The following is a 111,110-nucleotide window of genomic DNA, read 5'->3' as shown; positions in this document are numbered from 1 at the left end:
CCACTTCCCAGACACGCGACCAATGGCGCCAGCCGCCCTCGGACAGACCGTAGTAGCAAGGCAGCGACCCGATATCGAGGCCGAAATCCGTGGCACCCTGAACGTTACAGTGGCCGCGGAAGATGTTGGCGCCCGACCCGTTGGAGCCGACATTGCCGGTTGCCAGAAGCAGGTTGCAATAGGTGCGCACGTTGGCCGTGCCGACCGTGTGCTGCGTGCCGCCCATGCACCAGATAAAAGTTGCAGGGCCTTGGGTGGCGAAGGTTTCCGCGACGCGGCGCAGTTCCGCCTCACCGATGCCGGTGATGCGCTCCACCTCTGCGGGCGGGTAGGCTTTGACCGCTTCGCGGATCTGGTCCATGCCCCAGACACGCTGATCGATATACTCCTGGTCCTGCCAGTTGTTCTCGAAAATGTGCCACATGATACCCCAGATCACGGCGATATCGGTGCCCGGACGCATGCGGATGTAATCCGTGGCGTGGGCGGCCGTGCGGGTGAAGCGCGGGTCGATCACGATGACATTGGCGCGGTTGGTCTCCTTGCCCGTCAGGATGTGCTGCAGCGAAACGGGGTGCGCCTCGGCCGCGTTGGAGCCCATGAAGATGATCGTCTTGGAGTTGCGGATGTCATTGTAACTGTTGGTCATCGCGCCATAGCCCCAGGTGTTCGCAACACCTGCGACCGTGGTCGAGTGACAGATCCGCGCCTGGTGGTCGACGTTGTTGGTCCCCCAAAACGCCGCGAACTTGCGGAAGAGATACGCGCCCTCATTGGAGAACTTGGCCGAGCCGAGCAAATAGGCGCTGTCGGCGCCATGTTTCTCGCGGATGTCGAGCATCTTGTCGCCGATCTCGTCGATCGCCTGATCCCAGGAAATCCGGACCCATGCGCCGTTTTCCTTCTTCATCGGATATTTCAGGCGGCGGTCGCCGTGCACCAACTCGCGCACCGACGCGCCCTTGGCGCAGTGGGTGCCCCGATTGATCGGGCTTTTCCATGCCGGTTCTTGACCGACCCAGACCCCGTTTTGCACTTCGGCGAGCACGGTGCAGCCCACCGAACAGTGGGTACAGATATTGGTCTTGATCTCGACCGGCTGGCTGAAGTCCGTCATGCCAGCCTCGGCGCGACGCACCGTCGTGGCACCGACCGTCCCCAGCGCCGCAAGGCCACCCACGGCCAGTCCGGAGGATCTCAGGAAGCTGCGGCGGTCCACAGGCTTGGCGGAAACGTTCTGCGCAAAGGCCGCGAGGCCACTACGGCGCGCGTCTGTCGATCTGCGTTTGACCAGCATGGCTTACGACCCCTTGTAATAGCGATTGGTGCGGTAGAAGGCTTTGACGTGCTCGGTTTCCTGGTAGCGCTGTTTGGTGCGCTCGTCTCCGACCTCTTCGGCAAAGGAGGGGCGTGCGCCCCCTGCGATCACACTGGTCGTGGCCGCGGCGGCGACAGCGCCGAAGAACCCGCGCCGTCCGATGCCCCGTTCTCTCTTGGTATTATCAGACATGGTAACCTCCCGTTAGTCGTTCCACAGCACCCGGACTTCGCGTCTGCGGGTGAGCTGCTTATGATTTCGCCACACCTGACCCCGAGGCGCGGTGCGCTTTCGCCTCGAGGGCAAATGCCCGAGTCTCGATGTCAGTGAAGATGCGGCCAACCTCGGCAACGCTGCGGTAGAAGCGCGCGCTCGGTGCAACGGCCAGATCATCGAAGAACTGAGCCGCCCAAGGTTCCAGATGCCGCGCAAAGAAACCGGCCTCCCCAGCCGCGCCACAACCCAGCACACTGGCGTCGAAATCACCGGCCGCAAGCCCCGCCATCACTTCTGCAATGCTGGCGATGTGATCTTCCGGCTCGAACCGCCCCTCGACGCGCTCAATACCCATCATGGCAAGATCGCGTCGCAGATCTGCCAACGGTCGTTCGTTCAGGAACCCCGTCAGGTAAAACGAAGCATAGGGCAGCAATTCACCGCGCCCGACACCGACGAACAATTCGAAGAATTCGCGCGCGACATCCTCTGCGTCTGCCGCCCCGGCTGTATCGGCCAGAACACCGTAGGCTTGCCCGAGGGCAGTGTCGTCCCCGGTCAAACCCGCCAGAGCCGACAAAGCATCGCTATCCGGCGGCGCAACCAAAAGCGATGCAATCAGCGACCATTGCTGGGCGCGAAGCATCTCATATTCGGACTTTGCTGGCTTGGCCTGAGCCGTGCTCGCTGTCGACAAGGTCTTTCCCCGCTGTTGGAACTTTTGCCTGGCACCGCTTACGAATGGAACGATTCCACAGTTTCAGGCGTTTAGCAATCTTTTGTAGCACTGCCGTCGCGCTGTCTTTGCACAACTATTCCGGCATGGCGCCTCCATGGCGACGCAGCGGCAACTGAGCCACGCGATCAAAGGCGCGCGGCGCGTCTGGTTTTTCCTTGTGTTCCGGCTCAGATGGCGTGTCCCGCCGCACCGCAACTGGTGATGCTTCGGGCTGATCGGTTTCGGGGGCAGGGTCGGCCTCCTCCCCTGTCGTGTCCTCGGCAATCAACTCCTCCGCATCGTCGGACCGCTCGCCAATGAGCCCCTTGACCATCTTGGCCACGCTTTGCTCCGACAACGCCCCGCCGCCGCCAGGCACGCCGCCGGGCGCATTCCAGTCCCAGGCGTAGTCCACGGCAGGATCGAGGTAATCGCGCACCGCCGGGCTGGCCTGCCACAACTTGCGAAACGCCGCGTTCTTCAGGTGCGCCGGAACGCCCTTGGCCAGAAAGGGCGTCATGTCGAACCCGACCTCGATCTCGTCCAGCGAGGGCAGCGCCGCGATCAGGTCCGGGTCCTCCTCGACCGCGTCCACGGCGTCGACCGCTGCTGTGTCGGCCACCTCATCGGCAACTTCGGCCTGGCGCTTCGCCTCGAGCTTTCTGCGCGACCAGCGGCTTAGTCTGCTCGCTTCGGGATCCGTCATCCAGCCCCCTTCGGCGGCAAACCCGCCTTGCCCCGTGTCTGCACCCATTTTTCATTGTCCGACAACACCCGTGGCGCGCGCGGGTCATGCTGGGACGTGGCGGGCACGCGCTTGCGCTTGTGGAACTCCTCGTGGACATGATGGGCCTCGATAAAGGCCTCGATCCTGGCTACCACCGCACGCGGCATGGCAAGCGCTTCGACGACCCGCTCGGGATCGCTGGCCATCGCCTCGCCCTCATAGGGATCCGCGGTGACCAACCGCACCTCATCGCCATCACACGACACCCAGAGCGACGGCCGCATGGCGCGCAGGTTGTCGATGTAATGCCTTGTCTCGCCCGAGTGGAGAACGACCGCATGATCGCCCATGTAATAGGCGCGCACATCCCCCTGCTCCGACATCAGCGCCCCCATGTCGAGGGCGGGCAGCTCGGCCATGAGCGCCGAAGGCCGCACCACGCGCTTGGCCCATTTGTTGGCCGGCGGATGCGACACGCCCACCACGGCGACACGGATCACTTCACGCGGCATCAGGCTGTCCCCATCACGGCCGCAAACGCATCCCTGTCGTCGATCAACGGCAGACCCGTCACCAGGTTCTGCGGCTTGAACCGGATCACATTGCTGCCATCCAGCCCCATCAGAAGAAACACCGGTCGCGTCCCGATCTGCGGCAGCACACGATCGGGGGTCTCGAAGGTCAGGGCAAACAGGCCGACGAGCGTGGGAACCGGCGCCTCGCCATTCCAAAGCGCATTGCCCACCTTCGTGCCTGCCTCGTCTAGCCCGACAAACCATTGCAGATCGACATCGTCCGCCGTCTTAAGCGGCACAACACTGACGGCCTTGCCCAGCAGATGGCTCACGAACCGCGCAATCGCGTCGGCCAGACCTGCGCGCGCCTTGGGGTCGGCGCCGAACGGCAGCGCCATCGTATGGGCATCGGACCGGCTCCAATAGGTCCAGGCATTTGCCTCGTTCAGCACATCCAGTGAGTCCACCCCGCCATCCATCATGGCAAAAAGCGGATTGCTGTGTATTTCGCCCTCAAGCTCGGTCACCAATTCATCGTCGGCCAACATCAACCCGCCATCTTGCAGATAGGCGCGCTGCGGACGAAAAAGCATCTCAGCCGCGCGCAGGGTATGTACGTCTTCGCAACCCTCGAGCGCATTGCGCAATATGAGTTGCACCAACTGGTCGTAGAACAGATGCGGCAGGCGCACGCGCTTGCGCACAAGCTCCAGATAGCCGTCTTCGATCGACCCTGCGGCCAGCAGCGTATCGCGCAGTGTGAGCAGAAAGCCCCAATTCTCCCGGGCATCGGCATCTTGCATATTCGCGCACTCGACGCTCGAAACGGTCACTTGCGGATGCGCCAGCAGCCGCGCATGGAGCGCGCGCTCGGCAGCACAGGCCTCGGGCGGCGGCACGATCTCGGGTCGCGCCAGCCAGGCAAGGATCAACTCGTCCGTCACCTGCATGCGACCCGCCGCGTCAAGCCGCGTCAAATGATGACCGGAAGCGACCCAGAACTCCCTCATGTAATTCCCTTTTCTTCGGCAAAAGCGGCAAGGTCGAACGCTTCGTCCTCGTCGGTTTCGACCATGTGGAACGCCTTGTCATGGCCCCCCAGATAGCTGGCGGAAAAGGCCGTCGTCTCGCGCGGCTTCAGAGTGCGGAACTGCTCGCGGATCCCGCGTTCATCGGCGCTGCGATGAAGCGCGATCAGCGTCCCCTCACCGTGACCACGGCACAAATCCTCCGCGAGGCTCACCTCTTCAGCGGCGGCGGGCGTGGCTGCGGCCAGGCTCGGGGCGCCCAGCTGTTCCACGAACTGCCGGGCCAGTGTCGCAACCATGTCGTCACGGTCTTCTTGGCGGGCCAGGGTGACCGTGACCAGCGTCGACCAGCCAAAGCTCTCGACCCCCAGGAAACCGGACCGAAAGGCGATCTGTTCCTTGCGGCTCAAACTCTCGGGATCGCGGCCGGCAAACAGAAATGTGCCCGTGACGGCCCACTCACCGGGACTGGCCGCGGGCGCAAAGATCACGGTGTCGGAGCGATCAAGCTGGATGGTACGCGGCAGGCGGATCACAGCTTCGGCCCCGTCTCGTCGCGCCACGGGGCGACGGCAAGCGCATCTTTCAACGCCGCCAAATCGTCTGCCGTTTGCAAATCACCCTCTGCGGTCAACGTGCCCTCTGACGTCAACCTGCCGACATAGCGCGTGGCAACGGCATCGAAGCCTTCATGCTTCAGCCGGTCGAAATTCAGCATCAGGTAAGCGGCAAAACTCTCCAGAACCGCAGGCGGGTCCAGAAATTCTTCCTCTTTCAGGGACAGCGACTCCGGCTTGCTGCCCGGTGCCGTCAGATGATCGCGGTCTGCGATCAATTCGACCCCCAGAACCATCCAGTTCGGCACCGCCTCCTCGGCCGTGTCCGGCGCCACGCTCAGGCGCATGCCGCCCAGACGGCCACCATCCAGACGCAGCTCGCCGGGCCAGCCGAATTCCACGGCGCGCTCGGGCGGGCAATGCGCCGCCAGCGCTTCGCCCAAGGCCACCATACCCAGCACGAAGGCCTTGCGGGCTTCGGTCAAGGGGGTTTCCGGCTCCAGCACAACTGCAAAATCAAAACGCCCCGGCATGTGTCCTCCGCTGCTTGCATGCCATACAAGCGTTCCCGCCCCATGCTCAGGGGCCAAGTGACAGGCGTGCGCCAAGGCGTCACCCTTTGCCAGCCAATGCGCCGTGTAGGGCGGCGGCAGCACAAGGGTGCGCGGCGCAGAATGATCGTCGAGCACGGCGGCTTGTCCTTGCAACATCAGGTGTTTCAATTGAGTGTAACGCACTTGTTGCCTACTACAAGACTGCACAAGTCATTGGAGGCTGTTCCAAGACATCTCGATCGGACCAGGAAACACATGATCAAAGCCAACGCAAACCGGACCATCCTGACTTGCACCTGCGAAAACACCATGTCGCCCGACGAGGGAGCCTTGGCCAAGGCAGGCTGTGCCGCGGGCGGTTCGGTCAACCAGCTTTGCCGCGCGAACCTCGATAATTTCCGGGCGGCCTTGGCCAAGGGGTTGCCCGTGACGGTGGCCTGCACGCAAGAAGCCCCGCTGTTTTCGGAAGTCGCTGCAGACGAGGCACCCGATCTGCCCCTGTCCTTTGCGAACATCCGCGAAACCGCGGGCTGGACCGCCCAGGCGGCAACCAGCGGCCCGAAAATGGCCGCCATGATCGCAGCCGCGGCCGTTGCCCCGGCCCCCTTCGGCGTCACTACGCTGGACAGCACTGGCGTGACCTTGATCCTGGGCCGCGACGAGGTCGCGATCGAGGCGGCAGACGCCCTGTCCGAACATCTCGACATCACGGTCCTGATGCAGCCCGGTTCACAGATCACCCCGCCCATGCAAACCCGTTTCCCGGTTCTGCAAGGGCGCATCCGGACCGCCCTGGGTCATCTGGGGGCGTTCACGCTCACTGTCGATGACTACGCAGCCCCGTCGCCCTCGTCGCGCGAAGTGCTGAAGTTCGAGGCCGCGCGGGACGGCGCCGTGTCACGGGCGGATCTAGTGGTCGATCTGACCGGCACCCAGCCGCTTTTCGCGGCACATGACCTGCGACCGGGGTATCTTCGCGCCGATCCGAAGAACCCCAGGGCCGTCGCGGACCTGATCGCGAAGGCGGGGCAGATGGTGGGGACCTTCGACAAGCCGGTATATATCGACTTTCTGGCCGATCTTTGCGCCCATTCGCGCAACGGCATCACCGGCTGCACGAGGTGCCTGTCGCTCTGCCCGACCGGCGCGATCACCCCAAATGGCGACAGCGTCCAGATAGATCCCGCCATCTGTGCCGGTTGCGGCCAGTGCGCGGCGGCCTGCCCGACGGGGGCGGCCGCATATGCCCTGCCCGATGTGGCAACGGTGGCCGCACGTCTGCGCGCGGCCCTGAAGGCATGGCACGATGCGGGCGGGACGACGGCACCGGTTATCTTGCTGCACGACGCGGATCACGGGGAGCCGTTGATCAACGCGTCGGGCCGCTATGGCAACGGCCTGCCCGCCCATGTCATCCCTCTCGGGCTAAACGAGATCACGCAGGCCGGGCCCGAAGTTCTGGCTGCCGCTTTCGCCTATGGCGCGGGTGCCGTCGCGCTTTTGGGGCGCGCCAAACCCCTCCATGATGTCGACGGATTGCGGGCGGGGATCGAGCTTGTCACGGGCGTAGCGGAGGCGATGGGCCATGGTCCCGTAACCCTGATCGAAACGGACGATCCGGACGCCTTGGAAGCGGCGTTGGACGTCCTGCCCAAGAGCGCCGTTCATGCGGCCCCTTCCAGCTTTCTGCCGCCCGCGGACAAACGCGGTCTTCTGGTCATGGCATTTGCCGAAATGAACCGCGCCGCGCCAAAGCCCGCGCAAACCCTGCCTTTGCCGCAAGGCGCGCCCTTCGGCAGCGTGACCGTCGATCCCGAGGCCTGCACGCTGTGCCAGGCCTGCACCGGTGTCTGCCCAACAGGCGCATTGCTCGACAACCCGGAAACGCCAATGCTGCGCTTTACCGAAAGCGCTTGTGTGCAATGCGGGCTCTGCGCCGCGACCTGCCCCGAAACCGCCATTACCCTGACACCGCAGTTGGATTTCGCCGCCTGGGACACGCCGCGCCGGATCCTGCACGAAGAGCCGCCCTTTTGCTGCACGGTCTGCGGCGAGGCCTTCGCGACGCGCTCGGGAATCGACCGGGTCAAATCGCGCCTGGTCGATCATTGGATGTTCCAGGGCGAGACCGGCGCCGCGCGACTCAAGGTTCTGTCGATGTGCGAAGACTGCCGGGTCCAGGAAATCGTCAACCAGGGCTTCGACCCCCATGGCGAGACGATACGCAAAGTCAGAACGCAAGCCGATTACGGTGACGGTTACGAGGACAGCTAACTGAGTGGCGCGATCAGCGGCCCCCCGGTATTGATGTATACGCCTCCTGTAGGCGCACTGCTTTTTTCTTCGAAGCGCTCCTCTTGCATGGTGCCACTGCTCCGGTTGGAAAACGGGGAGCCAGGAGTAGCGTCAGGACCCATTGTTCAGCGGCAGCACTTGTGGTTCAAGGGCGAGCAACGAGCGGTGGAATGGAAGGTTAGGGCCTAATCAATCGGTCCTACCCCTAGGAAGCGACAGCTCCGTTCAGCGGCAGACCATCCTGCAGGAACAGAACGCCACCTCGACAGGATTCTGTCGCGGGGCCGAGGCGCGCTTCTGGACGCGGGCTGATCGAACCCGCCGAAGAAATCCTGCACCACCACGCCCGGCGCACCATCGAGCACGTCCGACAAGGTGACGGTCGCCTTGTCGCGGTAAGTCTCTGCGCGCAGCAGGTCCGTGCCGCCCGGGGTGTCGCGCTGCCGCTCTTCGGCGGTGGCCAGAGCGCCACTGGTGCCGTCGATGACGATCGGTTCCAGTTCGATGGTGGTGCCCGGGGTGGCGGATTGGCCGAGGGCGAGGGTTGGCATCAGCGCCTCGACAACCGTCGCGGTCAGGGGTCGTAGAAGCAGCATCTTTTCCAGTCTTTCGGTTGGAGTTGCGGCTGCCGGTCAGGTGGCGCGATGAGGAATCCTATTCCGCCGCCTCGGGGAACCGGACGGGTGCGGCGGGCAGGTGAGGTTTCGACGCGGCCCGGTCCGGCGGACCTTCCGGCAGGGCGACGCGGGACAGGGCGGGCCAGTAGGCTATCGCCCACAGCAGGAAGGCAGCCGTCCAGGTCCCGGAGGCAAGCGCGGGCGCAGGAAGGGGCAGGGACAGGCCGAGATCAGGCGCCACACGGAGCATGACGGATGCGACCAGCATCCCGGCGCCGAGCCGGGCAGCGCGCGACAGGCCGAGCGGCCGGCCCGTGTGCAGAAGGCCCGCGATGCAGTAGACCGCATAGACGCCAAGCCCGAGACCGCCCATGAAGGCGATGTGCAACCCCGTGACCTCCGGCCAGGGTGCCCCGAGACGCGCAGCCCCCGCGAGGATGAGGCCGAGTCCCGCCAGCGCGCTGGAGCCTGCAAGCAAGAGAATCTCGGCCATGGCAATCTCGCGCCCGATGAAAGCTTCGCCGACGCGGTCCATGAACGCTGCCCCGGCGGCGACCAATAGCCAGGCGGAGACTGCGGGACTGACACCGAGCAGGTCGCCCGCCATCACCACGAGGACTAGGCCGGGCGCAAGATGCAATCGACCGGGATGGGGCCGGAAGGGCGAGGTTCGCTCGGTCGGATCGAGCACGAGGTTCGTCACTGGCGCGGTAATCCGCGACAAGGCGAGGCCCAGAAGCCCCAGAAGGGCGAACCCGGCGAGGTGAATGCTCTGGGTTGCCAGAGTGAGATTTCCGGTGGCAAAGCCGAAGTGGCCCACGGCCGTACAGACCGTGAGGATCGCCAGCCAGGCGATGAAGGCGACCAGCCGGTCGGTGCGTCGGCGGATCGACAGGACCCCCAGCCAAACGGTCAGCGCGCACATCCAGCCGAGATCCGCCAGTGCGCCGACGGCCCCGAACGCATCCCAGCCGAAAAGTCCAACGGTGCGCCCGACCGCCCAGAGCCCCGCCAGCGCCCAGAGCGGGCGACCCCGTGGCGGCTCGGTATCGGTCCATTCCGGCGCGGCGGTGGTGACGAAGCCGATCAATGCGGCGCCGAACGCCCCGATCAGCATTTCATGGGCGTGCCAGAGGGCCGGGGGCACGTCCTGCGCCATCGGCAGATCCAATCCCCATGCGAGGACCCAGAGCGCGGGGAACTGCGCCGCGTAGAGCGCCCCCAGCAGAAAGAACAGGCGAAACCCCTCATCGCCGAGGGTGGCGAGCGGACCCCGGGGCAGGGGTCGGCTGCGCCCGGTGGCGGGGCCGCAACTCATGCGACCTGCCTTTCATCGACATCGTGGATGTGTCGGAAGATCGGATCCGTGTGGGTGGCTGTCTGGACCCAGTCGAAGACCGCGTCGTCGCTCCGGTCGCACGGGTTTCCGATAAGGGGCCGGTGGCCGAGGATCCCGCGCCCATGTGTATCCAACACGGCGATGCGATGGGCGATCCGGGCAGCTTCGGACAGGTCATGGGTGATGAACAGACCCGACAGGTGGCCTCCGGCGCAGGTCGCGATGACCAGATCCTGCATGCGGCGCCTCAGTGCCACGTCGAGCGCGGTGAAGGGTTCGTCGAAATAGATGAAATCGGGCCGGATAGCGAGGGCGCGGGCGATGGCCACACGCTGCCGCATGCCGCCGGACAACTCCACCGGGTATTTGTTCAGGTCCTCCGCCAGGAGCGCGACCTGCGCGGCGGCCTGCGCGATGCGCGTCGGGCGCGCAGCACGTGGTACCCGCGCCATCCGCAGCACGTAGTCGATGTTGCCCGCCGCCGTGGCCCAGGGAATCAGGGCGGGGTCCTGAAAGATCATCGCATGGCGCGTGTAACCGTGGGAGATCCGACCGGCCCTGGCCTCGATCAACCCGGCGGCGATATGGGCGAGGGTGGATTTGCCACAGCCGGAGGGTCCGACGAGAGCGACGATCTCGCCTTGAGCCACGCTCAGGTCGATCGTGTCGAGTACGGTACGGCCCAGAAAGGCGTGGCCAATGCCCGAGAGCTGCAGGGTGGTCATCGCTTCACTCCCCAGGGTTGGGCTGCGTGCCGCCAGCGGTCGATCTCGGCTTTGACGGGTTGGACCAGCGTGTATTCCACCACGATCAGCAGAGCGACGGCGATCAACACCCAGGCGAGGGCCAGTCCGATATCGAGGTTGATGCGGGCATCCGCGAGGGCCCCACCGATGCCACCCGCATTGGCCAGCAATTCGGCCATCACCGCCACCTTGAAGGCGGTGCCGAGGGCGAGGGCGAGGGCGGGAAAAAGGGTTGTGGTGGTCTGCCGCAGGCCGATGGTCATGAACCGCCGCACCGGCCCGGCGCCGAAGACCGAGGCCATTCGGTCGAGCAGCCGATCCCGGGTCGTGATACCCCGCGCCGCACCCATGAAGACCACCGGCAGGGCGGAGATCAGGATTACCGTGCGCACCGTCGCGTCGGAGCCACCGAACCAGATCATCGCCAGCACGATCCAGGCAATCGGCGGCACACCGAGCAGGACCGTGACAAGGGGTGTGACCAAACGCAGGACCGCCGGGAAATAGCCCGCTGCCACGCCGAGCGCGGTGCCGACCGCGGCGACCAGAAAGAAGCCGCTGACAGCCCGCTGGAGCGTCAGGGCGGCGATTTTCCAGGCTGCGGGGTCGCCCGCGAGGGATGCGACCGTCTGCATGGTGTCGAGCGGTGATGTCAGAATGAAAGGCCCGTAGGCCTCATGCCCGGCTTGCCAGACCGCAAAGAGCAGAGCCAGGGCCGCCAGCCCGGCCCAGCCCGACCACAGAAAGGCCCCGACGCGACCGACGCGCGTCACCAAGGAAATCAGGAGGAGATGAGACATGACCGGGCCTGCCTGAGAAGAGGGGGCGGGACGACTGGGGGCCGTCCCGCGCGAGAGGTTACAGATAGAAGGCGTCGTCCGGCATCGCACCGCCGATGCGAGCGAGATCCGGGCCCGCCATTGCCGCCAGCAGGCGTTCGATGTCGGCCCGCGCTTCGTTGGCCGGACGGGCGACCAGGTTCGAATTGGGGATCGAGGCCGCCAGAAGCGGTGCGGGCAGGCCGAGCGCCTCGGTGGCATGGGCCGCGGCTGCCTCGGGGTTGGCCAGAACGTCGGCGGTCGCCTGTTCAAGCGCAGCCAGAAGGGCGGGAACCGCGTCACCGTAAGTGTCGAGGAAGGTTGGCGTCAGTGCCAGCCCCGCCTGCGGCAGCACCGGCGCGGCCCCGGTCATCTCGCCCCAGACGGCCTGCAGGTTGATCGCGCGACGGATCTGCTTGCCCGCCTCGCGCCCGCGCAGCACCGCCGCGGTGGTCGAGGGCTCGGCGGTAAGGGCGGCATCGACCTGGCCCGCCAGCATCAATTGCATGGCTTCGGTGGGCGTGCCCGCATAGGTGATTTTCAGATCTTCGGCACGCATCCCATGATGGTCGAGGAGTTGGCTGAAAATGATCTCCGGGGTATCGCCGCGGAACGGCACCGCGATGTGACGACCCGCGAGATCGGGGATCGTCGCGATCCCTGTTTCCTCGGCGATGATGTAGAGCAGGCCATTGGTCATCGCGTTTTCCAGCCTGATCGGGAAGCCGCGATTGTAGAAGTTCGCGGCCGCTTGAATCGGCACCACGGACACAAGGATTTCGCCCGAAGTCAGCCCCGCCCGTAACTCGTCGGGGCTGCGCCATGGGGTAAAGAGCGTCTCCTCGGCGATGTCGGACAGCATTCCGGTCTTGACCGCATGGGCCAAGGTGATCGAGGGGCCGGCCGGCGGCCCGTAGAGCGCCAGCCGTGGGATCGGCTGTGCCGCGGCGCTGCGGGGCAGGGCGAGGGCGCCAGCGGCCGTGCCCAGCAGGGCGAGAGTGGATCGGCGGGAAAGAAAAGTCATTGCAAGTGCTCCTGAAGGCCTGAAACCGAGGTTTCGGTGTCGACATAGGTGGAACAGGCGCCGCGCCGGGCCTTGGCAGCTGAGAGGGAGGGCGGGATGGCGCGTGACCGGACCTCTGCGGCGAGGATGGCGGGCGCCGGTCTCAGTGCCAGAGCGAAGGGGTGGTCCATGGAGAGTCTCCAGATTGGCGAGCGCCACAGGGGCGCGGGGATCTGGCTGGGGCTGCGAAGGCGCCTGGCTCTCGAAGGTCTCGGCCCCCATTCGGGCGGCTGAGGATATAGAAGCTTGCGGCAAGTAAGCAGATTGCCTGGAGCGCGAGGACCAGCCCCGGCACACCCGCGAGCAGGCTGACGATCAGCGCCGCGCCCATCATCAGATGGGCGACAGCCTTGCCGCGCGGCGCGATGGCGCCATGGGCGCGCCAATCGGCGATCGCGGGGCCGAACACACGGTGCCGCTCCAGCCGCTGCGCAAGGCGCGGTGATCCCCGTCCCAGACAGACAGCGCCCAGGATGACGAAGGGCGTGGTCGGCAGGACTGGCAAGACCGCGCCCACCGACCCGACCATTACGGCGATGACACCCGCCGCGACCCACAGGGGCTGGCGCGCGGTCGCAAGGGCAAGTCGGGTCCGTATCATGATCGTTCGCGCGCCGCTTGTTCAGTTGATATCTGTTACATCGATTAAAGGGGGCCGCTTGGGTGATCCTTAATCCTGATAAATTCACTCAGGTTTTGTTATGACCGGTGTTGGGGCAACAATCGAGCAACGGGCCCGCCCAATCGAAATCCGGTAGCTGTCGCATGTCCGAGGCAGACGGCGCGTCCTCAAGAGCGCGGTCAGGTTCTGCAGAGGCACGTCGCCGAGGCCCGTTGTCCCGCGAAGTCTCCCAAGTGGCGAGGCGATCGCGATGGACGCCCCGTCCCGGGCGAAGGACACGCTACCCGATTAGCTTTGCAGACGCTGTTGCACGGCGGCAGGTACCGCCAGGCCGTGGGACGCGCTGGCGCGCCGGTGCTGATTAAAAAGGCGCGGCAGGCGGATGCGGGGTCTCCACGCCGCATCGCAAAGCCGACCCACAGTCAGAAGTGAGCCCGCAAAATGGCGGTCAGGTGGTCTTGAACAGTGGTAATGTCGACGTGATCGGTATCAATGTGTGGCCACTGAGACCTACGACTCGATCAAGCGCAGGGTGGGCACGATTACCAATGCGAGCACCAAGACCATGTCTGGGGCCGGAGTCGCGACAGCGCTGGTCAAAAACGGCAACATTATGACGCCAACGGTCAGTGGCACCACTGCAGTCAATGGCGGCACAGTCGTGGTCGATAGAGGGGCGCTTACAGGTGAGCCCATGTGGCGGGCGGCACGCTCGATCTGGACGACGGCATTTTAGCTGTGATCGAGGTCACAGCGGCAGCTTTGACATGGATGGTAGCAGCGGCGGCACCGTGACCAAGTCCGACGGCACCACGTTCCTGCGCGTGTCCGGAGGCGCGACCGTCGCAGCAGGGTGCGACCAAGATGGATCTAGCTCAGCGAGGCAAAGGCGCTCATCAACACAGTCGCAACCAGAAGCCCAAGGACTTACACGGCAAGCACAGTGGGTAAACCGATCACCATGATCACCATGGCTTGACCGACGACCCTGCCCCCCCGTCGTGTGTCATGCGCCGAGCAGGCCCCCCGCGGCCGCAAGATTAGACCGGCGCGGGGCGGGAAAAGGCCTATTTGCAGCGCCATAGCCCCTGCAATCGGCGGCCATACTTGAAACAATCCATAAAATCCGGTAGGATCATCGTATTTATTCGAGTTCGATTTTGACAGCACAATTTTTCAGGGGGCCCCATGCGCGTTTTCGTAGTGATTTCCGCGCTCTGCATTTCAATCGTTACGAGCAGTTTCGATGCGCAGGCGTTCAACAAGTCCCGCATCAAAGGCACGATTTTCGTCCGCAATGCGGCCGGAGAGACGATTCCCATTCCCTGGCAAGACGCGGAGGAGTTGCGCCGAATCATCAATTTCGAGGGTCGGCATTTCGACCTCGATACGCGACTTTACATGGTGGATCTGGACCACAAAAAGATCGAGAAGGTGGAAGAGGAATTCTTCGATTTCTCGACAATGCTGCTGGACGACATCTATGCTCCCGCGAAAGTCTACCTGAAGGTTTTCCATGAAGGTTACTTTCTGGAAACGCCGATTTATGACTTCCATCGCCATGACGGCGATTGGCCTGTTGGCACGCTGTATATCGAGCGGCGGTATTTCAATGATGGGGAGCGGCGGCAGGAAGTTCTCGACTTTCTGGATAGCAACAGCTTCACGGAATCCGAGGCCAGTGACACGCTGAATGTGCTCGGCAGCCTACTGGCGGATCGAGCCGACCCGGAGGACTTCCAGCTTCTGGTGCAGATGGTGTCCAAGCTGATCCGGGACAACGGGCGTTTGCCGCCGGACCTGGTGGGTGACCTGCAACGTCTGGCGGCGACGCGCATGGTCGGCGGGCGCGGCTTCACCCGGTTTGCCGAGCTGGAGACAGCGGCGCAGTTCGATGTGCTCTTCGGACTGGGATTCTGGCTAACGCGGGCCCCGGAACCCAAGCAACCGGTTCTGCCCAATCTGACCTATTATCAGCTGGCACAGCAGTTCTTCGACGCCACGGTCGAACTGGCGTTTTCCCATGCTGCCGAGTTGGACCGTTTCGCCGTGGCCAGTGCATTTCAGGAATACTACAAGCTGGAGTGCGCGCTGGGTCTGCCCGAGGATTGCTTTACCGTGATCGGGGATTTCATCGCGCTTCTGGAAGAGTTCGAGAGCCAGGGCATGTCCTTTCCAAACCGGCGCAAGAAGACCTTCCTCGCTGATTACAGGGTCAAGGTGGAAGACCTGTCGGAATATGGGACCGGGCGGGACATCACCGATGGCGCCTTTGTCGCCCGCATGGCCGCGAATACGGAGATGCGCGCTTATTGGCAGGGCTTTTTCGATGCCGCGCGCTCGGGGCCGATGGAGCCGGTCGTGAGCGCCTCTCCGGGGCTGTCGCGCACTGTACGTCTGGCTGAGGACATTCTCAACCAGCCGGTCGTCACCAATTGAACACAGGGAAGGATAGCCCCATGCCCGAAGACACGCCCCCACCCCAGTCGACATCTAAGCGCCCCGCCACACCGGTGGAACAAAGCCCGATCGACCCGGTCCCGTCCCCGACTGCAGACCCGCCGCCCGGGCAAGAAGAAAGCGAAGACCGGTTTCTGCGCCGTTTCGTGGTGATCACGGCGACGCTCGTGGCCTCGACTATCGCGATCGGCATCATCTTCATAACCGCGCTGCTGCCCTTCTACAGCGATCAGAACGCGCCGGAGCAGCTGGTTAACTGGGGCGGGATCATCATCGGTTTCTACTTCGGCACATTCGCCAGCCTGCTCAAGGACTGGTTGTCGTCCAACAAAAGCACAGGAGGTGCAAGATGAGACACATTTTGAGACAGGGCATTCTGGCCGCTTTCCTCTGCCTGATCGGGTTCATGGCCGCTGCGCAACCTCCGGCGCCGCCGCCTCCCTGCCCGCCGAACGTGTTGCAGTGCTGATCCGGCTGGTACTGCTACTGGCGCTTTGGGCTCCTGCGACGGCTCTGGCGCAGGCGTGCACCTCCGACCCGGAGGTGTGCAACCAGATCCTGAGCGCCAAGCAGGACAACGATGCCGGTGCCCCAAAGGACGCGCTGGACCATTTGCGCAAGGCGCAGGACACGGCCGGGATCGACACCCAGTGGGTGGTCTACCTGCTGGGACAGAAAGCGACTGCATATTCCCAGAGCGGTAATTCCGAGCAATCGCTCGCAGCTATCGCCTCAGCGCTTGAATTCCGACCGAATGATGTTTGGCTGCTGCTGCAATCCTGCCGTTTGCATGCGGCGAGCAGTTTTCTCGCCAAGGCGCAGCGCGATTGTGCACGGGTGCGCACCCTGATGCGCCGGACGAAGGACAAGGACCTGCAAGCCGTCCAGATGGCTCATCTCGTCCATGCGGAAGCGCAGCTTGCGCTGATCATGCGCTACCCGGACCTGGCGCTGGAGAAGTTGGAGTCGCTGGATGGCAGCGGGATCCCGCCCCGGTTCATCGACGATTTGCGGGCGTCTGCCCTGTCGATGCTGGGGGATCATGCGGCGGCCAAACAGGCACTGGACCGGGTGCTGGCCCTCGCCACCGACGAGCCGGAGGCATCGCGCGCGGCCCTCTACCAGCGGCGTGGGTTCGAGCAGATCGCCCTCGGCACCGTGGACGCGGGGCTCGTCGATCTTGAGACCGCCGTCGCGACTGCGCGAGAGGTCGACGACACCGTGCCGGACAGGGACAGTGCCCTTGCGCAGTACCTCTACGGGCTGTGTGCGGTACATTTGCAACGGGAGGCAGCCGAGGCCGCGCTTGAGTGGTGCGGCGCTCTGTCGGAGACGGAGACCGGGCAGACCAGCCACGTCTTTCTCGATGCCTACGGGTTGGCGCAGATGCGCAACGGACTCTACGAGGCGGCGGCGGAGACATTCGCTAAGGCGCTAGACCTCGTCCCGCGCAGCACACAGAGCTACCGTCACCTGCAACAAAGCGTCCGCCTGGCGCAGGACTCGGGCTTGCCGCTGGTGCTGGACGACTATGTCGACGACCGGGTGCGATTGTTGCAGCCCAACTGATCGTGACCCGCGTAGCGGCCCCGCGACAATGTCAGTGGTTGATCCGGTATTCCATGACCAGTCCACACATTTCAGACAGAGACTTGGTTGATCGAACTCAACGTCTCTGGTCGAGCGTATTAGCCATTTCACGGTGCTTCCGAAAACCCGAAAAAGCGTACAAAGACGATCCAGGGTAAAATCGTGAAGGCCGTGCGCGCTCTGCCCCATCTGGCGCGCAGATCCATCACATGCGATCTCGGCACCGAGTTTGTCAGTTGGCCACACCTGCAGTCTGAGATCGACACTTGGACGTGGTTTTGTGATCCATCTTTGACTTGGCAGAATGGCACCGTCGGAAACATAAACCGACGGGTCCGAAGATAGCGCCTCCGCAAGCGCGACATCCGGACGGTCTCAGACCATGAATTGAAAATGACCTGTGACCGCCCCAACGCGACACCCGGGAAATGCCTCGGACGGAAGATGCGAGCCGCGGTCTTCTGCGAAAAGGTGGTGGAAGAAGTCGACCCGTGCCCCTGCCCTAAACCCGAGCACGAGTCGCGTTTCAAGTATGTCCAATAGGCTATTCGGCTCTTCGCGACACTTCGTTGAACTCTTTGTCGAGCTTGATGTCGAATTGGTTGCCACCTTTGCAAATCACGTCATCCAGGTCGTAGCCATCGTCTTCGACCTCGATGTCATCGGCATCCATCTGGCATTCCATCTCTGCCAGCATCGCCATGATCTTCATCTCGGTGGCCTCATCGACCTCGCTCGCAAAACCCGTGCTTGCCACGACCATGGCCGCGGTGAAGGCTAGGATCGGTTTCATGTGAAGCTCCTTGGTTGGTTACTGAATGGACAAGGTGACGGACTGGCTTTCCCCGGTGGATCCGGGAATGCGCAGCACATGGCGGCCAGGCTTTATCGCGATGAACGACAGCTCGGCGACCCCGGCCTTGTCGAACTCGATCGAGTCGATGGCCATGGGGCGGATCTCGATCTGATTGATGACGATCTCGTTCATCCAGATCGCCCGAAAAAAGCTGGGTCCTTCGATCGCCAGCTCGGCAGAACCGTCGGCGGTGATCTCGAGCTTGTAATAGGCTCCGGACTCGAGCACCACGTCCTCGCCAAGGGGCTTGCCCGAAGCGAGGGTCAACTGGATCGTCTCGCCCCGGTTGCAGCTGGCCAACAATCCGGCAAATCCCAGATCGTCACACAGCGGCGCCGCAGCCAATGGCCCCCCGAAACAGGTAAGAGCGGCTGCGCATATGAGGTGTCTCATCGGTTATCCTTTCTTTGGGGCACGGCAGACCCGTCGCAGGGCAATGGACTTAGTTGACGGTCACGACGCCCCATGGCTGTTGCCCAACCTGGATGGAGCGGATAGCGCGTTCCTTTTCCACGTCGATCACTGTGATGTCGTTGGAATTGCCATTGGTGGTCAGCAGGTATTTTTCATCGGGCGTGAAATCGAGCTGCCAGACCCGCTGACCCACGAGGATGTAGTCGAGCACTTCGAGGCTGCGCGCGTCGACCACAGCGACCCTGTTCGCAGGTCCGAGCGCCACGAAGAGACGTGAGCCATCCTTGGTCACCCGCGCGCCCACCGGTTGCAGCCATTCGGGCTGAAGCCCGGCCACTTCGAAGCTGATCTTGCCCACAACCGTCGGCGCTCCGTCTTCATCGATATCCATGACCGAGACTGTCCCGCCGATCTCGGAGGTGACGAAGAGCCGGGTGCCGTCGCTGGTGTAATGGGCGTAGCGCGGACGCTGATCCACCAAGATATTGTGTTTGATCTTGTAGTCCTCGGTCGAGATGAAATGCGCCATGTTGGTGGTCTCGGAGGTGTTGACCACCCATTTGGCATCCGGGCTCATGCCCATGCCCTCTGGCTCCACGCCGACGGGCACCTCGGCCAGCACCATACGCGTCTCGGTATCGGTAACGGTGACCAGATTGTCGTCCTCGTTCGCGATGTAGAGCCGCTTGCCTGAAGGTTCGAGAATGAACAGCTCCGGATCCGGGCCGGACGGCAGGCTCGGCAATTCCTCGTATGTGGTGGCGTCGAATACGCGGATCAGGTTGTCGTCCGACGCGCAAACATAGATCACCTTTTCATCCGGGCTGACGGTGATGCCACGGGGACGGTTTCCCGCGAAAAACTCGGTCTCGACCTCCCACGTGTCGGTATTCACTACAGTGATCGTGTTGCCACGTTCATTCGAGACGAAGGCTCTGCCGGCAAGGCCCTGCGCTGTGCCCAGCGCCAGAATGGCGACGGAAAGAAGGATCGTTTTCATGGGGCCCTCCATGGGTTCAAAGGCGGTTCATTTGAAAGCGGAGCAAGCCGATTCCGGCTCGTCCAGGCCGAGTGTGTCGAGGGCAGAGTGCTGGTGCAGAAAGCCGTCCTGGGGGCTTACGCTGACGGTAATGCTGCCATCGTGGAGTAGGATCGGCTGACGCAGCTGGCCGTTCCAGTCGCGGAAAGTCACTTTCTGGCCCTTGAAAGCGGCAAGCTCGAAAGCGTCCGAAATGGCGTAGTCGCGCAATTCCATGGGATTGGCCGTATTGGCACGGGTCACGGCTTCGCCGACCACCCGCAAAGCGAGCCAAACGTTGTAGTCTTCGGGCTTGGCATAGCGCCCGGCCAGTGCCTCGAAGCGGGTCTGGAACTGCGTGGCGCCATAGGCTTCATGCGCTCCGTGAAACGTGGTTGGCACCAGCCCGCCCGAGCCAGCCACAGGGCGCGGCGTCCAGAGGTGATAACTGAGATAGCGGGCGAAGTAGTCGGTCTCATCGGCGGCGACGAGCACGTCATGGCCCGCAGCGCCTTGGGTGAAGTTCGGCAACTGCCGCTGAACCAGGACGTGGCCAGAATCCGTCCTGCGGGACCCGCCCGAGTACTCGAGCACACGTTCCTCGGTGATGCGCGCGCCAAACTTGCGGGCCGAGAACCGGTAAGAGTCGGCCAAGGCGACATCGGCTGGGTTTGAGCCCGAAATCAGGAACCAGTTCTTCCACTGCTTCCAGACCAGAAACTGCGCCACTGCATCCGTGTTCATTCTGCGGCTCGGGGCCGTGTGAAGCAAGTTTCCGCGGCATTGATCATCCCGCAGCGCCATGTCCGGAGCGAGGGCGTTGAACACGAGTGCTCCGGCTTCTGCGGCGCGATCCGTCAGACGTAAAAGGTCCTCAAACCGGGCCAGAATGACGATGATATCCACGCCCTCGGCCAGCAACGCCTCAAGCGCCTCTCCTGCATCTGCGGCCGTGGTGGCTACGGCGCGCGTCTCGTAGGTATGGCCCAGAAAACTGCCGGTTGTCCCGTTATCTTCGTCAGCAAGTGCCGCGCCGGCAAAGCCCAGATCCTCGGGCCGAAGGTCATACCGGCTGATCGGGAGCAGGGTCTGATAATCGACCCTCAAGACGGCAGCCCGTACGTCAATGGCCAACGCAACCGGAGCAGATGTCAGCAAGCTGAAGGCGGCCAAGAGCGGTGCCAGCAAAAGTCTCACGATGTCCTCCCCTCGCCCGACATTCCGAGACACCAGGTTTCTTTTTGCCCTGGTTTCTCGGGTACGAGCGGTCCCAGGCCGATACCTTTGGCGTGGTTGCCTTCAAAGCTTAACAGTCAGATCCTCACACGTAACTCTTATTTTTTAAGAACAGGGACATGAAAGAGATCCTCTTGGTCACCTTGCTCTGGACGACTTGCGCGGCGGCGCAGGACAAGGTGGCCTTCTTTGGGCTAACCATGCTCGATACGTCCCCGCAAACTGCCGCCTTGGGCCCTGACCCTGCGGAGGCTGCGCGGCTCGAGGCTCTCGAAAAGGTTGTCGCGGAAAGGTTCCAAGCCGAAGGCTATGAGCTGGTTGATCTGGCGCCGGAAAAGGTGGCCATCGACCGAGTCGCCAATCTTGCAAAATGCTATGGCTGTGACACGCGGATCGCTCAACGCTTGGGAGCGGGTTTCTCCCTAGTGGGCGAGGTGCAGAAAGTGTCGAACCTTATTCTGACCATGAACCTTCAGCTGCGCGATGCGAATAGCGGGGATCTGGTCAAAGGTGGCGTCGTCGACATCCGGGGCAACACAGATGACAGCTGGTCCCGCGGCATGCGCTATATCTTGAACAATCGCATTTTCAAGGACGAAAAATGAGAAAGTGCAACTTCATGCTGGCTTGGGTGACCGCGGTGCTCTTGCCCTGTCTCGCCACGGCCGATGAACTGAGATGCCAGACGGTCAGCCTGACCACGCAGATGGCCGCCGTTCCCGCAGAAGTCTGGGCGGTGCGCGGCAACTGAACAAAAATACCCTCGCAGCCGACCGTCGTCTCGACCAAGCACCCGAATGGCGATGCCGCGATCGCGGCGGTGACAGGGGCCTTCTGATGGGACTCGACGCGGTGACGGAGCGCTTTGGTGCCCCCGGGTTCTGACCTGTTTGCGGCTCGGTGCCCCGCCACCGCACCAGTGGCGACGCGCAGTGTTGCATTTGCGACTTGCAAAAAACGGAAATCTGATCCCGGTGATCGATATCGACGCAAAAACCTCTGCCGTGCTACCCTCCGTCATTACGTGAGACGGCCCACGCACCATTGGTGCTTTTGTTCTGGGAGGAACGAAATGACCCGCCTGACCCTGACGACTGCCCTTTTGTGCTGTACCGCCCTGCCTGCGCTTGCCGGGGCGGAGGCATGGGATGACATCAGAGCCGCGCTTTATGGAGACCGCTTGTTGCTGGACGGTGCCAAGGTCATCGCCATCGATGCCCCCTACCGCACTCCGGACGACGCCCGCACGGATCTCGCAGCTCAGATCATTCCGCCCTTGGGAACCGAGGTATCGAAGGTTTGGGTCGTGCTCGACGAGAACCCCATGCCCGTCTCTGCCGTGTTCGAGCTCAAGGACCCGCAGCCGAGCTTCTTCTTTGACGTGACAATGCGCGTGAACGGGCCGACGCCCTTGCATGTTGTAGCCGAAACCAGCGATGGGCGACTCTTCGTGCAAGAGAGTTTCGTGAAGACCTCGGGCACCGGTGCGTGTGCCGCCCCGCCGGGGACCGATCCGATTGCGGCACTGACGTCGCTGGGCGAGATTGATGTCTCTCTTGGCAGTGCGTTGCCCGGCATCGCGGAAGGAGAGTTGATCAGCTTCGCCTCGCAATTGTCGCGCATGGATGTGGATATTTCACACCCGTCCCATTCGGGTATGCAGAGGGACCAGATCTCGCTGCTCTTCATCCCGATGCGCTATGTCGAAAGTATCGATATCGACCTCGATGAATCCGGGTTCGTCGAGATGACGGGATCGATCTCTCTTTCGGAAAACCCGCGTGTCGGGCTTTCAATACCGAGCAGCTCCCGATCGGTCGACGTCACCATGACCGACACCGACGGCACGGTCAGCAAGCTGCATCAGAAGCTCGCCGGGTACTGACCCGAACACAGGAAAAGACGCCGCCGGGCTCAGAACCCGGCGGGCTCGGCATCAATTGTAGCAAGCGAAGCTGAACTGCGCCGCGCGGCGAGAAACATCACCCACGGTCAGATCGCAGTTATCCGCCATCGCGGTAGTCTGACCGCTTTGCGCAGTACTGAGCGCAAGGCCGTTGACCGCGATCCGTGCGGTACCATCCGGTTGCACCAACGAGACAAAAACACGCGCGGCCCCGTCGCCCAGAATGGCGGCTTCCCCGGCTCCCAGTTCCGCCGACTGCCACACGGCATCAGTGCATTCAGCCCCGACCGTTGCATGACCGCGATCCACTTGCGCTAGCGTCAGGCGGCAGCTTTGCGCGCCCGCCATCACCGTGGCGCGATCGCCGGCGGCCAGAACAACTTTCTCGCCATTGACCGACAGACGCGCTGCGTCCTCTGTGACTCGAGATGCAAAGACCCGCAGACTGCCATCATTGAGAATAGTGGTCTCACCTGGACTGATCCCTTCTGCGGCGGGCAGTTCATCGCCGCACAGGGCGGAGATCGAGGCGCCGTTGCGGGACAGGCCTTCCAGGGTGATGCGGCAATGCCCATCGCCCGATGCAACGGTGCGCCAGATCCCTTCGCGCAGGGTCTTGCGGTCTCCGTTGATCGAGGCGCGCAGGCTGTTGGCCCCCGGGTCGAGCCGGGAGACGAACACCCGCACGGCGCCATCCGCGAAAAGCGCGGTCTGCCCCGGCATCAGTCCGGGCGCACCCGGTGCCTCCTCTTCAGCGGGTTCGTTTGCCGGTGCGCTGGCCTGCTCGTTGGCAGGCGCCAGGGTCTTTTCAGGCGGGCTTGCGGCCCCCAACGCGGCGACCATTTCGCTTAGATCGCCGGATTGCATCGCCAGTTCTTCGAGGCGTATGCGCAACGCCGCCAGATCCTCTTCGGCCAGCGCACCGGATGCCTGATCCACAAGCGCATCTACTGCACCCTGCAGGTCCGCAAGTCTGCTATCCATGGCGTCTTGTACCTTCACGAGTTCGCCATCGAGGCGGGATTGGACCGCGTTCAACCGGCTCTCGAGATCGGCGACTGCTTCGGTCAACGGCGCGGTCCGTGCATCCAGCAGGGCTGCCGTATCGTCCCCGCCCGAAAGGCCGCGTCCAACGGCAAAAACGAGCAAAATCCCGATTACAGCCCCGAATGCGGCGAATATCTTTTTGTCTTCCAATGTTCTTCCCCCCCCGCCCCGCGAACCCGGCAAGCGTGCCAGGTTGGACGAATCTCGTTGTGTTTTCGCCCGTCAGCCTACCATTTCAGCCTCATCCGGGCTTGCCTTTTTGCAGATGTTTTCCCGTCGCGATCTCAGTTCGATTGAGGCTGCGGCTCTTCAGGAGTGATACGCTCCAGCGGATAGTCCCAAAGCATCCAGCCATCGCTGCCCTCTGGCAACCAATGAACCGCAGTATAACCCCAAGCGAGCGCGCGCTTCGCAGCGTTCCAGCTCATCCAGCAATCTTCGAGACAAAACAGCAGGATCGGATGCGTCTTCTCACCCCCGGTGGCCCGCGCGAGGCCATCGCGAAAGTACTGCTCCGTGATCTCGGCCAACGCACCATAGCCCACGTTGGGCAACCATATGGAGCCCGGGATCGAATAGCGCGGCTTGTCCCGCCAGAGCGTACCCTCTGGCAAATTCGCGGGCCTCGGTGCCTGGGGCATCACATCGATGAATACCGTTTCGCCTCCGAGCCAGAGGGCATAAGCAGCTTCCGGTCCCACGACCGCCGCCCCACTCAGGGTTGCCGGAACCGGAGCGCGGTAATGATCCATTCTGTAGTCTTCGGGCTCCGGCACCGGCTGCGCAGCGGCCGCCAGCGGCAGCCACAGCAGAAGGGCCAGCCTCCGGATCATTGTGGTGGCTCGATCACTTCCTTGCCGAGATCAGTGACCAGCGGCACGCCCGCCTCGAAAAGCACGGCGTTTATTTCGTCCTGATGCCGCCGGATGAGGGAGTTCAACCTGCGTTGCCAAACCTTTTCGCCCTGGCGGACCCCCATGGTGATCCGAAAGAACAGCCGCGGCGGCAAGGTCTCGTTCACCAGCGGGATCAGTTTGAGGTTGGGGTGGTGCTGTTTGACCAGTGGTCCGCCAATGGGGCCCCAAAGGATCGCGGCGTCAATGTCGCCCGCCTCCAGATCATTGAGCATATCAACGGCAGGGCTCTCGTGGCGACGATCCACCACGAGGTTATAGGCCTTCGCTTTTCCCACAAGCCCGTTGCGTGCCAGATGGGCCGAGGGCGGCGTGCCCGCGACGATCCCGATCCGCCGCCCCTGCAGGGACGGATCATCGAGCGAGGTCACGCCGGCCAGATCGCCCTCGGCGGGAACGATAAGGGAATAGACGGACGTGAAGTAATGATTGGTGTTCAGCACCAGCTCATGGCCCTGTGCATAGCCAATCACCAGATCGCATTTCTTGGCGTTGAGCGTGTTACGCACAAACCCCGTGGCCATGGGATACCATGTGTATTGGACCGGTAATTCCAGTTTCGATCCAACTAACTCCGCCAGCCTGTTCTCGAACCCATCCTCGGTCTTTGCGGACATCGGCAGGTTCGCGGGATCCGCGCAGACCCGCAGGGCGTTTGTCGATACCAGATCAGAGGTTTGGGCCGCGACCCCTCCGGAGGAAATTGCCAGCCCGACCGACAGGGTCACGGTCAATCTGCATAGCACATCAGCCCATGCAGCCATCTTCTTCCTCGCGGATCATGTCGCTCTTGGCTTCCTTTTTGGCGGGGCGACCGCGCGGTACGGCATCCACGGCGCGTGCTTTGAGATACACATAGATATCATCAAGATAGCACATCACGTTCCTGTTGTCGCCGAAATGGGGCATGACGGAGTTGCCAACCGCGCGGCCATTCACCACGACATCGTAGAAGTCGTAATAGCCCATGTGGATGGCGGAATTCTTGATCTTCGGCGCATAGGTCGACCCTTCGCCGTCCGGGCCGTGGCAGACATGACACTCGGCATGATAGCGGCGGAAACCGTTGAACGTCAGCCAGTCGACGGTGCCGTCTTCGGCGATGTTGAAGGTCGGGATATCGTCTTCGGTGAAATAGCGGCCACCCTCGGAATAGGCGACCGGAACTTCCGGATAGTCCCCTTCAGGATCCACATCCTGATCGGACCAGTTTGCCGCGAAAACAACTGTCGCGGTCAGGGCGGCCGTGGCGGCTGCGACTATCGCGAGGGGGGCTGCGGAGCGCATCATCATGCTGGCCTTTCAATTTTAAAGGTTGAAGCGACGTGTTGGCGCATCTCTCAATGCGCCAACACACTAGGAAAACCATTCCAGGTCTCAGTTCGGCAGGGCGAACACGGTCAACTGACCGCCCAGGGCGGTGTAGTCACTCAGGGCAGCATAGCCGCCCACGGCGCCCAGACCGTCATTGGGGTTTGTCAGGCCCGCTGCGAGGCCGATCCCGGCCCAACCGCCGACACCCGACAAGACGCCGACATACTGTCTGCCGTCATGCTCGTAGGTCATCACGTTACCGATGATCCCGGACGGAGTCTTGAAGCGATAGAGCTCCTCGCCCGTGTCCGCGTGCACCGCCTTCAGGTGACCTTCGAGCGTACCGTAGAACACGACGTCGCCAGCCGTTGCCAGCGCACCGGACCAGACAGAGAACTTCTCGGGAATGGACCACAAGATCTCGCCGTTGATATTGTCCCAGGCGATGAAGTTGCCCATGCCGCCATGGCTGTCCGGCGCCGGGTACATCGACAGGGTCGCCCCGACATAGGGCTGGCCTGCGGTATAGCTCACCCGGAAGGGTTCGTAGTCCATGCAGACGTGGTTGGTCGGCACGTAGAACACCTGGGTCTTGGGCGAATAGGCCGCCGGCTGCTGGTCCTTGGTGCCCAGGGCAGCTGGGCAGATGCCGGTGGTGTTGACGTCTTCACCGTTCTGCGCGGTGGAATACTGTGCCACCACCTGCGGACGACCGTAGGTTTCGCTGTTCGGGTCCATATCGACACCGGTAGTCCAGTTCACGACCGGGTCGAACTTCTCGGCCACCAGCAATTCGCCGGTCACACGGTCCATGGTGTACGCCAGGCCGTTACGATCGAAGCGGGTGAGCAGCTTGCGCATCTCGCCGTCGAATTCCTGTTCGGTCAGGATGTTCTCGTTCACACCGTCATAATCCCACTCGTCATGCGGGGTCATCTGGTAGAACCATTTCGCCATACCGGTATCGATATCGCGCGCCATGACCGTCATCGTCCAACGATTGTCGCCGGGCCGCTGGGCCGGGTTCCAGGTCGAGGGGTTGCCGGTACCGTAGTAGAACAGATTCTCTTCCATGTCCGCTGCGTACCATCCCCAAGTGGTGCCGCCGCCGATCATCCACTGATCGCCCTCCCAGGAATTCAGGCTCGAATTCTCGCCGATCGGCTTGCCCAAGTGGGTGGTGTTTTCCGGATCGACAAGCATGTCGTCATCTGGACCCAGCGAATAGGCCCGCCATACCAGTTCGCCGCTGTTGATGTCATAGGCCGTGACATGACCGCGGACACCGAACTCACCGCCGGAGATGCCGACGATGACCTTGTCCTTGACCGGCAGAACCGTCGCGGTGTTTGTCTCGCCGATTGACGGGTCGCCATTCTGGACTTCCCACAGCACATCGCCCGTGTTGGCATCGAGTGCGACGACCTTGGTGTCGGCCTGGTGCAGGAAGATCTTGCCATCCGCATAGGCCACACCACGGTTCACCGTGTCGCAGCACATCACCGGAATCACATCCGGGTCCTGCTTGGGCTCGTACTTCCAGATGATCTTGCCTTCATTGGACAGATCGAGGGCATAGACGATATTCGGGAACGGCGTGTGCACGTACATCGTATCGCCAATCACCAGAGGCGAGCCTTCATGACCGCGAAGAACGCCGGTCGAGAATGTCCAGGCAACCTGCAGATCCCCCACGTTCTCGGCGTTGATTTCATCCAGTTCGGAGTAACGGTGGTTCTTATAGTCGCCAGTCTGGATCGCCCATTGTTTCGAGTCGTCCATTTGAGTGATCAAGTCGTCATTTGCATACGCAACAGTGGCGGCACAAAGGGCAATTCCTGATGTCAGAAGCGAAAACCTTCTCATCAATATTCCTCCCAAAAGAAGCGGCGGTCTCGCCGCGAAAGCGATGCTCGCCCCGTCCCTGGGCCGACCATCTTGGCGTTTTCTGCGGGGACGATGTTCCTCCTCGGCCCTACAGAAGGTTTCGGCCTTACATCCCTTCCACCCAGCAGGTGGCGAGATAGGCAATCATGTTCTTGCGGTCCTCTTTCTTCCGAAGACCCGCAAAGGCTATCATTGTGCCTTTTTCGAAGTTCTTGGGTTTGGCAAGAAACGCCGCAAATTTTTCTGTGCTCCTGATTGTGCCTTCGGCATTCAGAACCACAAACGCGTCGGAATACGAGAACCCCTCGATCGAACCGACTGCGCGGTCGACCGCACCGTTGAGCCGGGGACTGGCTCTGCTTTCGGCATCGACGCTTACTTGGTGATACGCCTTGCCGGTACGGAAAACCTTCTCGCCGGCGGCAGCGTCTACGGTGATATCGCCAGCCGCCATAGCCAAGACAGGCAGTGTCACGAGACAAGTCGCTGCGGCGAGGATGCGGTTCATGGTCTCCCTTCCGGTTTCCTCAGTTCAGACGTGCGGCATGCCACTCGACGTGGTCCTGCGCGAAGGTACTCACAAAGAAATAACTGTGGTCATAACCCGCCTGCATACGAACCTGACCGGGTTGGCGGCGGGCAATCATGGCCTCTGCCAGAGCCTCTGGCTTCAAGAGGTCCAGAAACTGATCCGACGCCCCCTGATCCACCAGCAAATCGCCCTTCCATCCATGTTCCTTGAGCAGGATCGTCGAATCGTGCGCCGACCAAGCCGCCTCGTCATCACCCAGATAAGCGCTAAGCTGCTTTCGTCCCCAATCGGACTGAGTCGGGTGCGAAATCGGTGCGAAGGCGGACAGCGACGTGAACATGTCAGGGTTACGCAGGGCCATGGTAATCGCTCCATGCCCCCCCATCGAATGCCCGGTAATTCCGTGGCGGTCCTGCACCGGCAGGGTTTCCAAGACAATACCACGTAATTCCTGCAGGACATAGTCATACATCTGGAAATGGGGCTTCCACGGATCGCGAGTGGCATTCACGTAAAACCCCGCCCCCTGCCCCAGATCATAGGCGTCGTCATCGGCTACCCCATCGCCCCGCGGCGATGTGTCGGGAAACACCACGGCGATACCGTTCTTGGCCGCGTGCTCCTGAAACCCACCTTTGACCATGGCGTTTTCATGGGTGCACGTGAGTCCCGATAGGTACCAGAGAACCGGCACCGGACCTTCCGAAATCTGCGGCGGCAAGTAGGCGGCAAATGTCATATCGCAGTTGCACGTGCTGGACCGATGCGAAAACACCTTCTGCGTTCCGCCAAAGCTCCGGTTTTCTGCCACCAGGTCGACCACCCCTCAGAACTCCACGACTGCGCGGATGGATTCGCCTTTGTGCATCAGGTCGAAGCCGTGATTGATCTCGTCCAGGGTCAGCTTGTGCGTGATCATCGGGTCAATCTCGATCTTGCCGTCCATGTACCAGTCCACGATCTTCGGCACATCCGTCCGACCCCGCGCGCCGCCAAAAGCGGTGCCGCGCCAGACCCGGCCCGTGACCAGCTGGAAGGGCCGCGTCGCGATCTCGGCACCAGCCGGGGCCACGCCGATGATGATGCTCTCGCCCCAGCCCTTATGCGCGGATTCGAGGGCCGCGCGCATCACCTGTACGTTGCCCGTGGCGTCGAAGGTATAGTCAGCCCCACCGCCGGTCAGATCGACCAGATGCGCCACCAGGTCGCCCTCGACCTTGGAGGGATTCACGAAATCGGTCATCCCGAAATGGCGGGCCATCTCGATCTTGCCATCGTTCAGGTCCACACCGACGATCTGATCCGCACCGGCAAGACGAAGGCCCTGGATCACGTTGAGGCCAATACCACCGAGGCCGAACACGATCCCGCGTGAGCCGATCTCGACCTTGGCGGTGTTGATCACTGCCCCGATGCCGGTGGTCACGCCGCAGCCGATATAGCAGATCTTGTCGAAGGGCGCGTCCTTGCGGACCTTGGCCAGTGCAATTTCAGGCACCACCGTATGGTTCGAGAAGGTCGAGCAGCCCATGTAGTGGTAAATTGGAGTGCCATCGAGCATAGAAAACCGGGTGGTAGCATCAGGCAACAAGCCCTGTCCCTGCGTCGCCCGAACCTTCTGGCAGAGGTTGGTCTTGGGGTTCAGGCAGTACTCGCACTCCCGGCATTCCGGGGTGTAGAGCGGGATCACGTGGTCGCCGACCTCTAGACTGGTGACACCCTCGCCGACCTCGATGACGATACCCGCGCCCTCGTGGCCGAGAATGGCCGGAAAGATGCCCTCGGGATCGTCGCCGGACCGGGTGAACTCGTCGGTATGGCACAAGCCGGTCGCCTTGACTTCGACCAGAACCTCACCGGCCTTGGGACCGTCCAGGTTTACTTCCATCACTTCCAGTGGCTGACCAGCAGCAACTGCCACAGCTGCGCGCGTTCGCATTCAATTTCCTCCCACTGACCATGATGGTGCGAAGCCACTATGATCGTACCCCGACTATGGGCGCGCGAGGTTCGTTGCATCAATTAAGACAATGGTGGGTATTCGGATGATTGGACAGGTGAAACCCGGTTAGTCATACTGCACCAACACCTGAACAAGGATGTCACATGCTTAGACCTCTGGCCGTTGCACTTGCGATTCTGCTCCCGTCTCTTCCGGCGCTGGCGGCGGATTACTCCGATCCGACATGGCCGTGCGTTCAACGAAAGGTCGAGAACCTGTCACCCGGTCTGATGTGGGCGTTCCCCCTTGACCCAAAGACGGTTACCCCGGACAAGGCGCGGGACGCGGATGTCGCGGAACTGGCCGGATACCTCGGTCTGCGAAGCGTGACGCTGGAGGAACTGGAACCTCGTGTGGCGGCGTTCGCCCAGGCCTATAACGGGGATACCGAAACCCTTGGCCTTGTGTTCCATGACGTGTTCGACAACCTTTCAAAGCGGCGCAGCCGTATCATCTCGGGGATCGAGGACTTCTCATTGAGCCAGATCGCGCTAGCAGAGAAGATCGATGGCAATCGGCTCGCGATGGATGCCGAGATGGCGAAAGACGCACCGAACTTCGATGTGATCGACGCCCTCGAAGAAACGATCGACTGGGACCAGATCATCTACACGGACCGCCAGCGCAACATCACCTACCTTTGTGAAACGCCCACCTTGCTTGAGCGGCGGCTCTTTGGGATCGCCCAGATGTTGCAGCGAGTCGCGGTCGTCGACTAGGGTTTCTCGCGCTGCAGGGTTGCGCTCACTCCCATTCAAGCTCAGTGAACGCCACGGTTGCGTTGCGCGGGTTGTAGGCCTCGAAAAGCTCCCAGTACTCTTGTTCTTCAGCTGCGATCCGTGCGACCGCTTCGCCCAGTCGCTCCCCCGCATCCAGCGCCCGCCGCGTATCGCGTTCTAGAACACCGAGATACCGCGCCATGTCGGCCGCTCCTACCGGCCACTCCAACAGGGGGCCGCCATGGCCCGGCACCACTCCGGTAATCTCGCGCTGCGCCAGTTCGGCGATGACTGCGCGCCATCCCAGCAGACTTCCGTCCAAGGCGGGTGTATGCCGATCAAAGACCAGGTCCCCGGCAAACAGAATGCCGCTCTCTCGATCCAGCACTGTCAAATCGGTGCCCGTATGGGACGTGGGCCAGGTCTCCAACTCCAGGACGCGCCCACCCAGGTCAATCTCTGCGGTTGTCTCGACAAAATCGTCCAGCAAGGTCACTTCGGTACCCAGCATCGTCTCGGCCCCAATCAACCGCGCAAGGCTTGCGAGATAGTTGACCTGCCGGTCGATCAGTGCCCGGGGCAGATCCCGGTGCCCCACTGCCAGCGCCCCCCCTTCGACGAGGACCGATGCCCCGAAGACATGGTCGGGATGCATATGGGTCAGGATGACATGACTGACCGGCTTGTCGGTCACTGCCCTGATCGCGCGCCAGGTCGCCTCGCCCATCCAGCGCGCTGTGCCGCTGTCAATCACGGCGACGCTGCGCTCTCCGACCACGAAGCCCAAGTTCGACACATTGCCCCGGTTGTTCATGTCAGGTTCTGCAACAGCGCCACGATGGACGAAAACACCCTCTGCCACCTCGGCCATCTCAAATGTAGTCCCCGTCGGGGCACACTGCGGCGCGCCTTTGGCGACCAGTCCTGCAATGTGCAGGTTGGGCGGGGATTGCCCCAACCGCGCAACGCACGCGGAGGCACTTGCTGCCTCGAAACCGGGCAGAAGATGGTCGCGACAAGGGCCTGACTCAAGGGAAAGACAAAGGGTAACGATCGCTTCGAACACCGGGTCTTCCTCCTGCAGCACTGTAACACGGGATTGTGACAGCCGTCGCGCGCGGGGATCGTATGTCATTTTGCATGTTTTTATGGCATGTATGTCAAGCTTGGACCCGGGAGGAAGAGATCATGGCCCAGAAGCTTGTTTGCGCCGTCGCTGTGGCGACTTTGACCGCGGGGTGGGCCTGGGCCGGCGAAACAGTTCAGAATCCACTGACAGCAAGTGCCACTTGGGAAGATCTGCGCGAAGATGTATTGGGCGATGTCGCCCTGATGTCGGCGGACGGGCTTCTGTCGATGGATGCGCCCTACCGCGCCCATGACGCGGCCACCGTGCCGATCCAGCTCAAGCAGACCGACCCTTCGACCCGAATCCACGCCGCGACTGTGGTTGTGGATGAAAATCCCGCCCCGGTTGCCGGCCTATTCACCTTCGGCGAGGGCATGGGCACGCTGGATTTCGAGCTGCGGGTTCGTGTCGATCAATACTCCAACGTGCGTGTGATTGCGGAAACTGCGGACGGGTTCCACATGACGGGCCGCTACGTGAAGGCCTCCGGGGGATGCTCGGCACCAGCAACCAAGGACGCGGCCGCCGCGCTGGCAAACATGGGACAGATGAAACTGAAGTCCTTCGACAGCGACGTGCAGATGTCGATGCCGCGGCGCGAGGCCCAGATCATGATCCGCCACCCGAACTATTCGGGACTGCAGCGCGATCAGATCACACAGCTCTTCATTCCCGCCCATTTCATCGATCATCTCGAAGTGTGGCAGGGCGACGAGATGCTCTTCTCGATGGAAGGGGGTATCTCGATTTCCGAGAACCCGGTCTTCCGCTTCGGCTATGACGACAACGGGGCCGAGGATTTGACGGTCAAGGCCACAGACACCGATGGCAACAGTTTCGAAGCGCGGTTGCCCAAAAAAGTCACCAGCTAAGATCGACCATTTCCGGGACGCAAAAGCCGCCGCTCCGCCAGGGTAGCGGCGGCTTTCCATCTGTCAGAAGCAGATCACCTCGGCTTCAGCCTGGGCTCTGCGCAGTTCGGCAACGATGTTCTCGGCCATGGCCGCGCTCTGAAAAAACGACATCCGCTCTCCACCAACCCGGCGCATCGACAGAACCGTCTCCGCCGCAAGATAGTCTTCGTAGGACAGGATCGCAGCGATCTCGTCGATCGAGCAGGAACAGCGATCCAGCATCTCGCGCGTCTGACCGTTGGCGACCATGCAGGCAAAGACGTAATCCGCCCTAGCCGCAGTGGGGAAATCGTTCAGACGCTCGGCGACCGTGTCCGCGTGCGCGACGGCAGGTATCGCCATCAAGGCGGCAAGAAGGGCAAGTTGTTTCATCGCGCCACGTCGAGCCGTTCAAAGTCGAGGGTGTTGCTGTAAACCTCGCCGTTGGAGGCCTTGGCCTCCATGCTCATGTACCAGCCCGGCACCGCCTCCGACATGGTGACCTGCAATTCCAGATCGCCGAAACCGCGCATCCGGTCCACATTGGGATCACCTTCGAAAGGCAGCATCCGGATGGTGCTGGTCTCGACGGTCTTGCCGTCAATGATCGCCTCTCCGGCTATGATCTCCGAGGGTTCGACCAGCGCCTCCTTGACCCGGTTTCGTATGTAGAACGGGCTTCCCCCAGCCGTCTCTGCCATGTCACGTACCACGGTTTCATAAAAATACATGATCATTGGGTTGCCCACGCTGGCCGGAAAGGTTCCGAGGGTACGGTACTTGCCACCCTGCCGGAACTCCAGCAGGGCCATCACGGCCTCGCCCTGGCGGAAGCTCAGTGCAATATCTCCGGTATCGCGCTCTGCCGCTTCGGGTTTCAGGCTGTTCTTGACCGTTCGGCGATAGACCAACTCCGAACTCCGGGAAATTGTGTCGAGGGTCCCTTGCCGGAACAGCAAGTCATAGGTCTTCTCCCCTTCCAGCGGCGCAGCCAGCGCAGGTGCGGCGCAGAGCCACGCGCCGATCGTCAGGCTCATCAGGATAGTTCTCATCTTCTTCCTCCCCTTGCCGCCACTTTGCGGGCCTCACAACCCGCTGTCACCGCCGACCTTTGTCTGTAATTGGGTTCGCAGGTGTGACCGCCCGTGCTCGACGCTTGCAGCGTGTCGCTGGATCGTCCAGTCAATGAGCGGACGCAACCGGCTGAGCGCGGCGGGTTTCGTCATTACCGTCAGGTCATTTTCGATCCCGAGACGCCGGACCAGATCACTGCGATCCGCGGTTATCATGATTGCCGGCACATCGCTGCCAGTGAGCGAACGGATGGCGGAAATGGCGGAGATCCCAGTATCCGGCCCGTCGAGTTGGTAGTCCGCAAGAATAATATCCGGCGGGATGCCCATGTCATTCACATGGGCGAGAGCTTCTTCAGTCGAGCGGGCAGCGAGGACACTGGCCCCCCATTGTTCCAGCCACTGGGTCGTACCATAGAGCACGTCCTCGTCATTCTCGATCACCATGACGATGTGGTCGATCGGTTGCCCCCCATCATCGGCAGCGGCGCTCTGGGTCTTGCGCCGGATCGGGACGCCATCGACCAATGCAATTTTCATTCGAAAGACCGACCCACACCCGGGCTTGGAGCGGACCGAGAGCTCGTGTCCGAGCAGGCGACAGGCTCTGTCCACGATCGAAAGGCCCAGCCCGACGCCCGAGCCCAGTTGCACGTCGTCGCCGCGCGTGAACTCTTCGAATATCCGGGCTTGATCCTTCTTGGCGATGCCCACGCCGGTATCCCAGACCTCCAACACCACATGACCGCCCTTGCGACGCCCACCAACAAGAACACGCCCGCCCGGCTCGGTATACTGCACCGCATTCACAACCAGGTTCTGGATCGACCGCATCAGGTAAACCGGATCAGAACGCACAAAGAGTGAGCACGGTACCACCGTCAACCTCACTCCCTTGCGCGCGGCCAGAGGGGACTGGTCATCCCGTACGCTTTCCATCAGCGCGCCTAGATCGACCGCCATAAGCGAGACCGCTTCCGGATCGGCGCTTTCCAGCCGTGAAATATCAAGCAATGAATGCAACAGGTTCTCCGCCGAAGAGAACGCACCTTTCAGCCGTTTGACCATGGGCTGAAAACTGGTCTCTCGGGTGGCTTCCTGTAGAGTTGAGATCAAGAGCTTGGCAGCGTTGATCGGTTGCAGGAGATCGTGACTGGCCGCAGCAAGAAAGCGGGTCTTCGACGACACCGCAGCCTCGGCTCGCTCCTTTGACAGGCGAAGCTCTTCCTCGACCCGTGCTTTCTGCTCGTATTCCGCGGTCAGACGTGCATTGGCCCGCGTCAGCTCTGCGGTGCGGGCCGCCACGCGGTTCTCCAGCAGTTCCGTGGTCTGAGTTTCCAATGTCACGTCTTTGAGTTCGACCAGAAATCCGCCATCGGGCAGAACATTGGCATGGACATCAAGCACCCGGTTCGAGCCGTGGCTCACTCGGCGCACCAGTGCCCCTTTGCGCCGCAACTCGTCGCGCCAGGCATCAACATGAAGCCAAGCATCTTCCGAAATCAGCGCTCGAGTGCGGAGAAAATCCAGCAGCGTGCTCAGTGGCGTACCTGCTTGCAGCAGCGTAAGCGGCACGCCCAAAATCTCGCGGAACCGGGCATTCTGCATCATCACCTCGCCCTCTGCCGAAAACGAACAGACGCCTGACCCCATGTTCTGAAACACCGCGGCAAGGTAATCGGCCTGACGGTCAATCAGATGCTCCTTCTCCCGCCGATTGCGCCGCACCAGCGCAGTGATCTCTGTCATCAACACAACGGTATTTTCCACCGAGGTCTGTTGAATACTGAGTTGGTACCAGCGATCGTCGGACAACTCGACCATCAGTGCCGTGGTCGCGCCGGCGGACTGGCGCACCTTCAGGGTTTGGCGAAGTACCGAGAGTTTGCGATCCGTCGAGACAACGCGTTCGCTGACCTCCACGAGTTCCAGGTACCGGGAAAGCGAAAGACCCGGTACGAACTTGTGCGAAATATCCGGGAGCAATCCACGGAAGAGGTCGTTGCAGATGTTCAGGCGGTCGTCAGAGAAAAGCGCCACTCCCTCCCCCATCGAGGACAGCGCTTCGACCAGGGTTTTTCGCGTCCGCTCGCGCTCGGTCCTCACAGTCTCCAGTTCCAAGCTCTGAGCAGCAACCTGGCGTTGCAAGTCGATAGCCGACTGGAAGGATCGGTAAGCCGATGGGCTGATGTCGCTCTGCCGATTGGCGCGGCGGACAAGGGCATCGATGATACGTGCCTGCTTTTCGATTTGCACCAGCGGCGGATCTGACGGATCGACCATGCTCATATGATATAGCCCTGATCCGACTTGAAGAAGGCGACGCCCACGAAGGTCTGGTTCATATGGACGCCGCAGTATTGTTCGCCGTATGTATTGTATCCGAACACCCGCGACGAGCACAGGATGTTCGATACCGCCCGTGCCAGTTGCTTTTGCTCGATCTCAAGCTTGCGCAGCACACAGTCAAATCCGAGGATGAAATCGGGCCTCTCGCCACGCCTGTCCCGGCGGCGCAGCCCGGTTTCAAGGGTCTGCAGGATTTCTTGGCCTTTGCCCAGGGTCATGATCAGGCCATCGTCGATCGCTGCCATGAAAGACAACGCCCCCGCATCATCCGCGTCAGAAATCGCGCGGACGTAATGACGGTCGCGATACTGCACAAGCATTGGGTTCTCCGCAAAGACCTTCGGCGATAGATCTCCAAGCTTGCAGCCGACCAGTCGTGCATATTCCTCTGCTGCCGGCGCGCCATTGATCTCATAGACCTTTCGGGCCTCCGGGTCCGCGCCGGTGATCACCAAGGGCGCGCCGGAAGGCAGGAAATGGTCAAACCCTAATCCCTGAAACTCGAGATCTGTTTCCAGGATCAAGAGAACTGCCGAGTTGCTGTGCGACGCTCCCTTGTGCAAGACGAACGTCTTTTCGAAGCGTAGGGAGTCCCCGGCCGAACCGCCAAAGATGGGTAAATCGCTCAATACGGCCTCAAGGGTGGACACAAGCACATCTTCTTGCTGTGACACCCCGTCTGAGAAGATCAGTCCCAACCGGTTCCAACCCGCTGTGTGCTGAAACTCGTTTTCGTGACGTTGCGCAGTCGTGGCCAGCGCCGTGGGTGAAATTGGATCGAGCGGCGCGAGCATCAAGGATGAACACCGAAAGTGCTTCTTGGGAAAGGCCAATAGCAGCAGCGCTTCAGTTTCGTAGCCCTTGTCCGTGATCTGCCCTGCGGTCGAGCAGCCAAAGACAGGCACCCCGTCCAAGGCAGTGTCGAGCGCAGCTGCCACTTCGTCGCCCGGCATTTCGCCAGGTACGAAAGCAAGCACAAAGCGTGTCTCCGGCAAATTGATCTTGGAGGCCGCATCATCGGCTGCGGCCTGGGGAGCCGTCGCACGAGAGACGGCAACTTGAATGATCGAAGGGTCGGAGAGGTGATCGCGCATTGCACTCCGCTCCTAGCGCCTTAGGAAAGCGCGGGCTTCGGGTTCGTCGCCACGTTGCGCGGCCATGGCTTCTTCCACGACAACCACCGCTTCGGTCCGGTTACGTGCCCCCAATCGCCGCAACAGAGCGGTTATATGTGCCTTTACCGTCGCTTCAGCCAACGACAGCTCATAGGCAATCTCCTTGTTCGGTTTGCCTTTGCAGATGAGGCGCATGATGCGTTGCTGCTGTGGGGTCAACTCGGCCAGCTTCGGGTGATCGAACTCAGCGGCTGGCCCTTCGACACCTTCGGTCTCGGCCTTGCGGAAATCCTTCGGTACGAACGTACCTCCCGCTGCGATCTTCGCCAGTGCGTCGCGCAAACGCGCCGTGGACGTATCTTTTGGCAGAAACCCGGCCGCGCCTTCGTTGAGCAGCGATTGCACCAACTCGACAGAAGCCAGTGAAGATATCACAAGGAACCGGGCGTCTGGCAGGCGGTTACGCAGGGTCTTGAAGCCCGAGACTCCCGTCACGTCCGGCAGCTTGAGATCGAACATCACGAGATCCGGGTCAAAACCGTCCTGGGCAGTTTCCAAAGCTGCATTGAGCGTTTGTGCCTTGCGGATGTCGCACCCTGTGAACATCATCTCGAGGGCGGATTCCAGCGCATCACTGTAAAGTGGATGATCATCCACTATGAGGATCGACGAGACAGGTCGCGCTTCGATCGCCGGATGTGAAGTTTGCATGCTTTCCTCCTACGGGCCTTGACCTGCTCCCCTTTGAGTCCGCGTTTATAGGTTAGCTCTGTTCAGGGTTTGGTCCTCTCTTGACCGTTGGTGATACTCCCGCGGGGTGAGCCCGTCGAGACTCGAGTGCGGGCGGTGGTGGTTGTAGTCGTCGCGCCATGCCGCAATCATGCGGCAGGCATGGCGCAGTGACGGGAACAGGTGTTCGTTCAGGCATTCCTCTCGCATCCTCCCGTTGAAGCTTTCGACGAGGCCATTCTGCATGGGCTTTCCGGGCGCGATGTAGTGCCAGTCGACTTTACGGTCTTCCTGCCATTTCAGCATCGCGTTGCTTGTCAGTTCGGTTCCATTGTCGCTGACCACAAGGCAGGGGTACCCACGCAGCTCGGCGATCCGATCCAACTCGCGGGCGACACGTGCGCCGCTGATGGATGTATCGACCACAGCGGCCAGACATTCCCGGCTAAAGTCATCAATCACGTTTAGCACCCTGAACCGACGCCCGTCTTCCAGCGCATCCGACATGAAGTCGAGGGACCACCTCTGGTTTGGCCCCTGCGGGATCGCCATGGGCGTCCTGGTGCCCACTGCGCGCTTGCGTCCGCCCCGTTTACGAACGGTTAACCCTTCGTCGCGGTAGAGCCGGTACAGTTTCTTCCAGTTTACCTCCCAGCCCTCACGCTTCAGCAGCATGTGCAGGCGGCGATAACCGAACCGACGCCGCTCGGACGCCAGTTCTTTCATCCTCACCCGCAGTTCCGTGTCGGCAAGGCGCTTCGACCGACGCCGATACACACGCGGATCGATCCCCGCCAGCGCGCACGCCCGGCGCTGATTGTAGCCTTTTGTCTTCATGGCCCAGTCCACGGCATTCCTCCTTGAACCGGGCCTCAGAAGTTTTTTCCAAGCATTTCCTTAAGCGTCGCAACATCCATCATCTGCTCAGCCAGCATCTTCTTCAGTTTGGCGTTCTCAGATTCCAGCGTCTTCAAACGTCGCGCATCTGACACTTCCATGCCACCATACTTGGATCGCCACTTGTAGAAGGTCGCGTCACTGATCCCGTACTTGCGACACAACTCCTTCGCGCCCAACCCAGCCTGGTGCTCCTTAAGAATGCCAATGATCTGTTCTTCACTGAAACGGCTTCTCTTCATCGTCTGTCTCCTCACTTAGAGAACAGGCTAACCAAAATTTGAGGACATTTCAGGGGAGCAGGTCAGCCTCAACCCTACCTAGAGAACTCTTTGTTTCAACCGCTGCGCGCATTCTACGCCCCGTACCGGGCACCGCCGGACCCGGAGGGGCAGGATTACTCTTAGAACCATATCACGATTTCGCCGCGACAAAGGATCGAACGAACTTCTGCAGGTCCAACGAATCCGCCTCAGGATCGAACGCAGCTTCGTCAAACTGGCGGAGCATTGCCGCGCGCGCCGGTGTTACCCCGTCGCGCGCCAGCATCTTGCGTGCGCAGCGACGGGTTTCGGCAAGTTCACCGGCGCGGGCTGCACGGCGCAACTCTCGGGACAGGGGATCGAACAGCGCGAAGCGATGAATACCCGACAGACCCGCGAACTGCCTGCCCCAGACGGCCAACCACGATCCGCCAAGAAAAACCAAAAGCGCAAGAAGCCCCATGGGCCATCCCGGCAAATGGGCCTGTACCCGTGAGACAGGCACTTGCTGGTTCCCCGAGGCCTCGGGCGTCACCGTACCATAAGCCACGCGCTGCGCTGAAATGGTGACCTTGCGGTCCTCGCGGGTGACCGTATCGAAATACCGAAAGGTCAAAGGTTCCACGATGGTCGAGGTGTCATTGCCGGGCTGGATCGTCCAGCGCCAGAAAGCGTAGGAGATCGGCCCAAAGGGCGAAAGCTCGACAAAGCGCTTTTCCGGGTGCGGAAAGATCATGGCCGAAGGCGAAGTCAGTTCCGGCATGGGCGGAAGCATCTCGGGGGTCGCCCCAAGCGCTTCAACCCGCACGATGCGCAAGACCCCCTCCCCCGGAGCGAGCTGATCCGGTGCGTTCGACCAAGTGTCCGAAATCTCCAGTTTCTTGACGGGAAACCACCACTCCGGGCCTTGACCAGCCGATGCCGGCGCCACGTCGAGGCTCACGGGGGCGGTTTCGATCCTGTGTTCGAACCACTCGTCCGCCTCATTCGTCAGGGTCAGCTTGTGGGTAAAGGATCCGATGGTCAGCGTACCCGCCCGGTCGGGGTAAATCGCCATGCGACGGGTGAAGGTTTTGACCCTCGCTCCGTTCAACCGCTCCTCTCGCCAGGTGTCTGTCCCAAGCTGGGTCCAACTGAACCCTTCAAGGTCGGGCTGTACCATCTCTTCACGCGTGATGTGCCGCCGATAGATGCCTCTGAGCGTAATTAGAACCATCTCTCGCACCATCGGAGTGTGTTCCGTCTCCTCGATTTCAACCGAGATCTCCAGCTCCCCCGGCAGCACCTCGCTGGATTGTGCCAGTGCGAGGCCCGGCAGCATTAAAAGACACGCAAGGAGCCACTTCATCGCGGATCCTCCGCTTTTGGCGGCGACAAGCCGAGCTTCTGGCGGCGCTTGTGCTCGGCTGAAATCCGTGCAGCGAGATACTCGCCCGGTACGTCGCTCAACTGTGCGAGCCATCGGTCATCGGCCATCATGAACTGGTCGTCGAAGACCCGCCGCACGCCCAATTGTCCGCGACTGTCGAGCTCTGCCAATCCGAGCATGGTGTTGGAATTCGTCACATCGCTTCCAGTGCCTGCCGCGCGGCCATCGCCGCGGGCAATGAAGCTGTCTTCCTGAGGGCCTTCCTTTCGCTCTGGGAAAAGCCCCAACGCGTCAGGATCGATTCCGAGGCCTGCGTAATAGGCCGCCACCACGTCAAAATTCGCCCGCGCATCCGGATCGCGCCTCGCATCGGCCAGGTCAAAGGCCTCCAACGCCGCGGCATACTGGCCACGATGGGCTTCGGCGTTGCCCAGATTGTAGAAAGACCGTGCCTCGGAAAAAGCTCTGGCAGCCGCGTCGAACTCGCCCGCCCGGTAGAGCGCGACCCCCTGCCATTCCGCATCCGTGAACAGCGGTGCCGCTAACTTAGGCATCCCCATCGCCAGAAGGACCCGACTTAGGGGCGCCCCCCCACCGAGCAACGCGGCCACGGCCAGTGCCGCTGCCGCGACAAGGACCAGCCCCTTCAAGCCGTCCCCTTTCGGAAAAGCAGGAGCAGCGGTATCAGCGCGATGCCCAGGACATATCTCCCAAGGTCCTTCCAAAAGAGCAGCGGATAATCCTGCGCCTCCAGCCGGGTGCGCGCATCCTCTTGGATCCAGTCTGCAAAGGCATCGGTTTGATCGAGGGTGAAGACAGCCCCCTGTCCTACCGCCGCGTGGGTCGCGAAATCCGAAAGAGGCATCTTCAGAGAGACCAGTGACAAACGCGCGCCCTGAGCAGCGATCTGCGCCGCCTGTTGCAGCGACGCCGGCCCCAGACCATCCCCGTCGGTAAAGAGCACCACATCCCCGGCGATTATTTCCGCATCCGCCAACAGCTGCGCCGCCAAAGCCAGTGCCCTTTCGGGTCGGGAGCCGTCGTCGGGAACCATGTCAGAACTTAGTAGGGACAGGGTCTGCCCAAGCTGCAGGTGGTCTCCGGTCATCTCCGTGGCCACATAGGCATCCCCGCCATAGACGATCAGTCCCCCGGGCCGGGTCTCGAGCGCCGCGAGCCCGAACCGCCCCATGGTCAGCATCCGCGGCCAGCGGGCATCCTCGGTGACACTGGCCGAGACATCCACCACGAAGAGCACACCGTCGAGGTTGCGGTAAGACAGGGTATCGCGTCGTTCCAAGGCCGGCCCCGACAACGCGACGAGGATCACCGCGAGCGCGCCAATTAGGGCCCATAGCGGCGCTCGGCTGCTCTGAGCATCCACCCGTCCAAGCACCGCCATGGCCCGCAAAAGAGCCGGATCCACAACCCTTTGCCAGTCGCCAAGACCGCCTCGGCGGGACAGTACCCACCATCCGAAAGCCGCAAGCGGCATGAGCGCCAGCAGCCAGTTCGGCCGCAGCAAGGTTACATCGAAACCGATCATGACAGCTCTCGCCAGCCAAACCAGACCCCGATCACCAGGGCCAGTGACGCGGGCCAGACCCAATATTCGCGATAGACCTCTGCCGCGAGTCCGTCACCATCCGTGGCCTCCAACCGGTCAAGCGCCTCCGTCACCGCCACAAGATCCTCGGTCGTCCGCACACGGAAGCTTTCTCCACCCGAGATCTGCGAAATCGCTCTCAGGGTTGCCGCATCAACAACGCCACGCTCGCCGACCTCGGCCGTGGTCAGGTCCTTGGGACCAAGGGCGATCGTGTGTACCCGCACCCCGTATCGTGCCGCCAGTTCGGCAACGCCGCGTGGGTTGGTGGCACCCGCATTGTTGATCCCGTCCGACAGCAGAATGACGACGCGGCTCGTCGCAGTACTGGTCGACAGCCTTTTGAGTGCGAGCCCCAGCCCGTCCGAGATACTGGTCGCGCGCCCCGATATGCCTATGGTGGCCTCCTCGATCCGGCGGGCGACGGACTCCGTGTCGAAGGTGAAGGGCGAAGCGAAATAGGCCTCGGATCCGAAAACAACCAGCGCCAACCGGTCTCCGGCCCGTCGCCGCGCGAAGTCTGCGCCTACCGCCTTGACCGCTTCCAGCCGTGTGACGGCCCGATCATCGAGGTTGAAGTCGTCCCGCACCATGGAGCCCGACAGATCCAGCACAATCGCCAAATCCCGGCCCGAAACCTTGAGCGCCGACACCGGCGCGAGATCCCGCGGCCCCGAGATGGCAAGCAGCACCAGCGCCCAGATCAGCCACAAGGCAGCATTTCGCGGGGTGAGCATCTGCGCCGGACCTTTTGGGCGACCTGCCGAGATTAGGGCAGCGCCGACCCGGTCCGGCACCAGGAGTGCACCGCCGGTCACCTGAGCCGACCGCAACGCGCGCAAGGCCACCAAGGGCAGCGGCAAAAGCAGCAGAATCCAGGGGGCGGCAAGCTCAAACAAGGCGCGCCACCTCGGCTTCGAGCGTCGCCAGAGTGACCCCAGGCCCAGGCTTGTACAGCGCCGCGCGCAGGTCTGCATAGCGCTGTGGTGCGTACGCGCGCAGCACATGCAAAAGGGCGACGCGCCGCGCGTCGTCGGGCAGCGCTTCGAGTGCCGCGACCCTGTCCTGTAGCGATACCGGACCCTGCCCCGTTCGTCGTACCGTAAACGCCCGCAAAACCGCCGCGACGACCAACGCAGCCAGCGCCGCCAGTCCAACCGCCACACACAGCTCGGCCCAGACCCCTCCGGGTGCACTGGCGGGCAGATGAATGTCGCGCAAACTTGCCAACATGGTCGCTTCGCTGAGGGCGCGGTCGCTCATGCGACGCGCTCTGCTGGAAAGGCCGCCGCGATGCTCCGGGCCGTCATTTCGATATCGGCTCCGGCGTCGAGCACCAGCGCAGGGTGCCCGACGACGTTCTGCACCAGCGCCGCGACTGAACCGCGGTTCCCTGCCCTGCCCCCGAGCGTCACACGCAGGCGCTGGCCATCTCGGGTGACGATCGGATAGACCCCCCGCGGCAAACCCTGCCCATCGGTCACCATCACAAGCCGCGGCAGGCGGCGGCGCCCGAGCGCATTCAGCCGATCCGCCAGTGCGGCGCCCGGCGCATCGAAACCCGAGGCGATCACGATCTCGCTGCCCGCAGGGACGAGACGATCCGCGCGCGACAGGGCCAGGTCGAGGTGCTGGTCCTGCCCCTGCCCCGCCGCCATGCCCGCCAGAGCGGCCTCATGTGCACGCACCAGCCCGCCGATGAGTTTGAGCATGCCCCGCACACGCCCCGCCGGCGGCACGATTACCGGTGGCCCTTGCCCCAGCGTCATGAGCCCGACCCGCCCGCCGCTCTCGATCACGTTCCAGCCGATAAGAGCCAGCGCTTCAGCCGCCGCGACCGATCGAAAGGCCCGGCGCACCCCCCAGAGCATGGCCGGGCGGAAATCGGGAACGAGCAAGGTGACTCGATCGCGCTCTTCCTGAAACTGGCGAATATGGAGCCGCCCGGTGCGGGCCGTTGTGCCCCGGTCCAGATGGCGGATATCGTCGCCTGCCACGTATTCGCGCAAATCCGCCACCTCGAGGCCATGACCCTTTCGCTTTGTCGCAAACCCGCCCGGCAGCGCAGCGGTCACCTGTGGCGGTTTCGCCGCAAGCACCATGCGGCGCAGCGCGATCAAGGGGTCCGGCCGCAACGCAACCCCCGGCGCGGAGAGCGCGTCGGTCACAGTGGCTCGACCGCTGTCAGGATATCGCGGACCACATCCCGCGGTTTGCGCCCATCGGCAACGGCGCGCCAACTCAGAACCATGCGATGAGCCAGTGCGTCCCCGGCCAGCTCGTCCACGTCTTCGGGGAGGGCATAGTCGCGCCCGTGCAGGAATGCACGCGCGCGAGCGGCCGCAGCCATGGCCAGCGTACCCCTAGGCGAGACGGCGTGTTCAACATCCTCGGACAGCGGGCCTTCCCGCGTGGCCATGACCAGGCGCACGATATAGTCGCGCAACTCCGGCGCCAGATGGATCGCCCGCACCTTGGCCCGCGCTGCGTTCAAAGCCTCCAGCGACAGCGACAGGGTGGGGGCTACCCCGGCCTGCGTCTCTGCCTCAACCAACTCGAGAATGCGGCGCTCGGTTTCGATGCCCGGCAGTTCAAGCACCGTGTGCAACAAAAAACGGTCAAGCTGCGCTTCTGGCAAGGGAAAGGTCCCGTCATGCTCGATCGGGTTCTGGGTCGCCACCACGAGGAATGGCTCAGGCAATCGGTACGTCTCGACCCCGGCGGTGACCTGGTGCTCGGCCATGGCCTCCAGCAATGCCGATTGGACCTTGGGCGGCGCACGGTTGATCTCGTCGACGAGAACGAGGTTGTTGAATACCGGGCCGCGCACGAATTCGAAGGCCCCATCCTGTGGCTTGTAGACCGGGGTGCCCGTGACATCGGACGGCATGAGGTCCGGCGTACACTGGATCCGTGCAAAACTGCCATCGACCGCGTCCGCCAACCACTTGACGGCCCGGGTCTTCGCCAGTCCCGGCGCTCCCTCGATCAGCAGATGGCCGTCGGCGAGCAAGGCCACCAGCAGACTTTCGATCAGTCTTTCATGGCCCACAAGACCTGCTGCGAGATGCGCGCTCAGGGCCGCGACACCCCTGTCGCCGGGGGTCGGTCTTGTATCCATGTGTCCTCCTCACCACCGTCCTCGCGGTGTTCCCGCAACGGTAGCCGAGGAAGTGAATTGCGCAAACACCGCAGAAAGTCTTAGCTGGAGGTTCAGATCTCGGGACGTCGGCAGCCCGGAGCGATGATCGACGCGAACCGGGGGTCCTTCATTGTCTGCTGCGCTTCCGAAAAAAGGCGGTCATACTGCAGGTCGATAAAATCGATAAAGGCCGGATCCACTGTCTGGTCCACGGGTGCCTGGGCAACCGCATGGAACATGAACACGTCGAACACACAAAGGCCCGGCGGGTTCGAGTTGAGCAGGTTGCGCATGAAGGCCCGGGATTCCCAGTTCATCCGGTTCACATTGATCGGAAGCTCCTGAAGCTTGGACTGGAACTCGGCTGCCCGGTCGAAGAGCAGGATGTCCATTCCGAAGGTGAATGACTGGAAAAGCTCTTCAATCAGGATCGATCTGTAGAATAGCGTTTCCAGGGTCCCGACTTGTTCGAGCGCAGGTTGCTTGACCATGATATGGGTCCCCTGGCCTCTGCGCCCGAAGAAGGTCTGCGCCATCGCGGGGGAAGACACCGCGAACCGGCGCCCCTCGGGTAACCCCAACTGATGGACCTGGTTCAACCAGCCCAGATCATTCGACAGATCCGCATTGGGCGGATACCCTGAATAAAGCCGCAGAACGACCGTTCGGCCCGCTCCGCACTTGGTGGCGCTGCGGCCTGCATAGCGCATGGGAAGTGGCTTGCCGAACACGTGATGCGCCAGGTCCCGAAAGCTGTTGATGATCTCCAGAGACGCCGGGTGCGGCTCCTCTCCGACGAGGCACAGGCTGGCGCCGGCCAGATCGCGCCCGTTTATGTGGACCGGAATCGACATGTCGCGGCCCACCATCGTGGTGCGCAGCTCGTAATTCCAGCCGCGCTTGGCCAGATCGACAAAACTCGCCCGGTCCGCGGACGCGGTCGTCGCCAACAGGCTGGCGCAGAAAAGAAGCAAAAGCAGAGATCGCATAGGGGGCCTCCAGTGTCGAAAAGGTAGGGGAGCATCCCGCCCACGTCCAATTTTTCCGGCGATTGCGACCGGCGCAACGCTCAGCGGTGGGGCGCATTGCACAAGAGAGTCGCATTTCTGCCCGGTGACGCGTCAGTATCTGGGTTGCCGCCACCACGGATCGAGAGGCCGCCTTCCGGCCACGGTGCATGGAATGCCGCCTGAAAAGGCCTTGTTTCGCGAATTGGGCGAAGCTCGGACTTCGCTCTTCCACGGAGGCATTTATACCACTGGCCATGTCGCAGGTATGCTGCGCGCGATGTCGGGGTTCGGCACGGCGGCTCGGCTGGAAGGACACGCAATCTATTGCACAGGCTCCGGCGTTGTGCCCGGAGATACACGGTAGACCAGCGGCGTGTCATCGCGAGCCGCATGTGCGTCGGCCTGACTTTGGAGCGCTCCGTGATGGGGGGATTTCACGCAGACCGGGTCCGTCGCGTTGGCGTCCCCGAGGATCGCCATGGCCTGACAGCGGCAGCCGCCGAAATCGACGGTCTTGCGTTCGCAGCTGGAACAGGGTTCGGACATCCAGTCCGTGCCGCGATAGGCGTTGAAGGCCATGCCCTCGTACCAGATGTCCGACAGGCTGCGGTCCAAGACCGTCTCAAAGGTCAGATGAGGGATCGAGTGCGCCGCGTGGCAGGGCAGGACAGTGCCATCCGGCGTGACGTTGAGCCCGGACGTGCCCCAGCCACCCATACACCGCTTCGGATAGTCCTCGTGATAATCGGCGGGGACGTAGTCGATGACCAGCCTGCCCTTGAGGCGCGCACGCGCCTCGGCGACGATGGCGGTGGCCTCGCGGGCCTGGTCGCGGGTGGGCATGAGCGCATCCCGGTTCTTGAGCGCCCAGCCATGGAACTGGACCGTGGCAACCTCGATCCGGCGCGCGCCCATCTCGAGCGCCATGTCCAACGCGCGGGGCAGCTGGTGGAGGTTGCGCCGGTGCAGGACCGCGTTGAGCGTCAGCGGAAAGCCGATGGCCCCGATCCACTCCGCGACCTGCATCTTGCGTGCAAAACCGCCCTTGTAGCCGCCGATCTCGTCGGCCATCGCCGGGTCGGTCCCTTGCAGAGACAGCTGGATATGATCGAGCCCAGCCGCATCCAGGTCGGCCAGCCGCCGCTCGGTAAGGCCGATGCCGGAGGTGATAAGGTTGGTATAGAGGCCCGCCGCGCGAGCGGCCGCCACCAGATCGACAATGTCGCGCCGTGAGACGGGCTCCCCCCCTGAAAGGTGCAACTGTAGCACGCCGAGCTCGGCCGCCTCCTGAAACACCCGCTCCCAGGTGCCTGTATCGAGTTCAGCCTCCTTGCGGGCCATCTCGATCGGGTTCGAGCAATAGGGGCAGGAAAGCGGGCAGCGATAGGTCAGCTCGGCCAGCATCGCGATGGGGGGCGGGGGCCTCATGGCCGAACGTCCAGAAATCGGCGGTTCCGCAAGGCGGTCAGAAACCCGGCGCTGTCCGCGGCGATCTGGTCGCGTGGCGCATTGTAGGCGTCTGACAGGGCCTGGGTGATCTCGCCGAAGCTGCGGGTGCCATCGATCTCGGACAGGATCGCGTGGCCGATGGCGTCCAGCGTCACCGCGCGCTCCGGGGCAAGCAGCACCCAGGTCTCGCGGACCTTGTCGAAATGCAGCCGCACGCCGCGCGGCAGCTCAGGGATGTCTCCGGCCTCCATCACGAAGCCTTCCTCTGCCGGGCGAGGCCCTCGTGGGGCTGCCACGCGCCCGGCGGTATGCGCGCAGGCTCGACATAAGCCGCACTGAGCGCGTCGAGCTGCGCCCAGAGCACATCTGTCTTGAAGACCAGCGCCTTGGCCGCAGCGTCCTGTTTTTCCTGCGTGTCCGCGTGATCGAGCACCCATGACAGGCCAAAGGCCACGTCCTTGGGCGCCTCTTTGAGGCGATTGCGGAAATAACTGAGCGAGCTGTCATCGGCAAAGGCGTAGTTCTTCAACAATCCCTGGATGCGGTTGGCGTGAATCTTAGGCGCGAAAAGCTCGGTCAGGGAGGCCGCCACGGCCTCGAGCAGGGTCTTCTCGCGCACGAAACGTACATAGGCATCCACGGCGAATCTGGTGGCGGGCAGCACGCCCTCGCAGGATGCCACGTAATCGGGCTCAAGCCCCACCGCTTCGGCCAGCCGGAGCCAGCGCCGGATACCGCCCTCGTTCTCGGCCGTGCCGTCATGGTCTTCGATCCGCGAACGCCAAGCCCGGCGCAGATCCGGGCTTTCGACCCGCGACATGAAGGCCGCGTCCTTCATCGGAATAGAATGCTGGTAGTAGTAGCGGTTGATTACCCAGGCACGGACCTGGTCCGGGGTGCAGGATCCTCCATGCAGCCGGTCGTGAAACGGGTGCAGGTCGTGGTAACGTTCGGCGCCGATCTGGCGCAGGCGGGCTTCGAATTGCTCACGGGTTTGGGCCATCAGGACACCTCCATACCATCTTGCCCGATGATCCAGCCCGCGGCCTCTGCTTGCGCCTTCTCGGCCGAGCTGGGGCGGAGCACCGGGTTCGTGTTATTCATGTGGACGTAGATCTTCTGCCGGATGGACAGGCCCTCGAACGCGGCGATGGACCCGTCTGGGCCGCTCATGGACATATGGCCCATGCGCTTGCCGGTCTTTTTGCCGAGACCCGCCCGTACCATTTCATCATCCGCCCAGAGTGTGCCGTCGAAAAAGAGCGTGTCGGCCCCGTCCAGCCGGGCGCGAAGGTCGTCGGTCAGCAACGCGCAGCCCGGGATGTAGTAGGCCGTGGAGTCGAGGGCCTGAAGACGCACGCCCACGGTCTGATCGCCGATCAAGTCAGTCTCCACTGTCTCTCCCTCGAGGTAAAGCGGCACCTTGCCGGGCACGGGAAACAGGGTGGCGATGAGACCCGGCACCAGCTCGAATGGCGCATCGAGCGCGATGGTCTCGCGCGGCACGACCGTCGCGTTTACCGCATTGAAGATCGGGTTTTCGGCCAGCACCTCGTGGATACCTGCCGTTGCAAAGAGACGGAATGGCTGCATTTCGCGCAAGGTCAGCAGGCCCGCCACGTGGTCGATATCGCCATTCGTGACCAGCACCGCGCGCAGCGGAAGATCGCGCAAGCCCGTCGGGTGCAGGGCCGGTGTGTCGGCAAGTTGTCCGCGAATGTCGGGCGATGCGTTGAGAATCGCCCAGGACGTGCCGTCTGCAGTGACGGCCAGGGAGGACTGGGTCTGTGGGGGGATGGTGCCGGATCTTGCGAGGTTGCAGTTGTCACAACCACAATTCCACTGGGGCAACCCGCCTCCGGCAGCAGCCCCCAGAATATGCGCGCGGAATGCCATTCACATCATGCCGCGCGCCAAGTGTCTCAGAACAGGACTTCGCGCTCTTCGTCGCTGTCCGGGCCGTACATGTTGATTTCCATGCCGCATTCGATTTCGCGGATGATGGGCTTTGTCCATGCCATGAGTGGTTTCTCCCTCGGGGGTCATTGATTACGTAGTCAGCCTGACAGAGAGAGATGTCTCGGGCGACTCTTATATTCTAAGAATCCCGGTCGCGGATCTCTCTCAGCTCTCCAAGAGTTCCGGGCGACGCCCTGAGATGCAAAACCCACGGTTTCGGACTGTCTTGATTTCAAAACCGAAATCAGCAGTTTCCAGCTTGCGGCGCAGATAGCCCACATAGACGTCAACGACGTTTTCAGTACTCGCGCCCTCGGCGGCCCAGAGCGTGGCATGAAGCTGGCTCCGCGGTTGCGGATCTTCTCCGGATCGGATCAGAAGCGCAAGCAGATCGAACTCCCGCTCAGTCAGGGTCACGCTGTCGGGACCCATCTCGAGGCGGCGCGAGGTCCGGATCAGGCGGGCAGGGCTGACACGCTGTGCCAGCGCCCTATGCTCTTGCACGCGCAACCGCGCGACAAGCTCATCGAAGTGGAACGGTTTGACCACGTAGTCATCTGCTCCTGCCGCCAGTCCCGTGGCACGATCTTCCACGCCCGACAGGGCGGAGAGCATCAGGATCGGCAATGTCGCGCCATGGGCGCGGGCGGTCCTCACAAGCTCGACGCCGGAATCCGAGCCGAGCATCACGTCAACGATAGCGCCGGAGTAAATCCCTGCCGTCAGGCGGCTGAGCGCGCGATCCGCGCGATTCTCAGCCTCCGCCTCGTAGCCATGTAGGGCCAGCCCTCTGACGAGAGCCGATGTGATCTCCGGGTCATCCTCAACGATCAGAAGGCGCGATGTCATCGGCGGTAGTGTGCGGTGTTGCGCAGGGAGTGGCAATCGCGATTTTCCGGTGCCCTACGCATCTGCGATCGCGTCTTCGGCGGGCAAGAGGATCGTTATCCTCAGCCCCGGATGCTCTCCGAGCGCGTCGGACCGGGGCAAGGGGCTTTGCAGTGATATCTCGCCGCCATGTGCGTCAATCACCCAGCGGGCAAGCGCGAGGCCGATACCGAAGCCCTGCGCGCTTGTGGCGCCGGCCCCTTGAGAGAAACGCTCGAACACCTGGTATTGTCGCGATGCAGGGATCCCGGGGCCATTGTCGGTGATCGATACTCCGGCCTGCGTGCGTTGCACCACCGGGGCGATCCGGAGCTTCTCTCCGCTCCGCGCGTGGCGGATCGCGTTGCGAACGAGGCTCACCAGCACCTGACGGAGCCAGTCGGGATCGGCCCTGACCTGCGTTTCGCGGAAAGGGACAAGATCCAGCGTCATTCCGGCGTTGTCGAGTTCGGCCTGCACCTCTTCGATCGCGGACGCAACAAGGGCGTCCAACGCGACCGGGACACATGCCAGCGCAAGCTGACCCGTTTCAGACCGTGCCAGCCGAAGCAGGTCATCGATCTTGCGATTAAGACGCTCTGCGCGCGCTTCAATTGTCGCAAAAGCATCGGCGGCCGCCGGGATAGATTGCCTGCCGATCTGAGCCTCCATCAATATGACCGTCAGCGGTGTCCGCAGTTCGTGACTGACATCCGCAAAAAACCGGCGGCGATCCTCGTCGGTCTTCTCAAGTCGTGCGTTCGCCTGTTTCAATTCCTTGGTCCGTGTTGCGATAATCTCGTTGAGTTGCGTCCATTCCGCGTCGACCTTGGCTTGACGGTCCGACAAAGCGGCCGCCATCCGGTTGGTCTGCTGCGAAAGCTGGCCAATCTCATCGAGGCGAGAAACTGGCAAAACACCTGAAAAATCGCCCCGACCGATCTGATCGGCGGCGCTGCGTACCGCGTCGAGACGATAGAACTGCGGACGCACAAGACCGAAATAGAACGCCGCGACGCTCAAACCCGCGGCCAGGGCGATGCCCAGTGCCATCCACGCAAGTTGTATCCTCAGAGCCTCGATTCCCGACAAGATTTCGCTTCTGAAGAGCCGTTCGGTGTTGATCGCCTGTCCAAGCAAGGGATCAAAACTGGTCGCGAAGCTGTCGATATAGCCGCGTAGCCGCTCGGTGTCCTGGGTGTCGGTCAGCAAACCCCTCACCGTTTGATCCAGGGTGGCTTCCATGCGGGCGATCCCGAGGGACTGCGTGCCGTAACGGGATTGCCCATCAATGCCCAAAGCCCGCGCGGAGAAAACCGCCTCCTCTACATCCGCGTGCAAGAGCGTGAAGGTCTCCTGCAACTGACCCACCACTTGCAGGATCCGTTCCCGGCGCACCTCGGTGGGTAGGCCAGCCTGCACAGCCTCGGAGGCGATGACAAGGAAGGTCGCCGCCTGTGTTGAGGCTGTGGCGTAGCGCGCCATCCGCCTTTCCGAGGCGAGTGCCGTATCCAGCCGGTCGGCAACCTCGTTCAAGCCGAAATAGAGAATGCTGGACGTGAGAACAGTCGCAGCCGCCAGCAGCGCTGCGCCAAGGGACAGACGTAGTTTCAGGGACATGCTGGGGCGCGCGGGTGCGGATGTCATTGCGGTACTGTCCAGGAGTTTGCCTCGTCAAGTTTCTCGGAATGAGGAGCGCTGTGATCCACTAGGGAGTTCGCCCCCCGTTTCTGGTCCCAGTATGGGGCGGGTTGGCCGTGATTTCTCCGGGCCCCAGATCCGAGCCGTTCAGCTGTAGAGGCCGTTCGTGTTTCTTCCCGTTGATAGAGTTGCGGTCAAGGCCTGCCGAGTGGAGACCTTGCGGAGCTCAAATGAAAGAGGCGCCTCTGAGGCCGCGCATCTCTCAATTGACATTCTGGTCAAAACCTGGCGGGACTGTTAGTCTGCGCGATGATCGTAATTTATGACTTCTCGCGCCCGCTCCCTTCTCCTTCACGGCTCGGGATCCATGGCACCTGAACCCCGCGCCGGGCTTTTGCACGGGCCCGTCGGACGACATGTTCCGACATTGATCGACCTCTTCCTGCGCGTCCAGCCGCATCCGCAAATCCACACCGCGCGCCGGGGCAAGGCCGTCATCCGCGAGGACGACTTCGCGGATCATGCGATGCTTCTGCTGGAGGGATGGGTCGCCTTCTCGAAAATGCTGCCCGATGGCGAATCGCAGATCATCGACATCCTTCTGCCCGGGGATTTTGCGCTGATTGGCGCTGCCAATGCACCGCTGGCCGCCTTTTCGGTCGAAACCCTGAGCGACGCGCGCTTCATCAATATCGGGCCGGGGCGAGTCAACGGCCCCGAGCCGGAGATGGCGAGGCTGCGCGAACTGATGGCCGCCGAAATTGTCCGGATGCAATCGCGCACATCCGAGTTGCTATTGCGGGTGGGAAAGGGCAGTGCCGCGAACCGTATCGCCTATGCCTTGCTGGAATTCTTCGTCCGCCTCGAAGCGGTCGGGATGACCAGCGGCACCCGGTTCGCCTTTCCCATGACGCAGCACAAGCTAGGCGAATTCACTGGCATGAGCAACGTCCATGTCAACCGGACGCTGCGGCGCTTCGAACGCGAGGGAATCGTGGCCTATCCGGCCCCGCCCGAGATCGACCTGTGCGACATCGACGCCCTATGCGCGCTGGCCGGTCTCGATCTGGCGAGTTTTCGCAACGAGATCATCGCGCGGCGCGCGCCCTGAGCTATCGGGTTTCGACGATCTCGCCAAGTGTCTGACCGGCCAGTTCCTCGCTGGCGTCATTGGCGATATCGCCCAGCGACAGCAAGCCGACGACCCTGTTATCGGCATCCAGCACCACGAGCCTGCGGATTTGCCGATCCGCCATCAGATGCGCGGCCCGTTCGATGGTCTGGTCGGAACGGCACGTCACCACACAGGGTGTCATGACCGTCCCCACCAGCGCATCGGTGCCCGCCTTCGCAGCATGTCTCACCACGATGTCGCGATCCGTCAGAATGCCCACCGGCCGCCCATCGTCAACGACCGCCAGGGCGCCGATGTCCAGATTTGCCATCAGAGCAGCGGCGGTCTGCACCGATGCCTCCGGTGCGACGGTCATCACCGGTTTACGCATGATGCGGCTCACCAGCATGGCAAGTCTCCCGAACTTGAACGCGACCCGTTCCAAGATAATGTACCGCCGAAAAAAACAATCGGTTTAACCTGGGACAATGAGAGCCGCCGAACCGGGCCGACATCCGCACGACCCCGGCCCTCCCCAATCAAACCGAGCATCGCAGGATTGCCGCGATAAGTTTGCCGCTAGGAATCTCCTTTTCGCGCACCGCAAGAACCCGCGCGCCGGTCCGCAAGGCGAGGCCGGCAATCTCGTCCCGCACGCCGTAATCGCCCACCATGCCCTCTGGCCGGCAGCTGACAGCCCCTGTCGTCTCGTACACCGTGCTGGCAACCATGCTGTCGATATCCACCATGAGGGTATGCACACACCCGAAGGACGTTGCCCGCACCAGGTCCGCATCGCTCATGCGGTCAGGCGAGGTTTCGATGCCCCGGTGGAGCACCGCGATGGTTCCGAGCGACCGGACCAGCGCCGTCGCCTGCTCGGTCACGGCCAAATCGCTTGGCAATCGATAGGTCCGAAGATGCTTCGGCATGGCGAAGATCGCGAGGCTGTGGGCCTGATGCGCCTAGAAATCGTCATCCTCCAGCACGGTCTCGAAATGCTCTTCCAGCGGCCAGATCCTAAGCTTTTCAAGCCCCGATGCTTCCTGTCGGCTCACCGCCTCGTCCTCGAGCTGTTTCAGCCGCGTGCGGCGCTGGCGGATGTCTTCCGTCAGCGGCGTGGTCGGCAAGTAGACCGATACAAATCCATCCAACCGGCGCAGGTCGAGATGGCCGATTTCGGCGGGGCTAGGCAGGTCGACATAGAGCATCTTGTGTCTTTCCGTGACTGAGAGTTGCGGTGCTGATGACATCCCTAGGTCAAACACCCCGGCACGTCATCGATCCGGGTTAACGCCCCTGATCCGAGGCGTTTTCGTCCGGACCTTCCTGTCGCGCCCCGCGGCCTTTCGGCTTGCGCAGGTGACGTCCCTTGATCGCCTCGAACCCGATGATCACGTCCAGAAGCTCGGTGGTGATCTCGCTCTGGCGCACCGACCGCATCTCGGCGGTCAGCTCCTCCAGACGCTCGTCGACCGAACGTTCGGCCTGCTGCATCCGCGCCAGCCGCGCGGCGTTCTCGGTCACCATGGCTTCAGCGGCGGCGCGGAAGATTTCCGCAAACAGGAAGCTGCGGATCAGGGCCGCCAGAAGTTGCTCGGGCGCAAGGGTGAAGCGCGGCAAGCTGCGCGAGCGCCAGGGCTGGCGCGCGAACCCGTCCGTCAGTTCCGGGTCGAGCGGCAGGAGCCGCCTGGACACCGGCGATTGCTGGCCGTGCTCGGCGCGCTGGGTGAACACGAGGGTCACGTTGATCTGTCCATCGGGCTGCGCGGCGCGGATCTCGTCCAGCAGGGCAATCAGGCGGCCGGCCAGCCGCCCCAGCCCGTCGGCATTGGCGGGCGGCAAGAGTGTCGTTGCCGGAACGATCCCGAGGCCCGCCAGCGCATCTTCCATCTGCGCGCCGACGCAGATCACCGTCGTCTCCACATCGGTGCGACGGGTGCGATCCACCTGTTGTGCCACAAGCTCGTTGTAATTACCGCACAAACCGTGGTCCGACCCGAAGGCGATCACGACCGGCTGTCCCGCCGTGGCGGCATCCCGCGGCAAGGGCCCGTGACTGCGCACGAAGGCCCGGAACCCGAGGATCGCCGTGTCGCGATACGCCTCGATGGCATCGGCCGCCTGCTCATAGGGCAGCGCGTTGATGGCCGACATGGTCTTCATCGTCCGCACGATGCTGCGGATGCCGCGCATCGTTTCGGTGCGGCCCGTGAGCCGTTCAAGCGTCTGCGCCATCGCCCCGTCCCGTCTGCGCCAGGGCCGCACGGGCGGTTGCAAGGATATGCCCGCGCGCGTCCTCGGTCAGCTTTTCGTCCCCGGCAATGATCTCGGGCAGTCCGCCATCCGCGGCGCGGATCGCCGCGCGAATGGCCTGCATCGCGGCCCCCGCCGCGGCCTCGTCCATCCCGTCGAGCAGCCCCTCCATGGCCGCGACCAGCACGGCAAGCTGCTCGTGGGCGGCCATCGGGTCGCGTTCGGCCTGGCGCAGGGCATTGCGCACCGCCCCGCCCCGCGCCAGCCGCGCGCGGGTGTCCTCATCGAGCCGCGTGCCGAAGCGGGCGAATTCCTCCAGCTCCTCGAACTGCGACAGCGTGACCCGCAGGTTGCCCCCCACCGCGCGAAAGGCACGCGCCTGCGCCTTGCCGCCCACCCGGCTGACCGAGACGCCCAGATCGACCGCTGGGAACTGGTTCGTGCGTACCAGCTTGGGCGAGAGGTAGATCTGGCCATCGGTGATCGAAATCAGGTTGGTGGGGATATAGGCCGACAGGTTCTCGGCCTGGGTCTCGACCACCGGCAGCGCCGTGATCGATCCCGCCCCTTCCCCGAACTGCCCCGCCCGCTCCAGCAGCCGCGCATGAACATAGAAGATGTCGCCCGGGAACGCCTCGCGTCCCGGCGGGCGCCGCAGAAGCAGCGACAGCTCGCGATAGGTGCGCGCGTGATGGGTCAGATCGTCCAGCACGACCAGCACGTCACGCCCCTGCGCGGCGAAGCTTTCGGCCACGGACATCGCCGCATAAGGCGCGATATAGGCCAGCCCCGGCGCGTCCTCGTCGCCTGCCGCGATGACCACCGTTTGCCCCAACATCTCGCCGCCCTGCAGCGCGCCGATCACCTTGGCCACGGCATCGCCGCGCTGACCGATGGCGCAATAGATGCAGATCACGCCGGTATCCTTCTGGTTGAGGATCGTATCCACCGCGATCGAGGTCTTGCCGGTCTGCCGGTCGCCGATGATCAATTGCCGCTGGCCCAGCCCTACCGGCACGGCGGCATCCACCGCCTTCAGCCCGGTGGCGAGCGGGCGCGACACCGGCGTGCGCGACAGGATATCGGGGGCCTCGGCCTCCACCGGTGCCAGCGGACTGTCCGTCACCGGGTCGCGCTCGTCGCGCGGCCGCCCCAGGGCATCGACAACCCGGCCCAGCGTGGCAGGGCCGACCGGCACACTCACCACGCGGCCCGTGCGGCGCACATCCTCGCCCATGGCGACGTTCTGCGACGGGCCCAGCAGCACCACGCCCAGGCGCCCCGGTTCCAGGTCGAACACGATCCCCGAAACACCCGAGGCGAAATCGAGCACCTCGTCGGCCAGCGCCCGGGCGAGGCCGGTCACGATGGCGATCCCGTCGCCAAGCTCGGCCACGCGGCCCACCTCGCTGACCTCGGGGCGCGGCGGCGGCGCGTCCAGCACCGCGTCGATCAGATCGGCCGTGCTGGGCCGGGGATCGGTGTCATGCCGCATCGTGACCCCCCCTGCGCGCGGGCCGCCCGGCGGCCTCCGCCAGGGTCGCCTCCAACCCGTTGAGATAACTGTCCACCGTCCAGCCGAGCTGCGCGCCCCCCAGCCGCAGGTTGAGACCAGGCGACTGCCCGGGATCGACCTCGAACCGCAGGCTCACACCCTCCAGCACATCGCCGAGATCCGATCGCAGGCGCGCTTGCACCTCCTCTGGCAGGGGATCGCGGGTCAGGGCCACGGCCTGCCGCGCGTCTCCGGCGGCCTCGCGCAGATCATCCCCCATATCCGCCAGGCGCCCGGCGGCCTGCAGCACGATGCGCCGCTCCAGCCCCTCGTCGGCCAGATCGCGCAGCGCCTTGCGGGTCAGCGCAAGCAGCGCCTCGGCCCCGCGCCGCTGCAGGTCGGCACGATGCCGCGCGGCCTCCTCGGCGCGGTGCGCGGCACGCTCGGCCTGCTCCTCCTCCAGCCGTGCGCGGGCCTTGCTCAGCAACGCGTCCCGTTCCGCCTCGGCCGCGCGGCGGGCCTCCTCCAGCAGCTCGGCCCGGCTCGATGACAGCTGGGCGATGCGGGCCTCGTACTCGGTCTCTCGCGCCTCCGCCTGTTGGCGCACGGCCGCGGCCTCCCCCATCCGGGCGGCGATCTCGGCCTCCCGCGCGTCGATCCCGTCCAGGATGGGACGATAGAGAAACCGCTTGAGCAGCCAGATCAGCAGCAGGAAGTTGACGATCTGCGCCGCCACCGTGATCCAGTCGATCGACATGGCCCTAGCCTCCGGCGCCGACGGTGGCAGCCTCCAGCGCGGCCTCCCAGAACGGGTTGGCGAAGATCAGGATCATCGCCACCACGAAGCAGTAGATCGCGGTGGATTCGATCATCGCAAGGCTGACGAACAATGTCCGCGACAGGGTCGAGGCCGCGTCGGGCTGCTGCGCGATGGCGCTCAGGGCGGTCGACGCCGCGCGCCCCTCGCCAAGCGCCGGGCCGATGGCGCCGATGGCGATGGTCAACCCGGCGGTGAAGATGGACACGGCGGCAATGATGGCAAGATCGGTCATGGGGCCTCCTTGGGCGGTTTCGGCGTCGCGGCCGTGGCCGACGAGATGTAGACAGTGGCGAGGATCGCGAAGATGTAGGCCTGGATCACGCCGGTGAGCAGGCCCAGCATGTCCATCACCACCGGGAAGAAGAACGGCGCGACACCCAGCAGGATCGCGGCGATCACCGCGCCGGACATGATGTTCCCGTAAAGCCGGATGGCCAGCGAGATGCCCCGCGACACCTCCGAAATGATGTTGAAGGGCAGCATGATCACCGACGGCTCCAGATAGGTGCGCAGGTAGCCGCCCAGTCCCCGGCTGCCGATCCCGAACAGCGGCACCGCGATCAGCACCGACAACGCCAGCGCCACCGTGGTCGACAGCGACGCGGTGGGCGTGTCGAAGCCCGGCACCACCGTCAGCAGGTTTGCGGTGACGATGAACAGAAACAATGTGCCGCTGAAATACAGGATGCGCGGGTCGCGCCGCTCGGTGATCTCGGCGATCTGGCCGACGATGCCCCCGACGATCACTTCCAGCGTCGTGCGCCATCGGTTCGGCGGCACGTCCGGGCGCAGGTTACGGGTCACCAGCGCCGCGGTCCCGGTCAGAACCGCCATGATGATCCAGGTGTTGACGATCGTGGCATTGATGCCGAAGCCCCAAGGCGCGAAGACGATATTGGTATCGGGGGTCAGTTCCATCGCGCCGCCTCCTCCGGGACCGGCCGCCGCGCCAGCATGAGGATGCACACCCGCGCCACAAGGAAACCTCCCGCAAAGCCCAGCAACATGGATGTCCCGCCCTCCCCCGCGACCCAATAGCCCACCGCCAGCAAGGCCGCGATGCGCAGACCCGCACTGAGCAGCAGAACCGGCGCCGGGCGCGCCCGCCGCAACGCGATCCGCATGCCCCAGGCCAGGCCCGCGAAGAACGCCGCCCCCGCCAGAACTCCCAAAAATGCCCCAAGGCCCGTCAGGGTCCAGTCCAACCCGATCATCTTCCGTCTCCTTCCTTGCCGATCCAGTTCCAGGCGATCAGCGCCCCCAGCACCACGCCCCCCAGAAGCAGTGCGATGGTCCAGGAAAACGTCTGCGGCGCCACGCGGTCGAGCCACAGGCCCAGGAACACGCCGCCCACCGTCGGCACCGCGATGGACCAGCCGATCATCCCGAACGTGCCGATGCCGCGCAACGGGCTGGGACCGGGATCGTCGCGCGCGGCCTTCATCCGGCGCGCGCGCTGGCCGATATCCTCCGCGGATCTGTCTGGCTTCTGCGTCATCCCTGCGCCTTTCTCAGGCTTGCAAACCGCCGCACCATATCGGCCTCCAGCCGCGACAGGGCGGCGCGCGCGGCGCGCTCCTCGTCTTCGAGACCCGCGAAACTGTCGCGCACGATGTCGCGCATCTGGTCCAGGTCGTCGGTCTCCACCGCCCGGCGCACCGCCACCTCGACCCGGTGACCCTTCTTGACCAACAGCCCCTCGTCGATCCCGAAAATCCGCTCCGTCCCGTCGGCCTGCGCGATCAGAAGCACCGAAGACACCAGCGGCGTGACCAGGTCGACATGGTTGGGCAGGATGCCGAAACTACCATTCGGGGCCTCGCCACGCAGCCGCACCGCCGATCCGTCGAACATGATCCTCGAGGGCAGGCGCAGATAGACACGCATCTCGGTCGCCATGGTCATGCGGCGGCCTCCTTTCGCAGATCGCTCAGCGCGCCGATCATGTAATAGGCGCTCTCGGGCCGCTCGAAGCTGGTCTGCGACAGGATCTCCTCGCAGCCGTCCAGGGTCTCGGCGATCGGTACCAGCTTGCCCAGGGTGCCCGCCGCTGCCCCCACCGTGAAGAACGGCTGGGTCAGAAAGCGCTCCAGCCGCCGCGCGCGGGCGACCACGGCCCGGTCATGGGCCGACAACTCCTCGATCCCCAGCATCGCGATGATGTCGCGCAGGTCCTCGTACTCCGCCAAGGTCCGGCGCACGCCGCGCGCGATGTCGTAATGGCGCTGTCCCACGACCTCGGGCGTCAGCATGACAGAGGTCGAGGCCAGCGGATCGACCGCCGGATAAAGCCCCTCGGACGCCCTCTTGCGCGACAACACGACCGAGGCCGACAGATGCGAAAAGATATGCGCCGCCGCCGGGTCGGTGAAATCGTCCGCCGGAACGTAAACCGCCTGGATCGACGTGATCGCACCGCGCCGGGTCGAGGCGATGCGCTCCTGCAGCGCGGCCAGCTCCGTCGCCAGGGTCGGCTGATAGCCCACGCGGCTCGGCATCCGGCCGAGCAGGCCCGACACCTCCGAGCCCGCCTGCACGAAGCGGAAGATGTTGTCGATCAGCAACAGCACATCCTGTTCGCGGTCGTCGCGGAAATATTCGGCCATGGTCAGCGCCGAATGACCCACCAGGAACCGCACGCCCGGCGCCTCGTTCATCTGGCCGAACAGCATCACCATGCGCTCGCGCACCCCGGCCTCGCCCATCTCGCGCCACAATTCCTCGGCCTCGCGGGACCGCTCCCCGATCCCGCAGAACAGGCTGACGCCGTGGTGATGCTCCACCGTGTTGTGGATCAGCTCGCTCAGGAGAACGGTCTTGCCCACGCCCGCGCCACCGAACAGGCCCGTCTTGCCGCCCCGTTCGATGGGCGACAGCAGGTCGATGGCCTTGATCCCGGTCTCCAGGACCTCGGCGCGCAGCACCCGGTCCGACAGGACCGGCGGCGGGCGGTGGATCGGGCGCCGGGCCGTGGCCTCGGGCGGCGGCGCACCGTCGAGCGGCGCGCCGAACATATCCAGCATCCGTCCCAGCACCCCCTCGCCCACCGGCACCTCGATGCCCGCGCGCGTGCCCGTGGCACGGGTACCGAGACCCAGGCCGCGGGTCGGGCCGAGGGCGATGCAGCGCACCACCCCCTCGCCGACGATGGAGGCCACCTCCATCGCCACGCCGCCCGCCACGATCAGCGCGTGGATGCGCGGCACCGCTTCGGCGAACGCAACGTCCACGACACCGCCGCGAATGGCGACGATGGTCCCTTCGAAGTGGACCTCGGGATCGGCCGGCATGGGGTGGGTCTCGGTCACGTGTACGCACCCCGCTGCGACGGCGCCTCGAGCGCGACCGGCAGGGCGCATGGGCCCGCGATGCGCGCGGCGGTGAGAACCACATCCCTGCGTCCGTATCGGGCAGCGGTATCGCGCACCTGACGCGCCCCGTTCGCGGAACGGGCAACATCCGCGGCGCTCTCCGCGAACTGGTCTTCCCATCGTCTCATGCGGTGTTCCCTGCTCTGCTCAGGCCGCCGGTCGTGCACATCTGTCACCCACGCCCGGACCCGCCCTCATCGGTGGCATCCGGGATCACGCGGGTGCCCGCCCGCCCCTCCAGGATGTCGGTGGCCTCGTCCAGCCGCCCGATCCCCGCAAGCCCGCCATAGGCGGCAAACCGCGCCGCCGCGAGCATCTTGGGCCCCATCGAGCCTGCCGGCAGATTGAGCTTGAACGCCTCCCCCGGCGTCAGACTGTCGATGCGCGCCTGCCTGTCGGTGCCGAAATCGCGGTAAACCCCGTCGACATCCGTCAGCAGCAGCAGCGCATCCGCCTCCAGTTCCCGCGCCAGCAGCGCGCTGGCGGCATCCTTGTCGATCACCGCCTCGATGCCGATCAGACTGCCATCGGCCCGGCGCAGCACCGGAATGCCGCCCCCGCCGCCGCAGATCACGATCACGTCCTGCTCCAGCAGCATCCGGATCACCCGCATGTCGGGAATTTCCTGGGGGGCGGGCGACGGCACGACCCGGCGCCACTTGTCGCCGTCCTGTGCGATGGTCCACCCGACGGCCTTGGCGCGCGCCTCGGCCTCGTCGCGGGAATAGACCGGGCCGATGAACTTGGCCGGATCGCGAAATGCCAGGTCGTCGGGATCGACGACGATCTGGGTCAGCAACGTGGCCACCGCGCGGTCGTGATCCAGGGCGTTTTCCAGCTCCTGCTCGATGATATAGCCGATCATGCCGCCGGTCTCGGCCCCCAGAACATCCAGCGGATAGGCCTCCTCGGGCTTGTAGGCCGCGCCTTGCAAGGCCAGAAGCCCCACCTGCGGCCCGTTGCCATGGGTCACCACCAGCCGGTGCCCCGCGCGCACGATCCGGGCCAGGGCCACGGCCGCCTCGCGCACGTTCCTGCGCTGATTTTCCGCTGTCAGCGGTTCACCCCGTTTCAGGAGCGCATTGCCCCCCAATGCCGCAACGACCAGCATGGCTCAGCCCCCCAACGTGGCGACAAGAACCGCCTTGATCGTGTGCATCCGGTTCTCCGCTTGGTCGAAGACGATCGAGGCGGGGCTTTCGAACACCTCCTCGGTGACCTCCATCGCCTCCAGCCCGAACTTGTCTTGAATGTCGCAGCCGACCTCGGTCTCGGCGTTGTGGAAAGCCGGCAGGCAATGCATGAACCGCACCCGCGGATTGCCCGTCCGGGCCATCACATCCGCGTTGACCTGGTACGGCATCAACAGATCGATCCGCTCGGCCCATTTTTCCACTGGCTCGCCCATCGACACCCAGACATCGGTATAGACGAAATCGACGCCCTTGACGGCCTTGTCGACATCCTCGGTCAGCGTGACGCGCGCGCCCGTATGCTCAGCGATCGCCCGCGCCTCGTCCTGAATGGACTGCACCGGCCACAGGCTTCGCGGCGCGCAAAGGCGCACGTCCATGCCCATCTTGGCCCCACCGATCAGAAGGCTGTCACCCATGTTGTTGCCCGCGTCGCCCATGAAACAATAGGCCACCTCGCGCAGGGGCTTTTCGCAATGCTCCTGCATGGTCAGGAAATCGGCGAGGATCTGCGTCGGGTGAAACTCGTCCGTCAGCCCGTTATAGACCGGCACACCGGCCCAGTCGGCCAGCTCCTGCACGATCTCCTGGCCGAAACCGCGATACTCGATCGCGTCATACACCCGGCCCAGCACACGGGCGGTGTCCTTGACGGTTTCCTTCTTGCCCAGATGGGTGCCCGACGGCCCCAGATAGGTGACGGTCGCGCCCTGATCATGGGCGGCCACCTCGAAACCCACCCGGGTGCGGGTGCTGTCCTTCTCGAAGATCAGCGCGATTTCCTTGCCCCGCAGGGTCGGCACCTCGGTGCCCGCGTATTTCGCCGATTTCAGATCCGCGGACAGTTTCAGCAGAAATCCGATTTCCTCGGGCGTGAAACCCCGCAGGGTCAGGAAATGCCGGTTCTTGAGGTTGAAAGCCATTGAATTTGCCCTCCTACACAGCGTCGCGAATGGTCGGGCAGGACATGCAGCGGCTGCCGCCCCGGCCCCGGCCCAACTCGGCGCCCGGCAGCTCGATCACCTTGATGCCCTCGGCCCGCAGGGCCGCGTTGGTGTCGTCGTTGCGGTCGTAGCCCATGACCACGCCGGGACGCAGGGCAAGCACGTTGTTGCCATCGTTCCACTGCTCGCGCGATTGCTCGAACGGGTCCGAGCCGCCGGTGGGCACCACGTTCAGCTTCTTGAAGCCCATGGCCTCGGCCACCACCTCGAACATCGGCCGGGTGTCATGGCGCATGTCCAGCGGCTTGTCCCCCTCGCCGGGATGCAGGTCATAGCAGGTCATCTCGTCGGCCACCTCCTTGAAGCTGGTGACGATATTGTCGCCGCAGAAGGTGAAGACCGTATCCAGATGCATCGCCGCGCGCGATTTCGGCATCTGGCAGGCGATGACGCGGGTGGCGCGCCCCTCGCCGAACAGCGCCTGCGCCATCAGGCCGACGCCCTGGGGCGAGGTCCGCTCGCCCATCCCGACCAGCACCAGACCATTGCCCACCGGCATCACGTCACCACCCTCCAGCGTGGCCAGCCCGTGGTTCTTCAACGGATCCGCCCAGATCTCGTGGACCTTGCCGGCGAATTTCGGGTGGTACCTGTAGATCGCCGCGGTCAGCAGCGTCTCGGGACGGCGGGCCTGCCAATACATCGGGTTCAGCGTGACACCCCCATACACCCAGGACGAGTTGTCCCGGGTGAACAGGAAGTTGGGCAAGGGCGGCAGGATGAAGCCGTGACGCCCCAGGTAAGCGCCGAACATGCTCGTTGCCTCGAACGGCACATCGCCCACGGTCAGCCCGCCGATCAGCCATGTCGCCAACTCCGTACCGGGCAACTCGTCCATCCAGTCGCGCAGGTCCTTGCGCATCCCGACGCCCACGTCATTGGCCGAAATCCGGTGATCCAGCACCCATTTGCGCGCCTCCGGTATCTCCAGCGTCTCCCCCAGCAGCGCGCCGGTTTCCAGAACCTCGACCCCCTCCTGCGTCATGGCGGCGCCAAAGGCCTCGTGGTCCTGCTTTGCCTGCTTGACCCAGAACACATCGTCGAACAGCAATTCCTCGCAATTCTCCGGCGTCAGCCGCCGATGCGCCAGGCCGGGGCGGCAGATGATCACCTGCCGCAGTGTTCCGGTTTCCGAATGAACGCCAAGCTTGTGAGCGGTCATGTTTCTTCCTTCCAGTCAAAGTATCGCGGCAAGGCTGAGCGCAGCCGAGATGAACACCAGCAAGATCAGCATCAGCGGCCAGATGAAGACGATCCAGCGGTCATAGCCGACCCGCCCGATCGCAAGCCCGCCGATCACCACCGCGAAGGTCGGGTTGATCAGGTTCACCAGCCCGTTGGCGGACTGGTAGGCCGTCACCACCAGGTCGCGCCCGACACCGGCGAAATCGGCCAGCGGCGCGAGGATGGGCATCGACAGGACGGCGAGGCCCGAAGAGGACGGCACGAAGAAGCTCATACCGATCTCGATCCAGAACATCAGGTTGATGAAGGCCAGATCGCCGAGGCCCCCCAGCGATTGCTCGGCGCTGTAGAGGATCGTGTCGGCGATCAGCCCCTGCTCCATGATCACCACGATCCCGCGCGCCAGCCCGACGACCAGCGCCACACCCAGAAGATCCCGCGCCCCGTCGACGAAACTGCCGGTGAGCTTCTTCTCGCCCAGGCGCCCGACGATACCCACGACAATCGCCGCGAACAGGAACAGCGCGCCCATCCGGGCCATCCACCAGCCCTGGCTGGCGACGCCCCAGATCATGACCGCGAAGGTGATCGCGAACAGAACCAGGATGATCTTCTGCGTGCCCGTGAGGCTGTCATTCACGTCGGCGGTCTCGGCATCGGCCAGAAACAGGCGCCGATGGGCGGCGCCCTGTTTCGCCACGACCGAACGCGACGGGTCCTGCTTGACCCGCTTGGAGTAGCGCATGACATAGGCCGCGCAGATCGCCAGCCCGCCCAGCAGGATGATCAGGCGCAGCACGATCCCGTCGGTGAACGGAATGCCCGCCGCATCCGAGGCGATCACCGTCGCAAACGGGTTGATGGTGGAGCCGAGAACGCCGATCCCCGCCCCGATCAGGATGATCGCAACGCCGGTAACCGCGTCGTAGCCCGCGGCAATCATCACCGGGATCAGGATCGCATAGAAGGCCAGCGTTTCCTCGGCCATCCCATAGGTCGTGCCGCCGATGGCAAACAGCGACATCATGATCGGAATCATCCAGATCTCGCGCCCCTTCATGCCTGCCATGGCGGTGCGGATGCCGGTGTCGATCGACCCGGTGGCGTTCACGACCCCCAGGAACCCGCCCAGCAGCAGCACGAAGAGCGCGACGTCAATGGCATTCGCGGCATAGCTGTCGGGGTCGTAGAACCCGGCAATCGGCGCCAGCATCACCTCGACGAAACCTTGCGGGTTGGGTGCCACCTCGGTGTAGGTTCCGGCCACGGCGACCTCGCGGCCGACCTCCTCGTTCATCACGCGCTCGTACTGACCGGCCGGTATGAACCAGGTCAGGGCGGCGACAAGAATGATGAGCCCGAAAAGGATCGTATAGGCGGTCGGGAACCGCGAGGACAGGTCGTGCTCGGGATCTTTCGGCGGTTGCGTTCCGTCGGCCATCAGGAGCCTCCCTTGGTTCGAAAAGTCACGCCCCAGCCTTAGCCCGCCGTCGCCCCCGCGCATTAACCCGCGTTAACCGCGCCCGCCCTACCTGCGCAGTCAGGGCGACCATCGGAGGCCATGTTGACGAAGGTTAATGCAGCCCGGGTCGCGTTAACGATACTGAGGTCGATTCTCCGCTGAACCCTTGAAAGGAAACTCCCATGGCCAGAACTGCAAAACCGCCCGCGAACGACGCGACCGAGACTGCCCTGAACGCCGCGCAGGTTGTCTTTTCTCTCAACCCGGCCTTCAGACCGCAGTCAGAGCATCTGGCCCAGGCCCAGCAGGAGCTCATGAAGGAGGCCGAGAAGTTCTCGTCCGCTTGGTTCAAGCGCCGTCACGAGGCCCTGCATTCCGCGCTGGAAGTGACCTCCCACATCGCCTCCACGGGGATGATGAATCCCGCCGGCGCGATGCAGGCCATGGCCGAATGGCAAACCCGCTCCGCAGCACGGCTGGCCGAGGATGCCCGCGATTGCACCGAATTCATGTCCCAATGCGCGCGCACGATGATCGAACACGAAATCGAGGCCACGGAAGAAGCGGCCGAGAATACCAAGCATGCGATGAGCAAGACGCGCGCCACACCTGTCTGAACCGACCGAAAGGAAAAAGCTCATGGACGAAAAGAAAGCCTACCAGGACAAGTTCCGGGCCCAGCTCGACGAGTGGGAAGCCCAGATCGACCAGCTGCGCGCCAAGTTCCGCGGGGCCAGCGCGGATGCGCGCCTGAAATACATGGAAGAAATGGAGGAACTCAAAGGCCGGCAGGAAAGGGCCGAGGCCCGGCTCGACGCCCTCAACGAAGCCGGGGGCGAGGCATGGAAGGATCTCAGGAAGGGCACCGAAGCCGCCTGGGACGATCTCGAAGCCGCCCTGAAACGCGCCCGATCCCGGTTTTCCTGACCCGTTCGCCGGTGTTCTAGGCCAGGCCCACCGCTGTCGCAGCGGTGGGCTTTTTCATGCGCTGCGCACTCCTTGCCCCAGCCGCTTTTGGCGGCCAGGGATCATGCGCGGATCAGGGTTGCAGGACATAGGCGCCCGGCGCGTCTCGCAGATCGCCCGCACCCTTGCGCCCCATGGGCGGCGGCGGCCCCTCTTCTGGCGCGCCATGCGCCCGCAGCCAGGCGACATGCTCAGGCCACCAGGACCCGTCCTGCACCTGCGTCTGCGCGCGCCAGTCCTCGGGCGGGATGTAATGCTCGGCGTCCGGAAGGGTCCGGATCTGATAGCTGCGGCCCTTGTGCCCCGGTTCGCTGACGATGCCGGCATTGTGCCCGCCCGATGTCAGCACGAAGGTGATGTCGGTATCGGCCAGCAGGTGCAGCTTGTAGACCGACTGCCACGGCGCGACGTGATCGCCCGTGGTCGAGACGCAGAACACCGGCGCCCGGATATCGCTGAGCGCCACCGGCCTGCCGCCGACCCGGTATTGCCCCTGCGCCAGTTGGTTGTCGAGGAACATGCTGCGCAGATACTCGCTGTGCATCCGGTAGGGCATGCGCGTGGCATCCGCGTTCCACGCCATCAGGTCGAACATCGGCTGACGGCGGCCCATCAGGTACTCGTGGACATAGCGCGACCAGATCAGGTCGCGCGACCGCAGAAGCTGGAACGCCCCCGCCATCTGCTTGGTGTCCAGATACCCCTGGTCCCACATCATGTGGTCGAGATAGGACAGCTGGCTCTCGCTGATGAACAGTTGCAACTCGCCGGGGTCTTCGAAATCGGTCTGGGTCGCCAGCAGGCTCAGCGTCTTCAGCCGGTCGTCCCCGTCGCGCGCCATTAGCGCCGCCTTCACCGACAACAGCGTACCGCCCAAGCAGTAGCCGACACCGTGCACACCCGTTTCGGGCACGATCGCACCGATCTCGTCGAGCGCCGTATCGAGCGCGGCCAGATAATCCTCCATGCCCAGATCGCGGTCCCCCGCATCCGGGTTGCGCCACGAGATCATGAAGACGGTGAAGCCCTGCTCCACCAGGTAGCGGACCAGCGAGTTATGCGGCGACAGGTCGAGAATATAGTATTTCATGATCCAGGCCGGCACGATCAGGATGGGCTCGGCCGCAACCGTCTCGGTCTGCGGCGCGTACTGGATCAGCTCGAACAGGTGGCTGCGATGGACGACCTTGCCCGGCGTCACCGCGACCTCGCGCCCGGGCAGGTAGTCTTCCGCGCCCACGGGCGGCTTGCCCGCCAGCGCCCGTTCCATGTCCTCGATCAGGTTCTGGGTCCCCTGCACCAGATTGGCCCCGAAGGTCCGCGTGGTTTCGGCCAGAACCTCCGGGTTGGTCCACAGACCGTTCGCCGGCGACATCATGTCGAGCAGCTGGCGCATGACGAAGGACACCACCTGCTCGTCGCACCGCGACAGACCGTCTATATCGTTGGTGGCGTTGTACCACCACTGCTGGGTCATCAGGAAACTCTGGTAGATCAGGTTATGGGGCCAGCGTTGCCATTCCGGGGCCACGAAACGCTTGTCATAGATCAGCGGATCGATGCAGGGGGCACCGGACTTGCCCAGGGCCATCCGGCTCGCCGCCATTGCCAGCTTCGCCGCCTTGCGCTGCGCCTTGTCGGCCAGTTGCATCTGCTTGCCCGGCGAGGCGGCCAGATGCATCCCCCAATCGAAGAAACTGGAGGTCAGCCCGAAGGGCGAGATACCCTGCGTGAGCCGCGCCAGATGTGCCTTGGTCGCCTGGTCGAGCATCGACAGCCCGTGCCTGTCCGGCTTCTCGGCAGGGCAGAGCGGGCCAAGCTCCGGCGCGACCTCCGGACCGTCGGCGGCCCGTGCCGGGGGTGTCGAGGGTACAGGTGCTGCGACCGGGCCGCCCCGATGGTCCGCGCGCGGATCGATGTCGTCCGTCGGTGCGGAAATGGTCTGCCGTTTTGTCATGTCTTGGGTGCCTCTCAGTTCAGCTTGTCCGCATCGTGATCCGTCCCGGGATGCTGCCTCGGGTCTTGCAGGTCTTCACCCCGAGCAGGAAATAGACCGGACAGACCCCGTAAATCGCCGTCACCGCCAGAATGGCCCCCAGGATCACGCTCAGCCACAGCCCCCATGCGGCCGCATGGATGCCCAAGGTGGTCACCAGGGGCAGAACGATCAGCAGCAGGCCGATGATCCCGCGCAACGCACGGTCGAGACTTCCCATGTTCGCGGTCATTTTCCGACCCCTTGCACGCGTGTCTGCCGACCGATCCCCGCGAAATGCGGCCGGGTCCTCGGCAACGCCCCAGACCTAGCCCCGGCGGGCCAGACGCGCCTTAACACCGGTTAACACCCGCGCGCGCACCGGCCCGGCCCGCGCGGCTCAGCCGCGCTCGGTCGGCTCGCCCGCCATTAGCTCGCTCGCCATCAGCTCGCTCGCGGCGGCGACGATCGCGCGCCGGGTCTCGGGGGTCTGCGCCTCCACCGCGCGGACCAGCGCCCGCAGGTCCCGGCGCATCCCATGAAGCTGGTCCAGCAGCGACAGGATCACCGGCACCGCGTCATCGGGCAGCTCCAGGTCCTGCCGCAGGTCGCAAACCAACCGGATGCGCGCCACGTCGAGATCGTCGAATACCGGGCCGGTTTCGGTTTCGACCGGCTTGACCCAGCCCTCCCGCACCCACAGCCGCAATTCGCGCAACTCCACCCGCGCGACCCGCGCCACGACATCGCGTTCGTCCAGCATCACAATTCCCTCCACAAGCTCGCGCGGGGATCGGGCGCGCCCAGGTCGCGCCAGCGCCGCGCGATATCTTCCATCTCGGCGTCGATCTTCGGGGGCGTGACGATCTTCAGCCGCACGTATTGATCGCCCGCCTCCCCCTTGGCAGGCTTGATGCCCCGGCCCTTCAGGCGCAGGCGCTGCCCCGAGGTGGCACCCCTGGGAATGCCCATCGACACCTTGCCGGACAGCGTGGGCACCTCGACCTTCGCGCCCAGAACGGCCTCGTCGAAGGTGATCGGCACCTCCACCTCGATGTCGTTCTCGTCGCGGGCAAAGACCTTGTGCGGGCGCACTTAGATCTCGACATAGGCGTCGCCCTCCGGGCCGCCGCCGAAACCCGGCTGGCCCTTGCCCCGCAGGCGCAGGGTCTGACCGTCGCGCACGCCCGCCGGGATGGTCAGGTCGATGGCACTCCCGTCCGGCAGGGGCACGGGCCGCTTGGCCCCCATGGCCGCATCCATGAAATCCACCACCAGGCGATAGCGTACATCCGCGCCGCGCGCGGCAAAGCCCTGCGCCCCGCCCCGCGCCTGCCCGCGCCGCCCGAACAGGTCGGAAAACACCCCCGACAGATCCTCGAAATCGCCATACCCCGCGCCGGAGGCATAGCGCCCCTGGGGATCGGCCCCCGCGTGGTCGCGGTAATACTGCCGTTGCGGGCGCTCCTGCCCGCTGGCGTCGATCTCGCCCGCATCGAAGCGCTTGCGCTTCTCCGGGTCGCCCAGCAGGTCGTTGGCCGCCGCAACCGCCTGGAACTGCGCCTCCTTGGTCTTGTCGCCCGGGTGCAGGTCGGGATGCAGCGCCTTGGCCAGCTTGCGATAGGCCTTCTTGATCTCGGCCTGGGTCGCGTCCTTGGCAACGCCAAGCACCTTGTAGGGGTCTTCACTCATTCACCGCGCCTTTGTTTTCTGTCGAAATGTCAACGCTCAATCCACGGGCCAGGTCGCGCAACTCCGCCTCGTCCAGGGTTTCGACCTCCAGCAGGCGGCGCGCGGACGTCTCCAGAATATCCCGATTCTGCGTCAGGATTTCCAGCGCCTCGTCCGACACCTCGCGCAGCACCCCGCGCACGGCGGCGTCCATCGCCTCCGCCGTGGCCTCGGAATAGCTGCGCGCGATATAGCGCGGCGCCTGGCCTTCCAGGAAACTGCTTTGCTGGGTCACGGAGGATCCCTTGAAGGCCATGTTGCAGCACTCGGCCACCACCGCCTCTGCGGCAACGGGGTCGGTCTGCTTGCGCACCGGCACCGACTCGCCGGTCAGCACCGCTTCGTCCACATGCAGGTTGGCGGCCACACTGGTAATATCCCAAGAATAGACCCGTTCTTCAGTCCCGGTAGCCATCGCCGCGATCCATGTTCTTTCATCATGTATCCGATCTACCCCAGACCACGGGCCCGAACGTTTAACGCAGATCAATCGACCCCGGGAAAGCCGCCCTGACCTCTGCCCGCAGAGATATTGATCCGCGTTAATGCCAGAGGCCGCGGTTTGCAGTTGCGAAGCGCCATGGATGCGCAGTCAGACCCGTCATCCCCGAGAAACGGAAACGCGCACTGGCATAAGGAAACCGACCCACGACACCCCCCGTTAAACAGACCAAGACCGACGCCTCTGCGACGCGGCGGGCACTGGGGCCATTCTGGGCGTGGTCGGCATCCTGCTGCTCACTGGCTGGGTGGTCTGCGTTGCTGGGCTGGTGACGCTTCTGGCGCCTTTTGGTGCATGGCGGGCGCGCTGCTGGAGGTGGTGCTGCTGGTGATGGGCGGCGCCCTGAAGGTCGAGCAGACTACCGCACGAAGTGACGCAGGCCTTCACCCGGCGTGGGTGGTCTTTGCTCACCCTCTGCATCATGAAGTTGTGCATGTGCACCTTGTGCCACAGGCCAAGCTGCTGCATCAACAATTCGCGGCGCCTCCCCTCTTCCCGCGCGATCGCCACGAACAATACCCGGGTCCCGATGGCAAACAAATCGCACTTGCACTTGCTGCGCGACGTCAGGCCGAACCCTCAGATCACAGGCCTTCTAATCGTGGCCGCGCTGCTTTGGGCCTTCGCACGGATCACGAATGCCGTGGTCGGCGGCGAAACCCGGGCCTTCGATACGTCTCTGCTGATCGCGCTGCGCAATCCTGCGGACCTCACCGACCCGCTGGGGCCCATCTGGATCGAAGAGCTGGGGCGCGATCTGTCCGCTCTGGGCGGGACGTTCGTGTTGAGCTTCCTGACATTGTCGGTCGCGGGTCTCTTCTGGTTGCAGCGGCGGCGGATCACCTCGGCATTCCTGTTGCTGGCGGTGACCACGGGCGTCGGCCTGAGCCAGCTGCTCAAGGCCGGGTTCGACCGTCCGCGGCCCGATCTCGTGTCGCAGGAAACAGCCATATACACCGCCAGTTTCCCCAGCGGTCACTCGATGATGGCAGCGGTCGTCTACCTGACGTTGGCCGTGCTTGCGGCGCGGACGCTCAAGAGGCGTCGGGAAAAGGGATATGTGGTGTCGCTCGCGATCCTGATCGTCCTCGGCGTCGGGATCAGCCGGGTGTATCTGGGGGTGCATTGGCCCACGGATGTGCTGGCGGCGTGGATCATCGGCGCAGGATGGGCGCTGTTTTGCGGAATCTTTGCGCGGTTTCTGGACCGGGCCGGGCCGCAGGATCGTTCGTCACGCCCGGGGCCCGACACCTGAGGGCCGACCGGCCCGACCGCGCGGCGGCGCTGCCGCCAAGCACCGAAACGATGCGCGGCGACCCTTACTGGCTGAGGTCAGTCCATTTCACCGGCGAAAATCTCCCCGGTCTGGATATTCATGTAGGCTTCCAGCTCGCGATCGCCGGTGGCGATTTCGAATTCCCAGAACAGCCGGTCGTTATCCTCTTCGAGAGACAATTCGACCACCTGCCCGCCAAACATGGCTTCGGCCTGGGCGATCGCGTCCTGCACGGTTCCGCTGGCCTGCTTCGCGGCGGCCAGCCGTTCCTCATCGAACCAGCCAAGCCAAGTGGCCTCGATGGTGTGCTCCTCCAGTTCGATCAGCTCACCACTGCGCGCATCGATGACCGCTTCGTGAATGGTGCCATCGCTGACGATTTCGATTTCGTAGACCAGCGCGCCCAGATCACTGTCCAGTTCCGCCTCGAGGATACCGCCGGGGCGCGCCTCCTGGGCAATCGCGACCGCGCGCGCCATGCCGATGGTTTGTGTCGTTTGCGGCGTCTGGGCCACGGCGGCGGGCACCGCGATGGCATTTGCCACGGCAAGGGTCACTGCAAGAATGGAACGGGCCATGTCGACCTCCTTTTGGAGTTGTACTCGAAGGGTAACGCGCCGGATGTGGAACGGTTCCCGCCGATGCGGCACCGCGGCATCAAATATCCGGGACGGCGCGATCCCGGTCAGCCCCCCCCTGCCCCGCCGCGCATCCTTAACCGGATCGCGCCGGGCCGATCCGCCCGCATCCGGACCGACCGCGTCACAGCAACCATTCGACCGGCAGCGATCCGATCACCCGCAGGGCGATCCGTCTGACCAGGGTCGTGCCGGGCTCGTCATCGGTGCGGATTGCCTTCTCGGCGTCGATCCAGACCGGTTTGCCGCGCTCCAGCTTCACCTGCCAGGCCATGCCGCCCAGCCCCCGGTCGAAGGCCTCGTGCAGTACCTGCGCCATCCTCTCGCTCTCGATCACCAGCCCCATTTCGGTATTGAGCAAGGCCGATCTGGGATCGAAATTGAACGACCCTATGAAAATGCGCGCCCCGTCCACTGCGAAGGTCTTGGCATGCAGGTTCGAACCCGATGAACCCAGCGGGCCCAGCCTGTCGCGCTCGGAGGCCCCGGCCGCCTGGGCGCGCAATTCGAACAGACCGACGCCCACGCGTAACAGGGGCGCGCGGCGTTTGCTGTAACCGGCATGAACCGGCAGCATGTTGGTCGCCTCCAGCGAATTGGTCAGCATGCGGACCGTGACGCCGTTGCGCACCATGGCGGTGAAGGCCGCAACCCCGGCCTCGCCCGGCACGAAATAGGGCGTGACCCCATCGAACCTGTGCTCGATCGGCCCGATTGCATCCAACAGACGCGCGGTAAACCGTTTCGACCGCGGCACACGGTCGAACACCCGGGCCGGATCGTCGCTGATCAGGGTGGCGTTCGTCCAGTCCAGCGCAAGCCCGCCCTTGGCCAGCCTGGACACCAGGTCGGATTGTTCGAGCTGCGCGCGGTAGGTCGCATGACGCGGATCGTTCTCGACCCGGTCGAACTGCGCCGCCATCGCCTCCGGATCCGCGCGACTGTGCAGGATGCGCGCCGCCGAATGGGTGGCGTCGGCATTCCAGTAGCGATCGAAATCGGCCGAGATCTCCGGGACGACCGCGCCCACTGCCAGAACGTCCAGATCCATCTGCAACGGGATTTCGCCGGTCCCGAAATACTCGTCTCCGATGTTGCGCCCGCCCAAAATGCTGACGCGGCCATCGACGGTGAATGCCTTGTTGTGCATCCGGTGGTTCAGCCGGAACAGGTCGAAAGCGTAGGACAGCCGCTTGAACCGACGCAGGACGAAAGGGTTGAACAGCCGCACCTCGATATTCGGATGCGAGTCCAGCGTGGCCAGCATGCCATCGAGATCATGGATGCCGTTATCGTCGAGCAAAAGGCGCACCCGCACACCCCGTTCGGCCGCCCGCCACAGCGCCTGCAGAAACAGATGCCCGGTCATGTCGTTGCGCCAGATGTAGTATTGCGCGTCGATCGACGAAGCGGCCGCGTTGGCGAGCACCATGCGCGCCACATAGGCCTCCATGCCGTCCGATAGCGCGGCGATGCCGCTCTGACCCGGGTGCTGCGCGGCCCGCGTGCTCATCGCTTCGGTCAGCACACCTTCGGCTGCGGGGGGAAGGGCGCGCCCCGTCTTCTGCGGCTCGGGCGTCGGCGCCGGAAAGACCAGCCGAGCGACCAGGACCGCCAACACCAGCGCCCCGACCGCAAACAGCAGAACCCGTATCTCGATCGGAACCATCTAGCAGGCCTCCTCGTGTTCCGGGGCCAGGCGGAACCGCGCCCAGATCGGCCGGTGATCGGAGGCGACCTTCGCGGCCGGATCGCCCACCACCACCGAGTCCATCAGTGTGATGTCATGGCTCATCGCGATCTTGTCCAGCTTCAGCAAGGGCCGCCCGGCAGGGAAGGTCGGCCCGGGACTGTGCGTGCGCAGCCAGTCGGGCAAGGTCTCGAGCCCCTTGCGCTCCCGCCATTCGTTGAAATCGCCCGCGATGATCGTAGGCCGCTGGTCCAGCGCCGCAAGTTGCTCGGCGATATACGCGATCTGCTTGCGCCGGTTGCCCCGCAACAGCCCCAGATGCACACCGACCACCCGTAACGGGCACTGCCTGACGCGGATATCGACCACGACCGCCCCGCGCGGCTCCAGCGCCGGCAGATCGTAGCGCCGGATCCCGTCCACCTTGACAGCGGGGTGTTTGAGCACCGCGATCCCGTGCCAGCCCAGCCCGACCGCATCCGGGGTCAGGTCGATCACGCGAAACGGGCCGATCCGCCCGCGCGGTGCCGGCAGGGCGGCAGGCCGAGGTTGCATGCGGAAATCCGCTTCCTGCAGGACCAGAATATCGGCATCGAGCCCGGTGATCACCTCGATCGTGCGCAACGGGCGTCGGCGCAGATCCCGCCCCAAACCGGCACGAATGTTCCAGCTTGCCAGTGTGAATTCCATCAACAACCGTCCTCCGAGACCTGATCGGTGCCATTGGTAGCATCCTGGCTGACCAAGAGGTATGCCACGAAACGCGCCACCGGACGTTTGGATCCCGCGAAAAACGTCTCCCACGCGGCACGAACCGATCTGCGCGCGCCTATGGTTTCGGGTCCGGCTGGGCCACGGGCTCCGGCTCCGGCTCGGTCCGCGGATCGAGTGCGCTCGCCACCGCAGAGGTGTCGGGCAAGGGCACGTATTTCTCCCGCTCCCCCGCGGCGGGCGGTTTCGCGCCCGTCACGACCCGCAGCAACACGAAACACGCGTAAGCCATGGCCAGCGCCGACTCGAACAGGAAGAACGAGCGGGGCCCGTAAACCGACATCAATGCCGAGGCCAGCAACGGCCCGATGGTCGCCCCGATGGAATAGATCATCAAAAGCCGCCCCGAAGCCGCGACATAGGCCCGGCGGTCCAGCCGGTCGAAAGTCTGCGCAACGCAGAGCGGATAGACAGAGCTGATCGCCCCGCCGAAGGCCAGCGCCATGACGACCAGCACCGCAAGCGGCACCCCCCCATTGGTGATCGCGCCAGAAAGAAGGCCCCAGGACAGCCCCACGGCCAGCAGGATGCAGGCCATGACGATACGCCGGTCGAACCGGTCCGCCAGCATGCCCACGGGCACCTGTGCGGCCAGCCCGCCGATGACCACGGTGCTCATGAACAACGCCGCCTCGGTGACGCCGAGGCCGATCTGCCGGGCGAACACCATGGCCAGGGCATAGAAGGATCCGACCAGAATGCCGGCCACGCTGGCACCCACGACACCGACCTTCGACGCGGCATACAGGTCCCCCACCCCCAGGCTGCGCACCTCGCGCAGGTCAGGCTCGCCCAGGCGGGTCATCGCGACGGGAACCAGTGACAAGCCGATCAGGGCCGCGGCGATCATCAGGTGATCGTCACCGTTGACGGGCGCGACGTTCACCAGGGTCTGACCCAGCGCAATCGCGAGATAGAAGGCCAGCATGTAATAGCCCAGAACGCGCCCGCGGGTGGCGTTACTACTGCGTTCGTTGAGCCAGCTTTCGATGGTTGTCGTCATGCCCGCGATGCAGAACCCGTTGATCACCCTCAGGAGCACCCAGGCCGCGGGGTTGAAGAAGAACGCATACGCCAGGCAAACAGTCGAGGTCAGCGCCGCGAAGGCCGCGAAGGCGCGGATGTGACCGATGCGTAGAATGACCCGCTTGGCCCGAAATCCCCCCAATGCGAGCCCGAGGTAATAAGCCGCCATGATCGCCCCGGTCAGAGCGACGGGATACTCCGCCGCCTCCATGCGCAGGGGCAGCACGACACCCAACAGACCGTTCCCGGCCATCAGCGCGACCGTGGCCGTCAATAGCGACCGCACTGGCGCGAGAAGGTCTCTCAGTCTCGCAGGGTTGGCATGAAAGGGAATTTTCGACCTCCAACGGACACAAGGTGGCGCAATCCGGGAAGGCTAACGCATTCCGGGCTGCTCAGATAGCGCAAGCGGGAGCCCCCTTCAGGCCCGGTCCGCGGGTTACGCGCCATGGGCCTCGTCCGACGCCTCGGGATACAGGATCAGCACATCGCACTCGGCATCGCGCAGCAGACGCCGCGCAACGCTGCCGACGAACGCGCGGCGCAACAAGCCGCTCCGACCGGCCCCGGCCACAATCAGATCGACCGAGGTCGCCCGCGCCTCGCGCACCAGCGCTGCGGCCGGATCCCCGCGCAGGACCCTGTGCGCAACGCCGCCTTCCGCCTGCGCCACGAGCGCGCCCAACTCGGCGGTGGCGATCTGCGCCAGTTCGTCGAGATGAGCGCGCACCTCCGACTGGCCGGTCCCGATCCGGAGCATCGCCTCTTCCAGTTGCGGAGCGACCTGAACAGCCTGCACGAGGTTCAGCTCCGCCGCCGGAAGCAGGCGCCGGGTGAAGCGCAGCGCGCCTTCGGCGTCATCCTTGCCATTGGTGGTCACGAAAACGCTGGCATAGGCGCCTTCCACGGCTCGTTTGACCACCAGGACGGGACGCGAGCCTCCGGCGATCACGCGGTCCGTCGTGGACCCGAGGATCTTGTCGGCGATGCTCGTGCGCTGGTGGGCCCGCATCACGATCAGATCGGGGTCGATCTCATCGCTCATCGCGATCAGGCACAGGGCCGGTGCGCCGCTTGCGACCCGGATATCCAGGGCGGGCGCCTGCTGTCCCAGCCTGGCCGCGCAAACCTCGATCCGGTCTCGCGCGGCCTGGGCCGCCTGGTCACGCAGGGTATCGGAATCGGCCGACAGACCGCCCATGACGGGCAGATCCACGATATGGACGACGACGAGAGCGGCGCGGTGGCGCGCTGCGATATCTACCGCCCGTTCAAGGACGGCTTCGTCCTGTGGAAAACCGCCCACGGCGGCGAGAATGCACCTTACGCTCACAACGACCCCTTCCTTCGCTCAAATGGACCGCGGCAGGCTTCCCCAGAAGCCGCCGCGGTGCGCGATGAGTGCCGTCAGGCGATCTCTTTTTGCCGCATGCCGTTCAGGTTCGCGGCCACCGGCTTCGCCCCAATCATCGCGTCATCTGCCCGAACCTCGGAAACGGCCCGGTCAGGGCCCGCTTCTGCCTTGGCCCCGATGACAGGCGGGTGGGCAGGCCTGGCAGCAGGTGGGAACAGGTGGGGGAAGAGATCTTCGAAATCGACTTTACTGAGCATCATGGGACTGGTCCTTTCTGAAGAAGCGAGAATGGAAGCGCGGCCAGGGTGGCCGCCCCGCCGGATCATGGCATGGCGGCATGGGGTCAGGCCGCTTTCTGATAGGCATGCTGCATCACGGAAGACTGCTGGTCGGGTTTCGACACGGGCGTCATGCGCACTTCCCGGTCGTTGAGCCGGGCGACGATGGCGGGGATTTCGCCCCGCTCGATCCCGATATCGCGCAACACCCAGTCCTCCATGGACTGCAGCTGCGCGATCATCCTGCGATCCCGCCACTGGCGCGCGGCACGTTGCATGAAACGCCCGATCACACCGGGTTCGGCAGACCGCGGCGCGGTCGGCGTATTGGACGCGATCATTTCACGGGTAATGAAGACAGACATGACATCCTCCATTCCTGAGAGAGAGAACAAGAGCCTGGCAGGGCGCGGTTATCGAGGCCGGAAGACGACATTCCGATCCGCCGCGACGGATTTGCGCCCGTCCTTGAGTTTATCAAAACTGGGAGGTTTCGCCCCGGCATTTCATGAGCACGCGTGACCGCGCGCCGCCGGGGTCAATGGCGGTTCAGAAGCTTCCCTGCGGTGGGCAGGAACCTCTTATGAACACCGAACTTTTTCATAAATTACATATAGCTATGCCAACCCGTGGATTCAATCTCTCCAACGGCTCCGATCTCCGATAGGCGCGAAAGCGCCGATGCCCCTCTCAACCCAGTGCCTGTGGTTGAAGCGCGCGTCTTACGCCGATTGACCTATAGCAGATGAGTACTTACCTCCGCAGTATCTCAGGTGACGCAGTTGCACTTCGAGTTCTTCTTCTGACCCGCCCGCTTCCCCCGATGGCGTAGGCGCAAGCGCCTCCGATCCCATCCGGGGATCCTCGATTTTCCGAAGTACAATCGCGACGTCAGATCGTTGGGGGGCAAGGGCATGACCAATATCCAGGATTTGCAGAACATCACCTACGGACAGGACCGGCATGTCTGCGCGTTGCAGACCGCCTGGCCCGGTCCGTTGGCGCTTGACGGCCGGCGCCCCCGCACTGTTGCACGCGCCAACTAGCACCGCGGCAGCCGCCCCACCCCGATCCGCGATGTCGCCCGCTCGAACCTCAAGGAGGTATGAAAATGCCCGATACCAGATCTCGACCCCAGGCCGCGCCCAAGCCCAAAGGACGCAGGCCCCGCATCGTGATCAACGCCGACGACCTGTCGCATATCGAAGCCCTGGCCGAAGGCGCGATGGATCGCAACCCGGCGCTGGCCGACCGGCTTTTGGAAGAGATCGCGCGCGCCCGTATCGTGCCGGCCGCCAAGATGCCGCTCAACGTGATCGGGATCGGCAAATCCGCCACCTTTCGCGACGAGACCACGGGCCAGGAACGCACCGTGACGCTGGTCTATCCCGAGGATGCAGACATCTCTCGCGCGCGGGTGTCGGTGATGACCCCGATCGGCGTAGCGCTTCTGGGGCTGGCCGAGGGGGCCGTGTTCCACTGGAACACGCGGGGCGAAGAGCGGCGCATGCTCACCGTGATCCGCGTGTCCGATCCCGCCGCGCCCGAGAGCGCGTGATCGTCCCCCGCGCCGCGTGATCTTCCTGGCGGCGGTGCCGAGGCGCCGCCGCTTGGGAAAAACGCCCCTGCAAACTATCGCTTGGGCGCAGGGCGAAGCTCAGCATATCGCCTTGCAATCAGGAAGGGATGAAATCCTCCCGCAAGGTCAGCCTGGTGCGGTCCGATTGGGCAGGAAACCGCCAGGAGACCCAAGCAATTGTAGAGCGCGCTGAGCCTGTTCATCTCGCGTTTAAAAGGTCAGATCGTGGTGGCTGGCCCGGACCATGAGCAATTCCGCGCTCTGCTGGAGCAGGGTATTTGAGGTCGAGCCAAGCAACAGAAATTGCCCGGTGCGGTGTTCGGCCGTGGGGCGGGCGATCTGCGCTCCGGGCGCACAGAAGCGCCCCGGTATTGACTGGACCTCGTCGATCACCACCAGTTTGCCCAACAGCTCGTCGAGATAAACATCGGGCTCATCAAGGATCTGTCGGTCCGCGGTGCGCGCCATGTCGGAATAAAAGGTCTCCCGGATCTCTGAGAGATCCAGCCCGAGCGTCGTCTCACCAACCCGGCGTGGCCCGAGAAGGGCAACACCCGCCTCGGCATGCATCTGCCCGAGATAACCGGCGGCCCCGGATTGCGAGGCCGCCGATATTGCTTCAGATGAACTGGAAATCGCTGGCGGTCAGGGCATCGGCACCGATCCCGGCCAGAGTGATCTCGGTACCGCCGAAGGCGATCACCGCGCCCGCGTCGCTGTCACTGATGCGATGGGCGAGGTCGCCATAATCGTCGATGCCGCGCGCCCGGATCTGGAGCAGATCTTCGCCCAGGGAGAAATCAGTGATCGTGTCGGCACCGCTGAAGCCATTGAACAGGAACACATCCGCATCCGCGCCGCCGGTGAGCAGGTCATCCCCAAGGCCTCCTTTCAGCACATCGCGCCCGGCCCCGCCATCGAGGGTGTCGGCCCCCCGACCACCCTGCAGCGTGTCGTTGCCCGCACCGCCAAGGCCGACATCATCGCCCGCTCCCAGCCGGATCACGTCATTTCCACCAAGCCCCGAGACGAAATCCGTATTCGCCCCGGTGAAGAAGCGCTCGTTGCCCGCGTCTCCGATCTCGAAATCGACGCGCCCGCGCCCGCCGTCCCCGTTCAGGATATCCGCCGGCAAGAGCACCCCGTCGAGCACATGGGCGATCCCGTTCGTGGCCGCGATATCGGTTTCGATCAGCGCCGGATCGCCGATATCAGGGTCCGCGTCGACGAGGCTCACCCCGTCCACGCCCAGAGGTGCACCCAGAAGGGTCGGAATGCTCTCGGCCGACAGCACCGCGTCCGACCCCAGCGCTTCGGGCACCACGTGGTAGAGCAGGATATCCTGCAACAGCGGGATCGGATCCCCGCCCCCCGACAACAGGGTCAGCGCCTCGACGATATGGGCGAAGGCCGCGCCCTCGTCCTCCCCGTCAAAGCCCAGCGTCTGCGCCAACCCGATGAAAGCCGCGTCATTGGGCGCAAACACGGTCAGGTCGGCCTCCGGATCGTCCAGCGCCCCGACCAGCCCCGCGGCCTGCACCGCGTTCAGCAGAAGGTCGAAATCCGATTTGTCCCCGTCGAAAACCCCGCCACTGGCCGCGACGATTCCCGCAAGGGTCTCGGTCGGCGCGGGAGGCTCATTGCCCGGAATGTCGATCGGCAAGAGAACCCGGTCGATCGCCTGGATCGTTCCGTTTGAGGCCGCGATGTCCGGGATCACGATGTTCGGGTTCGCCACATCCGGCTCGTTATCGACCAGTTCGGTGCCCTCCGATCCGAAGGTGGCCCCGGGCAAGAAGGTCCCGACCACCTCCAGCGCATCGATCTCCGCCGCCGTCTTGGCGCCCGCCGAGACGTGATAGAGCAGCACATCTGTCAGCAGAGGGATCGGATCGCCCCCGCCCAACTCGGTCAGGCTGGCGACAAGGCTGGCGAACACTGCATCCTCGTCCCCGGTGTCGCCGGCAAAGCCCAGATCGACCGCCAGTTGGGTGAAGGCCGCGTCCGTCGGCGCGAAGACGGTGATGTCCTTCAGTCCCTGCACCGTGCCAACGAGGTCGGCTGCCGTGAGCGCCTTCACCAGCAGGTTGAAATCATCGGACCCGGCGGCAATCGCCACGATATTCGGCAGCTTCGTGGAAAATCTGGTCATGGGTGGTCACTCCTTGTCGCGGTTTCGCTGTCGTCCGGGTCGGCTTCGGCGGGCGTCCGTGGACGCCCGGAGGCACCCTGTGAAATCGGACCTGTCATGCCCCCTGCCCTCCCAGCGGAACGCCCAAGATAGGGCGTGTGTGCAATTTTCACACTTCGGAACCTATAGCTGCGTCAAATTGGGTCAAGTTAACTGTGGAAAATTATCACACGAAGTTTATCCTCTCCGTCCATGGAGCAGGACAGTCAACGGTTTCTGAAGGTCATGCGGGGCCTGATGCGCCCCATCGTGCGCACGCTGATCGCCCGGGGGGTGACCGCGCCAGCCTTCTACAAGCTCCTGAAATCGGTCTACGTGGAAATCGCCCATGACGCGTTCCGCATTGGCTCCGAGCCGCCCACCGACAGCCGGATCACCCTGCTGACCGGGGTCCACCGCCGCGATGTCCGCGCAATCCTGTCCCAGGGCGGCGAGCGCTGGGAAAGCGCCCGGGCCAAATCGGCGATGTTCGCCACCGTGCTCGGTCAGTGGATGGCCCGAGCCGACTATCGCGACGACACCGGCGCGCCGCGCCCCCTGCCCCGGACCGCCGAGAGCGGCCCGAGTTTCGAGGCGCTGGTGCGTGCGATCAACACCGACATCCGCCCGCGCACCGTGCTGGACGAACTCTTGCGCCAGGGCCTTGTGACAGAGGACGCGGAGGGGCGCCTGCGGATCTCGGACACCGCCCGGCGCGGCCCGGCCTCTGATGCGGACCGGCTCGTGTTCTTCGCGGCCAATGTGGGCGACCACATCGCCGCGGCCTCGGAAAACCTGATGGCCGAGGACCCGCCCTTTTTCGAACGCGCGGTGTTCTACAACCGCCTTCCGAGCGAAGCCGTCGACCGGATCGAGGACCGCGCCCGCACCTTGTCCCAGGACCTGCTGGAGACCCTGAATGCCGAGAGCCTGAGCCAACGGGCGGCCGACACAACCCCGGAGGACGGAACCGAACGGTACCGTCTGGGGATCTATTTCTACCGCGAGGCGGACACACCCGCCCAAGAGCCGACGAGGGATGACGGTGGTGACAAGAACTAGGCGCCACATATTGGGGCTTTTCGGGGCCACGCTTTGCTCGGCCTCCTGCGCACCCGCCATCGTGTCCCGCGACCCGAACGATCCGTTCGAGGGCGGGATCGGCGGGACCGGGATCGTCGGCACGCTCACCGGGTTCGGCAGCCTGCGGATCAACGGGCTGCGAGTGCGGCGCGACGGGCGCACGCGCTACCGGACGCCCTACGGGATCACCACCGGCGAGATCCTCGCGCCGGGCCATGTGCTGACCATTGCCGCGATGCGGGACGCTAGTGGCATCCTCGCCCGCGAGGTGTCGGTCGATTTCGCCCTCGTGGGGGTGTTGCGCGAGGACGCCGGGCGGCTGTCGGTCAATGGCGTGCCCCTGATGGATCCGGTCGCGGCCCGGGGTGATGGCGCGCCCGGAACCCGGGTCGCAGTCAGCGGGCTATGGACGGCCCAAGGCCTCCGCCCCAGCCGGATCGACCCCGCCCCCACCGGCACGCAGGACCTGATCGCAGGGACAGTGGGGCGCAGCCCCGACGGCACCGGCACGATCGGCGGTCTCCCGATTTCCTCCGCTGCGACCCCCCCGGCTTCCGGCGCTTATGCCACCGCCTTCGGGCGCGCGAACACCGAGCGTTTCCTGGCCGAACGGGTTCATTCGGGGCGGTTCGCACGTCTGTCCAACCTGCGCCTCCTGTCGGTTGAAGGCTATCTGGAGCCCGCCCCGAGCGCGCCGGGTCTGCGGATCGCGGGACTGGGCCATAACTTCGCGACAGATGTGCGCGCGGCGGCAATCGGCGACCGGCGCGCGCTCTACTTCGGCCGCTACACGGGCCGGTTCGCCGCCGCGCGCGGGTATCTCTTGCCCGAGGATGCCACGGCCCGCGCCCGCCTGCTACGAAACGGGATACAGGCGGAGTTTCCGGGCCCTGTCCTTGACCTGTGAGCTTCGCGAAAACGGCTCTGCGCAGTGGCCAAGGGCAGAAATCCTCCCACCCCCTGCTCCCTCATGGACGCCAGCGACCTGCGCGGGGCGTCGAACCTGCTTCACCTGCGGCGCTCCCACCGCAGATATCGCTCCACTGGTTTTCGCCGGTGGGAGGGCCCGGTAACTCAGCCTAGATTTCGGCCCAAGGAGCGAGGTGTGACCGCGGGCAGATGGGTATTCGTTGCCATGCCCCCAAGCTTGAGGAGCGTGATCTCGGTCTGTCAAAGCCGGTTCTATCGGGTCGTCTTGTCACTTGACGCGTTGGCGGCGAACAGATCAACCTGGGCCCGGCTAGTGATGAAGTCTTGGAACTTGAAGACGCGCTAGGCGCAACCCTCTGGCACGAGATACTGTTCCCTGTCCGCGAACTGAACGGCCATCCGCGCCGACGTGCGCGCGTTGACCTTGTAGAGCATGGGTCGTCCTCACCCGGTCGAAGTTGTCGACATGGGCATGGGCGGCGCCCGAGAACTCCTTGTTCGCGGAGACGAAGGCGTAGCGGGCCAACGCGTTGCGCTGTACGACGCTACCCGGCTCGGTAATGTAGCCGGCCCACATCCGACCGCGCCGGCGGTCCTCCGTGAAGCGAACTTCCTCAGCGTGACTAAAGCGGTCCTGCGCGTTCAGGAAAATCCAGAGCGACCGCGCGTGCGGGTTCGCGAGCCCGCCGAGGAGGGCAGGATCCTCGGCCACGCTGTAGATCGCGGCCTGCCCCGGCTCGTCGGACAGGGCATGGACGCGCTCGGCGTCGTTCGAGATCCGGTCGCGCTGGACGCGGGACATCTTCTCGATGGCGCCGAGAAGCGGCCCGGAGAGTTCGGCGTCCGATGCGGGCCAGTCGAACTCGGTGGGCAGGCCGATCTCCGGCCGGTCGAAGTATTCGCGCAGCGCCTCGCCGGGCGTCTTGCGAAGGAAGGCGGACAGTGCAGTCGCCATGATCTCTTTTCTGGCGTTTCCCTGTATCGGCTGATCTGCTAATCAGCGTATATCGCTTCAGAGAGGAGACAATCGAAAAAATACGCACTTCCGCGGATTCGCGATCAGGGGCCGAAGAGCGAGGGCTGTCCGCGTGCCGAAGTGATCAGGTTCAGCTTCAGCAGCCTGATGCGAGCGGCCTCTTCGGAAACCGCGAAACGCTCCATGACCATCTGGATCAGCCGCGCAGCATGCTCCGTCGAAACATGGATATCGCTATGCAGCTCGCGCGGGCTGCAGTAGTCGGACATGAGGCGACGGACCGGCGTGGCCGGCATCAGCAGCGCGCCGCTGATATAGCCGGCCTGCCATTCCATCCAGTCCGACTGCGGGGCGTCCAGGATATTTTCGCGCTTGGAGAGCGCCTTTTTGGCGTTCACGCCGCGCTCGAGCAGGTCGCCGTTGGCAAATTTCTGCGCCCAGAGAGGCCCGTGAAACTTCACGTGCCCGAACTCATGGGTGAGCGTGGTGCGGAAGCGATTCTCGCGCCGCTCGTCGGCGGCGATGCGTTCCGAGATGGAGACCTTGGGCCCCCGGTCGGGGAAGAACTCGGTCACCCCTTCGACATCTGCGCCGTAGGCGAACAGGTCGGCGTACGGGTCGAGGCCCGCGTCGTGCATCTCGATCAGCACGGTCAGGTCGTCGGTCTCCACGGGATAGTCGACCTTTCCGTGGCGCTTCATCAAAAGCTCACGGATCAGCCGCTCGCATTCATCGTCGAGATCCCGCTCGCGGTAGAAGGGTCGCTCGGCAAAGCGGCCCGTGTTGTCACGGATCATCTTCACCATGCGAACCTCCTTACTCTTTCAACGTCTTCCTGAAATTGGCGAAGGCCTCGACGACCTTGTCCGGGGTTGACGCATCCGGTCGCAGATCATCCGGCAGCCGGCCTGCGAGTGCGTACAAGTAGTCCTCCGGAATGTTCAGGATGCCGGAAAACTGGCGGATCAGGTGCCCCGAGCTGGGGCTGCGCCGATCGTGCTCGATGTCGTTGAGGTACTGCGGGGATATCGACCCGCCGCCCTCTTCCTTCATCACGCGCGCTGCGAGCTCCTTCTGGCTGAGACCGAGTGCCTTGCGGGCCTTCGAAATCGCCTGACCGAAGGTCACACCGTCGGCGGACATGGCCGGTTCATCGCTTCATCTCCCTGTCAATCCGCTTGTTCGCGGATTTGCGAGTTGTTACTCCTTATCCACAAGGGGATCAACAGTGAACCGGACTCGCGACCAGCGGGCAGGGAAGAGGGAAAGGTGTGCTGTGGGTTGCAGGACCGCGGACTTCTTGATCAGCAGATGTCGCCAAGAAGCTGGGGCGCCGCCCTTCATTGGGCTCATTCCGCTAGATGAGACAGCGCAAGAGCGAGCCGTTGAGCGCACGCGACAGTTCTTGGGCGGTCGGCCCGACAGGCTGCAAGCGTTGTTCCGCGGATTTCCAAGCCTCGCGGCATGGCTTGTCACCCATTCGCTAAGCGAAGGATATGGAGACGCCGGCAATGCGGTATACCCACACATCGCTGACGTTCTCCAAGTTCCGCTAGATTTCCAGCCGCATCGCAAGGTGCTGTTCCGCTCATTCTGTGCGGTTTGCGACCGGTTCGGGTTACCTACCCGAGGCTTAGATCGCGATGTCGACGTCTACCTTCTTCATGCCGGCGTAAGCCAAGCGCAGCTTCCACACCTGATCGACGCGTTTCTGAGACAGGAAGCAGCTTTTGGCCCGCCCCCTGTCGAAACGACCGTTCTGCTCAACCGCTGGGAAGACGATGCACTGTATTTTCTCCCTCCTGCGGTCAACGTGCTTCGCCGTGCGATCCTCTGGGACGAGACTGCGTGGCATGCAGCCCTGTTTGCACGGATACGCCAAGACCCGGAGGCCTTCGTCCCCGCAATCGAGTTCGAGAGATCTTTCAAGGAAGTCTTTGACCAAAGACTGAAAGAAACACGGCCAACATTGAGCAGAGGAGGAAGCGAGGCGCTGGCACCGAGGCCGCGGCTCCATTGGCAATCTGGTGGGCTTGTATTGAGATTGCCTCGAAGCGAGGGGCGAATTCGCCTCTGGCTCGATGGCGCGCAACGACCGCGCCGTTTGCGCGGAGGTGAGGACTGGACACTACCTCAGCCCTGGCCCCGCGAGCTCCGTTGGGAAGTCTCTGGCCAGACCGGGGAACTCGAGCTCCTCGCTCAAGGGGGATGTGCCGCGTTCGACAGGATCACCGGTCACTATCTGCGCGAGATCCCACGGGGTTCGGTCGATATCGAACTAGACTCAACGGACATCGTTCTCCTCGCGCGGACGCCATTCTCGATAGCAGGCGAACCCGCTCTTGAACCGGAAGCCGATAGTTTCGTCGGCTTCGCAGTACTCGGGCCGCGCCCCTTAGTGCTCGAACTTGACGGCCTGCAAACGGGTCTCACGGCCCGTCCGAGAAGACGCCTTTGCTTGGCAGGAGACGAAATCGCAAGCGGACCACGGGGCGCACTTCATGGGCGTTCTGCACGCCTTCGGATCGAAACTGGATTGGGTCGCTCCGAGACACGAGCGGTACGGTTCACTCTCGGCTTGCAGTCGCGCCTCATCGGGGTACCGATTTCAGATGACGGTTTTGGTGATGTCGGATGGAAGAGGTGCTCGCTGGCTTTGCGGAGGCTGAGGCAGCAGACCCTGTGCGGCTCCGGATGGAACTGATGGCGCCAAGCGCCGATGGTGCCGCCTCTCATGCGTCCGGGATCGCGCTTGCCGCATGGGTGTGGCCTGGCTTCAGCGGCTCAGACGGCATCGTGTTCCATAGCGAACGCCAAGTCCGCAACCTAGTCCAGGATGAATGCCTCCACGTCGGTCGTGATGACCAGGGGCGTCTATGCCTTGAGCCCGGCGGCGGATACAGCGTCGCACGGGTCGTATTCGAGATCGAAGGCGTACATGTTCCTTTCGATCTGCCTTGGCCCGATGTCACCGTATCAAGGCGCCGTGCTGAGGGAAGTGTCGCCCAGCTTCCGCATGGCACGCGGCTCTCGGTTGGTGAAGACGACCGCTTCGATACGATCAGCATCCGATGCCCTGACCAGAAGGCACAGCTGATCATTCGTGGAAGACGCGAAGAACGGCCATTCTATGGGGGGCTGACACGCAGTCTTGCTGTGCGGGATCTTCTGGCTCCCGCCTCCGATGAACGTGTGTTGCTTCAGCGCGGAAACGGATCGGAAGTCCTGCTATTCGAACTGGTCGCGGCACTGGCGCCGCAGGCAATCAACCTCCTGCCCGCTCGCAACGCGATCCGACTGCAGCTAAAATTCGGAGATCCGGTCGATGCAGTGGCGGTCGAGGTCGAGAACGAAACGGGCGCAGTCGTTTTCGCCGAAGCCGCCCTACGGCATCGGCCGGTGGCGACGCGTCGGCCAGACTGGTTCCATGCCGAGTTAAACGACAACGACGCGCACGGCCTCGAACTGACCCTCGATGCCGATTGGATTGATGACGGCCCCTGTCTCGCCCGGCTCTTGATCCGACCCGAAGGACGCGATGGTTGGCGACCGCTGCGCAATTCGCGCGGCGACAGTTTCGCCGTCGCCATTGCCAACCCGGCGGCAGAAGGATTCGTGCAGGACGGAGAGCTTCAGCGTCGGTTCGAGGCTCTCAGCCGCTGGTTGTCGGATTGCTACGCAGCAGAGTGCTGGCCAACGCTGGAGCGCACATTGGTGCCACGCTGGCAGGAGCTCGGCTGTCGGCTGCGAGAACTTCGTGGTGGCGATGGAGCAGTTATGCGAGCGGCCTGCTTGCCGCCTCCCGACCATGCGGCACCCGACTGGGTGCCGATCCTCCACCCTCTGCAGTTCGCTCCGGATCTATATGCTGCAGCGCCGCAGGCATTCGCCGCTCTGGCGGCATCCGTTGATCCGGATGTCGCCGAGATGGCCGCGCTCGCCACGCTCAATACAGCGCGCCTACACCCGAACTCCATCACCGATCTGCACGCAACCGCCATTTCCATGACCGCGTTGTGACGATTCAAACCGTCGATGACAGGCCGAGGGTCAATCTGAGATGGGACGTGACCGCGGGCATCGACAATTTGATGTCTCCTGACCTGAGACCCGACTCTCCTCCGGATTTTCGGAGAGTCCGCAGGTTGATCTCTGAGGCTACGCGGCGCGCATTTCCAGCCCCTTCTTTGCCACGAACTCGACGGGCGGAATGTTCCCCAGTCCTGAGTGAGGGCGATGGTGGTTGTAGTCGTGCTGCCATGCCCGGATCTGCTCGCGGGCATCGGCCAGAGACGAGAATAGCGACTCGTTGAGAAGCTCGTCCCGGAAGCGTCCGTTGAAGCTTTCGACGAAGCCATTCTGCATGGGCTTTCCTGGCGCGATGTAGTGCCATTCGATGCCCGTGCGCTGGCACCAGCTCAGGACAGCCACCGAGGTCAGTTCCGTTCCATTGTCCGAAACCACCATTGCAGGCTGGCCGCGGCGCAACATCAACGCATCGAGCTCGCGCACGACGCGCAGGCCAGAGAGCGACGTGTCCGCCACCAAGGCCAGGCACTCCCGGCTGTAGTCGTCGACCACGGCCAGAACGCGGAACTGTCTGCCATCCGTCAGCGCATCGCTGACGAAGTCCAGGCTCCAGTGCTGGTTGGGGGCATCTGGCACCAGCATCGGCCAGCGTGTCCCCAGAGCCCGCTTTCGGCCGCCCCGGCGGCGCACTTGGAGCTTCTCCTCGCGATAGAGCCGCCTGAGCTTCTTCAGGTTCATCATGATCCCCTGCCGTTCCAGCATCACGTGGATGCGGCGATAGCCAAACCGCCGCCTCTCGGCCGCGACAGCCTTCATGGCGGCCCTCGCTTCGGCATCGTCAGGCCGCACGCTGCGATAGCGCACGCTCGACCGATCCACGGCCAGTGCCTTGCCCGCCCGTCGCTGGCTCACTCCGTGGACTTCCACAACGTGTGCCACCGCTTCCCGCCTGACGCCGGGCGCTACCACTTTCGCGAAGTGACATCCTTCAGTATCGCATTGTCGAGCATCGCTTCGGCCAGCAGCTTCTTCAGCTTGGCGTTCTCGTCCTCGAGCGCCCTCAGTCGGCGCGCGTCCGATACCTCGAGGCCGCCGAACCGCGCCTTGTATTTGTAAAACGTTGCCGTGCTGACCCCGTGCTTGCGGCAGACATCGGCCGTCGTCATTCCGGCCTCCTGCTCCTTCAGCATCCCGATGATCTGCTCTTCCGTGAACCTTGATCGCTTCATTGTCCGTCTCCTGGTTGGGCGGACTCTACCTCAAACTGGAGGAAGAAGCGGCTCTCAGGTCACTCACTCGAAGGAATGCAGTGTCTTCATCGAGGAGCGCTGAGCCCAACTGCTCATGTGGAAGCACGAAGGACTTCGGCCCCTCTTGCTTCCACAGTGCTTCCACGGCGGCTGGAAACGCAAACGCCGCCCCGGAGGGCGGCGCATAAGCGTTTGGAAACGAGTAAAAATTTGGTTGCGGGAGGGCGCAACCACCGTTGTCGAACTCGGCTAGTTTGTCGTATTTCCGGAAGAAATAGCTGAACAGCTAAACTGGGTTGGCGCTGTTCCCGTGTCAAATGTGGGTTGCGGCTGGACCCCGAATTTTGAACAGCTAAACTCAGGCGTATCCGCTCTCGTCGGCGTTGTCGGTTGCGGCTGGACCCCGAATTCTGAACAGCTAAACTCTCGGCAAACCCGCCGAAATTCACCGCCACGTTGCGGCTGGACCCCGAATTCTGAACAGCTAAACTCGCTCTTTCCCGTTACCGTCTTTCTTTGTGTTGCGGCTGGACCCCGAATTCTGAACAGCTAAACTCTATTCAGCCGCGAAAGGCAACGCGGCGGTGTTGCGGCTGGACCCCGAATTCTGAACAGCTAAACTGCGCTCACACGCGCAGGCGAGGGCGGCTTTTTTGCGGCTGGACCCCGAATTCTGAACAGCTAAACTGGCGCCGTTCAGCAGGAGGGCGCGAACTCCGTTGCGGCTGGACCCCGAATTCTGAACAGCTAAACTTACTCCTTTGTGGGCGCGGATGCCCGATGTGTTGCGGCTGGACCCCGAATTCTGAACAGCTAAACTGCAGGCATGGCGTGAGCGCGCGACGTGCAGGTTGCGGCTGGACCCCGAATTCTGAACAGCTAAACTACTTACGTCAGTCAGGGCGATGTTCGTCAGGTTGCGGCTGGACCCCGAATTCTGAACAGCTAAACTCGGTACGAGGATACACGCGCCAACGTTCAAGTTGCGGCTGGACCCCGAATTCTGAACAGCTAAACTTTTCGATATGTGTGGAGCCTTCGCCAACGGTTGCGGCTGGACCCCGAATTCTGAACAGCTAAACTCGGTTGCGCGTAGCACCGGGTTGCGATTTCGTTGCGGCTGGACCCCGAATTCTGAACAGCTAAACTCATGTCAGAGTGCAGGCGCGGATGGGTTCAGTTGCGGCTGGACCCCGAATTCTGAACAGCTAAACTCTTTCAGATCAGCTACGAGCTTTTGTGCGGTTGCGGCTGGACCCCGAATTCTGAACAGCTAAACTTACAACAAGCTGCGGGAGATGGCCAAACACGTTGCGGCTGGACCCCGAATTCTGAACAGCTAAACTAACGGTATCAACGCGCCGAGTGGTAAATGTGTTGCGGCTGGACCCCGAATTCTGAACAGCTAAACTGTGGCTGACGGGCGGGACGCCCACACGCTTGTTGCGGCTGGACCCCGAATTCTGAACAGCTAAACTCTTGCCCCCCGAATGTCGTGTCTGGACGCGGTTGCGGCTGGACCCCGAATTCTGAACAGCTAAACTTGTTCCTTTTCCAAGCCCCTGAAACAACAGTGGTTTTGGAAGAGGACAAGTGAGGCAATCTGGAAAAAATTCATCAAAAAAGCGCAAGCTGCTCTGGATTCTTCCGAGCCGCCCTTCGGCCCTGATCCGAGAAGTGGACGATATCACGGTATTGGCGGTCCGTGAAGTTCAGGACCTGGATGTCGCCTTTCTCGGGCAGGTTTCGTTCGATCCGGCGCACGCGGGTCTGGAACGCCTCCTTGCCGTTCACGAAGCGGGCGTAGACCGAGAACTGGCTCCGCTCGAACCCTTCATCCAGAAGGAAATTCCGGAATGCGGTGGCGGCCTTGCGCTGGGACTTGGTGTCGGTGGGCAGGTCGAACATCACGAGTATCCACATGATCCGGTATCCAGAGAGAAAGGCGGGGGCGTCGGTCATGCGCCGAGGCCTGCAAGGGTCAGCGCATCGGGCGGTGCAGGCAGGGCGAGATCCAGCGTTCCGGACTCGAAGCTCTGACCGAGAGAGATGGCAAGCTTGCCGAGCGCGACGGAAACCGGGGTGAGGCTGTCGCCGAGGGGCAGGTCCAGCGCGATGAGCCGCGCTAGGGACTGCTTGGCCGCGGGATCGACCTGGGGTCCGTTACGGGCGGCTAGGCCGCGCACGCAACAATCGACGAGCGGGCGGAACGGCTCCATCAGGTCGTCGGCCAGGGCAAAGGCGTTGCCGCGGTTCGAATGGTGCAGGCCGATGGTCGGGTGCAGCCCTGCGGCCACGACCGCACGGGCGGTGGCGGCGCGCAGCACCGTGTAGCCATAGTTCAGGAGCGCGTTGAGGTCGGGGGCGGTGCGGTCGCGGCGGAACTCGGTGCCCATCATTCGGGGCCAGTAGAGACGCGCGGCCTGCGCCTCGACATTGGTGGCATCGCCGCTGGTCACCTTGCGCGCGAGCATGCCGACGGGGGCATGGGGTTCGCCCATGGCCTCCAAGGCGGCGGCCTGCATGGCGATCTTCGCGATTACCGTCTGCTTCCAGGCCTGTTTCACGAGCGGGGCCCTGGCCTGCCACTGTGCCCGCAGGCGCGCGCCCTGGGCATGGTGCCCGTCGAGCGGCATGAGGACCGAGCGCGGCGCGTGGTTGGCCCCGCAGAGCACGACCGGCGCCCCGCGATCCGCCAGCTCGGTCAGAAGGGAGGTGGTCCAGGTGGTGCCATGGGCGTGCACGATGACGCCCGCGATCTGGTCCAGGGGGATACGGCCGATTTCCCGGGCGCCCTCGCTGACCTTCAGGAAGCCCCGGTCACGCGAGAGATGCCGCCCATCCGTGGCGATATCGACGATCTGGTCCATTGGCCATCCCTCCAAGCCGTTGGAAGCATGACATGTTTTTTCGATTCGTGCGACTCCGGCCTATATGGGCCTGGTTCCCCCGTCGCGAAGGCGGCCGATTTCATCGACGGATACGCGGCGAATTCCGGATGCGATCGCGGGCCGCGCGCCGATTTGAATCCATTTGAACGGGTCCGATTTGTCGTTGTTGCGTGTATCGGCGTTCGCCTCATTGTGCGGGACAATAAACAAGCCGTTTGCAATGTCCATTTTTTGGACATGTCCGACGACCCGTCGACCGTCCCGTTCCAAAGCCACCATGTCCCCCTTGTGCACACGCAAAAGACGCTTGGCCGCAGGGTGAGGACGCTTCTCGCCTTCGAGGGTATGGGCCTCGAAACTCGTGATGACCTGTGCTTCGATCTCTCCGTCCGGAAGTCGCCAGATCTCGAACAGGTGGTTGCTGCCGCCCTGGTAGGCCTTGATCGGGTCCTGCGCGGGCACGGGAACGCGCGCCTGCGCTTGCAGCGGCTTGATGATGCGCACCCGGCGGATGGCCTGATATGGGCCGGGCTTGGACGCGAAGTAGCGCAGGGCGTTCTCGAAATCCTTGCCGGTCTTGCCGCCAGTCGCCACGCGCAAGGCCTTTCGCAACTGCGGGTCGCGCACCTGGCCGCTTCGGCCCGGCTCATCCAGCAGCTGCGCGGGTTTCAAGCTCAGAAGATCGGTCCGGCTGGCAACGTGGATATCATCGACGATGGAATAGGCTGTCTCCTGGTGCAATTGCCCCGCGGTGCTGTCCCGGCCCTGTTTGCGGGCCGCGTGGTCGATGCGCCCGTGATCCGCGCGGTGGCTGACGATGATCCGATCGAGCCGGACGCGCAGGTCGTCGCGGAAGCCTTCCCAGGGCGGGGGTGTGTCCCGGGCGATCAGTTCCGCGGACTGGCCGGCTGCCTCGCCCTGACCCGCAGCGCGGCTGATCCGGTTGAGCAGGCCAGGGTCGGTTGCGGCGATCACGGCGGCATCGATGGCGTGATGGCGGTGGTCGGTTCGGTTCTTGGCCTTTACCGCGCCGCGCCCGGCATCGCTAAGCAGAGAGTTCAGGCCCCAGTGTCTACGGAGCATTTCAGTAAACCGACCAGGCACCACCCAGACGTGCCCACCCTTGGTGAAGAGCGTGTCGAGGTAGCTGCGAGAGATCCGGGCGAGGTATTGCGTGTCCTTTAGCGCCCGATCGAGGAACCCGTTTTCGCCCTCGAACCGCGTCATAGCATCCGGGGCGAAACGCCAGCGCTTGTTCTCGGGCAGGTTCTTCAGGTTGGCGGCGATGGCGTGCCAGTGCGGGGTATCGCCCCAGGCCTGCCATGGGGTCTGGTTGCGCTTCTGCCGGTTGGCTTCGCGCAGGCAGAGCGTCCGGTTGGGGAAACTGTCGTCCAGCGTGCGCGAATAGGGCAGGATGTGATCCACGTCGCAGCTGCCGTCGAAAATCATGGCGGCCGAGATACGCGTGCCCGTGTAGGGGCAGAACCGGCGCATCGCATCGTCGGGGTTCAGATCCTCCCACAGCCGCAGGAGCATCCGGTTGCGGCCATTGTCTTCGATCTCCAGCTCTTCGAGCTTTTCGCTCCGCTTCTTCGCCGCCTCGGTCGTGTCGCGGATACGCTTGATGTCGGCGCGCTTCTGCTCTTCGGACTTCTTGAGATCGCGGGCAAGCTCCACGACGATTTGATGGGGCTTGCCATGGGTTTCAATGATCCTGTTCACGAGGCGGCGAAGCTGGTTCAGGCCAATATGAACCGTCGGATTGGTGATCCGGCCGAACCGCGTGATGTCGTCGTCGTCGGGGTGGTAGCTGCCGGGAATGACGTGGCGTTCGAGCACTTCGCCGTAATAGGGCAGGCGGTCGAAGCATTCGCCGGTCCGCCCGTCGGAATGGTGCCAGCCGCAGGCCTTGACCGCATCGGCGTAGGTCACCACGTCCGCCGTAAGCTGGTAGAGGATACGGGTCGTCGCGGTCAGGCCCAGCCGTCCGTAGCCATCGGGCAGGGGGGCATGGGCCGTCGCCTCAGCATGCGCGCGGTCGAGCCCGTGTGCCTCGGTCAGCCAATCCACCAAGGCGGCATGTTCGGCATCGCTCTGCACTCGGCGGATGCGCGAGATCACCTCCCATTGGGCATCGGCATCAAGGATGGACCAGCGCGGGCCGAAGCGGTCCGGATGGGCAGGGCTGGCGCGCAACGGGTCGCAGGCGATGGCGTCTCGCACGCCGGTTTCCAGGGTGAACCGCTCACCATCGCGGAGTTTCAGAACCTTCGCCAGCGCGGGCAGTTTCAGGACCATCGACGAAAGCGATTTCGTCGGCTTCTTGTTGTCGAGCGCGTGGATGACCTGGTCGCGCTCTTCCCGCGTCAGGGGACGAGCCTCGCGCCCGTCCGCCGTGACACGTAGCTGGTTGACTGTCTCGTAGAGCACCCGGCGCTGTGTCAGGGGGTGCGCCTTGGGCAAGCGGGGGTCTTTCGGCGGAACCCCGTGATGGCCGGAGAAGAGGCAAAGCCCGACCTCGGGTTCTTTCAGGGGCCGCTGAAAGAAGATCTTTTCGAACAGCAGATCGCGCAGGGTCTCGGTCAGTTCCGGGTGATGGGCCCCCTGCGCGGCCCAGAGCTTGTGAAACTCCTCCTCCAGGTGCCGCCGGTCCGGGTAGAAATCATACCCGGCTTCTTCCTTGCCATCCGGCCCACCGCGATTGGCAATCGACAGGCGGGTGCGCACGCTGGGCACATGGCGCGGATCGGTCGCCTTCTGCCGGCGCTTGTGCAGGAACTCGCCATAGGTGCGGGCGCCGTTGGCCATCATCTCCATGTCGAGCCGCGCGGTCGCGTCCTTGATCTTGCCGCTTTCGTTGTCGCCCCGATCGGTCTTGCGGTTCGACTTGAAGCCCCGCCGCTGGTTGAGGTGAAACAGCGCGCGACCGAGATGGGGCAAGGGCAGGGGTTCGTCCAGCCCGGCGGCCCGCAGGGCGAAGGGATCAAGGGCTTCCAGCGCCTTCGCCTCGGCCGGGTCCGCGGGCATCAGGCCTGTCTCGGCAAGCACTTTCATCAGGGTGGCGCGCCGACGCAGATACCGGTCGCGGCGGCGGCGCATGGCACGGGCGGCCCGACGGTCCACGGCCAGCGATGCACCGGATTTCGGATCGCGCCCGTCGGAGAAGATACGCACGCCCCCATCCACGACACCGGTTATGCGGGCATCCGACCCGGCGCCGTCGGTTTCGTACAGCCACCAGCCGATTGAGCTGGTTCCTATGTCAAGGCCCAGGCGCATCGCTTATCTCCCTAATCGCCGAGAAGAATGCGAAGTGGAGGCGCGTAACGCAACTTGAAATTGTTTCCGGGCCGAGTTACTGTCTTTACGTTCAGAATTCGCGGTCGAGCCGTTAACAAGCTCGAAGAAGCACCACATTAAAACGCGTCCTGCGGGGCGCGTTTTCTTTTTTGCGCAGTTGAATGTTGGTCCACCGCTGCCGACGGCGTAATGAACTTACGTCAACCCTGATACCTTCGCATGCTTGTTTTAGGTCGCTGAGAAAAACTTTTTTCGCGCAGAATGCCCTTCATTTGCAAAGCAAATCCGGTTCAGCGAAAAAGGGAGGCCAGTCGCGGCTTAGCAGCCGGAGCCTCGTTTTCCGAACGGTCGCTTAATGCAGGTTTAGGTTCCGGCCATTAAGGTCGATGCGCGTGCTGGCGTGAGTTTGCTGGCATGCGGAAGACTTTGACCTGACACCAGCCCGCGAGGCTGGGCCGCAGGGAGCACTCTGGGCGTTTGCACGCCCGAGGGAGCACTCGATGACGATGGTCCGAATCTCGGAAGAGATCGGTGCACCTGTGCATTGAGTGAAGGCGTGCGCCTACACCACCTGACATTGTCACGAGCGGTTCCAATTGAGGAACTTATCGATGACGACAAGCACTGTCGCTCCCGAGGACCGTCTGTCCTCCCCTGATCTCTCTGCGCTGCTTTCTCTTGTGCGCCTTCTGGCGCGAGAGGCGGCACGCAATGACTTTGCAACTCGTTGCACGGGGAAGGCGGACCATGACTGATTGGCCGTTTCCGCCCAACGCCCCGTACCTGAGCGTCAAGGAAGTCGCGCAGGTTTTCCGGATCTGCCCGAAGACCGTCCGGCGCTGGATCGCGTCCGGTCAGCTCCCGGCCACGCGGCTGGGACGCGACTGGCGCATTGCCAGATCAGACCTGAGGGCGCTTGCCGCTGCTCGCGGAAAGACGGGTCTGGCCGATGTCCTCTAACGTCCTCTTCTGGGGCGGTTTTTCAGGCTGTCGGGAGAACGGATCCGACAACTTCGGCTTCAAAACCAAGCCCTTGGTTTCCCGAATGTCCGCAAGAGGGCCGCCATGGCCCCGAACGTCCCCCAATGTCCCCTACCCAATGATCAAAGAGGTATATCATGACCCACCATAGGTCTTTCAAACTGCCCACATCCCTGGCAGACATTCTCGAGGCCCTGGAGGCCCATCCTGATCCTGACCAGAAGCGCCAAAGCGCCAGGCAGTCAGCGATATCGCGCGTCTCCAAATATCTCCATCGCCCCCCATCGGATATTCCGACAGATATTCCGCAGCTCCGCCGCCTGCTCGAGACGTTGCATCCCGTCCGCTGTGGGGTCAAACCCAAATCGCTCAGCACGTTGAGGACCGATCTGGCCGCGGCGTTGCGGGCAACGGGCGTGTTGCAGGATCGCGAGACCGCCCAGCCTCTGACCCCGCCCTGGGATCGATTTCTGGCAAGCGTGCACTCCTCCCATCAAGTTTGGGGGCTGCACCGTTTCGCGCGGTATTGCAGCGCCCGGTCCATTCAGCCAGAGGACGTAAATACGGAAGTCGTCGAGGCGTTTCGCGCGGAGCTTGACGCCACCCTGCTGACCAGGGACCCGGACAAGCACGTCAAGTCGATGATCGACACGTGGAACCATGTGATCCGGAGGTCTGGACTTGATCTGCCGGTGTTGAAGCGCGCGCCCTCAACGCGCTACTTGGCACGCCCCCTCTCGGACTACCCGGCGAGCCTCCAGAAGGAGATCCAGGACTATCTCGACCGCGTCTCCCATAGGGATCTCTTCAGTGATGACGGCCCCGACAAACCCCTGCGCGAGACAAGCCTGCGCAATATCAAAGCGCATCTCAGACAGATTCTGGATGCGCTGATCTCTGTGGGCCATGAGCCGTCAGAGTTCACCCAGCTCGCCGAAGTGATCACGGCAGACAATCTCAAAACTGCCTTTCGCAAGATGAAGGCGAGGCGTGGCGGCGACGATATCCCTTCGGGGCTGGGCAATATCGCGGGAACCGCCATCGCCATCGCGCGGCACCATCTGAACGCGCCTGAGGAACAGATCAAGGCACTCAAGGCGATCCAAAAGCGGGTCGCAGGATCAGCGGTTGGCATGAGCTCCAAAAACAGGAAACGCCTTGCTCAGTTCAACAGTTGGGACAACCTCGAACAGTTGATAAGCCTGCCGAGTACATTGATGTCGCGCGCGCAAGAGCGGCCTCTCTCCCGCGACAGCGCGCTGGCAGCAATGCACGCTGCGGCGCTCGCTATCTTGCTAGGTTGCCCGATGCGGATCAAGAACCTGGCCGGACTTGACCTGGACAGGCACCTGCTCCCGCAGCGCTCCGGGACCCACACGCTCTACACGATCCGTATCGAGGGGGTAGAGGTCAAGAACAGTGAGCCCATCGAAGTCCGTCTGAACGCAGGCAGTTCCAAACTCCTGCATCGCTACATCATGCAATTCCGCTCGCAGGTTTCGCGCGCGGATGGACGCGCCCTCTTTCCCCGCATGAGCGATGGAAAGCCCCGTTGCCCCAGCAATTTTGGTGGCGAACTCACGCAACGCGTTCAACGGGAGACGGGCCTTTCGGTCAATCCCCACCTGTTCCGCCACGTCGCGGCCAAGATGTATCTGGAGGAGTGCCCGGGCAATTTCGAGGTTGTGCGCCGGTTGCTGAAGCACAAGCGCCTGCAGACCACGATGGATTTCTACGCGGAACTCAGCAACCAGTGGGCCCATGACCATTACGACAAGGTCGTGCTGTCCAAATGGAGGGGCAAGATCGATGTCTGACGCAATCCCGCTCGTTCTCCGTTTCTCTGACTGGCCTCAGGCGGATCGATCCGCCTGGGAGGACCTCTTCGCGGAAGGGGATATCTTCGACGGCACGGGGCCTTGCGCCAGCTGGTCGGAGGGCAGTCGCATCAAGCGGCGTCAGAGTTATGGACAGTGGCTTTCCTGGCTCGCTCGGCACCGCCCTGCCCTGCTCGAACATCCGCCCGCAGATCGCGTCACGCGAGATGCGGTGCGCGGGTTCATGGACGAACTTGAGGCGCGGGTTCAGATCGGAACGATCAAGAACCTGATCAATGACCTCTATGTCGTTACACGGGCGCTTCAGCCATCGACCGATTGGGGTTGGCTGAACACAGTGTCGAGGCGCCTGATGCACCGGGCAGATCGCAAAAGCCTGCCAGCAGCTCCGCCCCTCTCGGCCGGCGAGGTTCTCGCCAAGTGCCTCGCGGCTCTGGAGGAGGTCGAGACCTCCCGTCATACGAGCGAGATGAAGCGAGCGATCCGGTTCCGCGAGGCGCTCATGGTCGGCTTTCTGATTTCCCGGCCCGTGCGCCGCCGCACGCTGTTGTCCATGACCACGGATCGGCACGTCCGACGGGTTGGGACCGGCTTTGAGGTCCACTTTTCCGCCGAGGACATGAAGGACAAGAAAGACCGTTGGTTTCCGCTGCCAAAGGTCCTCGTTGGCCCCATGGAGGTCTATCTGACCACCTATCGGGTCAGGCTCTTGGGCGGTGCAGACACGAAGGCGCTTTGGATCAACCGATACGGGGGTGCCATCACGCCCGACGGTTTGTCGCGCCAGTTTCCCAAGGTCACCGAGCGCCTCCTCGGCCACGCACTGCGACCCCATGCGTTTCGCACCATCGCCGCGACCAGCATCGCCGAGCAGGACCCCGAGCATGTCAACATCATCCGCGACATACTCGGGCACGCGACCCTCGACATGGCCGAGAAGCACTATAACCGCGCCACTGGCCTGTCAGCCTGTTCCGAGTACCAGGACCTGGTTCAAGCGACGTTGAAGCGCCTCTCGGGGAAGCGGCCCAAAGTCCGCCAGACGTGACCGAGGCACCCGCCAGGTATCAATTTGATCGATTTTCCGTTGCAACGGGTTGCAATCGAAAGTGGAAGACAGGGCCCATCCCATGCCTATACTTGGATGGGCCCGTCTAGTGTACCAAACCGAAAGGCCCGACCCATGCGCGCCGCCATTTACGCCCGCTATTCCACGGATCTCCAAAGCGACAGTTCCATAGAGGATCAACATCGCCTCTGTGCCCGTTTGATCACCAGCAACGGCTGGAGGGAGGCCGAGACCTATTCCGACCGGGGGCTCAGCGGTGCGTCACATTTGCGCCCCGCCTACCAGCGTTTGCTGGAGGACGCGCGCGGCAACGCGTTCGATATCGTGGTCGCGGAAGGGCTCGACCGGATAAGCCGGGATCAGGAGCACATCGCGGCCTTCTTCAAACAGATGCGGTTCCAGGGCATTCCTGTGTTCACGGTGGCAGAGGGGGAGATCTCCGAGCTTCATATCGGCCTCAAGGGCACCATGAGCAGCCTGTTTCTCAAGGATCTCGCCCAGAAGACGCACCGGGGTCTGGAAGGCAGAGTGCGCAAGGGCAAGTCGGCCGGAGGCGTTACCTTTGGCTATGACGTCCTGCGTCAGATGCAAGCCGACGGGACCCTGGCCACCGGGGAACGGGCCATCAACCCGGATCAGGCCGAGGTCGTGCGCAGGATTTTGGAAGACTACAAGAATGGGCTCAGCCCGAGGGCGATCGCGAGCACCTTGAACGCGGAAGGTGTCCCAGGCCCTCGCGGGACATGGGGGGCCTCGACGATCTACGGCAACCACCAGCGCGGCACCGGCATCCTGAACAACGAACTCTATATCGGACGCCTCGTCTGGAACCGCCAACGCTTCATCAAGGATCCAGCGACCGGCAAACGCCAGGCCCGCCCAAACCCGCCAGACGCGTGGGTAATCGAAGACGTGCCACACCTGCGGATCGTGGACGAGGACCTTTGGGACGCCGTGAAGGCACGACAGCTTCAAACCCGGAATATGGCAATCAGTGACGGCATCAAGAAGCTCGGCCGGGCGAGGCGCGCCCGGCATCTGTTTTCCGGGATGCTCAAGTGCGGCCGCTGCGGTGGTGGCTTTGTTCAGGTTGGAAGCCAATTCTATGGCTGCGCAAGTGTCCGCAACAAAGGCACATGCGACAACCGATTGACGATCAGACGAGAAGACTTGGAGGCCCGTATCCTCAGCGGGCTAAAGGAGCAGCTTTTGCAGCCCGACCTTATCGCGGAATATGTCCGGGCCTACCAGGAAGAGTTCAATCGCCTTGCGGGGACGGTGCGCAAGGAGCGCGCCCAGAACGCGCGCAAACTCGCCGCCGTCAATCGACAGATAGACCAGATCGTCGATGCGATTGCCCAGGGGATGTTCCACATCAGCATGAAGGACAAGATGACGGCGCTGGAGGCGGAGAAGCTGCGTCTTGAGCAGGAGTTGCGCGAGACAGAAGAAGAGTCACCGGTCCTTATTCATCCCGGTCTTGCGGATCGGTATCGCGCACAGGTCGAGAGCCTGGAAGGGGCGCTGGCCGACCCGCAGAGATCAGTGGAAGCGGCGGATGCTATCCGCAGCCTTTTGTCGGAGATCCGTCTTGTTCCGGAAGCGGATGGCTTGACCATTGAGCTTGTTGGCGAACTTGCCGGACTTTTGGGTCTTGGGGGGATCCAGAATGCGAACGACCGCCCGAAGGCGGTCTGTTCGACATCAATGGTTGCGGGAGTAGGATTTGAACCTACGACCTTCAGGTTATGAGATCGCCTCTGAGCATTTCTACGGGCTGCGCTGAACTCCTCTGCTCTACCCTATCTTATTGAATCGAAGCATTTTTCATTGACCACTCGCACGCTGGCTTTCTACCTCTTGCGCACTGAAACGCCCCTCCGATCTTCCACCTTGCTTCCATGGATCGGGCCTGTTGCGGAGAGTTCGAATGCCAAAACTGACCAAGCGCCTTGTCGAAAGCCTAACCGTCGAAAGCCGTGATTACTTCGTGTGGGACGACGAGGTGAAAGGCTTTGGTGTCCGTGTCATGCGCTCCGGAACCCGCACTTATCAAGTCCAGTATCGCAAAGGCGGACGGACCCGTCGCGCCTCCATCGGTCGGCATGGAACCGTGACAGTCCAGCAGGCCCGGCAACGCGCCAAAGAGCTGCTTGGGGACGTGGCCAGTGGCGGTAACCCGGTGGAAGAGATCAGCCAGCACCGGCGCGCCTCAACCGTCGCGGCCCTCTGTGAACGGTTTTTCGAGGCTCATGTCATGGAGCGCTGCAAGCCAAGCACTCAGCGCGAGTATCGCCGATCTATCGACTTCTTCATTAATCCAGCCATAGGCACCTTCAAAGTCGTCGATGTCGAACGCCGCGATATCGCGGAACTGCACCACAAACTCAGAGACAAGCCATACCAAGCCAACCGAACGCTCGGTGTGTTGTCGAAGATGTTCAACCTGGCTGAAGTCTGGGGCCTTCGCCCGGATGGATCCAACCCTTGCCGCCATGTTCCCAAGTACCGCGAACGAAAACGGGAGCGCTACCTGAGCCAAGCGGAGTTGCGTCGGTTGGGCGAAGTGCTTGCTGACTGCGAACGGTCCGGTTCGGAAAGCCCCTATGTTGTGGCCGCGTTCAAGTTGCTGATCCTCACCGGCTGCCGCCTCGGAGAAATTCAGACGTTACGTTGGGACTACCTTACGCCCAACGGGATGGAACTGCCGGACAGCAAAACCGGGGCGCGGCGCATTCCTCTGCCATCAGCTGCCCGCGCAGTCCTGGACGCCCTGCCCCACGATCCCGGCAATCCCTATGTCATTGCGGGAAGGATTGAAGGCCAGCACATCACCGACTTGCAGCACCCTTGGCGGCGCATTCGCGATCTGGCGGGCCTGAATGACGTCCGGATTCATGATCTGCGCCATACCTATGCCTCAAACGCGGTATCGTCTGGGATGCCAATACAGATGGTGGGACGCTTGCTCGGGCATACTCAGCTTCAGACAACCATGCGCTATGCACACCTTGCGGATGATCCGGTGCGCAAGGCGGCAGAGGAAAACGCTGCAGCATTGAGTGAAGGGTTGGGACTGGGTTTGCGCGCAAGAACCACACCGCTACGCGTGGTCAAAGGATAGCAGGATGAGCTACTTGAATGGTCTCTTCGCGAACAAAGAGTTCCTTGCGCTTCTCCAGCTAGAAGAGATCAGAAAGCGGAAATACTTCTCCGAGGCTCTAAGCAGCTCAATAGAACGAGAGTTCGGAATTCCGTCAGATACCTCTTCCACCGTCTTTCTGAGCCTTGAATGCGGTGCGCTCCTTTATTGGAACCTGAGAAAACAGGATCATGCAAACAAGAAAACTGTGCGCAAGGACCTCGACCGTCTGACCCAAAAGGCATCGGAGCTCGCGGACATGCTGTCGATAATGACCGGCGAGGCTTGGCGGGCGATAGACAGCTTCCAACTCGCCCACGACCTTTCTCCAGCTCTGTATCCCGATCAGCGTGGTTCCAAATCTTCAGACGCGGAGGCCACACCACCGCGCCTTACCAAAGGGGATGTGGTCGATCTTGCTGCAAAGCTCTCCGCGCTCGCCGAGACAACAAAAATCGCAACAAGGATGGTCGGCAAAGGACGGGTGGGCCGACCTGAAGACGACGCGACGCTTCATCTGCTTCATGCAGCCTTTCAAGTATGGGAGGCCATTTTGCGCAGACCCTTCAAACTCGACTGGACAGGTGATTCCGAGCCGATCACCGATGCCGCTCGGTTCTGCGTGCGCATTGCCCAGGTGGTGGACCCGACGATCTCCTTCGGCCGCATCGCAAACGCGTCGCGCACGGTTCGCGAAAAAAGCATGGCTGTCAGCGACTTGGGTTTAACGCCCGAAATCATGAAACATTATCGCAAGCAGTTCGGATAGCGTCGCCCGGCTGCGCCTGCGTAACTCGTCGTCATTGATCCAACTAATGAGGACGAGACATGAGAGATCTCCTTGACCCTGAGCAATCCGGCCAAGCGCCCGCGTTCCTTGACGAAGTTGCGGTGGCCGACATGCTTTGCCAATCGGTGCGCACCATTCAGAAATGGCGTGTTACCGGGTATGGGCCCGCGTTCTACAAGCTCGGACGGTCGGTGCGGTATCGCCAAGACGAAGTTCTCGGCTGGGCGGACGCGCGCCGCAGAGCGCACACCTCCGAATGAGCGCAGCGCTTTCTTTCTCAGCATCTGTTGCCGCGTTCTCCAGGGGGAGTGGCCCCGGTGAAGTCTCAGTCCCGGAGGGACAGCCTCCGAGCGCAGATACGGTTGCGATAAGCAATGGTGCTCTCACCCTCTTATTCGGTTCGCCCGAGCGCGACGCGCGGCGGCCCGCCGCCAGCGCGCTCTGCGCTCGGAGCGGAGCGAGCAAGGGGGGGTCATGTAACACCCCCCTCCACGAATACGAAAATGAAAGACAGAGTATATGGGCGCAGAAATCCTCCACGTCGGGTTTGACGGCCTGAAGGTTACCGTTCAGGCGGATATTCCATTGGCTCTACAGAACCAATTCTCCCAAGCGAAGACCCAGTGTCGAAAGACGAACAGTGAATGCATCGTCCAGATTGGCGACACAGCCTTCTCAATGACACCAAAGGGAGCACGCGGGTTTGCCTGCCATACCGGAGACCTTGGTGCTGTCTGGATGTTCCAAGATCCACTTGATCGGGTTCCTCACAATCCGGGAATAATTGTCGACTTCCGCGCGTTCGGCCTGGCGACGGGTGGGCTCGGTCAAGCAGAAGACCACTTCCGCCGCGTGACTGAGGATCTCCGCATTCGATACTCGGATCAGCTCATGCGTATCTCTCGCGTGGACGTCGCCGTGGACATGCTTGCGCCCTGGTTTGAACCCGACCGCACCGCTCTCGTTGTTCCACCAGGTACCAAAGTCACGGAGTATACCGGGATTGATGAGACGGCCACACAAGCGACCGGCGCGCGCGTCACTGGCCTTCGTGCCGGAGCAGTGAGCAATCGCCAACTGGCGATCTATGACAAGCGGCTGGAGGTGATGAAGACAGGAAAGCTGGGCTGGCTAGAGATTTGGAACAAAACGCGCAATAAGCAGGGGAACGGTCCTCTAAACTTGCGTGAGCGAGACAAGAGTCTGGTCTGGCGGTTTGAGCTGCGCCTTGGATCCAAACAACTCCGCAATCAGTTCGAGCTCCACTCCTGGGATGATCTTCGCGCGGGTATCGGCGACGCCTATCGAGACGCCTTTAGCCGCATACGCTACTGTTCACCAACCCAAGACACCAATCGCTCGCGGTGGCCGTCACATGAGCTCTGGCGCAAGTTCTCGGACACCGTGCAAGAGAACCTCGCGGACCATAGTTGCGGCCTCGTGCCAACAGATATCATCTACGCAAACAAGCTCGCCAAAATCCGCCAGCTAGATGCCCAACTCATGGGCCTCTTTTTAACACGCGCCGCGATCTCGGATGTGCAAGAGACCGACCTACCAGCCTTCATGGAACGTCATGTTGAAGCTCTGCTTGAATACGCAAAGGACCATCCCCAAACCCTCGCTGAACGGCTGCAGAAGGCTGGAAGCAAGTACCGCTGGAATTGATGGGCGGGAAGCCGACCTTCGCTGCGGCGGGGCGGAATGGCAGGTCTGGGGGCGGACAGCAGACCGGCAGCTTTCGACATAGAGCAAGCCAGAGCAGCCTATAGACCTCGGTTGCGCTCCGGTCTCAGTGTTGCCCGAGACTTCACGGTGTCCGCTTGTGGTGCAGCATCCCAACGCTCTATCAACGTCGCCATAGGAACGGAGTGCAAGTGGTGTTCAGAGCCTGACATCAGCAGGAGCCGATTGATGGTGTTGTCCTGAAACCCTCCGAAGCGAAACGCTGTCGAAAGGCGCGCCGCAACGGCAGGGATTTTGGTGCTGGTGATCAAGGACTTCATCGAGTCCCGCTGCCGTCGGAAGCGTGCCGCGAGGTGTGCCTCGAAGTTCGGTTTCAGTTTGTCCGCGGTGCGAGCGGACGTGTAGGCGAAGGCAGCATGGAAAAGCGACTCCGTCCCACGAAACGAAGGATCGTCGAACACCTGGAGTATCGCTTGGTGACCGACCGGAAATTCGACTGGAGTTGATGAGATTTCACGCTGCAACTGGATCAGGGCGGGGCTGGTTCCGAGGTGCCGCCTAGCGAGCGCCGCGTCGAGTTCTCTCCAGCGAAAGGGACTGTCGGTCAGTATCTGCGCGCCGGTGGCCTGCGCCAAGTACATCGCAATTTCGAAGTTGGGTGCCATCTTCATTATTTCGAACTGGCCGCCCTCCGCGAACGGATCATTCTGAAGGATGGCCAGTTCGTCTTTGACCTTCATCTGTTCGATAATACCGACGAGTGTATCCGTTTCGATTGGCTCATCAACTTCAGCCGTCTTCAATATGCGCTCAGCAAGTGCTTCCTTTGGCCAGTACAGCATCGTGCGGCGCAGATCTTCCTGCATCACGGCCTCGAGCCTCGGGTCGTCCGAGGGGACGAATTTGATGTCATGGGAACGGGCCTGAGCCATGGCCATCATCTGGTCACGGAGGTGTAAATCAAAATCGCATGGATCCGGGATCAGCCTGACCAGACCGGCCTCTACGAGTGGCATGAGCTGAAAGAAGGTCATCAAGGTTTTGAGAGCTTCGCCTCGGTACTGACGAGGGTGCTCAGTAGGTCGCTTGTCCTTCTGGAGAGTCCGAGAGATTAAGAATGGGTTCTGGACAATGACCTCACCGAAATACAGTGGTGCCCCGAGCGCGAACTCAATGATCAGTTTGGGATGCAGCGATCCTGTATAGACAGAGCGCATCTTGCCATCCGGCTTCGGCAAGAGGGCCAGCAGGTCAGTCTCAAGCGGCCACAGGGCCTCGTAAAGGCGATACATCCGCGCGATCTTTTCATCGGTCATTTCGCGGCGGATCGTATCCCAATCCTTGGTCCCCAATTCAAAGAGCTGGGTCAGCGCGTCCATGAACATCATGTTGCGCTCACGAATACTCTTCTCTGTCCACGACGTGCGTAGGTGCACCGGCTTGTCCCGACAGCATTTCCCGAACGACAGGCCGGATCCACACGGACAGTAATCACGTGGCCGGGGCGGGGTCTTCGGCTCCTCCTTCAGCAGCCATTCCCGCGGCTTCTCGGTTCGCCCGAACTTGTCCTGATAGTAGACATCTCCGCTCTCAAATCTGGCATACATCTCTCCGCCGTATCGGTAGAGCTTGTCAGCCGGCGGCAGGAACGTCGTACGCAGGTCAGCCCAGGACTTGGAAACCACCTTTTCGGGGAAAATGTCCTCCCGGCTGGATCCGGCGACATACCGGTCCGCACGAGCCTTGATCACGAAGTTTACCTCGGCGACCTGTTCATCGGTGAGGTACCGATCCTTGATGAATTCGATCGTCGACACCATCGTAGATTGGTAGTTTCGCGCAAACGTCCGCTTCGCGTTGGGGCAAGTCTCGGGAGTCTTCGCGTATTCGAGGTTGGTCAGGATAAGGAGGTGATCCGGCCCCAACGGAAAAAGCGTCTGGGAGCCTTTGAGGGCGCTCGACGGATCTTCGGGATACCGGTTGCGTGCGTCGGACGGCGGTATGGCATGGTTGTAGACCGTGACAGGATGGTCGCTCAGGATGAACTTGGCTCCCGCCTGCTCTGCCGAGACGATCTCCCGGACTCCGGTGGTCCAGGTCGTAACGTTGAGCATGCGGATACTCTGCATCTCGGCCATTAGCTGGTTCTGGGCAACACCCGGCAACATCTCACCGAGCCGACCGATTTCCGGATACTGTTGGCGCAGCCATGCGAGACCTTTGGGCGTCCGCAACTTCTGAATGTCCAGGAATTCGAAGAGGTCCTCGAAGTGTTGATGCCAAGCACCTTGGTCATCGCCGCAGAAAGCCCGAACCGCGTCGGCACCTCGCCTGTCGATATCCCCGAAGAACATTTTCTCGATCTCATCGTTGACCTCGACCCCGAAGAACGTCGAATAGAGGTCCTGTGCGACAAACGCCCGCGACGTTGGTGAATCGAAAAGACAGCGCCCGCTGGCCAGCGTTCCGTCCCGCCGTTTGAAGGTGGGCGGTTTCAGGTCGAGGAGGAAATGCGTGGTTCTCCCGGGGGCGAAGAACCTTTCCTGATGCCATTGCGGGACATAGTGGTTCTTCCTGGTTACCGACATAAGTGCTCGCTGCGTCCGATAGGTGATGATCAACTATCCTGATGGGTTGATCGATTGACCGTCAACGTCCGCTAAAAAGAAAGTGGGAAGCTTGCCTAATATTTGGAATTGGGGGGCGAAGCCGCCATTGAATTGCCGACCATTGAGCGGCGGCAAAGGGCCGGTTCCCCCCAACCGCATGTGGTGTAACCTTTCCGTCACACGCCTCAGTTCGCGTTGATTGCTTCCACAGAGCTTCCACGGCTTCCGTTGTTGGAACGCAAAAATTGCGCCCTGAGGCGCTAAAAGATTGATCTAATGTTTGAATTTTTGGTTGCGGGAGTAGGATTTGAACCTACGACCTTCAGGTTATGAGCCTGACGAGCTACCGGGCTGCTCCATCCCGCGCCAAAACGAGAAGGCAAGTGCCAACTCGTGGAAATTCTTATCGCATGAGAGTTATTGGTTTTTTTCTAGGTTTGGCGGTGACCTACTCTCCCACGTCTTGAGACGCAGTACCATCGGCGCTACGGCACTTAACGACCGAGTTCGGGATGGGATCGGGTGTTTTGCTCGCGCTATGACCACCAAACCGAGGAAAAAACCAAGTGCGTTGCACTTGGGTTTTTCCTGGTTGGAGGCAGCGTTTCGGCGGAGCCGACAACGCGTTCCAACACCGCGGGTTATCCAGGTGCAGCGCTTACCACCTGATATTCAGGTGGGTCTTCACATCGGCGTCCAAGCCAAGTTCGTGTATGCTTTGATTTGTGTGTAGGGGCATTTGCCGTCTACTGGATCAAATCAAGCCTATCGGACCATTAGTACCGGTCAGCTGAGCGCATTGCTGCGCTTACACCTCCGGCCTATCGACGTGGTGGTCTACCACGGTCCTCAGGGATACCTTGTTTTGAGGGGGGCTTCCCGCTTAGATGCCTTCAGCGGTTATCCTGTCCGATCATAGCTACCCAGCACTGCCGTTGGCACGACAACTGGTCCACCAGTGGATCGTTCACCCCGGTCCTCTCGTACTAGGGGCAACTCCTCTCAAGTATCCTACACCCACGGCAGATAGGGACCGAACTGTCTCACGACGTTCTAAACCCAGCTCACGTACCTCTTTAAACGGCGAACAGCCGTACCCTTGGGACCTGCTCCAGCCCCAGGATGAGATGAGCCGACATCGAGGTGCCAAACGGTGCCGTCGATATGGACTCTTGGGCACCATCAGCCTGTTATCCCCGGCGTACCTTTTATCCGTTGAGCGATGGCCCTTCCACTCGGGACCACCGGATCACTATGGCCGTCTTTCGACTCTGCTCGACTTGTCAGTCTCGCAGTCAGGCTGGCTTCTGCCATTGCACTCAACGAGCGATTTCCGACCGCTCTGAGCCAACCTTCGCGCGCCTCCGTTACGCTTTAGGAGGCGACCGCCCCAGTCAAACTACCCGCCACACAGGGTCCCGGATCCGGATAACGGACCGCGGTTAGACATCAAGCGATGCAAGGGTGGTATCTCAAGGGAGGCTCCACAGGAACTGGCGTTCCTGCTTCAAAGCCTACCACCTATCCTGCACATGCATGGCCTGATGCCAGTGTGAAGCTGTAGTAAAGGTGCACGGGGTCTTTCCGTCTAACCGCGGGAAGCCTGCATCTTGACAGGCAATTCAATTTCGCTGAGTCGATGTTGGAGACAGCGGGGAAGTCGTTACGCCATTCGTGCAGGTCGGAACTTACCCGACAAGGAATTTCGCTACCTTAGGACCGTTATAGTTACGGCCGCCGTTTACCGGGGCTTCAATTCGGTGCTTGCACACCTCCTTTTAACCTTCCGGCACCGGGCAGGCGTCAGACCCTATACGTCGTCTTGCGACTTCGCAGAGCCCTGTGTTTTTAGTAAACAGTCGCCACCCCCTGGTTTGTGCCCCCCGCCCATAGTTGCCTACGAACGGGGCCTCCTTCTCGCGAACTTACGGAGGTATTTTGCCGAGTTCCTTCAACATCGTTCTCTCAAGCGCCTTGGTATTCTCTACCAGTCCACCTGTGTCGGTTTAGGGTACGATCTCATGGAGGGCTATTTCCAGGAACCGATCAGCGGCCCACCCAATCCGATAAGGGTGAACAACAGTCTCGATCCGTCACATCCTCCTGGCCCAGGAATATTAACCTGGTTCCCATCGACTACGCCTTTCGGCCTCGCCTTAGG

General features: G+C 63.0%; 114 protein-coding genes, 1 tRNA gene, 2 rRNA genes, 1 pseudogene and 1 CRISPR repeat array (2 of these 119 running past the window's edge). Of the genes and pseudogenes, 27 read left to right on the top strand and 91 right to left on the bottom strand.

The window, feature by feature from the left end; all coding sequences use genetic code 11:
- The 8 genes from DSHI_RS02570 to DSHI_RS02535 all read right to left on the bottom strand — a co-directional run.
- A protein-coding gene (locus DSHI_RS02570; RefSeq protein ID WP_012177182.1) for a formate dehydrogenase subunit alpha crosses the window boundary here: on the bottom strand, window positions 1–1,297 show its start. It extends 1,664 nt beyond the left edge of the window; 1,297 of the gene's 2,961 nt are visible here — the first part of the coding sequence; the start codon lies at window positions 1,295–1,297; its stop codon lies off the left edge, out of view.
- A gap of 3 nt (window positions 1,298–1,300) precedes the next feature.
- Entirely contained in the window at window positions 1,301–1,510 is a 210-nt protein-coding gene (locus DSHI_RS02565) for a hypothetical protein (RefSeq protein WP_012177181.1), read from the bottom strand.
- Between the two features lie 58 nt (window positions 1,511–1,568).
- Window positions 1,569–2,231: a TorD/DmsD family molecular chaperone gene (locus DSHI_RS02560; protein ID WP_012177180.1), complete on the bottom strand. Its 663-nt coding sequence runs from the start codon at window positions 2,229–2,231 to the stop codon at window positions 1,569–1,571.
- A gap of 115 nt (window positions 2,232–2,346) precedes the next feature.
- Window positions 2,347–2,958 (bottom strand): DUF3306 domain-containing protein, encoded by a 612-nt coding sequence (locus DSHI_RS21240; RefSeq protein ID WP_012177179.1) that lies wholly within the window; start codon window positions 2,956–2,958, stop codon window positions 2,347–2,349.
- Window positions 2,955–3,491: a DUF3305 domain-containing protein gene (locus DSHI_RS21235; protein ID WP_012177178.1), complete on the bottom strand. Its 537-nt coding sequence runs from the start codon at window positions 3,489–3,491 to the stop codon at window positions 2,955–2,957. The genes DSHI_RS21240 and DSHI_RS21235 overlap by 4 nt, the downstream gene beginning before the upstream one ends.
- Complete coding sequence (locus DSHI_RS02545) at window positions 3,491–4,504, bottom strand: DUF6352 family protein (RefSeq protein WP_012177177.1); 1,014 nt, start codon at window positions 4,502–4,504, stop codon at window positions 3,491–3,493. Before DSHI_RS02545 ends, DSHI_RS21235 begins: the two co-directional genes overlap by 1 nt.
- Window positions 4,501–5,058, bottom strand: a complete 558-nt coding sequence (locus DSHI_RS02540; RefSeq protein ID WP_012177176.1) for a DUF6505 family protein — start codon at window positions 5,056–5,058, stop codon at window positions 4,501–4,503. The genes DSHI_RS02545 and DSHI_RS02540 overlap by 4 nt, the downstream gene beginning before the upstream one ends.
- Window positions 5,055–5,768 carry a biotin/lipoate--protein ligase family protein gene (locus DSHI_RS02535; RefSeq protein ID WP_157865208.1) on the bottom strand — a complete coding sequence of 238 codons (714 nt, stop codon included), beginning with the start codon at window positions 5,766–5,768 and terminating at the stop codon, window positions 5,055–5,057. Before DSHI_RS02535 ends, DSHI_RS02540 begins: the two co-directional genes overlap by 4 nt.
- Window positions 5,769–5,888: 120 nt before the next feature.
- On the opposite strand from DSHI_RS02535, the gene DSHI_RS02530 reads away from it, so the two are divergent.
- A complete protein-coding gene (locus tag DSHI_RS02530) occupies window positions 5,889–7,907 on the top strand; it encodes a 4Fe-4S dicluster domain-containing protein (protein ID WP_012177174.1) in 2,019 nt (672 codons plus the stop codon).
- Between the two features lie 206 nt (window positions 7,908–8,113).
- On the opposite strand, the gene DSHI_RS02525 is transcribed toward DSHI_RS02530, so the two are convergent.
- The 6 genes from DSHI_RS02525 to DSHI_RS21610 all read right to left on the bottom strand — a co-directional run bounded on the left by DSHI_RS02525 (window position 8,114) and on the right by DSHI_RS21610 (window position 13,112).
- Window positions 8,114–8,524: a hypothetical protein gene (locus DSHI_RS02525; protein WP_012177173.1), complete on the bottom strand. Its 411-nt coding sequence runs from the start codon at window positions 8,522–8,524 to the stop codon at window positions 8,114–8,116.
- A 58-nt stretch (window positions 8,525–8,582) separates the two neighbouring features.
- Window positions 8,583–9,863, bottom strand: coding sequence for an NnrS family protein (locus DSHI_RS02520; protein ID WP_012177172.1), 1,281 nt, complete (start codon window positions 9,861–9,863; stop codon window positions 8,583–8,585).
- Window positions 9,860–10,609 carry an ABC transporter ATP-binding protein gene (locus DSHI_RS02515; RefSeq protein ID WP_012177171.1) on the bottom strand — a complete coding sequence of 250 codons (750 nt, stop codon included), beginning with the start codon at window positions 10,607–10,609 and terminating at the stop codon, window positions 9,860–9,862. Before DSHI_RS02515 ends, DSHI_RS02520 begins: the two co-directional genes overlap by 4 nt.
- Window positions 10,606–11,430, bottom strand: coding sequence for an ABC transporter permease (locus DSHI_RS02510; RefSeq protein ID WP_012177170.1), 825 nt, complete (start codon window positions 11,428–11,430; stop codon window positions 10,606–10,608). The genes DSHI_RS02515 and DSHI_RS02510 overlap by 4 nt, the downstream gene beginning before the upstream one ends.
- A gap of 58 nt (window positions 11,431–11,488) precedes the next feature.
- Window positions 11,489–12,472 (bottom strand): ABC transporter substrate-binding protein, encoded by a 984-nt coding sequence (locus DSHI_RS02505; protein WP_012177169.1) that lies wholly within the window; start codon window positions 12,470–12,472, stop codon window positions 11,489–11,491.
- Between the two features lie 142 nt (window positions 12,473–12,614).
- Entirely contained in the window at window positions 12,615–13,112 is a 498-nt protein-coding gene (locus DSHI_RS21610) for a YbaN family protein (RefSeq protein ID WP_083768347.1), read from the bottom strand.
- 1,209 nt (window positions 13,113–14,321) lie between these two features.
- Between DSHI_RS21610 and DSHI_RS02500 the strand changes: the two genes are divergently transcribed.
- From DSHI_RS02500 to DSHI_RS23085, 4 genes and pseudogenes are all read left to right on the top strand, one after another.
- Window positions 14,322–15,572 (top strand): hypothetical protein, encoded by a 1,251-nt coding sequence (locus tag DSHI_RS02500; RefSeq protein ID WP_012177167.1) that lies wholly within the window; start codon window positions 14,322–14,324, stop codon window positions 15,570–15,572.
- Between the two features lie 20 nt (window positions 15,573–15,592).
- A complete protein-coding gene (locus tag DSHI_RS02495) occupies window positions 15,593–15,946 on the top strand; it encodes a hypothetical protein (protein WP_012177166.1) in 354 nt (117 codons plus the stop codon).
- Between the two features lie 109 nt (window positions 15,947–16,055).
- Window positions 16,056–17,162 carry a hypothetical protein gene (locus DSHI_RS02490; protein ID WP_157865205.1) on the top strand — a complete coding sequence of 369 codons (1,107 nt, stop codon included), beginning with the start codon at window positions 16,056–16,058 and terminating at the stop codon, window positions 17,160–17,162.
- Between the two features lie 70 nt (window positions 17,163–17,232).
- A pseudogene (locus DSHI_RS23085) lies at window positions 17,233–17,726 on the top strand (IS30 family transposase); the annotation flags it as partial.
- Window position 17,727: 1 nt separating this feature from the next.
- Here DSHI_RS23085 and DSHI_RS02485 read toward each other — a convergent pair.
- From DSHI_RS02485 to DSHI_RS02470, 4 genes are read right to left on the bottom strand one after another with little or no spacing between them, the layout of a single operon-like run.
- A complete protein-coding gene (locus DSHI_RS02485) occupies window positions 17,728–17,976 on the bottom strand; it encodes a PepSY domain-containing protein (protein WP_012177164.1) in 249 nt (82 codons plus the stop codon).
- A gap of 18 nt (window positions 17,977–17,994) precedes the next feature.
- Window positions 17,995–18,432 carry a cupredoxin domain-containing protein gene (locus DSHI_RS02480; protein ID WP_012177163.1) on the bottom strand — a complete coding sequence of 146 codons (438 nt, stop codon included), beginning with the start codon at window positions 18,430–18,432 and terminating at the stop codon, window positions 17,995–17,997.
- 49 nt (window positions 18,433–18,481) lie between these two features.
- Complete coding sequence (locus DSHI_RS02475) at window positions 18,482–19,453, bottom strand: YVTN family beta-propeller repeat protein (protein WP_012177162.1); 972 nt, start codon at window positions 19,451–19,453, stop codon at window positions 18,482–18,484.
- 27 nt (window positions 19,454–19,480) lie between these two features.
- Window positions 19,481–20,668 carry an ABC transporter substrate-binding protein gene (locus tag DSHI_RS02470; protein ID WP_012177161.1) on the bottom strand — a complete coding sequence of 396 codons (1,188 nt, stop codon included), beginning with the start codon at window positions 20,666–20,668 and terminating at the stop codon, window positions 19,481–19,483.
- Window positions 20,669–20,826: 158 nt separating this feature from the next.
- Here DSHI_RS02470 and DSHI_RS02465 point away from each other — a divergent pair, with 158 nt between their 5' ends.
- From DSHI_RS02465 to DSHI_RS02460, 3 genes are all read left to right on the top strand, one after another.
- Window positions 20,827–21,312, top strand: a complete 486-nt coding sequence (locus DSHI_RS02465) for a DUF3280 domain-containing protein (RefSeq protein WP_012177160.1) — start codon at window positions 20,827–20,829, stop codon at window positions 21,310–21,312.
- Entirely contained in the window at window positions 21,309–21,458 is a 150-nt protein-coding gene (locus DSHI_RS22200) for a hypothetical protein (protein WP_157865202.1), read from the top strand. Before DSHI_RS02465 ends, DSHI_RS22200 begins: the two co-directional genes overlap by 4 nt.
- A 321-nt stretch (window positions 21,459–21,779) precedes the next feature.
- Window positions 21,780–22,592 carry a quinoprotein dehydrogenase-associated SoxYZ-like carrier gene (locus DSHI_RS02460; RefSeq protein WP_012177159.1) on the top strand — a complete coding sequence of 271 codons (813 nt, stop codon included), beginning with the start codon at window positions 21,780–21,782 and terminating at the stop codon, window positions 22,590–22,592.
- 51 nt (window positions 22,593–22,643) lie between these two features.
- On the opposite strand, the gene DSHI_RS02455 is transcribed toward DSHI_RS02460, so the two are convergent.
- From DSHI_RS02455 to DSHI_RS02420, 8 genes are all read right to left on the bottom strand, one after another.
- On the bottom strand, window positions 22,644–23,684 hold the full coding sequence (locus DSHI_RS02455; protein ID WP_157865199.1) for a hypothetical protein: 1,041 nt from the start codon (window positions 23,682–23,684) through the stop codon (window positions 22,644–22,646).
- Between the two features lie 260 nt (window positions 23,685–23,944).
- Window positions 23,945–24,493 (bottom strand): PQQ-dependent catabolism-associated CXXCW motif protein, encoded by a 549-nt coding sequence (locus tag DSHI_RS02450; protein WP_012177157.1) that lies wholly within the window; start codon window positions 24,491–24,493, stop codon window positions 23,945–23,947.
- Window positions 24,490–25,338 (bottom strand): substrate-binding domain-containing protein, encoded by an 849-nt coding sequence (locus DSHI_RS02445; protein WP_012177156.1) that lies wholly within the window; start codon window positions 25,336–25,338, stop codon window positions 24,490–24,492. Before DSHI_RS02445 ends, DSHI_RS02450 begins: the two co-directional genes overlap by 4 nt.
- A complete protein-coding gene (locus DSHI_RS02440; RefSeq protein ID WP_012177155.1) occupies window positions 25,322–25,867 on the bottom strand; it encodes a c-type cytochrome, methanol metabolism-related in 546 nt (181 codons plus the stop codon). The genes DSHI_RS02445 and DSHI_RS02440 overlap by 17 nt, the downstream gene beginning before the upstream one ends.
- A gap of 84 nt (window positions 25,868–25,951) precedes the next feature.
- A complete protein-coding gene (locus tag DSHI_RS02435) occupies window positions 25,952–27,754 on the bottom strand; it encodes a methanol/ethanol family PQQ-dependent dehydrogenase (RefSeq protein WP_012177154.1) in 1,803 nt (600 codons plus the stop codon).
- Window positions 27,755–27,881: 127 nt separating this feature from the next.
- The gene (locus DSHI_RS02430) at window positions 27,882–28,283 is read right to left on the bottom strand and encodes a c-type cytochrome (RefSeq protein ID WP_012177153.1); all 402 of its coding nucleotides are present in this window, start codon (window positions 28,281–28,283) and stop codon (window positions 27,882–27,884) included.
- Between the two features lie 19 nt (window positions 28,284–28,302).
- Window positions 28,303–29,130, bottom strand: coding sequence for an S-formylglutathione hydrolase (fghA, locus tag DSHI_RS02425; protein WP_012177152.1), 828 nt, complete (start codon window positions 29,128–29,130; stop codon window positions 28,303–28,305).
- Window positions 29,131–29,133: 3 nt separating this feature from the next.
- Window positions 29,134–30,246 (bottom strand): S-(hydroxymethyl)glutathione dehydrogenase/class III alcohol dehydrogenase, encoded by a 1,113-nt coding sequence (locus DSHI_RS02420; RefSeq protein ID WP_012177151.1) that lies wholly within the window; start codon window positions 30,244–30,246, stop codon window positions 29,134–29,136.
- Window positions 30,247–30,413: 167 nt separating this feature from the next.
- Between DSHI_RS02420 and DSHI_RS02415 the strand changes: the two genes are divergently transcribed.
- Window positions 30,414–31,028 (top strand): hypothetical protein, encoded by a 615-nt coding sequence (locus DSHI_RS02415; RefSeq protein ID WP_012177150.1) that lies wholly within the window; start codon window positions 30,414–30,416, stop codon window positions 31,026–31,028.
- A 25-nt stretch (window positions 31,029–31,053) separates the two neighbouring features.
- Here DSHI_RS02415 and DSHI_RS02410 read toward each other — a convergent pair whose 3' ends face one another.
- Complete coding sequence (locus DSHI_RS02410) at window positions 31,054–32,094, bottom strand: quinoprotein relay system zinc metallohydrolase 2 (protein ID WP_012177149.1); 1,041 nt, start codon at window positions 32,092–32,094, stop codon at window positions 31,054–31,056.
- A gap of 122 nt (window positions 32,095–32,216) precedes the next feature.
- On the opposite strand from DSHI_RS02410, the gene DSHI_RS02405 reads away from it, so the two are divergent.
- Complete coding sequence (locus tag DSHI_RS02405; RefSeq protein WP_044027600.1) at window positions 32,217–33,029, top strand: quinoprotein dehydrogenase-associated SoxYZ-like carrier; 813 nt, start codon at window positions 32,217–32,219, stop codon at window positions 33,027–33,029.
- A gap of 63 nt (window positions 33,030–33,092) precedes the next feature.
- Here DSHI_RS02405 and DSHI_RS02400 read toward each other — a convergent pair whose 3' ends face one another.
- The 21 genes from DSHI_RS02400 to DSHI_RS02295 all read right to left on the bottom strand — a co-directional run bounded on the left by DSHI_RS02400 (window position 33,093) and on the right by DSHI_RS02295 (window position 52,525).
- Window positions 33,093–33,443 carry a hypothetical protein gene (locus DSHI_RS02400; protein WP_012177147.1) on the bottom strand — a complete coding sequence of 117 codons (351 nt, stop codon included), beginning with the start codon at window positions 33,441–33,443 and terminating at the stop codon, window positions 33,093–33,095.
- A complete protein-coding gene (locus tag DSHI_RS02395; RefSeq protein ID WP_012177146.1) occupies window positions 33,440–34,102 on the bottom strand; it encodes a hypothetical protein in 663 nt (220 codons plus the stop codon). Before DSHI_RS02395 ends, DSHI_RS02400 begins: the two co-directional genes overlap by 4 nt.
- A gap of 33 nt (window positions 34,103–34,135) precedes the next feature.
- On the bottom strand, window positions 34,136–36,412 hold the full coding sequence (locus DSHI_RS02390; RefSeq protein WP_012177145.1) for a hybrid sensor histidine kinase/response regulator: 2,277 nt from the start codon (window positions 36,410–36,412) through the stop codon (window positions 34,136–34,138).
- A complete protein-coding gene (locus DSHI_RS02385; protein WP_012177144.1) occupies window positions 36,409–37,566 on the bottom strand; it encodes an FIST N-terminal domain-containing protein in 1,158 nt (385 codons plus the stop codon). The genes DSHI_RS02390 and DSHI_RS02385 overlap by 4 nt, the downstream gene beginning before the upstream one ends.
- Window positions 37,567–37,578: 12 nt before the next feature.
- Window positions 37,579–38,298 carry a response regulator gene (locus DSHI_RS02380; protein ID WP_012177143.1) on the bottom strand — a complete coding sequence of 240 codons (720 nt, stop codon included), beginning with the start codon at window positions 38,296–38,298 and terminating at the stop codon, window positions 37,579–37,581.
- Between the two features lie 45 nt (window positions 38,299–38,343).
- Window positions 38,344–39,455, bottom strand: a protein-coding gene (locus DSHI_RS02375) for an IS3-like element ISDsh2 family transposase (RefSeq protein WP_076611556.1) whose coding sequence is annotated in 2 segments (ribosomal slippage) — window positions 38,344–39,200 and window positions 39,200–39,455 — 1,113 coding nt in all. Because the reading frame shifts where the segments join, the coding sequence is not laid out codon by codon here.
- A gap of 172 nt (window positions 39,456–39,627) precedes the next feature.
- Window positions 39,628–40,824, bottom strand: coding sequence for a BatD family protein (locus tag DSHI_RS02365; RefSeq protein WP_012177140.1), 1,197 nt, complete (start codon window positions 40,822–40,824; stop codon window positions 39,628–39,630).
- The gene (locus DSHI_RS02360) at window positions 40,821–41,399 is read right to left on the bottom strand and encodes a tetratricopeptide repeat protein (RefSeq protein WP_245533037.1); all 579 of its coding nucleotides are present in this window, start codon (window positions 41,397–41,399) and stop codon (window positions 40,821–40,823) included. The genes DSHI_RS02365 and DSHI_RS02360 overlap by 4 nt, the downstream gene beginning before the upstream one ends.
- 92 nt (window positions 41,400–41,491) lie before the next feature.
- Window positions 41,492–42,391, bottom strand: a complete 900-nt coding sequence (locus DSHI_RS02355; protein WP_012177138.1) for a VWA domain-containing protein — start codon at window positions 42,389–42,391, stop codon at window positions 41,492–41,494.
- Window positions 42,388–43,350: a VWA domain-containing protein gene (locus DSHI_RS02350; protein ID WP_012177137.1), complete on the bottom strand. Its 963-nt coding sequence runs from the start codon at window positions 43,348–43,350 to the stop codon at window positions 42,388–42,390. Before DSHI_RS02350 ends, DSHI_RS02355 begins: the two co-directional genes overlap by 4 nt.
- Entirely contained in the window at window positions 43,343–43,714 is a 372-nt protein-coding gene (locus DSHI_RS02345) for a hypothetical protein (RefSeq protein WP_012177136.1), read from the bottom strand. Before DSHI_RS02345 ends, DSHI_RS02350 begins: the two co-directional genes overlap by 8 nt.
- On the bottom strand, window positions 43,711–44,619 hold the full coding sequence (locus tag DSHI_RS02340) for a DUF58 domain-containing protein (RefSeq protein ID WP_012177135.1): 909 nt from the start codon (window positions 44,617–44,619) through the stop codon (window positions 43,711–43,713). The genes DSHI_RS02345 and DSHI_RS02340 overlap by 4 nt, the downstream gene beginning before the upstream one ends.
- Window positions 44,616–45,572, bottom strand: a complete 957-nt coding sequence (locus DSHI_RS02335) for an AAA family ATPase (RefSeq protein WP_012177134.1) — start codon at window positions 45,570–45,572, stop codon at window positions 44,616–44,618. Before DSHI_RS02335 ends, DSHI_RS02340 begins: the two co-directional genes overlap by 4 nt.
- Before the next feature lie 92 nt (window positions 45,573–45,664).
- Complete coding sequence (locus DSHI_RS02330; RefSeq protein WP_012177133.1) at window positions 45,665–46,582, bottom strand: hypothetical protein; 918 nt, start codon at window positions 46,580–46,582, stop codon at window positions 45,665–45,667.
- Between the two features lie 342 nt (window positions 46,583–46,924).
- Complete coding sequence (pqqE, locus tag DSHI_RS02325) at window positions 46,925–48,031, bottom strand: pyrroloquinoline quinone biosynthesis protein PqqE (RefSeq protein WP_012177132.1); 1,107 nt, start codon at window positions 48,029–48,031, stop codon at window positions 46,925–46,927.
- Window positions 48,028–48,303 (bottom strand): pyrroloquinoline quinone biosynthesis peptide chaperone PqqD, encoded by a 276-nt coding sequence (pqqD, locus tag DSHI_RS02320; RefSeq protein ID WP_044027599.1) that lies wholly within the window; start codon window positions 48,301–48,303, stop codon window positions 48,028–48,030. The genes pqqE and pqqD overlap by 4 nt, the downstream gene beginning before the upstream one ends.
- Entirely contained in the window at window positions 48,303–49,055 is a 753-nt protein-coding gene (pqqC, locus tag DSHI_RS02315) for a pyrroloquinoline-quinone synthase PqqC (RefSeq protein ID WP_012177130.1), read from the bottom strand. The genes pqqD and pqqC overlap by 1 nt, the downstream gene beginning before the upstream one ends.
- Entirely contained in the window at window positions 49,055–49,948 is an 894-nt protein-coding gene (pqqB, locus tag DSHI_RS02310) for a pyrroloquinoline quinone biosynthesis protein PqqB (RefSeq protein ID WP_012177129.1), read from the bottom strand. The genes pqqC and pqqB overlap by 1 nt, the downstream gene beginning before the upstream one ends.
- Window positions 49,949–49,974: 26 nt before the next feature.
- Window positions 49,975–50,073 (bottom strand): pyrroloquinoline quinone precursor peptide PqqA, encoded by a 99-nt coding sequence (gene pqqA, locus DSHI_RS02305; protein ID WP_012177128.1) that lies wholly within the window; start codon window positions 50,071–50,073, stop codon window positions 49,975–49,977.
- A gap of 103 nt (window positions 50,074–50,176) precedes the next feature.
- Complete coding sequence (locus DSHI_RS02300; RefSeq protein ID WP_012177127.1) at window positions 50,177–50,860, bottom strand: response regulator transcription factor; 684 nt, start codon at window positions 50,858–50,860, stop codon at window positions 50,177–50,179.
- A 54-nt stretch (window positions 50,861–50,914) separates the two neighbouring features.
- Complete coding sequence (locus DSHI_RS02295) at window positions 50,915–52,525, bottom strand: sensor histidine kinase (protein ID WP_012177126.1); 1,611 nt, start codon at window positions 52,523–52,525, stop codon at window positions 50,915–50,917.
- Between the two features lie 361 nt (window positions 52,526–52,886).
- Between DSHI_RS02295 and DSHI_RS02290 the strand changes: the two genes are divergently transcribed.
- Window positions 52,887–53,630, top strand: coding sequence for a Crp/Fnr family transcriptional regulator (locus tag DSHI_RS02290; protein ID WP_162017703.1), 744 nt, complete (start codon window positions 52,887–52,889; stop codon window positions 53,628–53,630).
- Window position 53,631: 1 nt separating this feature from the next.
- On the opposite strand, the gene DSHI_RS02285 is transcribed toward DSHI_RS02290, so the two are convergent.
- The 16 genes from DSHI_RS02285 to DSHI_RS02205 form a co-directional block, all read right to left on the bottom strand.
- Window positions 53,632–54,042: a CBS domain-containing protein gene (locus DSHI_RS02285; RefSeq protein ID WP_012177124.1), complete on the bottom strand. Its 411-nt coding sequence runs from the start codon at window positions 54,040–54,042 to the stop codon at window positions 53,632–53,634.
- A gap of 130 nt (window positions 54,043–54,172) precedes the next feature.
- The gene (locus tag DSHI_RS02280; RefSeq protein WP_012177123.1) at window positions 54,173–54,565 is read right to left on the bottom strand and encodes a hypothetical protein; all 393 of its coding nucleotides are present in this window, start codon (window positions 54,563–54,565) and stop codon (window positions 54,173–54,175) included.
- 33 nt (window positions 54,566–54,598) lie between these two features.
- Entirely contained in the window at window positions 54,599–54,844 is a 246-nt protein-coding gene (locus DSHI_RS02275; protein ID WP_044027598.1) for a hypothetical protein, read from the bottom strand.
- 79 nt (window positions 54,845–54,923) lie between these two features.
- Window positions 54,924–55,871, bottom strand: coding sequence for a F0F1 ATP synthase subunit gamma (locus tag DSHI_RS02270; protein WP_012177121.1), 948 nt, complete (start codon window positions 55,869–55,871; stop codon window positions 54,924–54,926).
- Window positions 55,855–57,384 carry a F0F1 ATP synthase subunit alpha gene (locus DSHI_RS02265; protein WP_012177120.1) on the bottom strand — a complete coding sequence of 510 codons (1,530 nt, stop codon included), beginning with the start codon at window positions 57,382–57,384 and terminating at the stop codon, window positions 55,855–55,857. The genes DSHI_RS02270 and DSHI_RS02265 overlap by 17 nt, the downstream gene beginning before the upstream one ends.
- Window positions 57,374–58,141 (bottom strand): F0F1 ATP synthase subunit B family protein, encoded by a 768-nt coding sequence (locus DSHI_RS02260; RefSeq protein WP_012177119.1) that lies wholly within the window; start codon window positions 58,139–58,141, stop codon window positions 57,374–57,376. Before DSHI_RS02260 ends, DSHI_RS02265 begins: the two co-directional genes overlap by 11 nt.
- Before the next feature lie 4 nt (window positions 58,142–58,145).
- Window positions 58,146–58,436: a F0F1 ATP synthase subunit C gene (locus DSHI_RS02255; RefSeq protein ID WP_012177118.1), complete on the bottom strand. Its 291-nt coding sequence runs from the start codon at window positions 58,434–58,436 to the stop codon at window positions 58,146–58,148.
- Window positions 58,433–59,122, bottom strand: a complete 690-nt coding sequence (locus DSHI_RS02250) for a F0F1 ATP synthase subunit A (protein ID WP_012177117.1) — start codon at window positions 59,120–59,122, stop codon at window positions 58,433–58,435. The genes DSHI_RS02255 and DSHI_RS02250 overlap by 4 nt, the downstream gene beginning before the upstream one ends.
- Window positions 59,113–59,418, bottom strand: a complete 306-nt coding sequence (locus tag DSHI_RS02245; protein WP_012177116.1) for an N-ATPase subunit AtpR — start codon at window positions 59,416–59,418, stop codon at window positions 59,113–59,115. Before DSHI_RS02245 ends, DSHI_RS02250 begins: the two co-directional genes overlap by 10 nt.
- Window positions 59,415–59,702, bottom strand: a complete 288-nt coding sequence (locus DSHI_RS02240; protein WP_012177115.1) for an AtpZ/AtpI family protein — start codon at window positions 59,700–59,702, stop codon at window positions 59,415–59,417. The genes DSHI_RS02245 and DSHI_RS02240 overlap by 4 nt, the downstream gene beginning before the upstream one ends.
- The gene (locus tag DSHI_RS02235) at window positions 59,699–60,109 is read right to left on the bottom strand and encodes an ATPase (protein ID WP_012177114.1); all 411 of its coding nucleotides are present in this window, start codon (window positions 60,107–60,109) and stop codon (window positions 59,699–59,701) included. Before DSHI_RS02235 ends, DSHI_RS02240 begins: the two co-directional genes overlap by 4 nt.
- Window positions 60,106–61,494, bottom strand: a complete 1,389-nt coding sequence (atpD, locus tag DSHI_RS02230) for a F0F1 ATP synthase subunit beta (RefSeq protein WP_012177113.1) — start codon at window positions 61,492–61,494, stop codon at window positions 60,106–60,108. Before atpD ends, DSHI_RS02235 begins: the two co-directional genes overlap by 4 nt.
- A 253-nt stretch (window positions 61,495–61,747) precedes the next feature.
- Window positions 61,748–62,686 (bottom strand): carbamate kinase, encoded by a 939-nt coding sequence (arcC, locus tag DSHI_RS02220; protein WP_012177112.1) that lies wholly within the window; start codon window positions 62,684–62,686, stop codon window positions 61,748–61,750.
- A gap of 3 nt (window positions 62,687–62,689) precedes the next feature.
- Window positions 62,690–63,691, bottom strand: a complete 1,002-nt coding sequence (locus DSHI_RS02215; RefSeq protein WP_012177111.1) for an ornithine carbamoyltransferase — start codon at window positions 63,689–63,691, stop codon at window positions 62,690–62,692.
- Window positions 63,692–63,704: 13 nt separating this feature from the next.
- Entirely contained in the window at window positions 63,705–64,934 is a 1,230-nt protein-coding gene (locus DSHI_RS02210; RefSeq protein ID WP_012177110.1) for an arginine deiminase, read from the bottom strand.
- Window positions 64,935–64,949: 15 nt separating this feature from the next.
- Window positions 64,950–66,398, bottom strand: coding sequence for a YfcC family protein (locus tag DSHI_RS02205; RefSeq protein ID WP_012177109.1), 1,449 nt, complete (start codon window positions 66,396–66,398; stop codon window positions 64,950–64,952).
- A gap of 203 nt (window positions 66,399–66,601) precedes the next feature.
- On the opposite strand from DSHI_RS02205, the gene DSHI_RS02200 reads away from it, so the two are divergent.
- The gene (locus DSHI_RS02200) at window positions 66,602–67,036 is read left to right on the top strand and encodes a hypothetical protein (protein WP_012177108.1); all 435 of its coding nucleotides are present in this window, start codon (window positions 66,602–66,604) and stop codon (window positions 67,034–67,036) included.
- A gap of 22 nt (window positions 67,037–67,058) precedes the next feature.
- Window positions 67,059–67,346 carry a sll1863 family stress response protein gene (locus DSHI_RS02195; RefSeq protein WP_012177107.1) on the top strand — a complete coding sequence of 96 codons (288 nt, stop codon included), beginning with the start codon at window positions 67,059–67,061 and terminating at the stop codon, window positions 67,344–67,346.
- A 112-nt stretch (window positions 67,347–67,458) separates the two neighbouring features.
- Here DSHI_RS02195 and DSHI_RS02190 read toward each other — a convergent pair whose 3' ends face one another.
- The 6 genes from DSHI_RS02190 to DSHI_RS02170 all read right to left on the bottom strand — a co-directional run bounded on the left by DSHI_RS02190 (window position 67,459) and on the right by DSHI_RS02170 (window position 71,506).
- On the bottom strand, window positions 67,459–69,342 hold the full coding sequence (locus DSHI_RS02190) for a PHA/PHB synthase family protein (RefSeq protein ID WP_012177106.1): 1,884 nt from the start codon (window positions 69,340–69,342) through the stop codon (window positions 67,459–67,461).
- A gap of 19 nt (window positions 69,343–69,361) precedes the next feature.
- Complete coding sequence (locus DSHI_RS02185; protein ID WP_012177105.1) at window positions 69,362–69,613, bottom strand: YgaP family membrane protein; 252 nt, start codon at window positions 69,611–69,613, stop codon at window positions 69,362–69,364.
- Window positions 69,614–69,760: 147 nt separating this feature from the next.
- Window positions 69,761–70,123, bottom strand: coding sequence for a chaperone modulator CbpM (locus DSHI_RS02180; RefSeq protein WP_012177104.1), 363 nt, complete (start codon window positions 70,121–70,123; stop codon window positions 69,761–69,763).
- The gene (locus tag DSHI_RS23045; RefSeq protein ID WP_340214066.1) at window positions 70,123–70,455 is read right to left on the bottom strand and encodes a DnaJ C-terminal domain-containing protein; all 333 of its coding nucleotides are present in this window, start codon (window positions 70,453–70,455) and stop codon (window positions 70,123–70,125) included. Before DSHI_RS23045 ends, DSHI_RS02180 begins: the two co-directional genes overlap by 1 nt.
- Entirely contained in the window at window positions 70,456–71,052 is a 597-nt protein-coding gene (locus tag DSHI_RS23040) for a DnaJ domain-containing protein (RefSeq protein ID WP_340214067.1), read from the bottom strand.
- Window positions 71,045–71,506, bottom strand: coding sequence for a P-type ATPase actuator domain-containing protein (locus tag DSHI_RS02170; RefSeq protein WP_012177103.1), 462 nt, complete (start codon window positions 71,504–71,506; stop codon window positions 71,045–71,047). Before DSHI_RS02170 ends, DSHI_RS23040 begins: the two co-directional genes overlap by 8 nt.
- Window positions 71,507–72,194: 688 nt before the next feature.
- Between DSHI_RS02170 and DSHI_RS02160 the strand changes: the two genes are divergently transcribed.
- Window positions 72,195–72,848, top strand: coding sequence for a phosphatase PAP2 family protein (locus tag DSHI_RS02160; RefSeq protein WP_157865196.1), 654 nt, complete (start codon window positions 72,195–72,197; stop codon window positions 72,846–72,848).
- A 77-nt stretch (window positions 72,849–72,925) separates the two neighbouring features.
- On the opposite strand, the gene DSHI_RS02155 is transcribed toward DSHI_RS02160, so the two are convergent.
- The 7 genes from DSHI_RS02155 to DSHI_RS02125 form a co-directional block, all read right to left on the bottom strand.
- On the bottom strand, window positions 72,926–73,447 hold the full coding sequence (locus DSHI_RS02155) for a PepSY domain-containing protein (RefSeq protein ID WP_012177101.1): 522 nt from the start codon (window positions 73,445–73,447) through the stop codon (window positions 72,926–72,928).
- A gap of 184 nt (window positions 73,448–73,631) precedes the next feature.
- On the bottom strand, window positions 73,632–75,176 hold the full coding sequence (locus DSHI_RS02150; RefSeq protein WP_012177100.1) for a phospholipase D family protein: 1,545 nt from the start codon (window positions 75,174–75,176) through the stop codon (window positions 73,632–73,634).
- Window positions 75,177–75,887 (bottom strand): endonuclease/exonuclease/phosphatase family protein, encoded by a 711-nt coding sequence (locus DSHI_RS02145; protein ID WP_012177099.1) that lies wholly within the window; start codon window positions 75,885–75,887, stop codon window positions 75,177–75,179.
- Window positions 75,888–76,026: 139 nt separating this feature from the next.
- Window positions 76,027–77,280 carry an MFS transporter gene (locus DSHI_RS02140; RefSeq protein ID WP_012177098.1) on the bottom strand — a complete coding sequence of 418 codons (1,254 nt, stop codon included), beginning with the start codon at window positions 77,278–77,280 and terminating at the stop codon, window positions 76,027–76,029.
- A 153-nt stretch (window positions 77,281–77,433) separates the two neighbouring features.
- Window positions 77,434–78,327 carry a universal stress protein gene (locus tag DSHI_RS02135; protein WP_012177097.1) on the bottom strand — a complete coding sequence of 298 codons (894 nt, stop codon included), beginning with the start codon at window positions 78,325–78,327 and terminating at the stop codon, window positions 77,434–77,436.
- 74 nt (window positions 78,328–78,401) lie between these two features.
- On the bottom strand, window positions 78,402–78,608 hold the full coding sequence (locus DSHI_RS02130) for a hypothetical protein (protein ID WP_012177096.1): 207 nt from the start codon (window positions 78,606–78,608) through the stop codon (window positions 78,402–78,404).
- An 83-nt stretch (window positions 78,609–78,691) separates the two neighbouring features.
- The gene (locus DSHI_RS02125; RefSeq protein ID WP_157865190.1) at window positions 78,692–78,991 is read right to left on the bottom strand and encodes a DUF1127 domain-containing protein; all 300 of its coding nucleotides are present in this window, start codon (window positions 78,989–78,991) and stop codon (window positions 78,692–78,694) included.
- A 549-nt stretch (window positions 78,992–79,540) separates the two neighbouring features.
- On the opposite strand from DSHI_RS02125, the gene DSHI_RS22945 reads away from it, so the two are divergent.
- Window positions 79,541–79,672, top strand: coding sequence for a hypothetical protein (locus DSHI_RS22945; RefSeq protein WP_274581430.1), 132 nt, complete (start codon window positions 79,541–79,543; stop codon window positions 79,670–79,672).
- 65 nt (window positions 79,673–79,737) lie between these two features.
- Complete coding sequence (gene rnk, locus DSHI_RS02120; protein WP_012177093.1) at window positions 79,738–80,184, top strand: nucleoside diphosphate kinase regulator; 447 nt, start codon at window positions 79,738–79,740, stop codon at window positions 80,182–80,184.
- A gap of 231 nt (window positions 80,185–80,415) precedes the next feature.
- Here the strand turns inward: rnk and DSHI_RS02115 are convergent, their stop codons facing one another.
- The gene (locus DSHI_RS02115) at window positions 80,416–80,775 is read right to left on the bottom strand and encodes an AAA family ATPase (RefSeq protein ID WP_012177092.1); all 360 of its coding nucleotides are present in this window, start codon (window positions 80,773–80,775) and stop codon (window positions 80,416–80,418) included.
- Window positions 80,776–80,824: 49 nt separating this feature from the next.
- Entirely contained in the window at window positions 80,825–82,357 is a 1,533-nt protein-coding gene (locus DSHI_RS21230) for a fasciclin domain-containing protein (RefSeq protein WP_012177091.1), read from the bottom strand.
- A gap of 276 nt (window positions 82,358–82,633) precedes the next feature.
- Between DSHI_RS21230 and DSHI_RS02105 the strand changes: the two genes are divergently transcribed.
- Together DSHI_RS02105 and DSHI_RS02100 are read left to right on the top strand one after the other, a co-directional pair.
- Window positions 82,634–83,437 carry a DUF6502 family protein gene (locus DSHI_RS02105; protein ID WP_245533036.1) on the top strand — a complete coding sequence of 268 codons (804 nt, stop codon included), beginning with the start codon at window positions 82,634–82,636 and terminating at the stop codon, window positions 83,435–83,437.
- Complete coding sequence (locus DSHI_RS02100) at window positions 83,415–84,365, top strand: DUF5666 domain-containing protein (RefSeq protein WP_050757778.1); 951 nt, start codon at window positions 83,415–83,417, stop codon at window positions 84,363–84,365. The genes DSHI_RS02105 and DSHI_RS02100 overlap by 23 nt, the downstream gene beginning before the upstream one ends.
- 333 nt (window positions 84,366–84,698) lie before the next feature.
- On the opposite strand, the gene DSHI_RS02095 is transcribed toward DSHI_RS02100, so the two are convergent.
- The 4 genes from DSHI_RS02095 to DSHI_RS22480 form a co-directional block, all read right to left on the bottom strand.
- Window positions 84,699–85,343 carry a hypothetical protein gene (locus DSHI_RS02095; RefSeq protein WP_012177088.1) on the bottom strand — a complete coding sequence of 215 codons (645 nt, stop codon included), beginning with the start codon at window positions 85,341–85,343 and terminating at the stop codon, window positions 84,699–84,701.
- Between the two features lie 104 nt (window positions 85,344–85,447).
- Window positions 85,448–86,170, bottom strand: coding sequence for an ImmA/IrrE family metallo-endopeptidase (locus DSHI_RS02090; RefSeq protein ID WP_012177087.1), 723 nt, complete (start codon window positions 86,168–86,170; stop codon window positions 85,448–85,450).
- A 10-nt stretch (window positions 86,171–86,180) separates the two neighbouring features.
- The gene (locus tag DSHI_RS02085) at window positions 86,181–86,507 is read right to left on the bottom strand and encodes a helix-turn-helix domain-containing protein (RefSeq protein ID WP_012177086.1); all 327 of its coding nucleotides are present in this window, start codon (window positions 86,505–86,507) and stop codon (window positions 86,181–86,183) included.
- Between the two features lie 490 nt (window positions 86,508–86,997).
- A complete protein-coding gene (locus DSHI_RS22480) occupies window positions 86,998–87,219 on the bottom strand; it encodes a hypothetical protein (RefSeq protein ID WP_162017701.1) in 222 nt (73 codons plus the stop codon).
- Window positions 87,220–87,998: 779 nt separating this feature from the next.
- Between DSHI_RS22480 and DSHI_RS02075 the strand changes: the two genes are divergently transcribed.
- Window positions 87,999–89,384: a hypothetical protein gene (locus DSHI_RS02075; RefSeq protein WP_012177084.1), complete on the top strand. Its 1,386-nt coding sequence runs from the start codon at window positions 87,999–88,001 to the stop codon at window positions 89,382–89,384.
- A gap of 138 nt (window positions 89,385–89,522) precedes the next feature.
- Here the strand turns inward: DSHI_RS02075 and DSHI_RS02070 are convergent.
- From DSHI_RS02070 to cas9, 4 genes are all read right to left on the bottom strand, one after another.
- Window positions 89,523–90,622 (bottom strand): IS3 family transposase gene (locus DSHI_RS02070; RefSeq protein WP_245533035.1). Its coding sequence is split into 2 segments (ribosomal slippage): window positions 89,523–90,364 and window positions 90,364–90,622, totalling 1,101 coding nucleotides; the frame shifts between segments, so codons are not numbered across the junction.
- Between the two features lie 344 nt (window positions 90,623–90,966).
- Window positions 90,967–92,187: a CRISPR direct-repeat array (repeat unit 36 nt; unit sequence GTTGCGGCTGGACCCCGAATTCTGAACAGCTAAACT).
- Window positions 92,188–92,260: 73 nt separating this feature from the next.
- Window positions 92,261–92,605, bottom strand: coding sequence for a CRISPR-associated endonuclease Cas2 (gene cas2, locus DSHI_RS02060; RefSeq protein WP_012177081.1), 345 nt, complete (start codon window positions 92,603–92,605; stop codon window positions 92,261–92,263).
- On the bottom strand, window positions 92,602–93,513 hold the full coding sequence (gene cas1, locus DSHI_RS02055) for a type II CRISPR-associated endonuclease Cas1 (RefSeq protein ID WP_012177080.1): 912 nt from the start codon (window positions 93,511–93,513) through the stop codon (window positions 92,602–92,604). The genes cas2 and cas1 overlap by 4 nt, the downstream gene beginning before the upstream one ends.
- 60 nt (window positions 93,514–93,573) lie before the next feature.
- Complete coding sequence (cas9, locus tag DSHI_RS02050; RefSeq protein ID WP_012177079.1) at window positions 93,574–96,813, bottom strand: type II CRISPR RNA-guided endonuclease Cas9; 3,240 nt, start codon at window positions 96,811–96,813, stop codon at window positions 93,574–93,576.
- A 768-nt stretch (window positions 96,814–97,581) separates the two neighbouring features.
- Between cas9 and DSHI_RS02045 the strand changes: the two genes are divergently transcribed.
- The 8 genes from DSHI_RS02045 to DSHI_RS02005 all read left to right on the top strand — a co-directional run bounded on the left by DSHI_RS02045 (window position 97,582) and on the right by DSHI_RS02005 (window position 106,322).
- Complete coding sequence (locus DSHI_RS02045; protein WP_012177078.1) at window positions 97,582–97,794, top strand: helix-turn-helix domain-containing protein; 213 nt, start codon at window positions 97,582–97,584, stop codon at window positions 97,792–97,794.
- 158 nt (window positions 97,795–97,952) lie between these two features.
- A complete protein-coding gene (locus DSHI_RS02040) occupies window positions 97,953–99,632 on the top strand; it encodes a site-specific integrase (RefSeq protein WP_012177077.1) in 1,680 nt (559 codons plus the stop codon).
- Window positions 99,625–100,701 (top strand): tyrosine-type recombinase/integrase, encoded by a 1,077-nt coding sequence (locus DSHI_RS02035; RefSeq protein WP_012177076.1) that lies wholly within the window; start codon window positions 99,625–99,627, stop codon window positions 100,699–100,701. Before DSHI_RS02040 ends, DSHI_RS02035 begins: the two co-directional genes overlap by 8 nt.
- A gap of 135 nt (window positions 100,702–100,836) precedes the next feature.
- Window positions 100,837–102,474 carry a recombinase family protein gene (locus tag DSHI_RS02030; RefSeq protein WP_044027589.1) on the top strand — a complete coding sequence of 546 codons (1,638 nt, stop codon included), beginning with the start codon at window positions 100,837–100,839 and terminating at the stop codon, window positions 102,472–102,474.
- Window positions 102,475–102,652: 178 nt separating this feature from the next.
- Entirely contained in the window at window positions 102,653–103,846 is a 1,194-nt protein-coding gene (locus DSHI_RS21605; protein WP_012177074.1) for a site-specific integrase, read from the top strand.
- Between the two features lie 4 nt (window positions 103,847–103,850).
- Entirely contained in the window at window positions 103,851–104,633 is a 783-nt protein-coding gene (locus DSHI_RS02015; protein WP_044027585.1) for a hypothetical protein, read from the top strand.
- 59 nt (window positions 104,634–104,692) lie between these two features.
- A complete protein-coding gene (locus DSHI_RS02010; protein ID WP_012177072.1) occupies window positions 104,693–104,914 on the top strand; it encodes a helix-turn-helix transcriptional regulator in 222 nt (73 codons plus the stop codon).
- Window positions 104,915–105,173: 259 nt separating this feature from the next.
- Window positions 105,174–106,322 (top strand): hypothetical protein, encoded by a 1,149-nt coding sequence (locus DSHI_RS02005; RefSeq protein ID WP_012177071.1) that lies wholly within the window; start codon window positions 105,174–105,176, stop codon window positions 106,320–106,322.
- A 98-nt stretch (window positions 106,323–106,420) separates the two neighbouring features.
- On the opposite strand, the gene DSHI_RS02000 is transcribed toward DSHI_RS02005, so the two are convergent.
- The 4 genes from DSHI_RS02000 to DSHI_RS01985 all read right to left on the bottom strand — a co-directional run.
- Window positions 106,421–108,961: a DUF4238 domain-containing protein gene (locus DSHI_RS02000; protein ID WP_203426301.1), complete on the bottom strand. Its 2,541-nt coding sequence runs from the start codon at window positions 108,959–108,961 to the stop codon at window positions 106,421–106,423.
- 277 nt (window positions 108,962–109,238) lie between these two features.
- A tRNA-Met gene (locus DSHI_RS01995) sits at window positions 109,239–109,315 on the bottom strand.
- A gap of 69 nt (window positions 109,316–109,384) precedes the next feature.
- Window positions 109,385–109,499, bottom strand: a 5S ribosomal RNA gene (gene rrf, locus DSHI_RS01990).
- A 205-nt stretch (window positions 109,500–109,704) separates the two neighbouring features.
- A 23S ribosomal RNA gene (locus tag DSHI_RS01985) occupies window positions 109,705–111,110 on the bottom strand; it runs 1,493 nt beyond the window's last position.

Source organism: Dinoroseobacter shibae DFL 12 = DSM 16493, from assembly GCF_000018145.1.
Classification (GTDB): Bacteria; Pseudomonadota; Alphaproteobacteria; order Rhodobacterales; family Rhodobacteraceae; genus Dinoroseobacter; species Dinoroseobacter shibae.
This window is presented reverse-complemented; position numbering and strand designations above follow the sequence as displayed.

Excerpts from the sequence above, each read along its gene's own strand:
- DSHI_RS02500 (WP_012177167.1), top strand. The coding sequence starts at position 14,322 with ATGCGCGTTTTCGTAGTGATTTCCGCGCTCTGCATTTCAATCGTTACG.
- DSHI_RS02395 (WP_012177146.1), bottom strand. The coding sequence starts at position 34,102 with ATGAGAACTATCCTGATGAGCCTGACGATCGGCGCGTGGCTCTGCGCC.
- DSHI_RS02005 (WP_012177071.1), top strand. The coding sequence starts at position 105,174 with ATGGGCGCAGAAATCCTCCACGTCGGGTTTGACGGCCTGAAGGTTACC.
- DSHI_RS21230 (WP_012177091.1), bottom strand. The coding sequence starts at position 82,357 with ATGACCAGATTTTCCACGAAGCTGCCGAATATCGTGGCGATTGCCGCC.
- DSHI_RS02240 (WP_012177115.1), bottom strand. The coding sequence starts at position 59,702 with ATGACGCAGAAGCCAGACAGATCCGCGGAGGATATCGGCCAGCGCGCG.
- cas1 (WP_012177080.1), bottom strand. The coding sequence starts at position 93,513 with ATGGACCAGATCGTCGATATCGCCACGGATGGGCGGCATCTCTCGCGT.
- DSHI_RS02365 (WP_012177140.1), bottom strand. The coding sequence starts at position 40,824 with ATGAAGTGGCTCCTTGCGTGTCTTTTAATGCTGCCGGGCCTCGCACTG.
- DSHI_RS22480 (WP_162017701.1), bottom strand. The coding sequence starts at position 87,219 with ATGCCACGCAGTCTCGTCCCAGAGGATCGCACGGCGAAGCACGTTGAC.
- DSHI_RS02205 (WP_012177109.1), bottom strand. The coding sequence starts at position 66,398 with ATGGCCGACGGAACGCAACCGCCGAAAGATCCCGAGCACGACCTGTCC.
- DSHI_RS02525 (WP_012177173.1), bottom strand. The coding sequence starts at position 8,524 with ATGCTGCTTCTACGACCCCTGACCGCGACGGTTGTCGAGGCGCTGATG.
- DSHI_RS02245 (WP_012177116.1), bottom strand. The coding sequence starts at position 59,418 with ATGATCGGGTTGGACTGGACCCTGACGGGCCTTGGGGCATTTTTGGGA.
- DSHI_RS02180 (WP_012177104.1), bottom strand. The coding sequence starts at position 70,123 with ATGCTGGACGAACGCGATGTCGTGGCGCGGGTCGCGCGGGTGGAGTTG.
- DSHI_RS21605 (WP_012177074.1), top strand. The coding sequence starts at position 102,653 with ATGCCAAAACTGACCAAGCGCCTTGTCGAAAGCCTAACCGTCGAAAGC.
- DSHI_RS02285 (WP_012177124.1), bottom strand. The coding sequence starts at position 54,042 with ATGCTGGTGAGCCGCATCATGCGTAAACCGGTGATGACCGTCGCACCG.
- DSHI_RS02385 (WP_012177144.1), bottom strand. The coding sequence starts at position 37,566 with ATGCGCGATCACCTCTCCGACCCTTCGATCATTCAAGTTGCCGTCTCT.
- DSHI_RS02190 (WP_012177106.1), bottom strand. The coding sequence starts at position 69,342 with ATGACAAAACGGCAGACCATTTCCGCACCGACGGACGACATCGATCCG.
- pqqA (WP_012177128.1), bottom strand. The coding sequence starts at position 50,073 with ATGGCATGGACAAAGCCCATCATCCGCGAAATCGAATGCGGCATGGAA.
- DSHI_RS02565 (WP_012177181.1), bottom strand. The coding sequence starts at position 1,510 with ATGTCTGATAATACCAAGAGAGAACGGGGCATCGGACGGCGCGGGTTC.
- DSHI_RS02130 (WP_012177096.1), bottom strand. The coding sequence starts at position 78,608 with ATGATGCTCAGTAAAGTCGATTTCGAAGATCTCTTCCCCCACCTGTTC.
- DSHI_RS22200 (WP_157865202.1), top strand. The coding sequence starts at position 21,309 with ATGAGAAAGTGCAACTTCATGCTGGCTTGGGTGACCGCGGTGCTCTTG.
- DSHI_RS02450 (WP_012177157.1), bottom strand. The coding sequence starts at position 24,493 with ATGATCCGGAGGCTGGCCCTTCTGCTGTGGCTGCCGCTGGCGGCCGCT.
- arcC (WP_012177112.1), bottom strand. The coding sequence starts at position 62,686 with ATGCTGGTCGTTGCGGCATTGGGGGGCAATGCGCTCCTGAAACGGGGT.
- DSHI_RS02495 (WP_012177166.1), top strand. The coding sequence starts at position 15,593 with ATGCCCGAAGACACGCCCCCACCCCAGTCGACATCTAAGCGCCCCGCC.
- DSHI_RS02265 (WP_012177120.1), bottom strand. The coding sequence starts at position 57,384 with ATGCGGCATGACACCGATCCCCGGCCCAGCACGGCCGATCTGATCGAC.
- DSHI_RS02085 (WP_012177086.1), bottom strand. The coding sequence starts at position 86,507 with ATGTCCGCCGACGGTGTGACCTTCGGTCAGGCGATTTCGAAGGCCCGC.
- cas9 (WP_012177079.1), bottom strand. The coding sequence starts at position 96,813 with ATGCGCCTGGGCCTTGACATAGGAACCAGCTCAATCGGCTGGTGGCTG.
- DSHI_RS02170 (WP_012177103.1), bottom strand. The coding sequence starts at position 71,506 with ATGGCTACCGGGACTGAAGAACGGGTCTATTCTTGGGATATTACCAGT.
- DSHI_RS23040 (WP_340214067.1), bottom strand. The coding sequence starts at position 71,052 with ATGAGTGAAGACCCCTACAAGGTGCTTGGCGTTGCCAAGGACGCGACC.
- DSHI_RS22945 (WP_274581430.1), top strand. The coding sequence starts at position 79,541 with ATGACCAATATCCAGGATTTGCAGAACATCACCTACGGACAGGACCGG.
- DSHI_RS02145 (WP_012177099.1), bottom strand. The coding sequence starts at position 75,887 with ATGGAATTCACACTGGCAAGCTGGAACATTCGTGCCGGTTTGGGGCGG.
- DSHI_RS02200 (WP_012177108.1), top strand. The coding sequence starts at position 66,602 with ATGGCCAGAACTGCAAAACCGCCCGCGAACGACGCGACCGAGACTGCC.
- DSHI_RS02155 (WP_012177101.1), bottom strand. The coding sequence starts at position 73,447 with ATGGCCCGTTCCATTCTTGCAGTGACCCTTGCCGTGGCAAATGCCATC.
- DSHI_RS02400 (WP_012177147.1), bottom strand. The coding sequence starts at position 33,443 with ATGAAACAACTTGCCCTTCTTGCCGCCTTGATGGCGATACCTGCCGTC.
- DSHI_RS02545 (WP_012177177.1), bottom strand. The coding sequence starts at position 4,504 with ATGAGGGAGTTCTGGGTCGCTTCCGGTCATCATTTGACGCGGCTTGAC.
- DSHI_RS02010 (WP_012177072.1), top strand. The coding sequence starts at position 104,693 with ATGAGAGATCTCCTTGACCCTGAGCAATCCGGCCAAGCGCCCGCGTTC.
- DSHI_RS02465 (WP_012177160.1), top strand. The coding sequence starts at position 20,827 with ATGAAAGAGATCCTCTTGGTCACCTTGCTCTGGACGACTTGCGCGGCG.
- DSHI_RS02480 (WP_012177163.1), bottom strand. The coding sequence starts at position 18,432 with ATGAGACACCTCATATGCGCAGCCGCTCTTACCTGTTTCGGGGGGCCA.
- DSHI_RS02095 (WP_012177088.1), bottom strand. The coding sequence starts at position 85,343 with ATGGCGACTGCACTGTCCGCCTTCCTTCGCAAGACGCCCGGCGAGGCG.
- pqqD (WP_044027599.1), bottom strand. The coding sequence starts at position 48,303 with ATGGAGGCCGGAGACATCCCTGAGCTGCCGCGCGGCGTGCGGCTGCAT.
- DSHI_RS02090 (WP_012177087.1), bottom strand. The coding sequence starts at position 86,170 with ATGGTGAAGATGATCCGTGACAACACGGGCCGCTTTGCCGAGCGACCC.
- DSHI_RS02530 (WP_012177174.1), top strand. The coding sequence starts at position 5,889 with ATGATCAAAGCCAACGCAAACCGGACCATCCTGACTTGCACCTGCGAA.
- DSHI_RS21610 (WP_083768347.1), bottom strand. The coding sequence starts at position 13,112 with ATGATACGGACCCGACTTGCCCTTGCGACCGCGCGCCAGCCCCTGTGG.
- DSHI_RS02330 (WP_012177133.1), bottom strand. The coding sequence starts at position 46,582 with ATGCGATCTCTGCTTTTGCTTCTTTTCTGCGCCAGCCTGTTGGCGACG.
- DSHI_RS02115 (WP_012177092.1), bottom strand. The coding sequence starts at position 80,775 with ATGCATGCCGAGGCGGGTGTTGCCCTTCTCGGGCCACGCCGGGTTGGT.
- DSHI_RS02505 (WP_012177169.1), bottom strand. The coding sequence starts at position 12,472 with ATGACTTTTCTTTCCCGCCGATCCACTCTCGCCCTGCTGGGCACGGCC.
- atpD (WP_012177113.1), bottom strand. The coding sequence starts at position 61,494 with ATGCCGGCCGATCCCGAGGTCCACTTCGAAGGGACCATCGTCGCCATT.
- DSHI_RS02195 (WP_012177107.1), top strand. The coding sequence starts at position 67,059 with ATGGACGAAAAGAAAGCCTACCAGGACAAGTTCCGGGCCCAGCTCGAC.
- DSHI_RS02520 (WP_012177172.1), bottom strand. The coding sequence starts at position 9,863 with ATGAGTTGCGGCCCCGCCACCGGGCGCAGCCGACCCCTGCCCCGGGGT.
- DSHI_RS02435 (WP_012177154.1), bottom strand. The coding sequence starts at position 27,754 with ATGAGAAGGTTTTCGCTTCTGACATCAGGAATTGCCCTTTGTGCCGCC.
- DSHI_RS02415 (WP_012177150.1), top strand. The coding sequence starts at position 30,414 with ATGCTTAGACCTCTGGCCGTTGCACTTGCGATTCTGCTCCCGTCTCTT.
- DSHI_RS02420 (WP_012177151.1), bottom strand. The coding sequence starts at position 30,246 with ATGCGAACGCGCGCAGCTGTGGCAGTTGCTGCTGGTCAGCCACTGGAA.
- DSHI_RS02015 (WP_044027585.1), top strand. The coding sequence starts at position 103,851 with ATGAGCTACTTGAATGGTCTCTTCGCGAACAAAGAGTTCCTTGCGCTT.
- DSHI_RS02255 (WP_012177118.1), bottom strand. The coding sequence starts at position 58,436 with ATGACCGATCTTGCCATCATTGCCGCCGTGTCCATCTTCACCGCCGGG.
- DSHI_RS02275 (WP_044027598.1), bottom strand. The coding sequence starts at position 54,844 with ATGCTCTATGTCGACCTGCCTAGCCCCGCCGAAATCGGCCATCTCGAC.
- DSHI_RS02460 (WP_012177159.1), top strand. The coding sequence starts at position 21,780 with ATGACCCGCCTGACCCTGACGACTGCCCTTTTGTGCTGTACCGCCCTG.
- cas2 (WP_012177081.1), bottom strand. The coding sequence starts at position 92,605 with ATGACCGACGCCCCCGCCTTTCTCTCTGGATACCGGATCATGTGGATA.
- DSHI_RS02210 (WP_012177110.1), bottom strand. The coding sequence starts at position 64,934 with ATGACCGCTCACAAGCTTGGCGTTCATTCGGAAACCGGAACACTGCGG.
- DSHI_RS02270 (WP_012177121.1), bottom strand. The coding sequence starts at position 55,871 with ATGGCGCAGACGCTTGAACGGCTCACGGGCCGCACCGAAACGATGCGC.
- pqqE (WP_012177132.1), bottom strand. The coding sequence starts at position 48,031 with ATGAGGCCCCCGCCCCCCATCGCGATGCTGGCCGAGCTGACCTATCGC.
- pqqB (WP_012177129.1), bottom strand. The coding sequence starts at position 49,948 with ATGGCATTCCGCGCGCATATTCTGGGGGCTGCTGCCGGAGGCGGGTTG.
- DSHI_RS02045 (WP_012177078.1), top strand. The coding sequence starts at position 97,582 with ATGACTGATTGGCCGTTTCCGCCCAACGCCCCGTACCTGAGCGTCAAG.
- DSHI_RS21235 (WP_012177178.1), bottom strand. The coding sequence starts at position 3,491 with ATGCCGCGTGAAGTGATCCGTGTCGCCGTGGTGGGCGTGTCGCATCCG.
- DSHI_RS02100 (WP_050757778.1), top strand. The coding sequence starts at position 83,415 with ATGACGGTGGTGACAAGAACTAGGCGCCACATATTGGGGCTTTTCGGG.
- DSHI_RS02040 (WP_012177077.1), top strand. The coding sequence starts at position 97,953 with ATGACCCACCATAGGTCTTTCAAACTGCCCACATCCCTGGCAGACATT.
- DSHI_RS02360 (WP_245533037.1), bottom strand. The coding sequence starts at position 41,399 with ATGCCTAAGTTAGCGGCACCGCTGTTCACGGATGCGGAATGGCAGGGG.
- pqqC (WP_012177130.1), bottom strand. The coding sequence starts at position 49,055 with ATGGCCCAAACCCGTGAGCAATTCGAAGCCCGCCTGCGCCAGATCGGC.
- DSHI_RS02515 (WP_012177171.1), bottom strand. The coding sequence starts at position 10,609 with ATGACCACCCTGCAGCTCTCGGGCATTGGCCACGCCTTTCTGGGCCGT.
- DSHI_RS02380 (WP_012177143.1), bottom strand. The coding sequence starts at position 38,298 with ATGCAAACTTCACATCCGGCGATCGAAGCGCGACCTGTCTCGTCGATC.
- DSHI_RS02125 (WP_157865190.1), bottom strand. The coding sequence starts at position 78,991 with ATGTCTGTCTTCATTACCCGTGAAATGATCGCGTCCAATACGCCGACC.
- DSHI_RS02445 (WP_012177156.1), bottom strand. The coding sequence starts at position 25,338 with ATGGCTGCATGGGCTGATGTGCTATGCAGATTGACCGTGACCCTGTCG.
- DSHI_RS02185 (WP_012177105.1), bottom strand. The coding sequence starts at position 69,613 with ATGACCGCGAACATGGGAAGTCTCGACCGTGCGTTGCGCGGGATCATC.
- DSHI_RS02300 (WP_012177127.1), bottom strand. The coding sequence starts at position 50,860 with ATGACATCGCGCCTTCTGATCGTTGAGGATGACCCGGAGATCACATCG.
- DSHI_RS02235 (WP_012177114.1), bottom strand. The coding sequence starts at position 60,109 with ATGACCATGGCGACCGAGATGCGTGTCTATCTGCGCCTGCCCTCGAGG.
- rnk (WP_012177093.1), top strand. The coding sequence starts at position 79,738 with ATGCCCGATACCAGATCTCGACCCCAGGCCGCGCCCAAGCCCAAAGGA.
- DSHI_RS02150 (WP_012177100.1), bottom strand. The coding sequence starts at position 75,176 with ATGGTTCCGATCGAGATACGGGTTCTGCTGTTTGCGGTCGGGGCGCTG.
- DSHI_RS02215 (WP_012177111.1), bottom strand. The coding sequence starts at position 63,691 with ATGGCTTTCAACCTCAAGAACCGGCATTTCCTGACCCTGCGGGGTTTC.
- DSHI_RS02390 (WP_012177145.1), bottom strand. The coding sequence starts at position 36,412 with ATGAGCATGGTCGATCCGTCAGATCCGCCGCTGGTGCAAATCGAAAAG.
- DSHI_RS02510 (WP_012177170.1), bottom strand. The coding sequence starts at position 11,430 with ATGTCTCATCTCCTCCTGATTTCCTTGGTGACGCGCGTCGGTCGCGTC.
- DSHI_RS02475 (WP_012177162.1), bottom strand. The coding sequence starts at position 19,453 with ATGAAAACGATCCTTCTTTCCGTCGCCATTCTGGCGCTGGGCACAGCG.
- DSHI_RS02250 (WP_012177117.1), bottom strand. The coding sequence starts at position 59,122 with ATGGAACTGACCCCCGATACCAATATCGTCTTCGCGCCTTGGGGCTTC.
- DSHI_RS21240 (WP_012177179.1), bottom strand. The coding sequence starts at position 2,958 with ATGACGGATCCCGAAGCGAGCAGACTAAGCCGCTGGTCGCGCAGAAAG.
- DSHI_RS02295 (WP_012177126.1), bottom strand. The coding sequence starts at position 52,525 with ATGACATCCGCACCCGCGCGCCCCAGCATGTCCCTGAAACTACGTCTG.
- DSHI_RS02430 (WP_012177153.1), bottom strand. The coding sequence starts at position 28,283 with ATGAACCGCATCCTCGCCGCAGCGACTTGTCTCGTGACACTGCCTGTC.
- DSHI_RS02030 (WP_044027589.1), top strand. The coding sequence starts at position 100,837 with ATGCGCGCCGCCATTTACGCCCGCTATTCCACGGATCTCCAAAGCGAC.
- DSHI_RS02485 (WP_012177164.1), bottom strand. The coding sequence starts at position 17,976 with ATGAAACCGATCCTAGCCTTCACCGCGGCCATGGTCGTGGCAAGCACG.
- DSHI_RS02260 (WP_012177119.1), bottom strand. The coding sequence starts at position 58,141 with ATGTCGATCGACTGGATCACGGTGGCGGCGCAGATCGTCAACTTCCTG.
- DSHI_RS02105 (WP_245533036.1), top strand. The coding sequence starts at position 82,634 with ATGCGCCCCATCGTGCGCACGCTGATCGCCCGGGGGGTGACCGCGCCA.
- DSHI_RS02405 (WP_044027600.1), top strand. The coding sequence starts at position 32,217 with ATGGCCCAGAAGCTTGTTTGCGCCGTCGCTGTGGCGACTTTGACCGCG.
- DSHI_RS02335 (WP_012177134.1), bottom strand. The coding sequence starts at position 45,572 with ATGGATACAAGACCGACCCCCGGCGACAGGGGTGTCGCGGCCCTGAGC.
- DSHI_RS02345 (WP_012177136.1), bottom strand. The coding sequence starts at position 43,714 with ATGAGCGACCGCGCCCTCAGCGAAGCGACCATGTTGGCAAGTTTGCGC.
- DSHI_RS02355 (WP_012177138.1), bottom strand. The coding sequence starts at position 42,391 with ATGATCGGTTTCGATGTAACCTTGCTGCGGCCGAACTGGCTGCTGGCG.
- DSHI_RS02290 (WP_162017703.1), top strand. The coding sequence starts at position 52,887 with ATGGCACCTGAACCCCGCGCCGGGCTTTTGCACGGGCCCGTCGGACGA.
- DSHI_RS02280 (WP_012177123.1), bottom strand. The coding sequence starts at position 54,565 with ATGCCGAAGCATCTTCGGACCTATCGATTGCCAAGCGATTTGGCCGTG.
- DSHI_RS02035 (WP_012177076.1), top strand. The coding sequence starts at position 99,625 with ATGTCTGACGCAATCCCGCTCGTTCTCCGTTTCTCTGACTGGCCTCAG.
- DSHI_RS02440 (WP_012177155.1), bottom strand. The coding sequence starts at position 25,867 with ATGATGATGCGCTCCGCAGCCCCCCTCGCGATAGTCGCAGCCGCCACG.
- DSHI_RS02075 (WP_012177084.1), top strand. The coding sequence starts at position 87,999 with ATGGAAGAGGTGCTCGCTGGCTTTGCGGAGGCTGAGGCAGCAGACCCT.